General features: G+C 35.3%; 118 protein-coding genes, 10 pseudogenes, 1 riboswitch and 3 other annotated features. Of the genes and pseudogenes, 25 read left to right on the top strand and 103 right to left on the bottom strand.

Annotation, left to right across the window (positions count from 1 at the left end; all coding sequences use genetic code 11):
* The 9 genes and pseudogenes from CEF19_RS20510 to CEF19_RS20470 all read right to left on the bottom strand — a co-directional run.
* Positions 1 to 701, bottom strand: a 701-nt coding sequence (locus CEF19_RS20510; RefSeq protein ID WP_100408396.1) for a Fic family protein, incomplete at its 3' end; no start/stop codon positions are given.
* Between the two features lie 499 nt (positions 702 to 1200).
* Positions 1201 to 1359, bottom strand: a complete 159-nt coding sequence (locus CEF19_RS23335) for a hypothetical protein (RefSeq protein ID WP_157800851.1) — start codon at positions 1357 to 1359, stop codon at positions 1201 to 1203.
* A gap of 379 nt (positions 1360 to 1738) precedes the next feature.
* Positions 1739 to 1921 carry a hypothetical protein gene (locus CEF19_RS20500; protein ID WP_100407771.1) on the bottom strand — a complete coding sequence of 61 codons (183 nt, stop codon included), beginning with the start codon at positions 1919 to 1921 and terminating at the stop codon, positions 1739 to 1741.
* Positions 1922 to 2014: 93 nt separating this feature from the next.
* Positions 2015 to 2338 carry a hypothetical protein gene (locus CEF19_RS20495; RefSeq protein WP_100407770.1) on the bottom strand — a complete coding sequence of 108 codons (324 nt, stop codon included), beginning with the start codon at positions 2336 to 2338 and terminating at the stop codon, positions 2015 to 2017.
* Between the two features lie 103 nt (positions 2339 to 2441).
* Positions 2442 to 2829, bottom strand: a pseudogene (locus CEF19_RS20490) (tautomerase family protein).
* Between the two features lie 224 nt (positions 2830 to 3053).
* Positions 3054 to 3236, bottom strand: coding sequence for a hypothetical protein (locus CEF19_RS20485; protein WP_100407769.1), 183 nt, complete (start codon positions 3234 to 3236; stop codon positions 3054 to 3056).
* Between the two features lie 199 nt (positions 3237 to 3435).
* Positions 3436 to 3825 (bottom strand): tautomerase family protein, encoded by a 390-nt coding sequence (locus CEF19_RS20480; RefSeq protein WP_100407768.1) that lies wholly within the window; start codon positions 3823 to 3825, stop codon positions 3436 to 3438.
* A 585-nt stretch (positions 3826 to 4410) separates the two neighbouring features.
* Positions 4411 to 4863, bottom strand: a complete 453-nt coding sequence (locus tag CEF19_RS20475) for a GNAT family N-acetyltransferase (RefSeq protein WP_100407767.1) — start codon at positions 4861 to 4863, stop codon at positions 4411 to 4413.
* Positions 4864 to 5106: 243 nt separating this feature from the next.
* On the bottom strand, positions 5107 to 5625 hold the full coding sequence (locus tag CEF19_RS20470; protein ID WP_100407766.1) for a DJ-1/PfpI family protein: 519 nt from the start codon (positions 5623 to 5625) through the stop codon (positions 5107 to 5109).
* A 128-nt stretch (positions 5626 to 5753) separates the two neighbouring features.
* Between CEF19_RS20470 and CEF19_RS20465 the strand changes: the two genes are divergently transcribed.
* Positions 5754 to 6143, top strand: a complete 390-nt coding sequence (locus tag CEF19_RS20465; protein WP_100407765.1) for a winged helix-turn-helix transcriptional regulator — start codon at positions 5754 to 5756, stop codon at positions 6141 to 6143.
* Positions 6144 to 6400: 257 nt separating this feature from the next.
* Here CEF19_RS20465 and CEF19_RS20460 read toward each other — a convergent pair.
* Positions 6401 to 6628, bottom strand: a pseudogene (locus CEF19_RS20460) (CGNR zinc finger domain-containing protein); the annotation flags it as partial.
* Between CEF19_RS20460 and CEF19_RS20455 the strand changes: the two are divergent.
* Positions 6619 to 7026 (top strand): annotated as a pseudogene (locus tag CEF19_RS20455) (transposase); the annotation flags it as partial. The pseudogenes CEF19_RS20460 and CEF19_RS20455 overlap by 10 nt on opposite strands.
* 501 nt (positions 7027 to 7527) lie before the next feature.
* On the opposite strand, the gene CEF19_RS20450 reads toward CEF19_RS20455, so the two are convergent.
* Positions 7528 to 8322 carry a helix-turn-helix domain-containing protein gene (locus CEF19_RS20450; protein ID WP_100407764.1) on the bottom strand — a complete coding sequence of 265 codons (795 nt, stop codon included), beginning with the start codon at positions 8320 to 8322 and terminating at the stop codon, positions 7528 to 7530.
* A 347-nt stretch (positions 8323 to 8669) separates the two neighbouring features.
* On the opposite strand from CEF19_RS20450, the gene CEF19_RS20445 reads away from it, so the two are divergent.
* On the top strand, positions 8670 to 9092 hold the full coding sequence (locus CEF19_RS20445) for a VOC family protein (RefSeq protein WP_100408394.1): 423 nt from the start codon (positions 8670 to 8672) through the stop codon (positions 9090 to 9092).
* 412 nt (positions 9093 to 9504) lie between these two features.
* Here CEF19_RS20445 and CEF19_RS20440 read toward each other — a convergent pair whose 3' ends face one another.
* Both CEF19_RS20440 and CEF19_RS20430 read right to left on the bottom strand, forming a co-directional pair.
* Entirely contained in the window at positions 9505 to 9708 is a 204-nt protein-coding gene (locus CEF19_RS20440; RefSeq protein WP_198510336.1) for a hypothetical protein, read from the bottom strand.
* Between the two features lie 680 nt (positions 9709 to 10388).
* Complete coding sequence (locus CEF19_RS20430) at positions 10389 to 10871, bottom strand: hypothetical protein (protein ID WP_100407762.1); 483 nt, start codon at positions 10869 to 10871, stop codon at positions 10389 to 10391.
* A 239-nt stretch (positions 10872 to 11110) separates the two neighbouring features.
* Here CEF19_RS20430 and CEF19_RS24370 point away from each other — a divergent pair, with 239 nt between their 5' ends.
* Positions 11111 to 11278, top strand: coding sequence for a diguanylate cyclase domain-containing protein (locus CEF19_RS24370; RefSeq protein WP_157801031.1), 168 nt, complete (start codon positions 11111 to 11113; stop codon positions 11276 to 11278).
* Positions 11279 to 11534: 256 nt separating this feature from the next.
* On the top strand, positions 11535 to 12542 hold the full coding sequence (locus tag CEF19_RS20425) for a DUF3231 family protein (RefSeq protein ID WP_100407761.1): 1008 nt from the start codon (positions 11535 to 11537) through the stop codon (positions 12540 to 12542).
* A gap of 340 nt (positions 12543 to 12882) precedes the next feature.
* Here CEF19_RS20425 and CEF19_RS20420 read toward each other — a convergent pair whose 3' ends face one another.
* Positions 12883 to 13671 (bottom strand): SDR family NAD(P)-dependent oxidoreductase, encoded by a 789-nt coding sequence (locus CEF19_RS20420; RefSeq protein WP_100407760.1) that lies wholly within the window; start codon positions 13669 to 13671, stop codon positions 12883 to 12885.
* A 176-nt stretch (positions 13672 to 13847) separates the two neighbouring features.
* Between CEF19_RS20420 and CEF19_RS20415 the strand changes: the two genes are divergently transcribed.
* Positions 13848 to 14468 carry a TetR/AcrR family transcriptional regulator gene (locus tag CEF19_RS20415; RefSeq protein ID WP_227522042.1) on the top strand — a complete coding sequence of 207 codons (621 nt, stop codon included), beginning with the start codon at positions 13848 to 13850 and terminating at the stop codon, positions 14466 to 14468.
* Positions 14469 to 14762: 294 nt separating this feature from the next.
* On the opposite strand, the pseudogene CEF19_RS24365 reads toward CEF19_RS20415, so the two are convergent.
* The 21 genes and pseudogenes from CEF19_RS24365 to CEF19_RS20315 all read right to left on the bottom strand — a co-directional run.
* A pseudogene (locus tag CEF19_RS24365) lies at positions 14763 to 14882 on the bottom strand (YxiJ family protein); the annotation flags it as partial.
* Positions 14883 to 15377: 495 nt separating this feature from the next.
* A complete protein-coding gene (locus CEF19_RS20405; RefSeq protein WP_100407758.1) occupies positions 15378 to 15659 on the bottom strand; it encodes a type II toxin-antitoxin system RelE/ParE family toxin in 282 nt (93 codons plus the stop codon).
* The gene (locus CEF19_RS20400) at positions 15659 to 15928 is read right to left on the bottom strand and encodes a hypothetical protein (RefSeq protein ID WP_100407757.1); all 270 of its coding nucleotides are present in this window, start codon (positions 15926 to 15928) and stop codon (positions 15659 to 15661) included. Before CEF19_RS20400 ends, CEF19_RS20405 begins: the two co-directional genes overlap by 1 nt.
* A 107-nt stretch (positions 15929 to 16035) precedes the next feature.
* On the bottom strand, positions 16036 to 16431 hold the full coding sequence (locus CEF19_RS20395; RefSeq protein ID WP_227522041.1) for a DUF3888 domain-containing protein: 396 nt from the start codon (positions 16429 to 16431) through the stop codon (positions 16036 to 16038).
* Between the two features lie 277 nt (positions 16432 to 16708).
* On the bottom strand, positions 16709 to 17056 hold the full coding sequence (locus CEF19_RS20390; RefSeq protein WP_100407756.1) for a hypothetical protein: 348 nt from the start codon (positions 17054 to 17056) through the stop codon (positions 16709 to 16711).
* Between the two features lie 460 nt (positions 17057 to 17516).
* Entirely contained in the window at positions 17517 to 18083 is a 567-nt protein-coding gene (locus CEF19_RS20385; protein WP_100407755.1) for a DUF4256 domain-containing protein, read from the bottom strand.
* 104 nt (positions 18084 to 18187) lie between these two features.
* Entirely contained in the window at positions 18188 to 18895 is a 708-nt protein-coding gene (locus CEF19_RS20380; protein WP_100407754.1) for a DNA alkylation repair protein, read from the bottom strand.
* Positions 18896 to 19016: 121 nt separating this feature from the next.
* Positions 19017 to 19952 (bottom strand): glycerophosphodiester phosphodiesterase family protein, encoded by a 936-nt coding sequence (locus CEF19_RS20375; protein WP_100407753.1) that lies wholly within the window; start codon positions 19950 to 19952, stop codon positions 19017 to 19019.
* A 138-nt stretch (positions 19953 to 20090) separates the two neighbouring features.
* Positions 20091 to 20312 (bottom strand): helix-turn-helix domain-containing protein, encoded by a 222-nt coding sequence (locus tag CEF19_RS20370; RefSeq protein WP_100407752.1) that lies wholly within the window; start codon positions 20310 to 20312, stop codon positions 20091 to 20093.
* 10 nt (positions 20313 to 20322) lie between these two features.
* Positions 20323 to 20799 (bottom strand): DUF2975 domain-containing protein, encoded by a 477-nt coding sequence (locus tag CEF19_RS20365; RefSeq protein WP_100407751.1) that lies wholly within the window; start codon positions 20797 to 20799, stop codon positions 20323 to 20325.
* Positions 20800 to 21044: 245 nt separating this feature from the next.
* Entirely contained in the window at positions 21045 to 21431 is a 387-nt protein-coding gene (locus CEF19_RS20360) for a VOC family protein (protein WP_100407750.1), read from the bottom strand.
* A gap of 45 nt (positions 21432 to 21476) precedes the next feature.
* The gene (locus tag CEF19_RS20355; protein ID WP_100407749.1) at positions 21477 to 21935 is read right to left on the bottom strand and encodes a DUF3052 domain-containing protein; all 459 of its coding nucleotides are present in this window, start codon (positions 21933 to 21935) and stop codon (positions 21477 to 21479) included.
* A gap of 13 nt (positions 21936 to 21948) precedes the next feature.
* Positions 21949 to 22314: a hypothetical protein gene (locus CEF19_RS20350; RefSeq protein ID WP_100407748.1), complete on the bottom strand. Its 366-nt coding sequence runs from the start codon at positions 22312 to 22314 to the stop codon at positions 21949 to 21951.
* A pseudogene (locus CEF19_RS20345) lies at positions 22298 to 22633 on the bottom strand (ArsR/SmtB family transcription factor). The gene CEF19_RS20350 and the pseudogene CEF19_RS20345 overlap by 17 nt, the downstream one beginning before the upstream one ends.
* Positions 22634 to 23053: an SRPBCC family protein gene (locus CEF19_RS20340; RefSeq protein WP_100407747.1), complete on the bottom strand. Its 420-nt coding sequence runs from the start codon at positions 23051 to 23053 to the stop codon at positions 22634 to 22636.
* A gap of 345 nt (positions 23054 to 23398) precedes the next feature.
* A complete protein-coding gene (locus tag CEF19_RS20335) occupies positions 23399 to 23875 on the bottom strand; it encodes an SRPBCC family protein (protein WP_100407746.1) in 477 nt (158 codons plus the stop codon).
* Positions 23876 to 24085: 210 nt separating this feature from the next.
* Entirely contained in the window at positions 24086 to 24520 is a 435-nt protein-coding gene (locus CEF19_RS20330) for a VOC family protein (RefSeq protein WP_100407745.1), read from the bottom strand.
* 173 nt (positions 24521 to 24693) lie between these two features.
* On the bottom strand, positions 24694 to 24846 hold the full coding sequence (locus CEF19_RS23325) for a hypothetical protein (RefSeq protein WP_157801030.1): 153 nt from the start codon (positions 24844 to 24846) through the stop codon (positions 24694 to 24696).
* A 122-nt stretch (positions 24847 to 24968) separates the two neighbouring features.
* Positions 24969 to 25565 (bottom strand): zf-HC2 domain-containing protein, encoded by a 597-nt coding sequence (locus CEF19_RS20325; protein WP_157801029.1) that lies wholly within the window; start codon positions 25563 to 25565, stop codon positions 24969 to 24971.
* Positions 25562 to 25840 (bottom strand): RNA polymerase sigma factor, encoded by a 279-nt coding sequence (locus CEF19_RS20320; RefSeq protein WP_100407743.1) that lies wholly within the window; start codon positions 25838 to 25840, stop codon positions 25562 to 25564. Before CEF19_RS20320 ends, CEF19_RS20325 begins: the two co-directional genes overlap by 4 nt.
* A 58-nt stretch (positions 25841 to 25898) precedes the next feature.
* Positions 25899 to 26387, bottom strand: a complete 489-nt coding sequence (locus CEF19_RS20315) for a DinB family protein (protein ID WP_100407742.1) — start codon at positions 26385 to 26387, stop codon at positions 25899 to 25901.
* 57 nt (positions 26388 to 26444) lie between these two features.
* On the opposite strand from CEF19_RS20315, the pseudogene CEF19_RS23895 reads away from it, so the two are divergent.
* Positions 26445 to 26741 (top strand): annotated as a pseudogene (locus CEF19_RS23895) (DUF3231 family protein); the annotation flags it as partial.
* A 128-nt stretch (positions 26742 to 26869) separates the two neighbouring features.
* Positions 26870 to 27442, top strand: a complete 573-nt coding sequence (locus CEF19_RS20305) for a LysM peptidoglycan-binding domain-containing protein (protein ID WP_100407741.1) — start codon at positions 26870 to 26872, stop codon at positions 27440 to 27442.
* A gap of 321 nt (positions 27443 to 27763) precedes the next feature.
* Here the strand turns inward: CEF19_RS20305 and CEF19_RS20300 are convergent, their stop codons facing one another.
* Positions 27764 to 29587, bottom strand: a complete 1824-nt coding sequence (locus CEF19_RS20300; RefSeq protein ID WP_100407740.1) for a serine hydrolase domain-containing protein — start codon at positions 29585 to 29587, stop codon at positions 27764 to 27766.
* Between the two features lie 73 nt (positions 29588 to 29660).
* On the bottom strand, positions 29661 to 29999 hold the full coding sequence (locus CEF19_RS24360; protein WP_100407739.1) for a DUF6609 family protein: 339 nt from the start codon (positions 29997 to 29999) through the stop codon (positions 29661 to 29663).
* Positions 30000 to 30025: 26 nt separating this feature from the next.
* Between CEF19_RS24360 and CEF19_RS20290 the strand changes: the two are divergent.
* Positions 30026 to 30923: pseudogene (locus tag CEF19_RS20290) on the top strand (IS3 family transposase); the annotation flags it as partial.
* Between the two features lie 462 nt (positions 30924 to 31385).
* Here the strand turns inward: CEF19_RS20290 and CEF19_RS20280 are convergent.
* From CEF19_RS20280 to CEF19_RS20265, 5 genes are all read right to left on the bottom strand, one after another.
* The gene (locus CEF19_RS20280) at positions 31386 to 32828 is read right to left on the bottom strand and encodes a glycoside hydrolase family 1 protein (protein WP_100407737.1); all 1443 of its coding nucleotides are present in this window, start codon (positions 32826 to 32828) and stop codon (positions 31386 to 31388) included.
* Between the two features lie 37 nt (positions 32829 to 32865).
* Entirely contained in the window at positions 32866 to 34752 is a 1887-nt protein-coding gene (locus tag CEF19_RS20275; protein WP_100407736.1) for a beta-glucoside-specific PTS transporter subunit IIABC, read from the bottom strand.
* A gap of 517 nt (positions 34753 to 35269) precedes the next feature.
* Entirely contained in the window at positions 35270 to 35509 is a 240-nt protein-coding gene (locus CEF19_RS20270; RefSeq protein WP_100407735.1) for a hypothetical protein, read from the bottom strand.
* A gap of 53 nt (positions 35510 to 35562) precedes the next feature.
* Positions 35563 to 35688, bottom strand: coding sequence for a hypothetical protein (locus CEF19_RS24040; protein WP_264755141.1), 126 nt, complete (start codon positions 35686 to 35688; stop codon positions 35563 to 35565).
* Positions 35689 to 35977: 289 nt separating this feature from the next.
* Entirely contained in the window at positions 35978 to 36868 is an 891-nt protein-coding gene (locus CEF19_RS20265) for a DMT family transporter (RefSeq protein WP_100408391.1), read from the bottom strand.
* 168 nt (positions 36869 to 37036) lie between these two features.
* On the opposite strand from CEF19_RS20265, the gene CEF19_RS20260 reads away from it, so the two are divergent.
* The 4 genes from CEF19_RS20260 to CEF19_RS20245 all read left to right on the top strand — a co-directional run bounded on the left by CEF19_RS20260 (position 37037) and on the right by CEF19_RS20245 (position 40713).
* Positions 37037 to 38410 carry an aminotransferase-like domain-containing protein gene (locus tag CEF19_RS20260; protein ID WP_100407734.1) on the top strand — a complete coding sequence of 458 codons (1374 nt, stop codon included), beginning with the start codon at positions 37037 to 37039 and terminating at the stop codon, positions 38408 to 38410.
* A gap of 364 nt (positions 38411 to 38774) precedes the next feature.
* Complete coding sequence (locus CEF19_RS20255) at positions 38775 to 39101, top strand: ArsR/SmtB family transcription factor (RefSeq protein ID WP_100407733.1); 327 nt, start codon at positions 38775 to 38777, stop codon at positions 39099 to 39101.
* A 111-nt stretch (positions 39102 to 39212) separates the two neighbouring features.
* The gene (locus CEF19_RS20250; RefSeq protein ID WP_100407732.1) at positions 39213 to 39728 is read left to right on the top strand and encodes an SRPBCC domain-containing protein; all 516 of its coding nucleotides are present in this window, start codon (positions 39213 to 39215) and stop codon (positions 39726 to 39728) included.
* A 49-nt stretch (positions 39729 to 39777) separates the two neighbouring features.
* Entirely contained in the window at positions 39778 to 40713 is a 936-nt protein-coding gene (locus tag CEF19_RS20245; protein WP_319830100.1) for a VOC family protein, read from the top strand.
* Positions 40714 to 41152: 439 nt separating this feature from the next.
* On the opposite strand, the gene CEF19_RS20240 is transcribed toward CEF19_RS20245, so the two are convergent.
* The 12 genes and pseudogenes from CEF19_RS20240 to CEF19_RS20180 all read right to left on the bottom strand — a co-directional run bounded on the left by CEF19_RS20240 (position 41153) and on the right by CEF19_RS20180 (position 55080).
* Positions 41153 to 41611 (bottom strand): DUF3052 domain-containing protein, encoded by a 459-nt coding sequence (locus CEF19_RS20240; protein ID WP_100407730.1) that lies wholly within the window; start codon positions 41609 to 41611, stop codon positions 41153 to 41155.
* Positions 41612 to 41972: 361 nt separating this feature from the next.
* Positions 41973 to 42197: pseudogene (locus tag CEF19_RS20230) on the bottom strand (ArsR/SmtB family transcription factor); the annotation flags it as partial.
* A 28-nt stretch (positions 42198 to 42225) separates the two neighbouring features.
* Positions 42226 to 43260, bottom strand: a complete 1035-nt coding sequence (locus CEF19_RS20225; protein WP_227522040.1) for a serine hydrolase domain-containing protein — start codon at positions 43258 to 43260, stop codon at positions 42226 to 42228.
* 114 nt (positions 43261 to 43374) lie between these two features.
* Positions 43375 to 44121 carry a class I SAM-dependent methyltransferase gene (locus tag CEF19_RS20220; RefSeq protein ID WP_100407727.1) on the bottom strand — a complete coding sequence of 249 codons (747 nt, stop codon included), beginning with the start codon at positions 44119 to 44121 and terminating at the stop codon, positions 43375 to 43377.
* A gap of 613 nt (positions 44122 to 44734) precedes the next feature.
* Positions 44735 to 44984, bottom strand: a binding site (T-box leader).
* A gap of 182 nt (positions 44985 to 45166) precedes the next feature.
* Positions 45167 to 46099 (bottom strand): acetamidase/formamidase family protein, encoded by a 933-nt coding sequence (locus tag CEF19_RS20215; RefSeq protein WP_100407726.1) that lies wholly within the window; start codon positions 46097 to 46099, stop codon positions 45167 to 45169.
* Positions 46100 to 46145: 46 nt separating this feature from the next.
* Positions 46146 to 48203: a bifunctional diguanylate cyclase/phosphodiesterase gene (locus tag CEF19_RS20210; protein ID WP_198510334.1), complete on the bottom strand. Its 2058-nt coding sequence runs from the start codon at positions 48201 to 48203 to the stop codon at positions 46146 to 46148.
* Positions 48204 to 48846: 643 nt separating this feature from the next.
* Positions 48847 to 49140 (bottom strand): diguanylate cyclase domain-containing protein, encoded by a 294-nt coding sequence (locus CEF19_RS24355; RefSeq protein WP_100408390.1) that lies wholly within the window; start codon positions 49138 to 49140, stop codon positions 48847 to 48849.
* A gap of 40 nt (positions 49141 to 49180) precedes the next feature.
* On the bottom strand, positions 49181 to 49441 hold the full coding sequence (locus CEF19_RS24035) for a diguanylate cyclase domain-containing protein (RefSeq protein ID WP_157801028.1): 261 nt from the start codon (positions 49439 to 49441) through the stop codon (positions 49181 to 49183).
* A gap of 84 nt (positions 49442 to 49525) precedes the next feature.
* Positions 49526 to 49608: riboswitch (cyclic di-GMP riboswitch) on the bottom strand.
* Between the two features lie 574 nt (positions 49609 to 50182).
* Positions 50183 to 50533, bottom strand: coding sequence for a DUF6568 family protein (locus CEF19_RS20195; protein ID WP_100407724.1), 351 nt, complete (start codon positions 50531 to 50533; stop codon positions 50183 to 50185).
* Positions 50534 to 50722: 189 nt separating this feature from the next.
* Positions 50723 to 52981: a bifunctional glutamate--cysteine ligase GshA/glutathione synthetase GshB gene (gene gshAB, locus CEF19_RS20190; RefSeq protein ID WP_100408388.1), complete on the bottom strand. Its 2259-nt coding sequence runs from the start codon at positions 52979 to 52981 to the stop codon at positions 50723 to 50725.
* Between the two features lie 145 nt (positions 52982 to 53126).
* Positions 53127 to 53960, bottom strand: coding sequence for an S-formylglutathione hydrolase (gene fghA, locus CEF19_RS20185; protein ID WP_100407723.1), 834 nt, complete (start codon positions 53958 to 53960; stop codon positions 53127 to 53129).
* Positions 53961 to 53964: 4 nt separating this feature from the next.
* Positions 53965 to 55080 carry an S-(hydroxymethyl)glutathione dehydrogenase/class III alcohol dehydrogenase gene (locus CEF19_RS20180; RefSeq protein ID WP_100407722.1) on the bottom strand — a complete coding sequence of 372 codons (1116 nt, stop codon included), beginning with the start codon at positions 55078 to 55080 and terminating at the stop codon, positions 53965 to 53967.
* A 124-nt stretch (positions 55081 to 55204) separates the two neighbouring features.
* Between CEF19_RS20180 and CEF19_RS20175 the strand changes: the two genes are divergently transcribed.
* Positions 55205 to 55567 (top strand): winged helix-turn-helix transcriptional regulator, encoded by a 363-nt coding sequence (locus tag CEF19_RS20175; RefSeq protein ID WP_100407721.1) that lies wholly within the window; start codon positions 55205 to 55207, stop codon positions 55565 to 55567.
* Positions 55568 to 55950: 383 nt separating this feature from the next.
* On the opposite strand, the gene CEF19_RS20170 is transcribed toward CEF19_RS20175, so the two are convergent.
* From CEF19_RS20170 to CEF19_RS20130, 9 genes are all read right to left on the bottom strand, one after another.
* On the bottom strand, positions 55951 to 58242 hold the full coding sequence (locus CEF19_RS20170) for a glycoside hydrolase family 95 protein (RefSeq protein ID WP_198510333.1): 2292 nt from the start codon (positions 58240 to 58242) through the stop codon (positions 55951 to 55953).
* A gap of 158 nt (positions 58243 to 58400) precedes the next feature.
* On the bottom strand, positions 58401 to 59306 hold the full coding sequence (locus tag CEF19_RS20165) for an aldo/keto reductase (RefSeq protein WP_100407719.1): 906 nt from the start codon (positions 59304 to 59306) through the stop codon (positions 58401 to 58403).
* Positions 59307 to 59361: 55 nt separating this feature from the next.
* Positions 59362 to 60195, bottom strand: a complete 834-nt coding sequence (locus CEF19_RS20160) for an amidohydrolase family protein (RefSeq protein WP_100407718.1) — start codon at positions 60193 to 60195, stop codon at positions 59362 to 59364.
* 399 nt (positions 60196 to 60594) lie between these two features.
* Entirely contained in the window at positions 60595 to 61026 is a 432-nt protein-coding gene (locus CEF19_RS20155; RefSeq protein ID WP_100407717.1) for an RbsD/FucU family protein, read from the bottom strand.
* Between the two features lie 21 nt (positions 61027 to 61047).
* Entirely contained in the window at positions 61048 to 61938 is an 891-nt protein-coding gene (locus CEF19_RS20150) for a fumarylacetoacetate hydrolase family protein (RefSeq protein WP_100407716.1), read from the bottom strand.
* A 24-nt stretch (positions 61939 to 61962) separates the two neighbouring features.
* Positions 61963 to 62736, bottom strand: a complete 774-nt coding sequence (locus tag CEF19_RS20145) for an SDR family NAD(P)-dependent oxidoreductase (protein WP_100407715.1) — start codon at positions 62734 to 62736, stop codon at positions 61963 to 61965.
* 18 nt (positions 62737 to 62754) lie between these two features.
* Entirely contained in the window at positions 62755 to 63549 is a 795-nt protein-coding gene (locus CEF19_RS20140; protein WP_100407714.1) for an SDR family NAD(P)-dependent oxidoreductase, read from the bottom strand.
* A gap of 41 nt (positions 63550 to 63590) precedes the next feature.
* A complete protein-coding gene (locus CEF19_RS20135) occupies positions 63591 to 64751 on the bottom strand; it encodes a UxaA family hydrolase (protein ID WP_100407713.1) in 1161 nt (386 codons plus the stop codon).
* 20 nt (positions 64752 to 64771) lie between these two features.
* A complete protein-coding gene (locus tag CEF19_RS20130; RefSeq protein WP_100407712.1) occupies positions 64772 to 65080 on the bottom strand; it encodes a UxaA family hydrolase in 309 nt (102 codons plus the stop codon).
* A 263-nt stretch (positions 65081 to 65343) separates the two neighbouring features.
* On the opposite strand from CEF19_RS20130, the gene CEF19_RS20125 reads away from it, so the two are divergent.
* Complete coding sequence (locus CEF19_RS20125; protein WP_100407711.1) at positions 65344 to 66339, top strand: LacI family DNA-binding transcriptional regulator; 996 nt, start codon at positions 65344 to 65346, stop codon at positions 66337 to 66339.
* Between the two features lie 289 nt (positions 66340 to 66628).
* Here CEF19_RS20125 and CEF19_RS20120 read toward each other — a convergent pair whose 3' ends face one another.
* From CEF19_RS20120 to CEF19_RS20100, 5 genes are all read right to left on the bottom strand, one after another.
* Positions 66629 to 68560 carry a fructose-1,6-bisphosphatase gene (locus CEF19_RS20120; protein ID WP_100407710.1) on the bottom strand — a complete coding sequence of 644 codons (1932 nt, stop codon included), beginning with the start codon at positions 68558 to 68560 and terminating at the stop codon, positions 66629 to 66631.
* Positions 68561 to 68788: 228 nt separating this feature from the next.
* Positions 68789 to 69685, bottom strand: a complete 897-nt coding sequence (locus CEF19_RS20115; protein ID WP_100407709.1) for an EamA family transporter — start codon at positions 69683 to 69685, stop codon at positions 68789 to 68791.
* Between the two features lie 731 nt (positions 69686 to 70416).
* Positions 70417 to 71025 carry a cupin domain-containing protein gene (locus CEF19_RS20110; RefSeq protein WP_100407708.1) on the bottom strand — a complete coding sequence of 203 codons (609 nt, stop codon included), beginning with the start codon at positions 71023 to 71025 and terminating at the stop codon, positions 70417 to 70419.
* 391 nt (positions 71026 to 71416) lie between these two features.
* Positions 71417 to 72916: a potassium/proton antiporter gene (locus CEF19_RS20105; protein ID WP_100407707.1), complete on the bottom strand. Its 1500-nt coding sequence runs from the start codon at positions 72914 to 72916 to the stop codon at positions 71417 to 71419.
* 28 nt (positions 72917 to 72944) lie between these two features.
* Entirely contained in the window at positions 72945 to 73505 is a 561-nt protein-coding gene (locus CEF19_RS20100; protein WP_100407706.1) for a tyrosine-type recombinase/integrase, read from the bottom strand.
* Positions 73506 to 73706: 201 nt separating this feature from the next.
* On the opposite strand from CEF19_RS20100, the pseudogene CEF19_RS24440 reads away from it, so the two are divergent.
* Positions 73707 to 73844: pseudogene (locus tag CEF19_RS24440) on the top strand (IS3 family transposase); the annotation flags it as partial.
* Between the two features lie 402 nt (positions 73845 to 74246).
* Here CEF19_RS24440 and CEF19_RS20095 read toward each other — a convergent pair.
* Both CEF19_RS20095 and CEF19_RS20090 read right to left on the bottom strand, forming a co-directional pair.
* Positions 74247 to 74609, bottom strand: a complete 363-nt coding sequence (locus CEF19_RS20095) for a VOC family protein (protein ID WP_157801027.1) — start codon at positions 74607 to 74609, stop codon at positions 74247 to 74249.
* 348 nt (positions 74610 to 74957) lie between these two features.
* Positions 74958 to 75662, bottom strand: a complete 705-nt coding sequence (locus tag CEF19_RS20090) for a hypothetical protein (RefSeq protein ID WP_100407704.1) — start codon at positions 75660 to 75662, stop codon at positions 74958 to 74960.
* Between the two features lie 357 nt (positions 75663 to 76019).
* On the opposite strand from CEF19_RS20090, the gene CEF19_RS20085 reads away from it, so the two are divergent.
* Complete coding sequence (locus CEF19_RS20085; RefSeq protein WP_100407703.1) at positions 76020 to 76256, top strand: hypothetical protein; 237 nt, start codon at positions 76020 to 76022, stop codon at positions 76254 to 76256.
* Positions 76257 to 76546: 290 nt separating this feature from the next.
* Here CEF19_RS20085 and CEF19_RS20080 read toward each other — a convergent pair whose 3' ends face one another.
* The 9 genes from CEF19_RS20080 to CEF19_RS20040 form a co-directional block, all read right to left on the bottom strand.
* Positions 76547 to 77107 (bottom strand): hypothetical protein, encoded by a 561-nt coding sequence (locus CEF19_RS20080; RefSeq protein WP_100407702.1) that lies wholly within the window; start codon positions 77105 to 77107, stop codon positions 76547 to 76549.
* A gap of 186 nt (positions 77108 to 77293) precedes the next feature.
* A complete protein-coding gene (locus tag CEF19_RS20075) occupies positions 77294 to 77758 on the bottom strand; it encodes a GNAT family N-acetyltransferase (protein ID WP_100407701.1) in 465 nt (154 codons plus the stop codon).
* Positions 77759 to 78006: 248 nt separating this feature from the next.
* A complete protein-coding gene (locus tag CEF19_RS20070; protein WP_100407700.1) occupies positions 78007 to 78579 on the bottom strand; it encodes a class I SAM-dependent methyltransferase in 573 nt (190 codons plus the stop codon).
* Between the two features lie 27 nt (positions 78580 to 78606).
* The gene (locus CEF19_RS20065; protein WP_100407699.1) at positions 78607 to 79527 is read right to left on the bottom strand and encodes an NAD(P)/FAD-dependent oxidoreductase; all 921 of its coding nucleotides are present in this window, start codon (positions 79525 to 79527) and stop codon (positions 78607 to 78609) included.
* A 25-nt stretch (positions 79528 to 79552) separates the two neighbouring features.
* Positions 79553 to 79966, bottom strand: coding sequence for an RrF2 family transcriptional regulator (locus CEF19_RS20060; RefSeq protein WP_100407698.1), 414 nt, complete (start codon positions 79964 to 79966; stop codon positions 79553 to 79555).
* A gap of 952 nt (positions 79967 to 80918) precedes the next feature.
* The gene (locus CEF19_RS20055) at positions 80919 to 81644 is read right to left on the bottom strand and encodes an HAD family hydrolase (protein ID WP_157801026.1); all 726 of its coding nucleotides are present in this window, start codon (positions 81642 to 81644) and stop codon (positions 80919 to 80921) included.
* Positions 81645 to 81655: 11 nt separating this feature from the next.
* The gene (locus CEF19_RS20050) at positions 81656 to 82561 is read right to left on the bottom strand and encodes a DMT family transporter (RefSeq protein WP_100407696.1); all 906 of its coding nucleotides are present in this window, start codon (positions 82559 to 82561) and stop codon (positions 81656 to 81658) included.
* Positions 82551 to 82943 carry an NUDIX hydrolase gene (locus tag CEF19_RS20045; protein WP_100407695.1) on the bottom strand — a complete coding sequence of 131 codons (393 nt, stop codon included), beginning with the start codon at positions 82941 to 82943 and terminating at the stop codon, positions 82551 to 82553. Before CEF19_RS20045 ends, CEF19_RS20050 begins: the two co-directional genes overlap by 11 nt.
* A complete protein-coding gene (locus CEF19_RS20040) occupies positions 82940 to 83650 on the bottom strand; it encodes an adenine nucleotide alpha hydrolase family protein (RefSeq protein ID WP_227522039.1) in 711 nt (236 codons plus the stop codon). Before CEF19_RS20040 ends, CEF19_RS20045 begins: the two co-directional genes overlap by 4 nt.
* Before the next feature lie 470 nt (positions 83651 to 84120).
* Here CEF19_RS20040 and CEF19_RS24030 point away from each other — a divergent pair, with 470 nt between their 5' ends.
* Positions 84121 to 84255, top strand: coding sequence for a hypothetical protein (locus CEF19_RS24030; RefSeq protein ID WP_264755140.1), 135 nt, complete (start codon positions 84121 to 84123; stop codon positions 84253 to 84255).
* 970 nt (positions 84256 to 85225) lie between these two features.
* Here CEF19_RS24030 and CEF19_RS20030 read toward each other — a convergent pair.
* On the bottom strand, positions 85226 to 85468 hold the full coding sequence (locus tag CEF19_RS20030) for a hypothetical protein (RefSeq protein ID WP_100407694.1): 243 nt from the start codon (positions 85466 to 85468) through the stop codon (positions 85226 to 85228).
* Between the two features lie 490 nt (positions 85469 to 85958).
* The gene (locus tag CEF19_RS23320; protein WP_157801025.1) at positions 85959 to 86135 is read right to left on the bottom strand and encodes a hypothetical protein; all 177 of its coding nucleotides are present in this window, start codon (positions 86133 to 86135) and stop codon (positions 85959 to 85961) included.
* 200 nt (positions 86136 to 86335) lie between these two features.
* On the opposite strand from CEF19_RS23320, the gene CEF19_RS20020 reads away from it, so the two are divergent.
* A complete protein-coding gene (locus tag CEF19_RS20020; protein ID WP_100407692.1) occupies positions 86336 to 87175 on the top strand; it encodes a tyrosine-type recombinase/integrase in 840 nt (279 codons plus the stop codon).
* Between the two features lie 124 nt (positions 87176 to 87299).
* Here the strand turns inward: CEF19_RS20020 and CEF19_RS20015 are convergent, their stop codons facing one another.
* From CEF19_RS20015 to CEF19_RS19985, 7 genes are all read right to left on the bottom strand, one after another.
* Positions 87300 to 87755 carry a GNAT family N-acetyltransferase gene (locus CEF19_RS20015; RefSeq protein WP_100407691.1) on the bottom strand — a complete coding sequence of 152 codons (456 nt, stop codon included), beginning with the start codon at positions 87753 to 87755 and terminating at the stop codon, positions 87300 to 87302.
* A gap of 221 nt (positions 87756 to 87976) precedes the next feature.
* Positions 87977 to 88738: a methyltransferase domain-containing protein gene (locus CEF19_RS20010; RefSeq protein ID WP_100407690.1), complete on the bottom strand. Its 762-nt coding sequence runs from the start codon at positions 88736 to 88738 to the stop codon at positions 87977 to 87979.
* Between the two features lie 49 nt (positions 88739 to 88787).
* Positions 88788 to 89018: a binding site (T-box leader), on the bottom strand.
* A gap of 158 nt (positions 89019 to 89176) precedes the next feature.
* Complete coding sequence (locus CEF19_RS20005; protein ID WP_100407689.1) at positions 89177 to 89680, bottom strand: GNAT family N-acetyltransferase; 504 nt, start codon at positions 89678 to 89680, stop codon at positions 89177 to 89179.
* A gap of 201 nt (positions 89681 to 89881) precedes the next feature.
* The gene (locus CEF19_RS20000) at positions 89882 to 90421 is read right to left on the bottom strand and encodes a nucleoside/nucleotide kinase family protein (RefSeq protein WP_100407688.1); all 540 of its coding nucleotides are present in this window, start codon (positions 90419 to 90421) and stop codon (positions 89882 to 89884) included.
* Positions 90422 to 90528: 107 nt separating this feature from the next.
* Positions 90529 to 90993 carry a VanZ family protein gene (locus CEF19_RS19995; RefSeq protein ID WP_100407687.1) on the bottom strand — a complete coding sequence of 155 codons (465 nt, stop codon included), beginning with the start codon at positions 90991 to 90993 and terminating at the stop codon, positions 90529 to 90531.
* A 143-nt stretch (positions 90994 to 91136) separates the two neighbouring features.
* The gene (gene spoIID / locus CEF19_RS19990) at positions 91137 to 92297 is read right to left on the bottom strand and encodes a stage II sporulation protein D (protein WP_100404279.1); all 1161 of its coding nucleotides are present in this window, start codon (positions 92295 to 92297) and stop codon (positions 91137 to 91139) included.
* Positions 92287 to 92826, bottom strand: a complete 540-nt coding sequence (locus tag CEF19_RS19985; RefSeq protein WP_100404280.1) for an RNA polymerase sigma factor — start codon at positions 92824 to 92826, stop codon at positions 92287 to 92289. Before CEF19_RS19985 ends, spoIID begins: the two co-directional genes overlap by 11 nt.
* Positions 92827 to 93254: 428 nt before the next feature.
* Here CEF19_RS19985 and CEF19_RS19980 point away from each other — a divergent pair, with 428 nt between their 5' ends.
* On the top strand, positions 93255 to 94325 hold the full coding sequence (locus tag CEF19_RS19980) for an SDR family oxidoreductase (protein ID WP_100407686.1): 1071 nt from the start codon (positions 93255 to 93257) through the stop codon (positions 94323 to 94325).
* 34 nt (positions 94326 to 94359) lie between these two features.
* Here CEF19_RS19980 and CEF19_RS19975 read toward each other — a convergent pair whose 3' ends face one another.
* Complete coding sequence (locus tag CEF19_RS19975) at positions 94360 to 94740, bottom strand: winged helix-turn-helix transcriptional regulator (protein WP_053537382.1); 381 nt, start codon at positions 94738 to 94740, stop codon at positions 94360 to 94362.
* A gap of 652 nt (positions 94741 to 95392) precedes the next feature.
* Here CEF19_RS19975 and CEF19_RS19965 point away from each other — a divergent pair.
* Positions 95393 to 95800 carry a hypothetical protein gene (locus tag CEF19_RS19965; RefSeq protein ID WP_227521887.1) on the top strand — a complete coding sequence of 136 codons (408 nt, stop codon included), beginning with the start codon at positions 95393 to 95395 and terminating at the stop codon, positions 95798 to 95800.
* A 165-nt stretch (positions 95801 to 95965) separates the two neighbouring features.
* Here the strand turns inward: CEF19_RS19965 and CEF19_RS19960 are convergent, their stop codons facing one another.
* The 4 genes from CEF19_RS19960 to CEF19_RS19945 form a co-directional block, all read right to left on the bottom strand.
* Positions 95966 to 96493, bottom strand: a complete 528-nt coding sequence (locus CEF19_RS19960; protein ID WP_100407684.1) for a GrpB family protein — start codon at positions 96491 to 96493, stop codon at positions 95966 to 95968.
* Between the two features lie 117 nt (positions 96494 to 96610).
* The gene (locus CEF19_RS19955; RefSeq protein WP_100407683.1) at positions 96611 to 97087 is read right to left on the bottom strand and encodes a hypothetical protein; all 477 of its coding nucleotides are present in this window, start codon (positions 97085 to 97087) and stop codon (positions 96611 to 96613) included.
* A 37-nt stretch (positions 97088 to 97124) separates the two neighbouring features.
* On the bottom strand, positions 97125 to 97505 hold the full coding sequence (locus CEF19_RS19950; protein WP_100407682.1) for a hypothetical protein: 381 nt from the start codon (positions 97503 to 97505) through the stop codon (positions 97125 to 97127).
* Between the two features lie 155 nt (positions 97506 to 97660).
* Complete coding sequence (locus CEF19_RS19945; RefSeq protein ID WP_100407681.1) at positions 97661 to 98029, bottom strand: hypothetical protein; 369 nt, start codon at positions 98027 to 98029, stop codon at positions 97661 to 97663.
* Between the two features lie 587 nt (positions 98030 to 98616).
* Here CEF19_RS19945 and CEF19_RS19940 point away from each other — a divergent pair.
* A complete protein-coding gene (locus CEF19_RS19940; RefSeq protein WP_157801024.1) occupies positions 98617 to 99156 on the top strand; it encodes a DoxX family membrane protein in 540 nt (179 codons plus the stop codon).
* A 366-nt stretch (positions 99157 to 99522) separates the two neighbouring features.
* Here CEF19_RS19940 and CEF19_RS19935 read toward each other — a convergent pair whose 3' ends face one another.
* From CEF19_RS19935 to CEF19_RS19895, 8 genes are all read right to left on the bottom strand, one after another.
* A complete protein-coding gene (locus CEF19_RS19935; protein WP_100407680.1) occupies positions 99523 to 100110 on the bottom strand; it encodes a VanZ family protein in 588 nt (195 codons plus the stop codon).
* A 250-nt stretch (positions 100111 to 100360) separates the two neighbouring features.
* Entirely contained in the window at positions 100361 to 100606 is a 246-nt protein-coding gene (locus CEF19_RS19930; protein ID WP_100407679.1) for a hypothetical protein, read from the bottom strand.
* A gap of 34 nt (positions 100607 to 100640) precedes the next feature.
* The gene (locus tag CEF19_RS19925) at positions 100641 to 101225 is read right to left on the bottom strand and encodes a GNAT family N-acetyltransferase (protein ID WP_100407678.1); all 585 of its coding nucleotides are present in this window, start codon (positions 101223 to 101225) and stop codon (positions 100641 to 100643) included.
* A 98-nt stretch (positions 101226 to 101323) separates the two neighbouring features.
* Positions 101324 to 101588, bottom strand: a binding site (T-box leader).
* Positions 101589 to 101867: 279 nt separating this feature from the next.
* A complete protein-coding gene (locus tag CEF19_RS19920; RefSeq protein WP_264755139.1) occupies positions 101868 to 102260 on the bottom strand; it encodes an SRPBCC domain-containing protein in 393 nt (130 codons plus the stop codon).
* A 170-nt stretch (positions 102261 to 102430) separates the two neighbouring features.
* Positions 102431 to 102997, bottom strand: a complete 567-nt coding sequence (locus CEF19_RS19915) for a DUF4256 domain-containing protein (protein ID WP_100407676.1) — start codon at positions 102995 to 102997, stop codon at positions 102431 to 102433.
* Positions 102998 to 103341: 344 nt separating this feature from the next.
* Positions 103342 to 104169: an STAS domain-containing protein gene (locus tag CEF19_RS19910; RefSeq protein WP_100407675.1), complete on the bottom strand. Its 828-nt coding sequence runs from the start codon at positions 104167 to 104169 to the stop codon at positions 103342 to 103344.
* Between the two features lie 591 nt (positions 104170 to 104760).
* Positions 104761 to 105204 (bottom strand): NlpC/P60 family protein, encoded by a 444-nt coding sequence (locus CEF19_RS19900; RefSeq protein WP_100407674.1) that lies wholly within the window; start codon positions 105202 to 105204, stop codon positions 104761 to 104763.
* Between the two features lie 271 nt (positions 105205 to 105475).
* Positions 105476 to 106009: a VanZ family protein gene (locus CEF19_RS19895; RefSeq protein WP_100407673.1), complete on the bottom strand. Its 534-nt coding sequence runs from the start codon at positions 106007 to 106009 to the stop codon at positions 105476 to 105478.
* Positions 106010 to 106412: 403 nt separating this feature from the next.
* Here CEF19_RS19895 and CEF19_RS19890 point away from each other — a divergent pair, with 403 nt between their 5' ends.
* Together CEF19_RS19890 and CEF19_RS19885 are read left to right on the top strand one after the other, a co-directional pair.
* Complete coding sequence (locus CEF19_RS19890; RefSeq protein ID WP_100404291.1) at positions 106413 to 107648, top strand: IS110 family RNA-guided transposase; 1236 nt, start codon at positions 106413 to 106415, stop codon at positions 107646 to 107648.
* Between the two features lie 543 nt (positions 107649 to 108191).
* Positions 108192 to 108623: pseudogene (locus CEF19_RS19885) on the top strand (IS110 family transposase); the annotation flags it as partial.
* Here CEF19_RS19885 and CEF19_RS23885 read toward each other — a convergent pair.
* Positions 108623 to 108886, bottom strand: a complete 264-nt coding sequence (locus tag CEF19_RS23885) for a GrpB family protein (protein ID WP_100407672.1) — start codon at positions 108884 to 108886, stop codon at positions 108623 to 108625. The pseudogene CEF19_RS19885 and the gene CEF19_RS23885 overlap by 1 nt on opposite strands.
* A gap of 68 nt (positions 108887 to 108954) precedes the next feature.
* Here CEF19_RS23885 and CEF19_RS19875 point away from each other — a divergent pair, with 68 nt between their 5' ends.
* On the top strand, positions 108955 to 110325 hold the full coding sequence (locus tag CEF19_RS19875) for a hypothetical protein (protein ID WP_100407671.1): 1371 nt from the start codon (positions 108955 to 108957) through the stop codon (positions 110323 to 110325).
* A 359-nt stretch (positions 110326 to 110684) separates the two neighbouring features.
* On the opposite strand, the gene CEF19_RS19870 is transcribed toward CEF19_RS19875, so the two are convergent.
* Positions 110685 to 111104 carry a nucleotidyltransferase domain-containing protein gene (locus CEF19_RS19870; protein ID WP_100407669.1) on the bottom strand — a complete coding sequence of 140 codons (420 nt, stop codon included), beginning with the start codon at positions 111102 to 111104 and terminating at the stop codon, positions 110685 to 110687.
* Positions 111105 to 111394: the final 290 nt, after the last annotated feature.

Genomic DNA, 111394 nt, shown 5'->3' with positions numbered 1-111394 from the left:
CAGCCAGTGATTAATTCAATAAAAGGGCTGTAGATTTGTTTTACACTTGCCAACTCAAGCGTTTCATAATATTTTAAACGTTGTTCATGTTCAGCTTTGACAATAGCAGGGGAATAACCATTTTCCATTAGTATTAAATTCATTAAGAGTCTGGCCGTTCTGCCATTTCCATCTGAAAACGGATGAATATAAACAAATTTAAAATGAAAAAGTGCTGCCAGTTCCACAGGGTGTAAGTCACCCTTATTATCCTCATACCATGATAGTAAATTAGACATTTCCTGAGGTACCTGAAGAAAATTCGGTGGCTCATGCACACTACCAGAGATTCTAACGTTTATATTGTGATAATTACCTGCATTTTCATTATCTATATTTTTTAATACCAAATAGTGAAGATTTTTCAGCGTTCTTTCATCGAGTTTTTTATCTTTTAAGACATGCTCTTCAATATAATCAATTGCTTCCGAATGATTAATTACTTCAAAATGTTCCTTTAAACGCTTTCCACCTATTGTAAGTCCATCTTCTAAGACAACTTTAGTTTCAATCAATGATAATGTATTACCTTCGATAGCATTGGAATTATATGTCCACTCAACACGAAGAACCTCATTTAAATTTTTAACTGCAGCAGAAGGAAGAGGTCTGAGTTGGTCGAGTTCATTTTTTAGTTCGGTAACTTCCGTAAAATCATTCATAGAAACACCTCAACACTTATTTTAAACAGCAAACTGAATATAAAATAAGTGTATAATACTTTGAAGGAAAAGACTAATTTTATACAGTAAAGCTGATAAAAGTTATAAATATATATTGTACTATTTAATTCTTCGTTAAACTGTTATTTAACGCGAAATGGTTGATTGTTTCCTCTCTTAAAATATTAATTTTAATGATCCGCTTCATTTTTATTTGAACAAGTTTGAATTTCCTTATTTGGATTAAAGTTATCGGATGAAGAGAAGAAAACACATTACGCTAATCAAGAATTGTTTTGTACAGTGGGGACTTTTATATGAGTATCTTTGTACCAATTCTCCGCACTAAAATGATGTGGTCCATCACACTCCACCACAACTTTACAAAATTATCCATATACAACGAAATCTAAAGTATAATGTTTATTCTCACCCTTTACATATACCTGCTCAGCAAAGAATAGACTGTTACTCAATAAAGCTTCCCTCATTATTATCTCTAATTCGGTTGCCACATTCTGCATGTCTTTAATCCTCCAGCAAATTTAGAATGGCTTGTGTAACTGCCCGGTCCATCAATAAGCAAAAGAACAACCTCAGCTTCTTGAAGTAATGCACCCGTTACTTGAAGAAGATTTTCTGTTGTTAACCTACTCACAAATATCTTATAAACTATTACTTTTTACTTTGGTTCCAAATCTCCTAATTAAGAAAGCAATTATCGTAATAGCTCCACCTACAAACATTAATACCCAAAGAATAGACCACCAAAGTGTATCCGTTATGCTATAATGTCGAAATGTACCAATAGTAATCAAACAACCTAAACAAATTATGAAACCGAGCCATTCTATTACTTTCATTTTTATTTGCAATAAAAACCCTCCTTAAATACCTTTTAACTCTCTATTTATTAATTTCTATAATAACTCATTAGCTTATTAAATTATCCTGCATCGTTAGCGGAACAAGGCAAGCGATGCCTTGTTTCGCTAACGAAGCACCTGTTTGTTTAAGTACCTCTTTTCACACAGTATTTATTTTTTGCTTTTTAATACTCCTAAAACTTCAAAAATCCCCATTGCAATACTTACATTAAGCATTCCAAACAATGTCCCAATAAGCATCAATCCATCATATTCACCAATAAAATTCATTACAAAGAAGATAAGACAAAATGCAAAAAATATCAGTCCGAATATAAATAAAAATCTATCCAAATCAATCCCCCAGTAAAAGACAATTTTGAAATACCTGCCTAGTGTTCCGCAATTCAACACAAAGAGCTATTACCTTTTGAGCAATCGCACCCGTTACTTCAATATCTCCATTTTTGAATTAGTCCTTTTTTGTTTAATTTGATTACTATAAAACCAAAAACAAAGAACAATGGTTATAACTCCTGAAAAACCAAAAATATAAAGGATTTCCCAACCAACTGGACTGCCGAATAGGACCCATATTTGGTATGGGATAAAGGCAATTAAGAACATAAGAACAATACCTAACGGAAGCATTAGTGTATTTTGTTTTATTTCTTTTGACAATGACTTGTCTTTTTTCATTTCCAAAAATGCAATACCTCTAATTATTAGTAATAAAAAAGTAATACCTAATATTAGCAATATCCAATTCATATTTCTCAACCCCTTAATATTAAATTGTATTAACCTGCTCCTTAAAGGATTGCTCCCGTTACTTGAATAATCTAAAAAGGCAGTCGAAACGACCGCCTATTTCTCATACATTTACTTTATAATTCAGTGCTAACTCATCACCTGGTAAACCTCTTATCCCCCAATTATGCTTTGGTGTTTCAAAAATTGTAATTTCGACATCTTGAGGGGATATACTCAATTCACTATTTATATGTTCGAATAATAGCTTTAGTAATTGTTTTTTAGCTTCTACTGTTCGACCTTCGAACATACTAACCTCGATTACGGTATATGCTTCGGTTCTTCCACTTGCATAAAAAAAATCATCTTTGTCCATAGGGAAAAAACGATGAAATTTCTTATCCGAAGGAAATTCAAGTGCTTCCATCATACACGAATGAATAACATTTGATAGTGTTTCCTTAATTGGATTTACTGTCTTTTACCCCATAAATTTTAATCTGTCCCATTCTCATCTCACCTTTCTATTCTCAACTAACTAAACTCGGCTAACAATAAACACTATTCTATAAAGAGATTAGAAATTCCTTTTTCAACTATTCTGCTCCGTTAGTCGAACAACATTTTTACACTGAATCAAATATAACATTTTTTCCCTTTTATTTGATTCGAAAATAAAAAAAACAGCATTCCCGCTGTTATTGCAGAAATGCACCCGTTTGTTGAAGAAGCATTACTCTTTCTTATCTTGAAATGCTTTGATTTCATCTAATTTATTATCAATTTTGTTTAATTTCTCATTGGTATTATTAAAATTATGAGCAATTCTTGATATTCCGTAAATCACTAATACGAATAGAATAAGATTAAAAATCGCATTTAAAGCATCCATAACTTCACAAATCCCTTCTTCCATTTAATATTTTATCAAATATCGATTACTTCTTATACTCTTCTGCACCGATAGATGAATAACACCTAATACTTTATTTTATCTTAGCATTAATTTCCTTTTATTTAGGAGAGAAAAGAGAAAACGTTCCTGCTTTTATTACAGAAACGCACCCGTTACTTGAATAAGCTAAAAAGGCGGTCACTAATTGACCACCTTTTACTCATACATTAACTTTATAATTCAGTGCTAACTCATCCCCAGGTAATCCTCTTATTCCCCAGTTATGTTTTGGTGTTTCAAAAATGGTAATCTCAACATCTTGAGGGGATATACTCAATTCACTATTTATACGTTCGAATAATAGCTTTAGTATTTGTTTTTTAGCTTCAACCGTTCGACCTTCAAACATACTAACTTCTATTACGGTATATGCTTCGGTTCTCCCACTCGCAAAATAAAAATCTTCTTTGTCCATAGGGAAAAAGCGATGAAATTTTTTATCCGAAGGAAATTCAAGTGCTTCCACCATACACGAATGAATAACATTCGATAATGTTTCCTTAATTGGATTTAACCTTTCCTTAACCCCATAAATTTTAATTTGTCCCATTCTCATCTCACCTTTCTCTTCTCAACTAAACTAACTCTGCTAACAATAAACAGTATTCTATAAATAGGTTAGAATTCCTTCTTAAAGAATTCTGCCCGTTACTTTAAGTACAATCTTTCACAAACTCATTTGCACTTTAACATAAATATCCATTTTATTCGTCATATTTTTTGTTGCAATCTGGCCATAAAATGAAAAAGACGCTTCTTTATTAGAAATGCGCCTGGTGTTGAATATCCTTTTCTATTGAATATTATCCTTGTACTACGTAACAAATGGATCTGTCGTTTTTAGTCTTTCTTCTTCATTAGTATCCTCCGTTAGAGTTGGATAAAGCCGATTAGCTTTCATAACCTTGTTACAACATATTAAAAGAAAAGGAAAGTTTTTTATCCGCTAAATAGAACTCCTGAATATACATTATTTTTTTGACTATTCTAATTATGACGTTTCCGAAAGGAGAAAATATAAATGAAGATAGATGATAAATGGAATATTGTTGAAGTGAAATTAAAATGTATTCGATTGCTTAATTTTTTGGTATATGGGTTGAATATCAGGTTATTGCTTAAATTATATTTTGTATTACTTGTTAATTGATAACACATATAATTCCTCTTCATCAATATAATCTCCAGTATTTATAAAATCTAATTTTTCGTATAAATGCTTTCCTTTTATATTCTCTGAATCTGTTGATAAATAAATACTATTACAATCCTCGAATTTTTTCATTTCCTCAATTACGAGTTGCATTGCTTCCGTTCCATATCCATTCCCTTGAAATTTATAGTCAATCATAATCCGACAAAGCTCATAATAACCCTGTTTTTTAGCATAACCGTACATTGTAAACCCAATAATCTTACCTTCTTTTTCAATTGCTTTTGTTGTCCATATTTTTTCAAACTGCGCTTGTACCAACGACAGTGCATTAGATGCAATAAATTCTTCACAAATTGCAGGCACTCCTTTACACGTTGATAAGAAAATTACCTCCAACCAATTCTCTTCACTAATATCTATTAGTCTAATCATTAATGCACCATCCTATATTCTTATGGATTCTAACGTCAAGTACGCAGATTGATTACTCTTTTTGAAGTTTTCTGTCTCTTTACTTCAATAAAAAGTGCATACCTTTTCTTTAAGTAATGCTCCCGATAGTTACCACCACAGCACATTAATAGAAGATTCGTATTCTTAATGTTGAAATGCTAAAAAAAAGTTAGAAAAAACCTTCAAAAATAAGTTTCGAAGGTTTTAGTTAGATTTAACAAATTAACTTAATGCACTAACCAAGCTTTCTCCAAAATCTTTAGCTCCGTCTGGACCATTGCTTGTAATGATATCTTTATGAGCAACGACGTTTTGTACCACATATTCAACGTCATTCTCCTTCAATTCATTGATCATCACATCAACTGGGTAGCAAGTTGCTTTTCGTCCAGATAACAAGCCTGTCTTTACTACAGCAACAGAGCCTGCGCAAATTCCTGTTACAAGAACTTTTTGGTCATACGCCGCTTTCAAGAAATTCATTAATTCTTGATTACCCCATAAATAATCGATCGTACCCGATCCCCCTATTACACCAACAATATCATACTCGTTAGGTGAAACCGAAGAGAAGATAACCTCTATATTAACCTTTCCTTCATTGTCTCCTTTTACTTCCCCAACTTTTGTACTTGCAACAGTAACCTTAACCCCTGCATTTTCTAACACTTCTTTTGGGTGGAATAATTCATCTTCATTAAATCGATCTGGTGGTATAATTAGTAAAACGCTTTTATTCATTTTATAATTTCCTCCTCTGTTTTTTTAACACTAAAGTAATTGTAACGTGTACTTTAATTACTTGTGAAGAAGGCACTTTAATGTGCGAGGGTTACCAAATAGTTACTATTAAGAAGGGGCTAATGTTTATGGCTGATAAATTAAGAGATGAAATCAAAGAAAAAATATTAAATGGTGATTATCATTGTGAAAAAGAACTTACATTATCATTAATCAGTGGCAAATGGAAGGTAGTGATTTTATGGCATTTAGGTGTAGAAGGGACACATCGTTTTAGTGATTTACAAAAACTTTTCTCTAAGATATCTCATAAGGTATTAACGAATCAACTGCGTGAACTTGAAGAAGATGGAATTATACATAGAGAGGTTTATCCCGAAGTTCCACCAAAGGTTGAATACTCTATGACTGAATTAGGAATGACTCTTTTGCCAATTGTTGAAATGATGTATGAGTGGGGGAAAAAACGAATAGAAGAACTAAAGAAAGAAGAAAAGACATATCGTACCTTCAAATAGTTAGTAAATTGAACGACCTACCATCTAAAAGGTCCTTTAAGGATTAACCTTAAAGGACAAGCAGACTAGTAAGGGTTATTATTATCAGTAAAACGATAAATTTTTTATAAACAGTACATTTTTTTTAAAACGCTCAGACTTTCTTTCATTCTAATTTCAATACTTACTCACCTAAATGGGTGGAACATCTTCTCAATTATAAAGATTAGTTATATTGTATACCAAAAACCCAACTCTTGAAACAAGTCGCTTCTTTATCAATCATCCGATTTATGTTCTTGAAAACGTGCTACTTTTTTTCTATTTCCGCATATTTTCATTGAACACCATTTACGTCTTCCGCCTCCATCAATAAAGAAAAGTACACAATCGGGATTAGAGCATCGTTTGAGGGAAGATAGCTTTTCTGTCTCCATTAAAGTTAATACGTCAAATGCAATCAACGATAAAAGGGCTTCCTCTATTTCCCCAACAGGAATCGGTATCTGGTATCGGAGAAAAAATCGCTGCAACGATTATATCCGAGATTGGGGAAATTGATCGATTTGATCATCCCAAGAAGCTAGTCGCTTTCGCGGGAGTGGATCCGAGCGTTTTTGAGTCTGGTAAATTCACGGCTACAAAGAATCGAATTACCAAGCGTGGCTCCAGTAGGCTTCGGCATGCATTATATATGGCAGTACGTTGTGCCATTCGAGACTGTCGTAAAAAGAAAACGAGTGATGAGATCATCCCTCGTAATAAGAAATTACGTAAATTCTACGATAAGAAACGTGACGAAGGAAAGCCTTTCAAAGTGGCTGTCATTGCTTGTGTAAATAAGCTCTTACATTGGATTTATGCCCCGTTAAGAAGCAACACATTATGCCAAGATGTAGTTTAATCACTATGTCTATCTAAATAGTCCAAAACCTTCCAAGTGTTGAGAAATGGTAGGTTATTTAGTGTACTCACTTTTAGTATAGCATGTGTTTTTTCAATTTTTTATTGAAAAATATTGACAAACTATTAGCTGGTTTAATTTAAGTACAATCTTTCACAAACTCATTTGTACTTTAACATAAATATCCATTTTATTCGTCATATTTTTTGTTGCAATCTGGCCCTGAAATGAAAAAGACGCATTCTTTATTAAAGAAATGCGCCTGCTTGTTGAATATCCTTTTCTATTGAATATTATCGTTGTACTGCGCAGCTTATGACTTAGTTATTAATATTGTTCTTCCTCAAAATAATCGTCCTTTTATGGAATAGCATCGTGCTCAATTTTGACAAGAATATTTGGAACTAAGGAAATTACCTTGTTTTAATGGATGTAGATAGCAATCTTTTTAAAGGGGTATACTCCACTGTTTGTTATTGTACACCTACCCTTTTGGATTTTTTACCGATTGCTATGTTTTTGAATTTTTTGAAGAAAATTATTCATTAACAATGGCAAGGAGATAAGGATTGGTGGATCGTCGAGACGTGGAGTATGGAGAATTACTTCTTGATGTGGGATGGAGGAAAACGATTCTACGATGATTGGCTTTTTCGATCGCGTCCGTAAAGTTTTTTGAGGAAGTAGAAAGTCCATGGCCTGCATTTCCCAAGAGACAGAGGTAGCCATTAAGTAATAAAGGCCTGGTTTGACATCTATTATGTGAAAGTCTCCCAACGATGAAACGAGCGTTCCATGGATCGGGAGCCCTTCAGGTATTGGTTTAGCAAATAAACCAATTAGAACCAAGCCCTCAAAAGGAACGGTCGCTCTAACGGTTCCTTTTATGATTGCTTGTTTACCTATCGAAATATGGGAATCAGACCAGTCGCTAAGCTTTTGTAAAGAACGAAAATGATTCTCCGCTCTCTGCACAGAATTCCGAAAATCGGAAGGCGTCATGCCTACCCGCTCAGTAAATCGTGTCGTAAATGTTCCTAAACTTTTTTGACCAATTTCCAATCCAATATCCCTTACTCTCAAATTCGTGTGCAGTAACAAATCCTTTGCCTTTTGAAGACGTAAAGCTGAAATATAATATACCGGAGAGATACCCATTTTTTCTTTAAAAATGCGAGTAAAATGGTACGGGCTATAGGCAGCATAACGAGCCAACTCGGAAAGTGACAACGGTTCGTATATATGCTGATGAATATATCCAATCACTTCACCTATTTCTGGATAACTTTCATTCATTATTCCTTTCCCCTCCCTCCAAACATTTTTATTTCATTGACTTCTTTTTATAATTAATTCTTCCCTTATCAACCAGATTCCTCCTTCTGTTATCCTTTTATTAGACTAAGCAAATCTCATAGGTAGATAATGAAGGCAGACTACCTTAGAATCATAACATCCGAACTTCTTTTGGCTACCTACTACATTTCGGAATTTTGTACGCCAATCAGTTTGATTTGTTACTCTTAAAGCTCATAAAAAAGCATCGTTTGCTGTTTGTTGTTCAAGATAGCAATCGAAAAGAAATCAAAGAATTATTCATTTGTTACAATTGATAAGAATAATAATTAAGGAGTTGACTAATGATGACAGTAAGAATTACCCCTTATTTAAATATGGAAGGGAACGCAAGGGAAGCTATTCAGTTTTATGAACAAGCAATCGGTGCTAAAGTCCTCACAATTATTACTTACGGAGAGATGCCGGAAATGCCTAATACTTTCATCGATGATCTGAAGAATCTTGTGGCACACGCAAAGTTACGAGTGGGTGAAACGGAGCTTATGTTTTCCGATGCTCCAGGTGGTTCGACTATTGAAAAGGGTAAACAGGTGACAATTTGCATTACAACGAACGACGTGGAAAAATCAAAACGAATTTTCGAAGCCTTGCAGCAAGACGGTCAAATCAATATGCCGTTTGGAGAAACCCCTTTTAGCCCAGCTTTTGGTGATGTGACAGACAAATTCGGCGTTACCTTTCAAATTTTTACTGAAAGTCAAAACTAAAATATAAAATGGAGTGCTTGCCTTCAAGCCTGTACTCCATTTTACTGTTACTGTTAATACTCGGATTGTCCAGCCCTTATAACTAGCCCCTTCCCTTACTCCTTTAGATGATCCGATTGTGGAAATCAATCACCTATAAGTAAAACTCTTTACTCTAAATCCTTTCTTTCACACAGGAAGTTATTTGTTGTGCGATATGAGTCAAATATAAAAAGACGATCGCTCTGACGGTAATCGTCTCTTAGATAGGTGATTTTTCAACAGTATGGTTGTACTGCGATGCAATAGTCCTGGTGTTTTTCGTCGCTGAATCAAGATTAACGCCCTAATAAACTTAAAAGACGCGTTATGAAATAAACGCGCCCGATTGCTGAATAATCATATGTAATCTTTTATAGAATCAAAAGACCAGTTAAGATAAGTCTAAATTTCTAAAATAATCCAACTCACTATCAATAAAGCCATTATCAAAGTCAGCTACTCCGATGAGTTCTGATTCACTAAAGCATAAACCAAAGAGCCAAAGTTGTCTTAAAGCAACAAATATAGGTACTGCTTTTAAATCACTTTCGCTAATATTCCTTATTTTTCTATAACCATTTAAAATGATTCCCAAAGTTTTTCAACTTCATCTTTATTACCCCCACTATGAATTTCCCTAGCTAATCTGAACTCTGCAATATCATAGGCTCTCCATCCGTCCCCACAAATATAACTTATCGAGCGGCACCCGTTATTTGAATAATTGATTAGTCAATAAGTAATACCTATAAACTAAATAATACGGGATTAAATTTGAAAAGAAAGTTTTTATTATATTCCACCCATTACCTTACCATACTTTACAATTCCGGTTAATACTGCACAATATTCAAAGAGAGTAGTCAAAAGTGAAAAAACTAAAATCCAAAAAATACAGTTACCTTCTGACCTCTTTATTAAATAAATCATTAATACACTGGAATCGGGATAAGTCCAAAGTTAAAGGGCATTGTTGTAAGGTATTGATTTTTTCTAAGTTTAGGCTTCAAAATCCAATACTTATTGAAATCACCCCACAAACAAACAAGCGTTGATATTGTCCATACAAAAGGACTTATTCTTAATACAAGATTCCTATCTCTTTTAATTAACCATAATCCTAAAATCCAAGGGACCACAATACCACTTGATATATTAAACCACATAAACATCACCTATAATAAATGATTTGTAGATGTACTTATAAATATTCTTGTTAAAGAAGCTCTCCATTAGTGGAACTAGTAAAAAAGGCTGCCGAAGCAGCCACTAATGTTAAACTCTCACGCCCGTTTTTTGATACCATACCTTCTCAAACAAAGACTGTACTCCATACAATAGATAGGTTTTGTAATGTATGTATATAAAGAATTGAAAATAGTTTAACCGGTTTAAACGAACGATTTGAATTTTTTTAAGAAAAGGAATAAATAGAAACGCAAAGAGTCCATTATCAAAAGCATTAAGTAACACAAACTTTTTAAAGTTTCCATACGAAAATTTAAGTATCCACATAGAAAGAGGCATGTAGGGGCCAATATCAAAAGGAAGTTCATCCCTTAAAAATGATTTTGGCTTATCATAAAAATTCCACCAATTACGTTGGTGTCCATATATATGATTTATAATTTCAAAAATACCTATAATAACACTCGTTAAAGAATATCTTTTGATTTTACGCTTACCTATAAATAATAACAATAACCATGGAATAACTATCATAATTATATTAAATAATACGTGCCTTCTTGATGCCATAAATGTTTCCACCTTTTCTTCAATAACTCCATTTTTTATTAGAGTATCCAGAGAAGAAAAAAAATCCACATATTTAAGCACTTACAGACACATGCAACACCTTAACATAACAATTCCTTTTGAACTGCCAGTTACTTTAAGTACTTTTTTTACAAAGTTCGGCTAAAAAATGAAGACCTGCTGCATAGTATAAATTTAATGTGCAACATACATTTACAGGAAAGGTAAATAATATAGATATGAAAAAACCAATTTTAACTATTAGTATTGGCTTTTGTAGTAACACTAGCAATAAAAGCTTATCAATAAATAACATAATTCAGTTAGCAGATGAGTTTTTATATAAAGCTAAAAACATGGTAAGAGACCAAGTTGTTATTTACAATATTTACAATGATTATGTTTAAATGACATACATCACAAAATATAAACTCATTTTCATTTATTACATGAATGCTGGCTCGTTTATAGAAGTAGCTTACTTTAATTTTAAACAGATAAAGTTCCATCTACCCACTTTATGTATTTTTTATAGAAATTTAGTTAAACCTATTTTGTTCCTCTCTAATTCTACATAATTCTACACTAATACAAATAGAAAGAATAAATAGTTTAGCCATGAGCATACTTAAAATAGAAAAAAATCAAAAAAAGGAGATTTTTATGGATACAAAACATACTGTTGGTTTATCATCAACAGAAATTGCAGGATTATGGACTACCTATATCAACGATAGTTTATCTATCTGTCTCGCAAAGCATTTCTTACACCATTCGAATAACGAAGATGTTAAACCCTTAATTAAACTAACCTTAGATTTATCAAAAACACATACCGAGGAAATAAAGAGCATTTTTGAAAAAGAGAACATCCCTATTCCCAGGGGATTTTCCGATGAAGATTTGTATCTTTCAGCACCACCTTTGTTTTTTGATTTATTTCCTGTGAGTTACACATACGGAATGAGTCGTATGGGTTTGATGAACTATGGTATGCAATTATCTAACGTTGCCCGTGAAGATATACGAACTTTCTTTTCTAAGTGTTTGACCTCTACATTGGATCTTTATAATACATCAGTAAATCTTATGCTTTCAAAAGGGATATACGATCGCCCATCTATGATCCCATATCCCGATAAAGTTGAATTTGTTAAAGAAAAGGAAACTTTTTTATCCAAATGGCTCGAAAAGAAACGCCCACTAAATGTTCTTGAAATATCTGAAATGTTTTTTAATATCGAAAGGAACTATTTTGGTCTAGTCTTACTCACTGGTTTTATTCAAGTGGTGAAAGATGAACAAATCCGAAAATTTTTAACAAAAGGAAAAGAGTTAGCTCTGAGACAAATTGAGTTCCTAAACCATACCTTAATCAATGAAGATCTGCTTGGCACTATAATGATTAACGCTGAGGTGTCAACTTCTACTTCTTCTCCTTTTTCAGAAAAGCTAATCATGAACCTTGTAACTATGCTCAATACCCAAGGAATAACCTATATTGGTCATGCATTAGGTACATCAACTCGAGTAGATCTCACTACTGAATATTCAAAACTAATTCCTGAAATCTTGCAGTACGGGAAGGATGGTACAGACATTTTAATAGAACGGGGATGGATGGAAGAACCACCACACGCTCCGAATAGGAAGGAGTTGGCGGGAAATTAGGTTTTTAGACATAACAAACGAAGGTCTGCTGAAATTGAGCAGACTTTCGTTTTTCGAATGAGGGCTAAAATTCTCCATTAATTAGAATCACTATGATTGACACATCTTGTTAACTCCTTCTCATTCACAATGACTCAAAAAAGTGAAAACATATTATTGCACAGTAATGGTCAAATACGAAAGACGATTACTATGAAAGCAATCGTCTCTTTAGAAGGTTATTCAATGACTAGTATCCTTGTACTGTACTACTACGCCTTAAAGATTGACGACCTTCATATTCCACATTCCTCCCCTAGTCTTCATCAATTCACTTCTATCTAATGTTACCCGTATTCTTCTACTTACTTGTTGGGCGTAACAAACCGCTGACTGACTGTAGCATTACTTTTTTTGGAACAAAGCGATTTATTTGAGAAACCAGATAGTTCATACGCCCTACAACCACATAAGATCGACGAGTCCCAAGTGAATGAAGTGCAACATCTACGACATGCTTAGGACTAGCTTTCTTTCCGACTACTGCATCATTAGTACCTACACTATCAAAGAAGCCTGTTTCTGTTGACCCTGGACATAAAGTAAGGAATTGAACACCCCGATTGCGATTTTCCTCCCATAACGCCTGTGTAAACGAGAGTACAAAAGCCTTGGTTGCTCCATATACAGCCATATAAGGGTCTGGTTGGAATGCTGCTGTGGAAGCCACATTAATAACTGCACCGTTACGACTCTTCAGCATCTCAGGTAAGAATAAATGAGTAAGCTCTACGAGAGACATAACGTTCAGCATAATTTGATCATGATTTCTTTCTAAAGACTGGTTCTCGAATAGTCCATGTGTAGCGAAGCCAGCATTATTTATTAATATATCAACATTGCGGCCTCGATTCATAATTTCTTGGTAAAGTTCTATAGGATCACCTGCTTGGGACAGATCAGATACAATTACCTCCGTTTGTATTGCATATTTTTCCATTAGTTTCCGAGCAAGATCATTAAGCTTTGATTCCGAGCGAGCTGTTAAAATCAAGTGACTCCCTTTAGCAGCCAATTCGTGGGCAAATACTTCACCAATACCTGATGAAGCACCTGTAATCAGAGCCCATTTGTCAATAACTTGTTTCATTCCATCAACCCTTTCAGATGTTTATCAAAATACAGAAACACCGTTTCCGATAAGTACCATTGTATCCTAAATGGAAACTAATGTCTACGAATTTGACTAGCTAAGATTGAATACAGTATAGTACAGATGTGGAAACACCGTTTCTTTTTAATCCGAATGATATGAGGGTGACACACATGAACTTCAAAACCTATCCAGAAACAAAGCTACAGCATACTGAAAATCTAAAACAGACTATTGTGGAGGCTGCAGCAATGCTCTTACAGGAACGTGGGCCCGAGGCAGTCACTATTCGCAGAGTCGCAGAGAAAATGGAATGTTCGACAAAAATTATATATAATTTATTCAACAAAAAGGATGGTTTAATTAAACTTCTATATCTAGAAGGCTGTAAACTATTATCCAAATCCTTCAAATCAGTAATAAGAGAGGAAAATATGGAAGCCTATCTTCGTGCTCTATGTGAAGCCTATTGGGATTTTAGCTATAACGATGCGAGCTATTATCAATTGATGTTCGGTGGAGCTTTTAGTGAGTTTAAACCAGAGGAAGAAAGTATATATGCTACAACTACAGCATTACAGCAATTCACTCAGGCGATTACAGAGGCGATTGAAGCAGGTTTAATTGTGGAGAAAGACCCCCAAGAAGTTGTCTGCGTTATATGGGCATCTTTACACGGGGTGATTCACCTATATCTTGGAGGGCACATCAAAAGCTTAGAAACAGCAAAAGCCTTATACGATAAATCGGTAACACAATTAATTCGAACCTACATGCAGAGTTCTACTTGGTAATCATATATGCAAAAACAGCCAATCCTTATGGATCGGCTGTTTTTGTGTTAAGCCTAGGGGGATAGTGTATTTACTTAAACAATATACGCACCCTTTAGCTTCACAAAGTCGTTAAAAAGTGAAGACTCTCGCTGCACAGTATGTGTCTACTACGTAACAAAAGACTTACTCCACAATCTGTCCCATTAAATGAAAAATTAGCACCATCCTTATTCAAGAATAGCGCCTGATTGTTGAAGATCGTATTTTATTCTTATTGAAGATAAGCACACGTTAATGCAATAAGCTAAGTTCTTAATCAACTACTTGTAATAATAACTTTCTTGTTTCCTCAAACATTTTATATTCATCATTAAAGTCCTTATACTTACTAACTGAATCTTCAAAAAACTTATATTGCTTGAATAACTCAAAGAATGATTTCTGCTAAAACATAAACATCTAGTAACTCCCAATGCATTTTCTTTTGGTTCTTTTTAACTTCAATTTTTAATTTTGATTCAGATGATACAATCACACGTTCAATTTTGTGATGTTCAATTAGTTCTGGAGGAGAAATAGTATCAGCACAGTAGAATTAAATAACCCATCCCAACAGTACGAACCTCGTGCCACTTCCAGTTTCTTTTCATCAATAGTTATAATTGGTGAAGGTGGATTAGAATTAAATAACCCAGCAACAACATATATCCCAAAGCCTAACCCAAATAATATTATTAACGTAATTTAAGACTTTTTTATACAATTCCCCCTTATTGTATCTTAACGCCCTCCTTTCACTAAATGCACCCTATCGTTTAAGTGCATACTTTCACAAAACACACCTTTTAAACAATAAAAATTGTATAAAAGAAAAGACCATATCTAACTTTAACAGTTAGTCATATGGTCTTTATATAAAATGTTTATTTAATTTTCACCTAGGAAAAGGACAGCCAAAATAACAACATCATTGTCAATCAATTTATAATAAACTCTAAACTTTTTAATAACTACCCTTGTAATCCCTTTGTATTTGCCGATTTCTTCTGTATACGTTTTTCTAATTATGCTATTCTTTAATAGATCTTCTGTTTCGATGATAAACTGAGAGATAAAGTCGAGAGTCTCTTCAGGGGTAAACCTTTCGCTTCTAAACTGAGTTAGTTTTTCCTTAACAGCAGGGGACCAAATAACATTTCGGTTATACATTAGATAAAGTCCTTTTTGGACAGAGAATTTAATAATTCTGAGGTAGACATACCATGTCCATTTTCATACTGCTCCTGACTTTCTTTTAACATACGTTTAAGTTCAGGATTTTCTTCAGCTTCAACCTGTATGGATTTTTCATCATCTTCTTCTTGTAAAACAAGTGTAAATTTTCCTTTACCAGGAATAGAAAACTGGATTACAGAGTTTTCACTATTCATATTCGAAATATATTTCATAAGCTCTTCTGAAGATTGAATTTTCCCCATACTAATAATCACCACCATTGATTTCCTTGTTCTTATGATATCATATCAAATCGTTCATGTAACGAATCAAAATTACATATTGTGGAAATGCACCCTTTAGTTGAAGTTCAAGAATATGTTTTTAGATGCTTATAGCTTATTAACTTTCCCCTTGTATCTACAACGATTTCATCTATTCCATAACTCATATGAGCATCATAGTAAGGGTGGGCTTTTAGAGTTATCTCATAACCTCCACCAACTCCATAAAGTTGCTTTATTTTGAGTATTTCTATGTCATACGAATCCCAAGTAAGACCTTCTGGTGCATCCATATCATCTTTATAAATTTCAGCAATTGCTTTATCTACTGGTTTTCCAAGAGTATTTATAAGTGCATATTTAAGCGTTTCACATAGTTCCGTATCAGCTTCATTTATTGTTTTTGCATTTACTGTTGTATTAGATATTACTAATATCATTCCAACCATAAGCATAACTGCGAATTTTTTTATAGTTTTCACCTCATTTTAGTTTCCCAAGAACTAAAATGATTTATTCAATTATTCTGCTTGATTACTTCAATAAACAAAAGGGAGCTACTTGTATAGCACCCTCTGTTGAATTCCAGCTACCCTTTAGCTTAATAACATTTCATTCAATATCTAAGGAGAAAGAATAACTTGCGGTCCCCTGTTCCCAATGAGCAAGAACCTCGAAAATTTTAATGCCCTCATGATTTGTAAGGTCTAACTCATTGTATGACCCTATAACATTTTTTTCAGTATCCCAATCTCTTATCTAGAATTGAGTTGGAAACATTTCAAATTCTAAAGTAACAATCGTGTTTGAATTTACTTTTACTGGTTCTTGTTTCTCAACAATACTTGTAGGAGCATCTGCATCAGCAGCGATTGAAGCACCAATTCCATTATCATCAATATAACTCCAAGTATAAGTTCCTAGTATCGCTTCGATTTTATATTCACCGACTGAAATTACTAAATTAGATGGTCTAAGTATTTGGGAAGTATTTTCATCTAGTTTATTGCTATCAGTATAGTTAGCCTCTTGATTATTATTTGAACATCCTACTACCGTAATAAATGTTAGTAGGATTAATAAATAAGAAGTAAGCCTCTTCTTCATTTTGTTCCCCCTTTTTTATGATAGACGACACTTTAACAAAAAAAAATTCAATTTTCCGATGCTTCTTCAAGTAACCTGCTCTTTAGTCTAATAATCTTTAATCAATAATTTAATTTTAACATTAATTTCCTTTCTACAGTCCATACAACAGAAAAAGCATTCCTCATTTTATTGAGAAATGCTCCCTATAGTTTAAATATATCTTTTCACAAACAATTAAAATCCTTGCTACAATTAAATAGTTGAGTTTTATTGAAATGTAGTAGCATTATTATCTAAATCTTTTGCGTTCAATAGATACAACCTTATCTTATTTTCAACTTCAATAGGATACTCATATCCTAACAGTTCGCCAATTGGTTATATACCGTATCAACCTATACAGATTGATAGAATGCACCTTTTATCATTAAAGCCTTCCCCAGGTGATCGTTCTCAAATTTAGCTGTCTGTGCAAAGTTTAAACCCTTAGTAAGCCACGGAAACCCCTGGCAGCATAGTAGGATTCTGCTCCATTATGATAAACAAAGACGGTGTCGTATCGGCGATCACAAAAGATGGCCCCGCCAAGTTTTCTAATATTAGCAGGTGTTTTCACCCAGCTCGATGTTTTCGTATCGAAATTTCCAAGTTTCTGCAGCTCACGGTATTGTTCTTCCGTTAAAAGTTCGATACCAAGGGCAGTTGCCATCTCAAGAGCGTTATTTTCTGGTTTGTGTTTTTTCCTTGACTCTAGCGCTTCCCGGTCGTAACAAACACTTCTGCGACCTTTAGGACTTTCCGCTGAACAATCATAAAAAATGAATTCATCTGTCTCTTTATCATGGACAACCACATCCGGTTCACCTCCAGTTACTTCCATTTCATTGAGCGGCCACAGTTTTTCAGGAGTAGCTTCGAGCTTAGCTTGTACTTCAGTCCATTCAATACCTCCATGTCGGTTCATGTTTTTCTCAAAACGGGCTTTCAAAGTTCTGAGTAATTCTTCACGTTGTTCTAGTGACAACTCCGTATTTCTCTTTGTCATATTCGTATCCTCCTAGTTTTTTATCATCAAACTGCCATTAGTTCAATACCTTCAACAAAAAGAATGTCAATCCTTCTTGGGTCACTCCGATGCGAAGCTCATTTTTAACATCTTACATATTTGCGTTTGAAACCAAGCCTCCCTCTATCAATTTCTTTTTGAATACTTTCGTAAGCGTTTAGGAAGCTGCTTTTTTTCTTTTCCCGTTTAACTTCTATTGTACCTACTTCCTTTGCTGACTCGACTGCCTTTTCATGTAGTGGCAAATATGATAACCCCACGGTATATAGAAAATTATTCATAGCAGATTTCGTTCGTTCTGGCGAATCATGAATCGTATTAATCACAATATCAAGCATATTGGAAATCTTGTTCTCGGAAAATTCATTATCTAGGCGATTCCCTAGAAGCCAGCAGTAGCAACTCCAGCCAGCTGACATTCTCAACTCTTCTCCGCTTGCGATCCATTTATCAGCAATATCTTGTGCAAAATCTGACTCTGATAACGTTACGGCCACCACATAATCGGACAGCATATAAAAATATGCCGTATCCATCCACCGGTCAAAATCCGATACAGTCATTGCTTTTGGATCTGCAATAATCCCTGCAAAGTACATTGCATCGTAGTTCCCTGTGGCATAAAGTACTTCAGCTAAGGGCTGATTTATTTTTATTTTCTTTGCGATTGGCTTCATAACACCTGTTGCCACGCCAAAAAGCGGCTCGTGTGCACCATTAGATATGTACATTTTTTTCGTTCGTTCCTTGCCCAAGGCTTCAAGCTCCCGCATAACTGTTTCGAAATCCATTGTTTTGTCCTTCCTTCCTTAACCAGTTTACATAATGTTTCAAGCATTCCGTATTTCTTAAATTTATCCTTAAACTTATTTAAGCATTTGCCCAATCGATGAACAAATACGATAATTACTCTCATATACCCCCAGTATAATGTTTTGGAAGGCGTTCTAAGTCTTGCCTTTTATCAAACCCTTCTGACCATCCACCATCGCCCGCAACGAGGATTACTCTTGTATTATCATCCTCCATTCTGTTTAGAAATTTGTTTGGAAAACCCCATAAATATGGAGCAATTTTTTCTGGAATATGCAATTGTGTGTTCTCGCACGCTGACGGTACATATCCTGTCGAACCAACTGCTATGTATGGTAGTAGACAACTTTTCATCGTATCCTTTGACATGACACGAAGTTCAGGTAGCTTGTCTTTCAAAGAAGCAATCGGCTTGTCCCCACCATAAACGGTAAGTTTTTTTAACCTACTATCTGGAAACTTGGTGAGGTAATCAGACAAATACTCCCCTTCATTCGGGTCATTACTTTTGATATGAATTAAAAAAGATTGTTCAGGAAAATGCGACAACACTTCCTCAAGTGTAGGCATAAGCCCTACCCCTTTGCCACGGAAAGGATAAGTTTCCCCATTATTAGCCGTATAGCCATAACCAATATCTAATTGTTTTAGTTCTTGCATCGTGTGTTCCCTCGTTATTCCTTCACCATCAGTTCTACACTCTAATCTCCAATCATGAAAAACAGCAAATTCTCCGTCTTTTGTGAGTTGAACATCAAACTCTACAATATCTGCCCCAGCCTCAAAAGCAGCTTCCATTGAAAGAATTGTGTTTTCTAAAAATGGATGATCAGGTTCGTAAATTCTCTCCGCTGTACATGTATCACCGGTAATTCCTTCCATATAGAAAGTCTGCGCCAATCCACGATGAGCCAGCAATAAGGGTTCTCTATTACTATCTTTTGTGAATAATGATGTGTTATTTAGATACATAAAACCTGCTAAAATAAATAAAAGTATAAAGATCTTTTTGATGTTTCTCTTTAACTTCTTCATACATTGCCTCCAAATGCTACCTTCAACTACTTGTTCAATAGTTTTAAGCATAGAAAGCTAACTTTTTTTATTTACCCTCTTATTTATTGCACTAAATTACCTTACTAGCACCGGTTAGTTGAAGGAAATTTTTTACTATTATTCTTGAGTGTTTTCATCATTTTTGTACTCTAAAATATCTCCAGGTTGACATTCTAATGCTTTACAAATTGCTTCTAAAGTTGAAAGTCTAATGGCTTTTGCCTTACCGTTTTTCAGAATAGAAAGATTAGCCATCGTTATTCCAACTCTATCTGAAAGTTCTGTCACGCTCATTTTCCTCTTCGCCAACATCACATCAATATTAATTATAATTGCCATTTCATTCACCTCAGACTGTTAAATCATTTTCTGATTTTATATTAATAGCTTTTTGTAAAAGTCTTTGGAGAACAGCGGCAAAGACTGCAATCACCATTGAACCAAAGACAGGGCCCCCTCCAACTATGACGAGACCTGGGGCATCATCTAGCTCTGCTAAGAGAAAAACAAATGGCCAGATGACCACATACACACCACCGATTATCATTGCACATAATTTGATCAACTTTAAAGATTTAACAGACAATTCGGAGAAAGCTTGGTTCTTGTCAATATAGCTCAAAAGTTTAAAGGCTTGGTACAATGCAACGAAAAACGGTATCACTGTTACATACATACCAATAACAATCGGATAAAGTATATGGGCAAACTCTGGATTTGCTGGATTTTTAACTAGCCAAATCAATCCAAATATACCCAAGGCAAGAACTGGAGTTCCAATAAAAAAAACAGCTAACTTTAAAAACAATGTTGAACCTCGTTTCATAAAAAAAGGCACCTCACTTAATATTTAATAAATTAATTTTAATAAATTTTTTATCGTTTATCAATAATTTATTAACGAATTTTATAAAATTATTATTGTTTGTTGAATATCCATTTAATCAAAAAAAGTATTTCCCATTACAAGAAATACTCTAAACATTAAGTTAGTTGTTTAATTTTTGATATTAAAGAACTTCACCAAACTTAAAACATACAATAAAATCATTAGGTACTAAGTCATACTATTTAGTCATTCTGCATTATCTGAATCAGGTTGCCACATGTATCGTTAAAGACAGCTATTGTGACTTCGCCCATTTCTGTCGGCTCCATATTGAACTTCACACCTTTTTCCATTAACCGTTTATACTCTTTGCGAATATCTGCAACGCCAAACATTGTTGCTGGGATGCCTTCAGCAAATATCTTCTTTTGGTACTCTTTGGCGGCTGGATGAGCATTTGGTTCAAGCAGAAGCTCGGTACCGTCTTGTTCATCGGGAGACACAAGGGTTATCCACCTATATTCCCCTGTGGGAACGTCATGTTTTTTTACAAATCCCAGCTTTTCTGAATAAAATTTTAGTGCCTTATCTTGATCTTCTACGAATATACTGGTCACAATGATTTTCAGGATGTTTTACCTCCATTGATATTTGCATCGGTGCTTCAAAATTATTTACTTTTCTATTCGCTGTTTTCCTTTTTCAGTTACCGCACTTTTTCTTATCATCTTCTTAATTTTATCAACTGGTTTGAAACGCAATGCGGACCAATCTTCATCAATAGCTACTTGACGGACTGGCTCAAAGCCCTCATCAGCTAGTAAAGTAGCTACTGTCTCACGACTACAATTGGATCCTTTATACGTCTTCGATGACTTCTTAGGATAACAAAGCCATAATAAGCCGTCTTCTTCCACCACCTCTGAGCCCTTCTTCGCATATGTTTGGATTTCTTCATTAGAAGTCCCGAATACTTGTACGAATGGATACGAATCTAACCCAAGCTCTTTATGTACTTCTGCTTCGAAGGCGTTTATAACTTCTCCGTATTCCTTAGGGGCATTTATTATCAATATGGGTTTACTCTGATCCTTTAACTGCAGCTTCTTAATTATAGCAATTTGCTCTGACAATACTTTTCCCTCCCTATTCTAACCATCCACTAGATTTATATTGATTAAACCCTTTTTCCGTTAACACTTGTAATTCTTCAAATAATCCCATATCGATTTTCTTGAAGTTAAAGCATGACTTTCCTTGCATCCGCTTTTTCAGAGGCTCTGAACTACCTTCAAGTAATTCTGGATAAGCATAAACAGGCATGAGATAGAAGCTTACATAGTTTTTCTTAATATGGACAGATCCAAAATACCCGTCACTGGACTCAGTGATGGGGTTATTTGGAGTGTTTAGGTCATATTCATCCTCCATATCCTTCTTCACAATTAAGCTATCCTCATATTTTTGGAGAATCTTTTTTAGTTGTATAAAAACACTATGAAATTCTGCCATTATCATCACCCTTTTCAACGACATGTTTAAGAATTGACAACTTGTTATTCCGAAATTGTTCGTAATAAGAAAACCATTGTTTTACTTCTGTTAACGGTCCTGGTTGTAACTGATAAATTATTTTCTCTACCTACTTTTTTTCCAATGCTAAATTTGCTTCTGAAAGTATATGAAGATGCTTTGCTATGGCTATACGACTAATGGGAAAATGAGATGTTATTTCTGTGATAGCTAATTCGTTGTTCGCTAGCAACCGAAGAACTTTTCTTCTAGTTGGATCAGCAATAGCTTGTAGTACATTATGCTTTGCTGCTGTCACTTAGCCTTCAACAACCTTACGAAGTCGTTCATTAATAATCTCCACCCAACCATTATCCATTCTTTCACGAATAACAAAACTTTTCTCATTCGCTTTTGGAAGGATTGTATCTTGAGATTTCCAGCCCCCATGAATAAGTGTAAACTCTGTTTTTTCACCCAAGTCTTTTAGGAGAAAAGACACCACCCATCCATCTGTATCCCATGAAAATGAAAGCTTGTACGGTTCACCCACTTCTAATACTTTGCATGGGGATGGACCAAATGGAGATTGTAGATTAAATTCATGTCCAACTTTAGGTTCAAAATCATTTGGCATAAACCATGATGCAATACCCTCAGAAGTTGATACCGTATCCCAAACTTTTTGAATAGGTGCTTCAAATATGACTGTTTGCTTAATATCTTGTAATGTTTCCATAGTAATTTCTCCTTTTTTTACGGAAAATAAATAAATTCATTTCGTTTTATTTCCGATACTATAACACCTTTTGGTTTTATGTTAATATTGAACTTCGGTATTAATCTGATTCTAGATTATTTCTTTCAATTCTTCAATGTTAACACCATAGATATAGTTTTTGTTGCAACTGGTTGTTGAGATGCCTGATCACGCACAACAATAACGATTGTGGAGTTATAGCTTTGAATAAGCTATACAATCTGCTTTCGTGAATTCCAAAATATAAATATACGACCACCTATGATTGATCGTATGACGGATTGTGCATTCGGCTAACATCTATGTAAGTTAATTAAAAAATGCTTAATCTTCACAAATACTTTTTTTATAGTATTTGCGTAATTCAAGTGCATTATCTTCCCATTCTATTGTACGACTATGGATTAATTGACCAAGGACATCCAAGCATCTATGCCATCCTGCAGCTATATATTTCGCCATTGCTCGATCATCAAACGTATGACTAAATGTCAAGGTGCACCCTTGAGCCGCTTCATGTATTCTTATCTCTAACAAATCATCAACTTCCCGAAAACAAAAGGAATATGGAGGATTTAATTCGGTAATAACCGCCTCATAAATTGACCCTTCACCATCGTTAAACTTTATCTGTCCACCAACAGTAAGGTCCATATCTCCAGTTGCAAATGGATACCACTGAGTGAAGTAATCAGGATCCGTTATAAAACGAAATACGTTTTCAGGAATAAATGGATATTTCCTTTCAAAAACCAAAACGTGTCTTCCTTCTTTTTCATGGAGACTGCCATAGTTACCCATGAATGTTACCTCCCTTTTTTCGAATGTATTACGGTTTCCTATACTTACTAATGGCTGAGTATTCATATATTTATTTATATACCTTATTTACTGATGTACTTATAAAAGTTCAATAAACGAGACCTTCCCATCTTCTAAGAAATCTGCCTTTTACTATAAGAAAAAAATAACTGCCAATCTTATTAGGATTTTCAACTCTCGCACCGATTGTTATTTCTCTCTTTTTTCCTCCCAAAGCTGTATACGTTCTTCATGACTAACTTCTTTATGTACTTGATGCAACATCCATATATAACCAAACAGGTCCATAAATATGGCGTTCGATACTCCATAGTCAGGCATATCCGTCACTGGTTGAATCTCTGCACAACCTAAACCCATCGCCTTTGTATAGGTCTCCTTAATGTCTGGGACAGTAACATTCACCCAACTCGTTTTAGGGTGGTCTGGAGTTGGTGCGATCAAATGAAATTCTGGGTTTTCATCTAACATATGAAAGCGAACGTCGTATAGGGTAAAAACTACCTCATTTTCACCACGAGGAAAGTTTGAAACCTCCACACGCTCGATATCAAATATATTTTCGTATAATTCCAATGCTTTTAAGCTATCTTTCACAACCATATCAATTTCCACGCCAACCATAATGAACACACTCCTTTACACGAATAAATATTCTTTACCTCACCATTCCTCAGCTTAGCAATTAAAGTATACTAAATACAATATTTATAATACGGTAAATATGGTTTTCTTATTGTACTATTCTGACCGTCACTTTAAGTACATTCTCTCACAAAGTCACCTTTTAAAGAGCTTTATGGCGCAGCAGATGCAGTACGTGTTAAATCTTCTGATAACTTTTGAAACTGTTTTTTGAAATCTTCTTGTATCTTATCTGTTTCCTTGTATGGAAACGGATTATTCAATTCGTTTTTAAAATCCGCTAGTATTCTTAGAATGTTATCCAAATTATCTCCTATATTAGTATATCTTTTGCTTATTCTAACACGATTTTATTACTCAACCCGCTGCTTGTTATCACAAGTGGCAACTGCCCTTGTTAAGAAATCGCACTCCTTTAATTAAAGAGTTATTCCTTAGTTTCTATTTCTGGGACACTCCAAATGAAATATTTTCTAGTATATTGTCTTGTCTCAACAACAATTTCTTCTGCTTCATTTTCAAAAATCAGTCCAGAACCCATTTGTTCTTTAAAATCCCATCCTTGTTCCCTCATATACTTTAGTACAACCGAATATCTATTATCACCTGATTTGAATTCAGAAACGTATCGGTCAGGACCAGTTGAAAACACTACATATTCGGCATCAGTGAATTCAAGTTCTATAATTGATGAGATAACTGGAATTGGGTTGCCTTCTTGAAATATAACATTACCAAATGCACCTATGAAGAAACCTAATAGTGAAAAGGTGATAACTAAAGTAGTGATGACCGTAAATATTTTGTTTTTTATCCTCTTTACTAATTTCTTTTCACTGTTATTAGAAGGTTTCTCCGTATTTTGGATAGTAATCGGTATCTCTTGTTTCATTTCGTTATATACTTGACAGCAACTCTGGCATTCACTTAAATGACTATTAACCAATTTATTGCTTTCATCGCTTGTTAATCCCTCAATATAGGAAGGTAATAAATCTTGAATCACTTCACATTTTATGTTCAATTGAATTTCCCCTTTTTTAAAATCTCTCTTAACTTTTGTTTCCCTCTATGGAAAGTAACTCTCGCCCAGTTCTCGCTTTCTTCAAAGATATTACCTATTTCTTTAAAACTTAATTCATTAAAACTACGAAGAACAACTACTTGTTTGTATGGTTCTTTTAATTGTTGAATGGCTATATGCAATACATTATCTCGCTCTTCCTTCTCCCAAATGTTTTCGGGGTTTGAAAAGTCAGCAAAACTTACATTATTTTCATCAATCTCACTATTATTCATTGCGCTCTTTTTCAGATGATTGAAAAATGTTGACAAACTATTAGCTGGTTTAGCTTAATTAAGAATTTATCGGTCGAAACTTCCTTCCAATGAAATTAGCTGATACGGGATTAAGCTCCAATTCTCTAGCCCAAACAGAGAGTTGTCCAATGTGGTGAATCTCATGAGCGATAATATGATGTAATATCTCTTCAACAGTATATTTATCTTCGTCCCAAGGGACACTTATCACTTTTTCATTTAGTTCATCTAAGTTTTTATTTAGAAATTCAGCTACTTCATTTCGAAATCTATCTGAAATAGATTTAACCATTTCAACAGTATTGTAATCAGTAAATTCAAATGCAACATCTTCTTTGCTTTGAATACCACGAACCCAACTGTACTCAACATCAATGATGTGAAAAAGTGTATATAATATACTTCCTACTCCTCCAGTTCGGTCTTTTAACAACTCGTCATTTGGTAGTTGTTTACACCAGTCAAACCACTCGTCTCTTACTTGCCAGTTATATTCAAAAAAATTTCTCAATGTAAACACTCCCATTATTTAATTGTTTATATAAAATTTGTAGTGTTAATATTTAACACTAAACTCAAAGTAGATGCTATAAGTACATTTGCAAAACAGAAGAAACAGATAGCTACGTTTATTGAAAACGAGGGATTTCCTGTACCCATTGGGTTTACTGATGCAGATCTTAATAAAGGAACAAAAAGATTGTTTTCGGACATATTTTGTTTACACTATTTACACGTTATGACGTTACATGGTTTATTGGGACACATGACATCACTTAGTGCCTCTGTACGAAAGGATTTAAGATATTTTTATGATTCATGCGATAATGATGGAAAAAGAATGTATCACCAAACGACAGAATTACTGTTAGAAAAGGGACAGGTTACCAAAAAGGATAGTGTTTTTACTGTTTTGATGATAATTAATTCATAATTCAAAAAAGCATACCCATTTTAAACCTTACTACATACTGTAAAATAAGGTTTTTACGATTGGGAGGCAGATTTATGTATAGACAACAAGCAAGAATACCAGGGAACTGTCCACCGGGGTTTTTGGGTCGGTATACCGTAATTCCAGGAGACACGTTCTATACCATTGCGCAGATATTCAGAGTAAGAATAGAAGCACTTGCAGTTAACAATCCCCATATTCCAAATCCTAATGTATTATTCCCCGGGGACATCCTCTGCGTTCCGGGTTTAATCCCTTACCCCTGCTGTACGTCTTTACGGCCCCGAGGGAGAGTACCATTCGGTACAGGTGGCGTAGCTTATGTGAATTTTGGTCCAAGAGGAGGTCAGGCTGTGAGCATTATGGTAACCTTACCGCAGCCTAAAGTTTTCGGTAATTTTGACAAGTATACAGGTGAAATCATCATTCCCGGGACTGGTAGCTTTGGAAACCAGTTATTTGCTACTCCGGAAGACCCACCTACTTGGTCATCCCGAATAGAACTTCCTACCGCTGCATCCGTTACGCCAAACTCGCGTGTAGTAGTACGCCCTTTTAATTCGTTGGCTGGCACTTCAGGTGCTCCTGTCTTAGAAGGTATAATCCTTGCTGGAAATTGTCAATAACATTAATACAAGCAAAAAGAGCTGTCCTTCGTCATGGGTGACTAAAGAGGCAGCTCCTTGCATTAGTTTTCAGAATGCACCAGGTCTCAGGAGCACTTCCCTATCGCTAATACGATCATTTTCATAAGATATAAATTCCTCAGAACTTTGCCCAAGCAAGAACGGCTGAGGGGACATAAAACCTCTAAATTCCCTTCTGTAGCACGTTTCACGGTTGGGCGAAGAAAAAAGAAAGTAGGACAGCATTTACTGTCCTTCTCGTTCTGCTACATCGCGCCCGTTTGTACTATAACTACTTTCCACAACATTCACATGAAACATTTAATAATAAAATTCCCAATACAAAATATTTACACATAATATAAATGCACAAATAATTGTCATAATCCAAACTAGTTTTTTATATTTTGTTAACCTAGTACTCTTTATTTTAACAATGAAAAATACACTATTGACGAGAACAATAACTATATAAATTACATTTAACGTTAAGAATGGTTTGAGAAATGAATAACTTACCATTGATAAGGTCTTATAAACTATCCAAAGAACGTTCGTAAACATAAGTAGATTTAAAGTATGTTGAGAAAAAAGGAATATATGTAGTCTTTTCTTATTCCATATCCTTTTTAAAATAGTGACTAAAACATAGATTAAAGAAAACGTTACAGCTAGTATTCCTAGAATAATTCCTCCCCACTCTAGGAGGTGTTTATAATAAGGAACGTAAAGTAAGTCTGAATATGTATTAGATAACATTTTTTTAATTTGGGGATGTTTTGAATAAACGTCCACACTGTACATACTGAAAACATCTTCTGCTTTATAGATGCTTGGTTCTAACTGTGAATAATACAAGTCGTTTATTATTAAATTGTGTGACCCGCTCTGTTTCGTATTGCTTCTTAAAAATAATCCATACACCCTACTAAATCCGTGTCGAGGTACCCGAGCCGGCTCATAAATACCAGTCCATTGGGATGAATTTTCCAAAATTACGTCATTTTCTAGATGTGCATATTCACCAAAAATGATTTCAGGTATGCCCGATGTAAACGTATTTTCGTCCTTAACGTTCGTCAAAACTAAAACACCGATACGTTCTTTTCTATCTACATAAAAAGAAGAGCTAAACGCCTTAGAGTTTCCACCTTGACCAAAAACATGTTGACTTTTCGAAGGTAAATAAAATAAACCGTTTGCGACCCTTGGGATATTGGTTTCCGGATAATATAATGTTGGTTCAAACATGATATCAATCGTTCTTCTATCTTTAAATAAAGGGGTTCCATCTTCAGCTAATAACGCTTGTAATAACTTTTGTAGATCTGTCGCTGTTCCCATAGCACTACCTACCGGATAAATGGGAATCGAGTAAAAGTTAGGTTCAATTAATTGCAGTGCATTTGAATAGCCCTGCACCTCTCCCCTCTGTTCTTTCACCCATTTGTTATCATCTAGTTCAGGATCTATTGCTGTTTTCGTCATTTGAAGTGGTTCAAAAATATTCTTCCATACGTATTCTTGATAGTCTAGACCACTAACTTCTTCAACAATGTAGGCAGCGAGGCCACTTCCATAATTTGAATAAGCAACAACATCACCAGGAGGAAAAACTTGTTTAATATCTGCAGCTTCGAGTACTTCTCTTAATGAGTTCTTTTTGGTTGGACTATGAATCATTAAGTCTGTATAACTATCATCAAATCCCGCTGTATGATGCATTAAGTGATGCATCGTGATTGGGTCCTCGAATTTTGATTTGGAACGGAAATCATTTGGCAAATACGTTTCGATATCTGTTTCTAAATCAAGCTTTCCTGTCTCTACTAATTGTAAAACACTGATCCAAATTAGAATTTTAGAAACAGATCCCCATTCAAAGACAGTATTTTCATTAACTAGAACTTGTTCTTCTATATTTGAATAACCTTTCATCTTATAAATTAGTTCATCCTGGTCTATCACAATCGTTGCTAATCCAGCAATATTTCCCTCATGTTCTATCATATAATTCTCTAATCTATTTTCTAAAACTGAATGTTCATTTGTAGAAAACGTTAATTGAGGATTATATCCAAATAAAATCCAGAGGAGTAGAAAGCCAATGAACGTCCTAAAAACCTTATTATTTTGATTACTCACCGTGTTTTAGCCCCCCTTTCATCAATTGAAGTAGATGTGAAATGTATATTTTTTTCTTCAACATAAGCACCCATTAGTTGAATTTCCCCAATGGTTTATCACTCAAATTAGAATTATCCAACCGACGTTTTGTACATAACATTCTGAACCCAATTATAATTTTTATAATACCATCAATCCCTGCGAACAGTAGAAATGGAACACTGACTAATAGTAATCCTACTATGGAGTTTAATGCTGTTAATCCCCCTAACAAAAGCATAAGTTTCCCTTGGGAAAAATAAAAACCAAAGAAATGTATCCCAATTATGAAAAATATACTTAGCCATACTATTCTTAGATCATCAAAGCCTATAATCAACCCACAAAGCGTGCAGAGAAAGATAGTTACAGCAACCGAAATGTTATCCATTCTATCTTCAAATTTAGAATTCTTATAAGCAATTAGAAATGGAGAACGACATTTTAAAGCAAGCCGCGCTGATACTAGGACGAAAGTAAATGGGATTAAGAATAATCAACACAAATACTCGATATCAGCAATGTGCAAGGTCCTACAACTCCCCAGGAGCACCTATTATTATTAGCAAAAGAGCGTCAGGCCGAAGATGATATCACTTCCGATATAATAGAGATTTTCCATTCGAACTATCAAAACTATGGGACTCGTAAAATTAAAAAGGAATTAAAGAAGCGTGGAAAAATCGTCTCTAGACGTCGGATCGGACGAGTTATGAAAGAGCAGGGCTTGGTTTCCACTTATACGCTTGCACAATTCAAGCCACACTCCAGCGGAACAAATGAATCAGAACAGAAAAATGAACTTGACCGTCAATTCATACAAAATGAAGCATTATCAGTCGTTGTGAGTGATTTAACCTATGTGAGAGTCAATAAAAAATGGCAGTACATATGTGTATTTGTTGATCTTTATAATCGTGAAATCATTGGATATAGCGCCGGTCGTCATAAAAGTGCTTTATTAGTTTATCGTGCTTTAGCGTCCATAAAAACGGATTTACATAAAATCAAACTTTTTCATACAGATCGCGGAAGTGAATTTAAAAACAAGCTTATTGATGATGCATTAGCGACATTTAACATCCAGCGATCGTTAAGTATGAAAGGATGTCCTTATGATAATGCAGTAGCAGAAGCCACGTTTAAAATCATCAAGACTGAGTTCATAAGGGGTCGTCATTTTGACAGTCTTGATGAACTAGAAAACGAATGACACAAGTATATCCATTGGTTTAATTACAAACGGATCCATGGAACATTAGGCTATCTGAGCCCAATTGAGTTCAAACTTGGACACCTTAAAAAAGTTGTCTAGTTTAGAGTTGACAATCCAGTAGATAATTTATTTTTTGTAGTTTCTACTTCGATATTTGGAAACAACTCCATTTAAACTTTCACTAAATCTGATAATATTTGCTCTTCTAATCGACTCTCCTTAGTTTTTATCGGTAAACCAAGGATTACCTAATTATACACCAAAAATACTTAAATTTTATATATAAGGAGATTGAATAGTTTCGTAATTTCCTGGAGTTTTTAGCCTGTAATTAAAAAAGACGATCACTTCAAGTGCAATCGTCTCTTAAGCCAGTATATTTGTACTATGCAGCAAGTGGATTTGTGGTTTCTCGTCTTCCTATAAGTTACATAGCGATTTAAGGTTATTCATTGGAATGGCCAAGTAAGTTAAATGATAAAAGGGTATTATACCAATGTGAAGAGAAGGAGTATATACAACTCCTTCTCTCCTCCAAGTTATAAAGAATCTTAAATGGCTCTATAGTGTTTCACCATTTGTGGAAATAACATCTTTATACCAATAGAACGATTTTTTCCTTCTACGTTCTAAAGTACCGCTGCCATCATCATGTTTATCGACATAGATATAACCATAGCGCTTAGACATTTCACCAGTGGATGCACTTACAAGGTCAATACAGCCCCAACTAGTAAATCCAATTAAATCGACCCCATCGTCAATAGCTTCTGCCATCGCCTTAATATGTTCCCGTAAGTAATTAATTCGGTAATCATCATTAATGGAACCATCTTCTTCGATTTTATCTATAGCACCTAGCCCGTTTTCGACAATAAATAGCGGAACTTTATAACGGTTATATAACTGATTTAGGGAGATTCTTAACCCAATTGGATCGATTTCCCATCCCCACTCACTTGCCTTCAAGAATGGGTTCTTTACACCACCAATTAAATTTCCTGCTCCTATTTCTTCTTCCGTTTTGTGTTTCTTCTCTGTACGAGACATATAGTAGCTGAACCCAATATAGTCCACTGGATATTGTTTAATTAACTCTAGGTCACCATCATGAATGTCTAATTTAATTCCATTTTCCCTAAAGTAACGTTTAGAGAATGCAGGATATTCCCCTCGAACTTGTACATCCCCGCAAAGGTAATTAAATACTTGCTCTTCCCGGAGTGCGTGCATCACGTTCTCAGGATTAGCATCGATGGAATAGACTGGTGCAAAGATAAGCATACAACCGATTTTGGAATCTGGAATAATTTCATGTCCAGCCTTTACAGCTAATGCACTTGCAACGAATTGATGATGGAGTCCTTGGAAACTTTCTTGCAAGCGAACATCTTCATTTTTCGGGGAGAAACCTAGTCCCAAAATGGGTAAGTGAGTTGCCCCATTAATTTCATTAAACGTCATCCAATACTTTACTTTATCTTTGTAACGTTTAAATAACGTAGTAGCATAACGTTCGAACAATTCGATGAGTTTTCTGTTTCTCCAACCACCATATTCTTTAATTAAATGTAATGGTGTTTCATAATGAGATATAGTTACGACTGGTTCAATGCCATATTTGTGTAATTCATCAAACACTTTATCGTAAAACTCTAGCCCTTTTTCATTTGGAGTCATCTCATCGCCGTTAGGATAAATACGAGACCAAGCAATAGACAAGCGAAATGATTTAAATCCCATTTCTGCAAAAAGAGCGATATCTTCCTTATAACGATGGTAAAAATCAATTGCTTCGTGGTTAGGATAGTAGTATTTGCTCTCATCTATTTCAAAGTCAAACCCTGGGTTACTTATGATCTCTAAACGTACTTTTCCACCAGGAAGTACATCCGCCAAATTCAGGCCTTTTTTATCTTCGTTATAGGCTCCTTCTAATTGGTTAGCAGCTGTTGCCCCTCCCCAAAGAAATCCTTCTGGGAATCGCTTTGTTTCTTTTTCCATTTACTGTTGCCCCCTAATTTTTTAAAAATATATGTCTTTATTTAAGTTGAAGAAGAATGTCACCTTTATGAATGTTGTTGTCACAAGCAGGACTAATTGATTCATATCGGTCTGTGTTGGAAATGATGACAGGTGTAATTAAATCATAACCTTCTGATTTAATTCCATTTACATCAAACGTAATCAGCTTGTCACCAGGCTGAACGCTATCACCTAAATTAATATGTGAATCAAAGTATTTCCCATTTAGGTTTACAGTTTCTAATCCAACATGAACTAAAATTTCTGCTCCATTTTTACTTGTAATACCAATTGCATGGTTGGTCGGAAATAAGGCTGTGACAGTTCCTTCTACAGGAGAGACAACCACTCCATCATTAGGAATTATCGCTATACCGTTACCCATCATTCTTTTCGAGAAGGTTGGATCATTTACTTCCGATAAATCCTTTATTTCACCATTTAATGGACTCATTATATCTTCAGCCTTTACTGTTGCATCGCCGTTAGGCTCCCCTTCATTTACTCGCTCTACTATATTTACTTTATCCTGTGCTAATGGCTCCGTAGTTGCTTTCGTTACATCCTTGAAACCTAGCAGCAATCCAACTATTAATGCAACAACAAAAGATATTACCATACCAATGATACCTTGAAGGAAGGTTGGTCCTATTAGAGAAGCAACACCAGGTAATCCAACATTACCGCCTAAAATATAGTATTTTACATTAAAGATGCCCATCCATAATCCACCTGCAGCACCACCAATGAGTGCAGCGATGAATGGCTTCTTAAGCCTCATATTTACCCCGTACATAGCCGGTTCTGTAATACCCATAAGCGCGGTTAAACTAGTCGTTGTTGCTAATGCTCTAAATTGTTTGTCTTTTGATTTTAATCCAACAGCCAGTGCTGCTCCAGCCTGTCCCATATTAGCAGCAAACATCGTAGTGATTAAGTAATCATAACCATTTGTGGCAATGTTATTAAATACGATTGGTAAAAAGGCGTAGTGCATACCCGTCATAATAATTAACGACCATGTTCCCCCTAGTAATGCGGATGCAAGGAAGCCAGCTACATTGAATAACGTTTCCACTCCCACTGACAACCATTCACCTATGATAAATCCTAAAGGTCCTACTGTTATTAAAATGATAGGCACCATAATCAACAAAGTTAACGTCGGTACTACAATGAGTTTGATAGAGCTATGTGTAATCCGGTCAACTAGCCTTTCAACATAAGAGGCAATCCATATTCCAAGTAATATGGGAATTACAGTGGACGAATATGTAACTGCAGTCACTGGAAGCCCTAAAAAATGTACTTGCTCGGCTGCTCCTAGTAAGGATGTAATACTAGGATGTAAAATAGCAGCAGCAATTGCAGCCCCGATAAACGGATTGCTTCCGAACTTCTTTGCCGCACTAAAAGCTAACAGGATTGGTAAGAAAAAGAAAGCACCGTCACCAATTGCATTTAGGATAATATACGTTTGACTCTCAGGTGAAAGCCAGCCAAATGTCGTGACAATTGCGAGTATCCCCTTGATCATTCCGGCACCAGCAATGGCTGGTAGAATAGGGGTGAATGTACCAGAAATAACATCAAAAATGGTACTAATTATACCTTCTTTTTCCTTAGGTGCACCATTATTTTTAGTTCCTCCTGCCCCGAGGTTGCTATTCTCCATAATTGCGTTGTACACTTTAGGCACTTCATTACCTATAATGACTTGAAACTGGCTACCACTTATATTAGTACCCATAACACCTGGGACATTTTCAAGTTCAGTTCTATTCACTTTGGTGTTATCATTCAAGTTAAAACGTAATCGAGTCATACAATGAATGGCCTGTTGGACATTTTCTTGGCCACCGACATTACGAAGAATCTCCCTGGCTGTTTCGTTATAGTCCACTATATACCCTCCTTTTAGCGATTTACATCATAATTAAAATTGATGTTTTTACTATCCTCTAAAAATGATTTATATATACTCAACTCATCAACGAATATTTTTTGGGAGAGGCAGTTGAAGTAATTACTATATCTATAATAGTCGCCTCAAACAAATAAGCAGTTCAATTCCATATAATTGAACTGCTCTTAACGAACTACCACATTTTTTGGTTGGATAATTTAAAGGTCGAGAAAGAAGTAAACAATTTAATAAATTCTAACTCCTACTTACACTAGTTAGTACTAGATGGCTGTAATCATAGTGGGCTTTAGCAATATTTTTACCTATTAATACGGTATACCATTGAACGAGCTACACAAATCTTAAGATTTAGCTTAAGTACATTCATTCACAAAGTCATTTAAAAATGAACAACTTTACTGCGCAGTATCCGTCTACTATGTATTAAGAAATGATACTTACTGCCCGTTAGCACAAAAAGGAGCTGTCTCAACCCGTTAGTGAAGATTGTTAATTAGTTTCCTGACACAGCTTCAAACGCCACTTCATTGCCATTTTTAAAACTTCGCATTGTTTCATACTGCTTATCTTTGTGTATTTTATATACTACCTGAAGCTTTAAAGTTGCACCTGAATAATTTTCAGTTTCTTCTTCAATATAATGAATGTTTAATATTTTACCGTGTGAATCCACACTAAAATCGGTAAAATGAATAGCATTTTCACCCTGTATCATGTTTTTTCCATTTAACATCACATATATTACCCTGTCCACTTCGAAATAAAGATGTACACCATTTGTGTCCTCTACACTTTCAAAAAAGTACGAACATCATTATTCATATTAGCAATTTCAATTTCGGTGAAAGTCAATTCCGAACTACATCCAGCTGATAATAGAACAAATATGAAAAATGACATTACTTTTTTCATTATAAAACGACTCCCTCCATAGTCTCAGTTACTTCAATAAGAAAAGAGACAATCCCTGCTTGTTTAAGGAATGCACCCGATAGTTTAAGTGAATTAATTCACAATAACCAGCTTTTATATACTTAAGTCCAACTTTTTCACTTATATTTTCATACCTTTAATATATGATTGTTAATTTGTTTCCCCTCTTAGTCAAATTCTACAAACCCTCTATGAATATAATACTGATGAGCCTCCTCCCTTCCCCTACTTAATTAATTAGCAAGTCAACAGGGAGCTAGTTTTTCTTTCATACAAATGCTTTTTTTGATACGGGAGCATTTTTGCCTGAAATAACAGAAAAGACAACGATCACAGCTATGATAAGAGTGAAAAATGTGATAGATTCATTGAGGAAAACTGTTGCAAATAGTATCATCAAAAATGGTTGTAAGTATTGAATCTGACTAACTCTTGCTATTCCGCCCATAGCCATTCCGCTATACCAAGCAACATATGCCAGAAATTGACTAACAACTGCGAGATAAAAGAAACTGACCCAAGCATGTATGGGAGCATGGAGCATTTCAGTTGTAAGGTTTAGCCCAACTGGAATAATAAAAAATGGGGCACCGATCATAATCGCCCAAGCAATGACTTGCCAACTTCCTAATTCTTTCGCTAAATTCCCACCCTCAACATAACTAAGTCCAAGTATTATCACTGCTGCTAGTAAAGCTAAATCGGCAAATTGTAATTGACCGAACCCGAGGTGAAGGGCATACACAATAACAGCTAACGAGCCAATTATACTTGAAATCCAGAATTTGAGAGATGGGACTTCACCAGCTCTAAACATTGCAATTCCAGCTGTGGCTAATGGGAGCAGCGCTAGTTCCATAGCTCCATGAGAAACAGGCAAGGTTTCCATTGCCCAAGAAGTAAGGAGGGGAAATCCTAAAACAGCGCCAAAAGCAATAACAAGTAGACTTTTGAATTGGCGAGGAGAAGGGAGTTTTTCTTTTCGAACCAACAATACAACTGCAACTAAAATAGCGACAACAACTGTCCTTCCTAACCCGACAACCGTGGTCCCAAAAAACTCTACTGCCATACTTGTAGCAGGGAGCGTTAAGCTAAAACATATAACGCCTACTAATCCCAATAATAACCCATATTTCTCTCTGATTTTTCTCTGCATCATATCCTACCTACCCTTCTTACTTCGTATCATATCTGTACCATTTTTACTTTTTTTCTTAAAAACAGTTCTGATATAATTAACATATTAATAGGTACACATAATACAAATAAACCATTTTTTCACTCGACTGTACCTGTACAGTTTAGTTTGAAGGAGAATACATATATGAGCTCAAAATACGTTAAGATAATGGAGGAAATTAAGCATAGGCTAGCAGATGGGTCACTTAATGCAGGGAGTAAACTACCTTCTATTCGTCAGCTATCTGAGCATTTTTCATGTAGTAAAAATACGGTCATTAAAGCATATGAAGAACTAGAAAAAGAGCATTTCATTTATTCCGTTCCTAAAAGCGGCTACTTTGTAGTAAATGATTTTAAACATGAGACGGACGAAATTGATGTGATTGATTTCTTGTCTGCTGGCCCAGATAAAAACGTTATGCCTTATGTTGATTTTCAACACTGTATGAATCAAGCAATTGAACATTATAAAGAAGAGCTTTTCACATACTCTGATCAACAAGGTCTTTACTCATTACGGGTACAGTTAGTAAAATATCTTCAGAATCTACAAGTGTTCACTCAACCTGAAAGATTAGTCGTTGTTTCTGGATCTCAGCAAGCCCTTAATTTACTCGTTTCTATGCCGTTTCCAAATGGAAAGAACAATATCCTTATTGAACAGCCTACTTATTTCGGCTTCATTGAGTCTATCAACCTACAACAAGCTAATACTTTTGGAATTGAGTTATCGATGGAAGGCATAGATTTTGATCGTCTGGAATACATTTTTCGAAACAATGATATAAAATTTTTCTATATTATTCCGAGATTTCATAATCCACTTGGACACTGTTACTCGAATATTGAAAAGAAAAAGATCGTTGAGTTAGCTGAAAAATACGATGTATATATAGTGGAAGATGATTTTTTAGGAGACCTTGACCCAAATGCAAAATCAGATCCTTTATTTTCTTATGATCCTTCCGGGAGAGTGATCTATATTAAAAGCTTTTCAAAAGTTTTTCTCCCAGGGTTACGAATTGCCACAGTTGTTCTTCCTACATTAATGATTAATAATTTTTTGCGATATAAATTCAGCTCGGATTTTAACAGTTCAGCACTTTCTCAAGGTGCTCTTGAAATTTATTTAAAAAGTGGAATGTTTAATAACCATCTGAAAAAGATAAAAGAGTTCTACCGTACTAAAATGCAAATACTCCAAGAAGCATGTGAAGTATTGCTACCAGCTAATACTGATTTTTCAAAACCTACTTCAGGGTTCTATCTATCCATCAGTTTGCCGGAGAATGTAACCGCGAAACAGGTAGTTCATATGCTAAACGAGCAGCATATCTATATTGATGATGCCTCTAGAATGTTTTTACCAGAATATAAAAAGGAAAATCTCCTGCGTTTAAGCATATCTCAAGTCGATGAGAGTCAAATTAAACTCGGGGTAGAGCGATTGGCCCATTGTATTGCTTTAATTAACAGTAGAAGTACAAATATTACTCGAAATAATTTTTACTCTTAAAACCCTCTCAAAACAATGATGTTTGAGAGGGTTCTTCAAATAACTTACCGCCTCCGAATTATTGAAAACCGCTCAGTTTTTACTATCTCGAACTAACTCGTTACTATAAATTCATTATTTCCTTCCAAAAAGTCACCTATTACAAATGGAGATAATTATTGCAGTATTTAGTCTACTAAGACCGAGATTTCATAACGATAAAGAAAATTACAATATTCCTTGACTGGAATATTCCCAATGTGGAATAATGTAATAAACAACAAGGTATGACATAGTAATTGTGGAATTTCGGAGGTGGTGTCCTTAATGTAGTCACATGCACTTATATTCTTAAGAAAAATACACAGTTGGGAGAGAATTCAACATGAACGTGCAAATCTTCAGTGCCCTATCTGAACCCAATCGACTTGATATCGTCGAACTTCTTCTAAACGAACCGCTTCCAGTAGGAGAAATTGCGAAGCAGCTAAAGTTAAACCAACCCCAAACCTCGAAACATCTTCGTGTATTAAGCGATGCCCGTCTGGTCGAAGTTCAGCAAGTAGCTAATCGTCGTATTTATAGACTGAGACCAGAACCGTTTCAAGAGTTAGATACTTGGCTTGAATCCTACCGTCGAGTTTGGGAAGCTCGGATGGATCGGTTGGACGATTATCTCAAAGTATTGCAGGGAAAAAAACCACTTAATTGATGTATAGATAAGCAGAGTAAATAAATATTGTAGTCATAAATGACCTTTCCCTTTTTGGATGAGCATTCAATTTTGCCTAAAAAAATCATTTACTTGAATGGAGGAGTTAAGATGTTAATCAACGAAATAAGTTCAAGAGTAGAGAACGATCGCGTATTAATACTGGAACGCATATTCGATGCACCACGCGATATGGTATTCAAAATGTTTAAAGATCATGAGCACCTTAAGCATTGGTGGGGACCTAATGGTTGGGAACTTCCAGTTTGCCACATTGATTTCCGACCAGGCGGTATATGGCACTATTGCATGAAGTGCATGGACAGAAATCAAGGTGAATTTTACGGAATGGAATCTTGGGGCAAAGTTATATATAAGGATATTATCGAGTCAGAGACAATCGTTTACACCGATTATTTCTCGGATGCCGAAGGCAATATCAACAAGGATATGCCATCAACCGAGGTCACATTGGAATTCATTGAACTAGATGGGAAAACGAAGCTAGTTAACCGTGCTGAATATGTGTCTGCAGAAGCTCTCAAATCCGTTATGGACATGGGCATGCTACAAGGTATCACCGAAACTTGGAACCGTCTGGAAGAGCATCTGAACGAGATCAAATAAAGATATTACTTAAGACAGCCGCATATTCAAAAAACAGAAGCTATAATTCATAATTAAAAAGGAGGAAATCTCAATTATAACTCAAAAAATTGTCCCCCATCTGTGGTTTAATTATGAAGCAAAAGAAGCTACTCAATTTTACACAACCATTTTTCCTGATTCAAAAGTCACCAATATCACAACAGTTCGCAACACGCCATCTGGAGATAGCGATGTCGTTTCTTTTAATATATCAGGATATTCATTCATGGCCATAAATGGAGGTCCAAATTTTCAGTTCAATCCTTCGATTTCTTTTTTTGTCAATTTTGATCCTTCAATAGATAAGAACGCAAGGGAAAAATTAGATCAATTGTGGGAAAAGCTGTCCCAAGACGGGACACCACTTATGCCACTTCAAGAATATCCGTTCAGTAAACGCTACGGATGGATACAGGATAAGTATGGCCTGACATGGCAGCTGATCCTCACAAACTCAGAAGGTAAGAAACGACCATTTATCATACCTTCAATGATGTATGTTCAAGAAGTATGCGGTAAAGCAGAAGCAGCCAGTGACTTTTATCTTTCTGTTTTCAATGATTCACGACGAGGGGAAATCGCTCGTTATCCAGCTGGCATGGAACCAGAAAAGGAAGGGACATTGATATTTACAGATTTTATGATTGAGAATCAATGGTTTGCCGCAATGGACAGCGCTCAGCCACATGCCTTCAATTTTAATGAAGCCATTTCACTTTTAGTTCGGTGTGAGAATCAAGAAGAAATAGATTACTATTGGGAAAAACTTTCCTCAGATCCAAAAACTGAACAATGTGGTTGGTTGAAAGATAAGTACGGTGTCTCGTGGCAAATCTGGCCAGAGGTTATGGGAGAAATGATGGCAGACGGGACGAACGAACAACTGGATCGATTAACAAAAGCATTTCTTCAAATGAAAAAATTTGACATAGAAAAATTAAAAGAAGCACATCAAGGTAAGTAACAGTTGTGTTGCTCCGAATTAAAAAATGATTGATTTTCAAGCTGGTAAATGCCAGCTTTTTTTATTGTCTAGGAAACTATAGATTTTGGTTCTGTGGATAACAGTCTAGCTCCAGCGCCTAGCCGCTCGAGGTCACTTCGGTCCGTCAAACGTGTCCAAAAAGTGAGACACTTTTTTACGGCCCCGAACATTTTCAAATAAGCACGCTATAGTTTAAGGACAAATCTCTTCCACACTTTAATAAAATCCAATTTAGATATGAATATTTTAGAGACTAATTTCATAAATCTGACTTTGTTTACCGCTGCCACTTAATAACTCCAAAATGAACTGCACTTTAGTTGAAGTGTTGCTCGAAATACTCGTACCCTTTTGTTGAATAACCTGAATTAAAAAACGGCAAGTATAGGAGTGCCTCGAATATACTTGCCATAACTATTTACTTTTCAATTCGCTTTTTTCCTTTTTCTGTTACCGCCCTTTTTCTTGTCATATTCTTAATTTTATCAACTGGTCTGAAACGCAATGCGGACCAATCTTCATCAATAGCTACTTGACGAACTGGTTCAAAGCCCTCATCAGCTAGTAAAGTAGCGACTGTCTCACGACTACAATTGGATACTTTATACACCTTCGATGATTTTTTAGGATAACAAAGCCATAATAAGCCGTCTTCTTCCACAACCTCTGAACCCTTCTTCGCATATGTTTGGATTTCTTCATTAGAAGAACCGAATACCTGTACGAATGGATACGAATCTAATCCAATCTCTTTATGTACTTCCGCTTCAAAGACTTTTATAACTTCTCCGTATTCCTTCGGAGCATTTATAATCAATATTGGTTTACTCTGATCTTTTAACTGTAGTTTCTTAATTGTAGCAGCTTGATCTGGCACTCCTTATTCCTCCCTATTTTAACCATCCACTAGCTTTATATTTATAAAACCCTTTTTCCGTTCTCTCCTGTAATTCTTCAAATAACGCTTTATCGATTTTCTTTAAAATGAAACATGACTTTCTTTGCATTCGCTTTTTTAGAGTCTGTGAGATACCTTCAAGTAATTCTGAATTAACATAAACAGGCATAAGATAAAAACTCACATAGCTTTTCTTAAGATGAATACACCCAAAATACCCTTCACAGGATTTAGTAACAGGATTATTTGGGAGTGTTTGATAGTATTCATCCTCCATATCCGTCTTTACAGTTAAGCTATCCTCATATTCTTGTAGAATCTTTTTTAGCTGTAAAAAATACTAAGGAATTCTGCCATTATCATCGTCATTTTCAACTACATGTTTAAGAATTGACAACTTGTTATTCCAAAATTGTTCGTAGTAAGAAAGCCATTGTTTTACTTCTGTTAACGGTTCTGGTTGTAACTGATAAATTTTTTCTCTGCCTACTTTTTTTCCACTCACTAAATTTGCTTCTGAAAGTATATGAAGATGTTTTGCAATGGCTGTACGACTGATTGTAAAACACTGCGACACTTTCCAAACTTTGGTGTTATTGCGTTGGACTTGTCTTTATAGAACATTTATAAACAGTGTCTCCAAAAGAGCGAATGTCGTTAAGATAATCGTATCCTTCAGGTGAACCATAATAGTTAAACATTCTTACCGCTACTACGTTTTCCTCTGGAATGACGAGCAGAGCTACATTTGTGTAGCCGAGTAATTGATAGGAGCCTTTTGGAAGGGTATCGCCTATTTGGTTAAAGGTATGGTTCGTGTCTTTTACAAACCATAAAAATCCGTTCTTATGAATAGGAAGTCTCGGGTTAGGAGTCTGAATGGATGTTGCCATTTGAATGATTTCTCTAGGAATAAGCTGTTTTCCTCCCCATTTCCCTTCTGTTAAATGAAGGTAGCCCCATAAAGCAAGCTCTTGTGCAGACACATACATATTCATTCCAGAACCATCTACTACATCCGTCTCAGTCCAGAACAAGTTATCTGCATCTCGAATAGTGTTTGCAATTTTTGAGTGAGGCTGACTCATCTTAATCCATTCTGTTGATTGTAAGCCGACTGGATCAATGACCTGCTCTTTTACAATATCAGCAACGGACTGTCCCGTTGTTTTTTTGATAATCGTTGTTAACAACTCAATACTGGGACCTCTATATGCCCATAATTCACCGGGTTTATATTCACTAATTAATTTACCATCAGCTATTTTTAATCCATGTGTGTGGGTTATTAAGTGACGAATGGTTACACCTTCATATGCGGATAAATGAGAGTCTTCAACAAACCATCGAATCGGATCATCAATGGAAAAGTAGCCATGGTATATAGCGTAAGCAGCAGCAAAACCGATATAAGCCTTTCTTACGGAGGCAATGTGGAATTGAGTGTCTGCTTTCACATCTCGAGCATGTGAAGCATTCGACTGTTTACCAAAATAAGACTCTGTTACGATTTTGTCGTTATGGATAATAAATAGAGCGTCACCGCTGGAACCCATCTTTTCAGCACTTTCCTTTACATGAGTATGTACATCTTCAAACAAGTTTGTGTAATCATTTTTTAATAGCAATTTATCCACTCTCCTATAAAAATTTAAAAAATGCCCCCAATATGATTGGAGGCACTGTGCAACATTACTGTTTTTAACCATTAAGGGCACCAACACAAGTTGTAAGTAACATGATTACTTTTTTGCTATTATTAGAAACCTTTTGGAATTTGTTCGAATTCCTTTTTCAGTTCGATTGTTTTCAATAAAATCATTCAATATTTCAAAGTCGTGATTTTCTTCACCAAAATTAGGGATGGTAGGCGTATGTTTAAGTAAGAATATGAGATCTTCAGGTCTTTGATAATAGTCATTAGCATCATATTCTAAGTATTCAACTTCAGAAAAACCTGTTTCTTTTAGCTCTCGGACATACCGTGTTAATAATGCCTCATTTTCTTCAACCAATTGCCCTTGATTAAATGCTTTTTTTATATTTATCTTATCTCTTTCACCGACTTGTTGAGTTAAAAAGTACCCGCCCTTTTTTAATACTTTTGCAATTTCTATTGAACTAAATGGTGCGTGACGGCACGTAACTACATCAAAAAATCGAGCAGGGAATTTTAATTCGTCAGAAGACATTTGAGAAAATCGAACATTTGATATACTAGATTTCATTAAATTATTTTGAGCTGTTTCAATCATTCCAGTGGATATATCTATACCCACTAAGAAAAGGAGCGAGGAAGCAATAGTTAATACATTTTCTCCTCCACCTGTCCCAATATCTAGAAGAATGTCTGAAGGCTTCGATTTTTTCTTTATTTCTTCATTGAAATCCCACAATGCTCCTTCTAATGAAACTTTTAATTTACTAAAATCCCAACCGTTTGTTTTCCCAACTTTGTCATAAAAGCTTTTATAATCTAATTCATTCATATTTTTTTCCACCTTTCAAATGTAAAAAACCTTAGACGCAGTTCAGTGTCTTGAGATTGTCGTTGCATAATGACTAACAACACTGTTCCAAGTTTTTGTTTTCAAAAAAGGGCAGACCCCTCCCTTTATGGCTGGTACGCGTTTTTTCCAACCCGAAAACTAATTACTTCGAACAATACGATTAGACATTCCGTTCACCTCATTTGAAAGATTAAAATTATTATAACTCATAATACATAAATTGGTAATATAAAACTGTTCTTCTTCAACTTTCCTGAAACATTAGTGAAAAAACGCTCCTTCTGGTGTTGCAGGAACACACCCGTTTGTTTAAATACAATGCTTCACAATGTCTCTTATTGATTATACATAAATACCGATTTTACTCTTAATTTCCATTAAAAATGGTGAAGTGAGAGACCTTGCTTTTTCTGCTCCATCTCTAAGGATTGCGTCTATTTTATCTGGAGAGGCCATTAGTTCATTATATTTTTCACGTGGTTCTTCGATAAATCTATTCCTGTTGATTTTATTCCAGTTAATATAGTTTTACTCATAAATAAACCTCCCTCATTAATATAATTAAATACAAAAAGGGCTACCCATCCCAAAATAAAAGGACGAGTAACCCGTGGTGCCACCTTAATTCGTTCACATAAGCAAACGCACTTATCCGTACAGAAACATGATAGTTGTTTCAATACTTAGTCTCTTTTAACGGTAAGACAATTCGCTAAACCTACTAAATAATTCAGTTTAGTTGCTCAAAAGCCCATTCAACTAACGTCCCGCACTGATTTCCACCAACCATCAGCTCTCTGAAGCGTTCTTGATAGTTTACTCTTCTTCATCATCGCACTGTTTATATTAGTTTCATTCTAAAATATGGATAAAATTAGGTCAAGATCCTATATGGAAACGTACGTTGTTTCTTAACTTAATTTACACCATTACTATAAGTACAATCCTTCACATACTCTTAATAGGAGAAATGTCATACCCCTGCCCTTCATTAGTAAGAAGAAGTAAGGAATTAAAATTGTATTTAATTAATAAAAGCATCGTGAGGTAGAATTGCGTGAACACCTTTAGTTCCATTAACGATTTGAGTAATCCTCATATTTACTGTCAAACTAGCTAGAGTATAAGCTTCTTTACGACTGAAACCGTAAAGTTCTTCCATGAGGTCTAGCATTCCGTCAAGTGCAATCAAACAAGCCTCATCAAGGTCATCGTAAAATCCAAAAGTAATCCAACCTGCTGGGGTATTAGCACGGGGCATAGATAAATTCAAGTCATCTTTAAGCGTAAAAGTTAAATCTACAACATCCATTGGGCATTCAATCGCTTGCGTGCTAACTTCACCATCACCTTGTAAGGCGTGTCCGTCCCCAACTGAGAACAATCCCCCAGAAATAGGAATTGGGAGATATAAAATACTTTCTTCAACTAGTTCTTTACAATCAATATTTCCACCGCAAAATCGTGGAGGGATAGTTGAATGAATTCCAGGTTCATTTGGAGGCATCCCCATAGTCCCCATAAAGGGTGATAAAGAAACTTGATGATTGAACTGACTTATTCCAATCATATTTTTTGTATCTAACTCCCAATTTAAGTGATACCCATCTTGTTCTTCTAACCCTAATCGCCTTTTGAATTGATTTGAACCACCTGCAAAACTCCATCCCCAAGAAGCTGGACGAATTTCATTGATTTTAATCATTAGAACCATACCTGGCTTAGCACCGTTAATGGCTATTGGACCACAAAGGGCGTGACCACTATTTTGTTTTAACCCTTTTGTTTCAAAAACTCTGCGATTATCTGTTGTTTTAAAAGGTTCGATTCCCCATAATGCATCAAGTGTAGAATAACGAACAGAATCCCCAGAATTTATTGTTACTATTGGTTTAAAGCTTTTGGAAAAAGAGCCGTGAAGTGTCTGTTTTTGAGGTTCTATATAGTAGGTAGCCATAGAATAACTCCTTTTAGAAATTATTTAAGTTTGTATTAACTAAAAATTATAATACAAATTCCACTTGTTTTTTCTTAAAGTCTTCGTACCAATCAAGAAGTTCTTCCGCATGCATTGGACGTGCGAAGTAATATCCTTGGACAATTAGGGCTTCGGAAATTGTTCTTAGAAAGTCTACCTGCTCTTTTGTTTCAACACCCTCAATGACGGTGTTTAAGTTTAATGAGGAACTAAGTGTAATAATAGCATTGATAATAGCAGAATCATTTTCTGAGTCGGGTACACCATCAACAAATGATTTATCAATCTTCAACGTTGTTATTGGTAATCGCTTTAAATAAGACAGGGAAGAAACACCTGTTCCAAAATCGTCTAGAGCAACTGTAAAACCGTAATCCCGTAGAATATTGACAGCACTAATAGCATTATCAATATTTTTTACAACACTCGTCTCCGTAATCTCCAATTCTAGATATCTACCATCAATAGTATACCTTTTAATACATTCTTTTAACACCATGATTAGCCTTTGTGATGTAACATAGGGACCTGGAATATTAACTGCCACCTGCCAAGCAGAGTAATTCATTGATTTCCATTCTGCGATTTGGTGACAGACTTTATCAATAATCCAATCTGTCACGTCAAAAATTTTACCGTGCTCTTCTAAAATTGGTATAAATACACCTGGGGATATGGCACCGTGGATAGGATGTTTCCAGCGCAATAGTGCTTCTACACCAACTATCTCATTCGTGCTTGTACAAACCTTTGGCTGATATACAAGATATAATTCATTTCTCTCCATGGCTTGGTCTATATCTGAAATTAAGATGCGATCAAACGTATAGGTATGAATGGTTGGATCATACTCAATGACTTCTTGGTCATATTTAATTGTGGGGTGATTTAAAACTGCCATTGCGTTGTTATACAACTGATTCACATTCTCTTCTTTAAGTGCAACTGAGTATGCACATACTATTTTAATTGAGGCTAATTGTTCGTGTATAACGAATGGTTTTGACATAACGGATAGAACTTGAACCATTGCTAGTTTTAAGCGATCGATATTATCACTATCATTCATAAGTAATGCAAAACGATGTCCTTCAATGCGGTACAACTCAACTGATATTGGCTTATATTGAAGTGAAATCTTTCCAAAAGTTCGGATGATCTCATCACCAAATCCATAACCATGTGTGCTATTCCATGTTTCTAGATCATGTATGTGTAATATGGCTAGACTTTTGACGGTAGCAGAATTCTTATATAATTTATCAAACTGCCTTCTGTTCGGTAACTTTGTTAACGCATCAAAATAATTAAATCGATAGTCAATGTAACGATCTAACAAGCTTGATAAAACTGTTAAACAAAGGAAGATGAATATACCTACTGAAACTCCCAAAATCAATAGGGACATGTCCATTTCAACCATGTTATGTATTAGTTGATTAGAATGATTAGGCACATAAAAAATAATTGCTTCCATACCAGTATAATGCATACTAGCAACGGCTAATCCCATTACGACTGCCGTTATACCTTTAATTAGAAAATTCCTCATAAATTGTTGCTTTGTTGAGAATATATATATTGCGACCAGTGACACAATGATAGCAATACAAACAGAAGCTGTAAAAACCCATGGTCTGTACACATAATCTGCTTCCATTTTCATTGCAGCCATGCCTACATAGTGCATTGCTGATATCCCTAGACCCATTATCATTCCCGAGAATATATATGACCATATTGATCGTTTCGGTCTGCTAGCAATATAAAAAGCTAAAAATGAGGCGATAATAGCTGGTACAACAGATAAACTTGTAATCTTTATATCATAATTCATCGAAACTGGAAGCATAAAGGCGGCCATCCCTATAAAGTGCATAGACCAAATACCTAGACCCATAGCGATCGAAGCAAGAGTTAACCAAAAGTTATGATGAAAAAAGCTGTTTTGTTGTATTCTCTCATTCATTGACAGTGCAGTATATGATGCGAGACAAGCTATTACAATTGATAAAAAAACGATGGGTGAAGAATATGCACCTTCCAGAAAAACAATGTCTTTGGAATTAGGTAATGAAAACATGCTCGAAAACCTCATTTTATTGTTCATTTTTTGGAACTATCTTTTATAACTATATTTTGGAGACATAATACTTTCTTCCAAACAAGTTGCGCATTTTTTTATCCTCCATAGTTGTAAAGAAGCTTATTTATAAGCAAAATCAGTCGTCATATGTAAAATAGAAATTTTATCATTTAATATCTATTTTATATGTTTTTAAAATACAATAAAGAAAATCTCCCTAAAGATACGGAATTTTCTTTATTGTATTTTTTCAGCTTTAGAAGGAATACTTTCAATTTTTGCTCATTTATTTTCAACTCAAGACTTTTGCACTATAAAAGAGTCCTTCACTCTATAGTTTAATCCACTCTTTCACAAAGTCACCATATAAAAATGAAGACCTTTGCTGTGCAGTATATGTCAAATATGAAAAGACGATCACTTTGACCGTAATCGTCTTAGGTGGTAATTTACTTTTAAGCCATACTTAGTTCACGATTAGAATTATGCTACTATAGGTGCTAATGGTCGTACTTTCTGAGAACAATATGGTTCATGATTTTTAGCTATTGCCACCAATTTTCTTGCTAGTTTTCTTACGAGTTAGTTGAAGAACAAACCCTTATCAATAAGCTTGGTTAATATATCTTTAGTTAACATTCTAGACAGTTTTATATACTTGAAAGTTGTTTTTCCCTCTTTTTTTAGCTGTGTACATTGCCGTATCTGCTTGTTTCAATAAATCTTTAGCATTTACTACACCATTTGTATAAATGGAGATTCCAATACTTGTGGTAACTTTTATTTCGTTATCATTAATAATAAAAGGAGAATCTAATGAATCTAATATTCTTTTGGCTACCTTAAATGCATCCTCTTTTTCTTTGCCAACCTCTGGTAAGAGTATCGTGAATTCATCCCCAGCTAACCTTGATAATGTATCATTTCCACGAATACAAGTTTCTAATCATTTAGTAACCTCTTTTAAAACTAAATCACCTGTATCTTTGACCTAGTGTATCATTTATTCTCTTAAATCCATCTAAATCAAGAAACATTACAGCTAATCTCTTTTTCTTTACCTGTATATCTCTTAAGGCTTCATTCACCTTATTTTCAAACAATTGCCTATTAGCTAATCCTGTTAATGCGTCATGGTAAGCCATGTGATGTATAAACTTCTGTGCTTTTTTCTGATCTGTAATATCTCGAAAGAACTGTTGAATAAATTGCTCACCATTAATTGTTACAGGCATACCCATAACTTCAGCATCAATTGTTTGGTTATCTAATCGACACCATTTTACCTCAATGAATCCAATTGTTTTTCTATCCTTATGAATAGTTACCCAGCTGTCATAGTAAACACCTTAGACCTGCAGTTTTGCGCCCCCTTCTTTCGTTAGGTTTGCCTTTAACGTTTAAGAAATTATCACCAATAAATAGTTCAAACCAACTAGGTTATAGTACCCTACCCCTCGTAAACATTCAATAGTTATTTTAAGGAATTATCACTTTCTGATTAATTTATTAGTTCAAATAAACTTCCAGTTACTTTAAGTACAATCTTTCCCAAACTCATTTGCACTTTAACATAAATATCCATTTTAATCTTCATATTTTTTGTTGCAATCTGGCCCTAAAATGAAAAAGACGCATTCTTAAATGCGCCTGATTGTTGAATATCCTTTTCTATTGAATATTATCGTTGTATTGCGCAAGTTTTTTCGTCGTGCTTATTCAACATTTGCGCCCTTGTCTTGAATAAATAAGAAATTTAAATATGATAGAAAAGAATCATTGTTATAAAGAAGAAAATTTAGTTAATTTTAAAATTGAAGTAATTCAAATTTCACTGTTAGATTGATGATATGTAATATCTATAGCTTATAATAAAGGAAAAGGGAGGGATGAAATATGGTAAACTTTTTATTTATTTTATCTCGCTCTTAACAGCAAAGCGCCAAGTGCCAGACAATTGTCGCTTTGCAATTGAATTATTTATTCATAAAAGCATTGATTTCTTTTTCTGGCATGGATGAATCGCATTTCACGTTTACGGTGTCACCATTAGTAAAGATGAAGCCAGGAACCGTTGGGATGTCGTATTCATTACGGAAGGCCGTAATACCTTCCATATCGAATTTTTCCACACTATTGACATAATAGATATGAGTATCCGTTTCTTCAGCAACTTTTTTTAGTTTTTTAATGAATATTTGACAATAAGGACATACTGCCTTGCCAATATAGATAACAGCTTCGCCTTCCCCTTTTACCAATTCCTGTGCTTTTGCGGAATCAATTTTATCAAAACTAGCTACATTTTCTTCATAAGTAGTCATCATCGCTCAATCTCCTCACTTTAATGTCATTATTATAAAACACTAGTATTTAACCAATCTTATTTTAACCCCGTCCTTACTAAGAAAACGCTAAGAAAACGGGGTTATGCATAGTTGAGAGTTGAACAGGAACTACCTTTATTGTCACTCAACAGCTTAACGTTGGAAATCCGCGTATTGCTAGTGGTACTCCTAATTTGACTGACTTTGCAATAGTTCAGGGAATAAATAATGGATGATATGCATAGTTAAACGTCGAGACTCTCCTTTATATGGATAGATATGCATATACATGGATGGATTAAAGTTGGCTTCAATAATTCCGTAAGCATTTTTATTAGAAGAAGGAACTTCTGTATTTTCAATAATCAAATCAATACCACAAATTTTGGCTCCAAGTGCAGATACTGCATCGACTGCCATTTTTTTATAATCATCAGGAATTTGATCTGTCACATCAATCGAGTCCCCACCTGTACTAATATTAGAGTTTTCACGCAAATAGACGATTTCTCCATTTTTTGGAATCGAATCCATTTGATATCCTTGACCTTTAAGCATCAGGTTCTCTAATTCACCTAATTGTATTCTTTCTAAAGGTGTCCTATGGTCTCTTCCTCTTATCGGATCACGATTCTTTTGCATGACTAACTCTTCAATTGTATGTTTACCGTCACCTTCCACATTCGCAGGAGTTCGTAATAAAACAGCATAAACTCGATCATTTAACACAAAAAATCGATACTCTGTTCCATTAATAAATTCTTCTATTAACACAGATGAATCCTCTTTAAATGCTAGTGTGATGGCTTGTTGATAATCTTTGTAATTTGCACCTTCTTTGAAGATCGATATTCCTAATCCATAGTTGGTTGTTTTCGGCTTCACAACAAAAGGTTTGGTGCAAAAGAGATCATAGGAACGTAAAGCCTGTTCTATTGTCTGAAATTCCTCACCCTTAGGCACACGGAATCCATGTTGTTGAAGAATTTTCTTTGTTACTGTTTTATTTTCCATAATTAAAGGGGATATATAACTATCTTTACTTGTCATATTCCCATTTTTCACATATTCCACATGATCTTTTATTTGAAGCTTTAAAAATTGAGCCTGTCGATCCAAAACTTCTACCTTGATTCCTTGCTGTAAGCAATCAAACATTAAAATCTGAGTGGACAACTCCATGTCTGTAAATCCTGTTAATTGATATGGCTTTTTCCATGATTGTTTATAATTTTCTTTAGCAATCGTTGTAGCCACTTGACCTTGACTGCTTTTTTCACTTTCTTTATAAAGTCTTCCAGCTAAAGTCTTGCTTGGATCCATTAGCATTTCTCTCAGATGAACAAATAACGTATCTGAGATAGTCAAATTTAAAATGGCTGCTACATGTTCCATCTCATCAATCATAGTTTTAGCTTCTGTTTCAAATTGTGTGTGCTCTAATGGATGCTCAAGAGCCACTATATCATTGTAAAAGTCACCCTTTTTTACCCATTCATCACAATTTTCTCCTTCATCTTTCCATAGTAAATAAAGTAAGAAAAGATGGAGAAATTCTGCTTGTTCATAGCTAATTCCATACGTTTCAAAAGGATTTAAATCTATATTGCGCAATTCAATATAACGAACACCGTGATCTTCTAAATCTGAAACATGATGTCCGCCTCTTAAACGGACAGGTGAATAAAATTCTTTTTCTTCTGATAGAAGCCCTCTTTTAACCATCAACGAAAGATTTGATAGATAATTCTGTATACTACTATATGACACTTGAACCTCATCGGAATTTGTATACCCATACTTACTGCTTCTAATGCTTCTTACTGCCTCATTCAAAGAATCTTCTTTGAAAAAATTCTTTTCACTACTCGGAGAAGCTCCATAAAAATAAGTGAATATCCACCGATAGTGTAAATAGTTTCTTGTGACTTTTAGATACGTCTCTGTTTTAAAATGTTGATAATCTTTAATCTCCGATTGCGTGTTAAATAACGCTTGGATTAGCTCATCGCCGAATTCAAAGTTGAAATGAACACCACAAAACATTTGTTTACGACGGCCATAAGACTGGGATAAAGTTTGGCGATATCGAACATTTTCAACACTTTTCAATTTCGCAATCACAATATCTTCTTCTTTTTCTGGTAAATTTGGCGGCATACTTAAAGGCCAAAGCATTTCCTTATCACCCATAGAACGATAAGCAACATCATGGATCGCTGCTAAGTAATTAAACAGTTCCTCTAATGTCTCAGTAACAGGTGTGATTATTTCCATCTGTAATTCTGAAAAATCGCGCTGAATATACGGATGATCATCTCGCAGCGAAATACTTTTAGGATGATCTGTGTTAGCTAAATTTCCGGATAAGTCAACTCGTTTACTTTCTTTTTCAATCCCATAACGGGCTTTTAATAAGTATGGTTTAACACGGTCATTGACTAACATTTTTTTGAAATCCGTTTTAACGATAACCCCCAATTAGTTCACCCTTTCTTATTTTCAGATAATAAACCTTAAAATAATTCAACATACAGTAATCGAAAATATCCACATTCAATTACAATGTGGATATTTTCATTTTAATTCCATATTATTTTAAGTACTCTAGATGGAAAGCGAAATGATCTTCTAAGAAAGTAACAATAAAGAAATAGCTATGATCATAACCTTCAGCTTTCTTGTAATGTACTACTTGATTATTTTCCCAAGCATTCTTTAAAAAACAAGTTTCGTCTAATTGTTTTGGATAAAACTCATCTTGCGTTCCTTGCGTAATGAGAATAGGCGGCATGCCAGCTTCTTTAACCAATTCTGAAGCATCCCATACTTTCCAGGAAGTTTGATCTTCACCTAAATAAGAGGAGAAAGCTTTTATTCCCCATGGAACTTGACTAGGGCTTAAAATAGGAGAAAAAGCAGAAATCGCTTTGAATCTCGCAGCATTTTTCATACCAATCACTAAAGCGCCATGACCTCCCATGGAGTGACCCATTATACTTTCTGATCCTGAAAAATGAGGTACCAAAGATGACGCAATAGCTGGTAATTCATCTACTAGATACGTATACATGTTATAATGCTTTGCCCACGGGTCTTGTGTAGCATTTAAATAAAAACCTGCACCTTGCCCAAGATCCCATGCTTCATCATCAGCAACATGTTCTCCACGTGGTGAAGTATCTGGAATTATGACTGCCACTTGATATTTTTCAGCCAATCTCTGAAATCCGCTTTTTTGACTAAAATTATCATCTGTACAAGTTAAACCAGATAACCACCAAATAAGAGGGATTTTTTTCTCTTCTTTATTTGATGGCAAGTAGATACTAAATGTCATATCACATTGTAAGACTTCTGAATAATGGCGGTACTTACATTGTTCTCCGCCAAAAGAGCGATGTTTTTCAATAAGTTTAAGACTCATTTTCTCACTCTCCATATGTTAACATCGTACGAATTGACTCACCTTTATGAAGCAAATCAAATGCCTCATTGATGTCTGTAAAGTTTAAGTGGTGTGTAATAAACGAATCGATATCGATTTCACCATTCATATAATCTTCAACCATTCCTGGAAGCTCCGTTCTTCCTTTCACGCCGCCAAAGGCAGAACCACGCCATACTCGACCCGTTACTAATTGGAATGGGCGAGTATGAATCTCTTTACCTGCTCCTGCTACACCGATAATAACACTTTCACCCCAACCTTTATGACAACATTCAAGAGCAGACCTCATTACTTCAACATTTCCAATACACTCGAAGCTATAATCGACTCCTCCATCCGTCATTTCAACAATGACTTCTTGAATTGGTTTATCAAATTTAGAAGGATTTACAAAATCAGTTGCGCCCATTTTTTTAGCTAATTCAAACTTATTCTCATTTAAGTCTATAGCAATAATTCGGCTTGCTTTTGCTTGAACCAATCCTTGAATAGCGGCTAATCCAATCGCTCCTAAACCAAATACGGCTGTCACAGCTCCTTCTTCCACTTTTGCTGTGTTGTGTACAGCGCCAATCCCTGTAGTCACACCGCATCCAAATAGACCAACTTTATCAAGTGGCGCTTCTTGGTCAATTTTTGCTAAAGAGATTTCAGGAACGACTGTGTATTCACTAAATGTACTTGTTCCCATGTAATGATAAATCGGCTCTCCATTATAAGAGAAACGAGTTGTACCATCAGGCATTAAACCTTTACCTTGAGTTTCTCGTACAGCACTACATAAGTTCGTCTTACCAGAACGACAGAATTTACATTCTCCACATTCAGCCGTGTATAGTGGAATCACATGGTCTCCCGGTTTTAGTGAAGTCACTTCATCCCCTACAGCAACGACAACACCAGCACCTTCATGACCTAATACAGCAGGGAATACGCCTTCCGGATCATCACCTGATAATGTAAAAGCATCGGTATGACAGACTGATGTATAGAGTATCTTCACTAATACCTCTTTTGCTTTTGGTTCTTCTACATCAATTTCTACAATTTGAAGTGGTTCTCCTGGTTTAAATGCAACAGCAGCTCTACTTTTCAAATGAATCCCCTCTTTCTTTTATTTTCTAATTTACATTTTCATAATCACATACTATAATTCATTAAACAATACTGACGTTTTTGTCACTATAAACAAAATAACAACAGAGAAGGGGGAACAATATATGGAGATATTTTACAAAGAAAAAACTTTTTTCACTAGCAAAGATTTAGCCTTATCGGTGATAGGTGGACGTTGGAAAATAGCAATTATATGGTATCTGCTCCAACAGTCTCCATTAAGGTTAAGTGAAATACAAAAATACCTTCCCGATGTCAATCAACGTATGTTAATTAGACAATTAAGGGAATTAGAAGATGATAAAATCATTACTAGAGTTGTATACCCCGTTGTACCTCCTAAAGTGGAATATCAACTAAGTGAAGTTGGTTTACTTCTAGAACCGGTTGTAACTTCCATTTGTGATTGGGGAGATAATTTCAGAGCATTTTTGGAAGAAAATGCTGAAAAAACATCCGTTGAATAACAAGCTGCACAAACGGTTCTGAAAATGAAAGCCAAGAAACGCTGGTATGAAGGCGTTTCTTGGCTTTTTGAATCTTCCTAAAACAGGTTGGAATCTGTCATTATAGGAATTATTTTGCACTATAAGTAAATATAAAAAGCCCAATTTCACAGCAATAAAGTTGAGAAATTGAACTTTTATCGTTACTCCTGTAATGCGCACGTTAATTTAAGATAAAACAATGTTCGTATTTCTTCCCATCAATTTTTTTGTATAAAGAACTCCAAAACACCGTAAAGGAATTCTCATTTCATAATACCGAAGACATTCTCCATTACGGAATTGTTGTAACAGTTGCCTTTACGAGACATACGTTCTGTATTCTCCCTGACTTTCAAATATCTTTATTTTATTTTCGTAATTTGATAGGACTTTCCTTTTTCTGTCCCAAATTCACAAACAAAGTCACCTAAAGATTTAACACGAAGAGGAGTCCCTTCACACGTAACCGCTACTTCTCCTTGGACCCTCAACGTACATGGATTTCCTTGGTTAGAGAAGATATCGGCTCGTGTTAATTCATTTTCTTCCCAGTCGATATCAACTTCAAATCCACCTCTGGCCCGTAACCCTTTTACCTTTCCAGTAGCCCATGCGTGGGGTAAAGCCGGAAGAACGTGTAGCTCATTCATATGACTTTGCAAAAGCATTTCGGCAATTCCTGCTGTCCCCCCAAAGTTACCGTCAATTTGGAATGGAGGATGGTTATCAAATAAATTCGATAATGTCGAGGATGTTAGCAACCCAAGAATATTTTCGTACGCTAAATCACCTTCCTCTAATCTCGCCCACATATTAATAATCCACGCACGACTCCAACCTGTGTGGCCCCCTCCATGCTGTAATCTACGTTCCAAAGTCACTTTTGCTGCGGCCGCTAATTCAGGTGTATGCTTAGGGGAAATTTGGTTACTCGGATGCAAGGCAAACAAATGAGAAATATGGCGATGGCCAGGTTCTGCTTCTTCATAATCCTCCCACCATTCTTGAATCTGTCCATACTTGCCAATTTTAGGGGTTGGAAGCTTCTCCTTTAATTTAAGAAGCTCCTGACTAAATACCTGATCTTTTTGTAGAATTTCACTCGCTTCAATGCAAGAGTTGAAAAGCGCATAAATAATTTGGCTATCCATTGACGGACCTTCACAAAGGGTCCCTTTCTCACCATTTGGTAAAACATATGTATTTTCAGGTGAAACCGATGGAGAGGTCACTAACAACCCGTCTTTATTCTCTATCAAGAAATCAACAAAAAACAACGCGGCCTCTTTCAATGTTTCATAGGCTCTTTCTAAAAATGTAATGTCCTCTGTGTATTGATATCGTTCCCAAAAATGTAAGCATAACCATGCCGCACCTAACGGCCAAATAGTCGCTGGCATGTAAATATCCTGTGGTGCTGTATCTGCCCATATATCTGTATTGTGATGTGCTGTAAACCCTCTACATCCATACATCGTTTGTGCCGTTCTCTTTCCTGGCTCGACCATACGTTCAATATGTTCAAATAACGGCTCATGACATTCAGATAAATTCGTCACCTCAGCAGGCCAGTAATTCATTTGTGCATTAATGTTGATCGTGTATTTACTGTCCCAAGGAGGAACCATGTTGTCATTCCAAATTCCTTGTAAATTGGCAGGTAATGAACCGGGACGACTAGATGAAATGAGCAAATACCGACCGAACTGAAAGTATGTGCTTACTAAGCTTACATCTTCTTTTCCTTGTTTCAAAAGCTCCAAACGTTCATCCGTTGGTAGAGAATCCTTCACCTTTGACTCAAACAAATCAAAGGATACTCGTTTAAACAACGTTTGATAGTCCTCTATATGTGCTTCATACAAAGAGATATAGGTTTTATCTGCTGCCTTTTCTATCGTTTCTACGCATTGTTCTTTCGGTTCCTCAAAGCGGAAAGACGTTGCGGCTGAAAGAAGAATTGTTACCGCGTCCGCATGTTCCACCACCAACCTATTTCCAATTGTCTTAACAGTTCCATTTTCAGGAATTACCTTGACAACACTACAAAACGTAATTCCATCCCTGCCCCCTGTTTCTCCTTTCATCATTAACATATCATCAGACAAAGCTTCCATCTCATCATAGTTTCTCATTTTTGCTCGGTCTAAAATTAGATGAAAGGAAAGAGCTTTTTCCTTTGAAGCCTTGAGCCTCATAACAAGCACTTGATCCGGATAACTTGTAAATACTTCTCGCTGATAAGATACATCATTAAGGGAATACGTAACATTGACCACACCTTTATCCAAATTAAGCTCGCGTTGGTAGGAGGCTAGCTCGCCTTCCTGTTCATGAAAGGTTAAAAATAAATCTCCCAAAGGTTCGTAGTGTCGTTGTGATCCTGGAACACCTGGAAAGGCGAGCTCAGCTAGTGCTTGCGCATCCTTTAATCGCCCTTCAGAAAGTAAGCGACGAACCTCAGGTAAATATTTCAAGGCATCAGGATTGTTGCGATTACGAGGGCCACCATACCAAACTGAATCTTCGTTCAATTGAATACGTTCTTTCTCAATCGCACCAAAAACCATCCCTCCCAATCGACCATTGCCGAGCGGTAACGCTTCATTCCAATCTTCTGCAGGTTTTTTATAGAACAGTTTATGTTGACTCATAACGATTACCTCCATCCTTTGTTTTACATTAAGATAACTCAACGATTGCCATTATGACCTTCGATTCAGGCAAAATTCATGTTTCAACGTTCTCGCTCATTTGATACGCAAATTCGTTCGGTAGAAGACAAACAATACTCTTTACTTTGACTCCTCCATTACCAAGTTTTGTTATGAATCGGTTTCAAAATCTTTAATACATGTTGTAACAATTCTTCATTGATTGGTTGTGTCACCCACTCAATATTCCGCTTGATATTTTCGATACTTGCTGTACTAACCAATGTTGTAGGAATACGTTCATTCATCACGGAATATTGAATCGCTAATTTTGAAAGGTTTTCTCCGTTTCTTTCACAAAATTCGAGTGCTTGTTTACAAGCGTTCTTAATTTCTTCATCGGCTGGATGCCAATCAGGAACCCCTCTTGTGCTTAAGAGACCCATTGATAGTGGAGAAGCGTTAATTAAACCAACATCCTTTTTTTCTAATGTTGGGATGAGCGATGTCAGTGACGTGTCGTTTAATGAATAATGACAATAAGACAGAATCACATCCAAATCGGTTTGACTCAAAACTTTTTCAAAAATAGACAGTGGTAAGCCTGAAACACCAAAGTAACGGATTTTCCCCTGCTTCTTTAACTCATGAAGCACAGAAATCCCTTCGCTCATCACCTCATCAAAACGACCAAACTCGATATCATGGAGGAGAAGTATATCAAGATAATCCGTGTGCAAACGTTCGAGGCTTCCCTCAACACTTTGCAAAATACTTTTTTTCGAAAAATCAAAATCTTGCTCCCCATAGCGACCTGCTTTGGATGATAAAATGTATTTATCTCTCGGAATTTCTTGTAATGCCTTCCCTAAAACGGTCTCTGCTTCCGTTAGCCCGTAGTACGGAGAAACATCAATGAAATTTATTCCACTATTAATCGCTTCATGGACCGTTTTCTTTCCCTCTTCTTCATTGATATCCCTGAATACTGAACCTAAAGAAGATGCGCCATAACTAAGAATCGAAACGTCAAGACCTGTTTTTCCAAGTTTTCGATAGTTCATTTTTTCACTTGTCCCCTCTAGTTTCTAAGTTCATTAATATTTAAACGCTTACAAATTATAAAAGCTTATAAAATCTCTTTGCATTGTCACCAAATAAGAGTTCTTTTTCATGCTCTGTCATTGACCTTGGTAATGCATATGTTAGAACCTCAACCACATCATCATAGCTTCCTGCAAGGTTACAAACAGGCCAATCACTTCCAAACATGACACGCTTTGAACCAAATTCATTTAGAATGAACTGAATATAAGGAACAAATGCTTGCTTTTCCCAGTTCTGATGATCAGCTTCTGTTATCATACCTGAAAGTTTACAATAAATATTTTTATAAGAAGCCAAATGGTGAATATGCTTTTTCCATGTCTCCATTTCACCAGAGGCAATTGAAGGTTTGCCTATATGGTCGATGACCCCTCGTAATGTTGGAATTCTTTTTAGTAATTCAAGTAATACAGGCAGTTGATGATGAACCACCAATAGGTCGACAGGTACATCTTTTTCTGCAAAATAGGTAAGTGCTTCTAAATATGATTTTGTTAAAATCACAGACGGGTCCTCCATATCTTGAATCATCACTCGGAACCCAACGAACTTTGGATGCTTACGAAACATGTTAAAATGAGTTTTATAGTTTGAGTCTTCAAGATTCAACCAGCCGACAACACCAGCGACGGTTTCACACTCTTCACTAAGCTTAAGGATGAATGCTGTTTCTGCTAATGTTGGTGCCGCTTGTACAAGGATTGTTTGATTCATGTGATGCTTGTTTAAATGAGGTTCAAGGTCTTGCGGAAGAAAATCTCTATATAGAGTGCGAACATCAGGAGTAAGCCAACCATAATCCCCTCGGGAAATTTTCCAATAGTGTTGATGAGCATCAATTCTCATTCGTAACCTCCTTCATTCTTTTGAATTAAAGACCCCACCAATGAGAACACATTTATTTTTGGTGTGATTGGCGAAGTAAATTTAGTTTAGCACCACGGGGGAGCTTTTTTTATACCTCGCTAGAAGCTTTTTGAAACCCTAGGCCTCGCCGAGGGCACTGAAAAAGGGTGCTTTTCCTATTTCAGTGCCCTCTTAGTAATGCGCGGAGCCGTTGCCTGGTTTTGAAAAGCCTTGCTATGAGTGATTTTCTCATAGCAAGGCGCGCAACGAGTGAAGCCATTACTACTTCCTCGAAATGCTTTCAAAGGGTTTTTCAGTGGCCTCGCCGAGCCTAGGGTTTTGATTTCTACAAAAAATCCAATGAAGCAAAATTTAGCTCCAGTGGGTCTTATACTATCCTCAGATTTTAATGACACCTTTTTTTATAATGATATTCGCATAAAGGGCCTGTTCACTGGAAGCGACAATTGCATAGCTTTTCTTAGCCCGGTCATAAAAATGAAAACGTTCGACCATTTCAAATCCTTGAAAGCGAGGCTCATGCTTAAGAATGATTTCGTTGTACTGATTCCAAATCTTTGGTTCAACTGGATCACCGGGAACAACTTCCATTAGTGAAACTGGCTTTTCAACATACGTATCGATAGGGAAAAAGGTAAGAATGGCATCTAGTAACTCAATGATCTCATGACCATCGGCACGAACAAGTCGATTCGTACATGATGCTGCTGGAAAGTTTCCATCGGCAATCACTAATTCATCCCCATGTCCCATCTCAAGCATAATTTTCATAAGATCAGGAGACAAAATAGACGGTATCCCTTTTAACATGTCGCCGCACCTCCTATCCTATTATTTATCAGCAACAAATCGATTCGTTAGGGCACCTAACTTATCAATTTCAACCGTCACCTCATCACCAGGTTGAAGATATACTTGGTCCGCTTCAGGATATCCTAAAACAACACCTTCTGGGGTACCAGTCAGAATGAGGTCTCCAGGAGTTAATGTCATATGCTGAGAAATGTAGCTAACGATTTCATCGACATAAAAAATCATGTCAGACGTATTTGAATTTTGACGAACTTCACCATTTACATAGGTTTTTAGATTTAAATCATTAGGATTCCCAACTTCATCAGCTGTCACTAAATAAGGACCTACAGGACTGAAATCATCGCAGGTTTTACCTAAAAGCCATTGTGGCGTTTTCATTTGCAAATCACGAGCAGACAAATCATTAACCGTGCAATAGCCAAATACATGATTTAGTGCTTCTTCCTTACTAACATATTTAGCCTTTTTCCCAATCACTACCCCTAACTCTACTTCGTAATCTAATTTTTCGGTCACTTTTGGAACGGCTATCTCACAGTTATGACCTGTAAGTGTATTATTGAATTTATTGAATAAAATTGGCACTTCCGGATATGGCGCATTCGTTTCGTCTGCATGTCTTCGATAGTTCAAACCAACACAAATAATTTTATTTGGATGTGTTACGCATGGTTCCCACTTGATTTCTTCTACGTTTAATCGTGCTGAAAAGTCACTTGAAAGAGCATTTATGTATGCTTCAATGGCCGAAACCGCCTCTTCTCCTCCAGCAATGACGTCCATTACATTTGTAGGAACATCTGGATTTGGATGTTTCTCTAACGCTGCTTGAATATCAAGGATTCCTTCCTCCGTTTTCACACCTAACGCTTGATTTCCTTCTTTTAAAAATGTTACTAGTTTCATTGTTTTATCCTCCTTTAAAATAACTTACGCATCTTTACCAAACACAACCCCACCGTCAATATAAAGCGGTGACCCCATCATGAATGTTGATTCATCCGAAGCGAGGAAGAGAGCCGCATATGCAACATCTTCTGGTTTTCCTAATTGCCCACTTAATTGACGAGTCTTAATCTTTTCAATAGCTTCTTCAGGATTATTGTACGACGTTTTTAAATAGTTCTCTACAAAAGGGGTAAAAATTGTCCCTGGTAATAGCGCATTTACTCGTATATTAAAAGCGGCATAATCCACTTGCATCGATTTTGTTAAAGCTAAAATCGCTCCCTTTGTGGTGGAATAGGATGCCCGATTGGCAAGTCCCATTTCCGCAATACACGAGGACATGTTAATAATTGAACCGTTTTTTTGTTCCATCATATGAGGAATCACATATTTACTCGGTAGCATGACCCCATTTATGTTAACATTCATCGTTTTGTTCCAAGAATCGAGCTCGATTTCATGAAGCCTTCCGACACCACTGATCCCAGCATTATTAAATAATACATCAATTCGGGAATACAATTGAATGGCTTCAGAAACCATCGCTTTGACAGACTCTGAATCCGTTACATCTGCTTGAATAAAATGAGCTTTCCCATTTTGAGAACGAATTTCCTCTACTGCTTGGTTTCCACTTTTCTCATCTAAATCATTAACAATCACAGTTCCCCCTTCTTTTGCGAATAGAAGAGCTGTGCTTTTGCCAATACCGGAGCCTGCCCCCGTTATGAGTATCACTTTATTCTTTAACCTCATCTTTATCATTCCTCCTTGTTAATGTTCAAGATGATCCTCGGGTTGGGCTGCCTTCACGGTTAATCCCCCATCAACCATGAGTAAGTGTCCATTAATTTGCATTGCTTCATCCGATGCTAAAAAAGCAACCGCATCACCAATTTGTTTAGCTGTCCCTAAACGTTTCATCGGATTCGCCTCTTCTTCCTTTCGTCTAATGTCCGGATCTGCTAGAAAATCCGTACACATGTCGGTATCAATTGTGCTAGGACCTACTGCATTTACATTAATGTTATAAGGTCCTAATTCAATCGCCATTCCTTTTGTAAGCATATGACCTGCCGCTTTAGAAGATTGATAATGTGGAATCACCGGACTTGTAACCATTAAACTAGCGGTAGACAACACATTGATAATTTTACCGTAGCGTTTAGGAATCATTTTTTTAGCGGCAAGCTGTGAAGCAAGAAAGATAGATTTCACATTGGTATTATACGTTCTGTCCCAAGTTTCTTCGGTCACCTGCATAAATGGTTCAAACGGAGCAATCCCAGCATTATTTACTAAAATTTCAACCTCGCCCAATTCTTTCTCTACTTTTTCCATCATCCGTTCTACTTCTATTTTGCTTCCAACATCGGCCTTGACCACTAGTGCCTTTCTCCCTAATTTCTCAACTTCTTGTTTTAGCTCCTCCGCCTGGTTCTGTGACCTGTCAGAGTGATAGTTGATAGCAACATTGGCACCTTCTTCTGCTAACCTCAACACAATGGCTTTCCCTATTCCACGACTTCCACCAGTAACTAAAGCCGTTTTCTCTACTAAGCGTTTCATACGTTCACTCCTTTTCAACAATAGATTGAGGAACTTACCTTCTACAAGCTGATTCCAATCCGACTAATACTAAACTCTTGATGACCGAGAATCTCTGCCTTTGTTTCCTCCCCGGAAGCGACATTGACAATCTCTTTAAAAATCCGTTCACCCGCTTGTTCAAGTGTTTCTTCCCCTTGTAATACGGGGCTCGTATCAATATCGATATTGTCAGCCATTTTTTTGGCTGCAAGTTCGTTTCCAGAAATTTTTATAACCGGGACGATTGGATTTCCAGTCGGTGTTCCGCGCCCTGTCGTGAAGCAAACAACTTGAACACCTGCAGCCGCCATGCCCGAAACACATTCGATATCATTTCCTGGAGAGTCCATAAAATAAAATCCCTTTCCGGGAACGGGATCTGCATATTCAAAAACACCCTGCAACGGCGCTGTTCCTGCTTTACTAATGCACCCTAACGATTTTTCTTCAATACTAGAAAGTCCACCTTCAATGTTACCAGGGCTCGGGTTTCCGCCACGCATATCGACACCCATACGTTTAATTTCTTTTTCAAAACGTTCGATGGCAGAGTACAGCTTTTGACTCACCTGTTTATTGACAGCTTTTTTAGCTAAGATGTGTTCAGCCCCAATAATCTCGGTTGTCTCACCCATAATAATGCTTCCGCCATTTTTAATAATGAGGTCTGACGTTTTTCCAAGAGCAGGATTGCTGCAAAGTCCAGACGTCGTGTCCGATCCCCCACATTTCACTCCAACAGCAATCTCAGATAAAGGAATATCTTCAACTGGTAAACTAGAAATCTGTTGATAGAGTTCATCTGCAACTTCTATCCCTTTTTTTATTGTATTTACAGAGCCGCCCTCATCTTGGATATCAATCCAAACGACTGGTTTCCCTGTTTCGGCAATTTCGTCACGAATCTGTTCAGCATTCATGACTTCACAGCCTAAACTTACAACTAGCACAGCCCCAACATTCGGATTCTTCCCCATACCAACAAGTACTTTATGTGTTTGTTCCTTATCATTTCCAACCTGACTACAGCCATGTTGATGAGGAATCGCCACCGACCCCGGTGTTTGCTGCTGAATACGGTTGACAACCTGGTTGGCACAAACGACAGTTGGTAACAATAATAGATGGTTTCGAATTCCTACTTTTCCGTCTGGACGACGGTACCCTTTAATCATTGTCATCTCTTTCACTCCCTTACCCGTTATTTGTCCCCTCGTCCACGTACACCGAGGAGATTGTGAACATGAACATGCTCACCTATTTGAATCGTAGTTGCTGCTACCCCAATTGACTCACCATATTTATAAATTGTTTCAGATTCTTCAATTGACCGAAGAGCAAGCTTATGGCCAAACCCTACATCTTGCTTCACAACCAATGTTCGTTTCTCACCATTCATATCGAAGCTAATTTGCTCATTTTCTTTAACATCCCTTAACAACGTTACAACATTGTCCTGTTCATTCATGACAATGCATGTAATTCCAGCACTAAATGTTTTTTCTGCCATTCCATTCCCCCCTTTCCTTTGACTAGTCATCACTACATCGAAATCGCTTTCATTATTGAATAAATAAATCTTATAAATAATTCCTTTCTTACCTCACGTACTGATCGATTCAAATTAATCATCTATGTTATTTTTATGATACCGGTAACACAAAAATAACAAAACTTCTTTTTGCTGTCAACATAAACTATAATAGAGTTGTAATCTTTATGCTCTTCCACTATTATTAATGCTATTGTATGTCAAGAAAGGGACGTTTTTTTATGGCAACCATTTACGATGTAGCCAAATTGGCTGAAGTTTCACCTATGACCGTATCTAGGGTCATTAATCAAAAAGGCCCTATTAGTAAATCCACGAAATTAAAAGTGGAACAAGCAATTGAAACGTTAAACTATATCCCGAATAAAACGGCTCGCAGCCTCATTTCTAAAACAACCAAAATTCTTTCACTACTGATCACTGATATTAGCAACCCTTTCTTTACAAAGGTAGCCCGTGGTGCCGAAGATAAGGCCCTTCAGCTCGGCTATCAAGTGATTTTTAGTAACAGTGATGAAGATATTAATAAAGAGTCAAAATACATTCAAATGCTTTTAGAATCAAGAGTCGATGGTGTTTTAATAGCACCTTCAGGAGATCATTCGAAAAAAAATGTACAAAAACTCATTAAAAATCGGATACCTTTTGTTATTCTTGACCGAGAAATTAACGGCTTAGAATCAGATATAGTGCTTGGGAACAGTCATGAAGGAACGCGAGGGTTAATGAAGCATCTAATCGAAAACGGTCACAAAAAAATCGCACTGATTAATGGCCCGTCGCATATATCCACTGCTCGAGAGCGAAAACAAGCCTATATAGAGTCCTTACAATTTTATAATCTTCCAGTTGTTGAAGCACTCATTTTTGAAACCGATTATAAACAGCGAAGCGAAACAACGATTATTGATATCTTACTGGATCTTCCTGCCTCTTTGAAGCCTACTGCCATTTTTGCAGCAAATAACTTTATTGCCGTAACAATGATGAAAAAGCTGAAGGAGCGAGGATTGAACATACCAAAAGATATGGCATTTGTTTGCTTTGATGATGTTGGGCCAATGAGTGACTTTTTTACAGTTGCAGCACAGCCAGCCTATGATTTTGGTTATTTAGGTGTTCAAATGCTAGTGGATAAAATTGAAGGAAACTCGAGCCAAAATAATAGAAAAATTGTGCTACCCCCAGAGATAGTAATAAGGGAGTCATCTCTCTAGGGTAAGCAAAAACGTATCACTCAAAAAAAGAAACGCTAAGCTGTTGGGGAATATCTCCAACGGCCTCTAGCATCAACCCGGCGATAATGTATAGTTAAGTGGCATTTCAATAATTTGGTCTAACTTTCCCCTTCAGAATCATAAGCACCTAAATCGTTCTCTCAACGATTACTGGATTTTGGTAAAACCATAAAGTTCAACTCGTACTCCAACATATGGCCTTTTTCTCTCACACCAAAAAACCCTCGTAGAAAATGCCTTTACGAGGGTTTTTTTTTGAAGATTATTTCTACTTCATATACCGATACTCCATCAAACTCTTCAACATCGAGATCTCCTGTCGTAATTCCTCTCCGACATTCGTTTCGGATACCTTTTTTCTCTCAAGTTCTTTATCGACCAATCGTCTGACTGATAAAACATCTGTTCCGTTTTGGAGCACCTCTTCTTTGGAGTTAAAGTGCTTGTGGGCAACTAGCTGCATCCCGAAAGAATTGTATAATAGCGTATATCCCGCAATTCCAGTTGTCGATTGATAGGCCTTGGAGAATCCGCCATCAATGACGAGCATTTTTCCATTTGCTTTGATTGGATTTTCTCCGTCGATTTCTTTGACAGGGGTATGTCCATTAATGATATGGCCTTGTTCAGGATCAAGATCAAACTCTCTTAACATCTTCTGGCAGATTTCTTCCTGTTCCCGCAAGTAATAGTATGGGTTCTTTTTTTCTTTATGGGTTGTTTTGTCCTGAATGAAATAACGTTCAAAGGTGGTCATGGCTCGCTTCCCAAATAGAGACGATTTTTCCCCAGTCCATAAATACCAGACCATATCTGTAGCCAAATCATCTGTTTCTTCTGGATGGGCAAATGCGTGTCGTAAATCCTGTTCAAACCGATCTAGTAAGTCACGACCGGCGTAGGCCTTCCCTTCAATCACCATCTTCTCCATATTGCCTTGTTCATCCAATGGGATACAGCCATGGATCAAAAGATTCCCGTTATATCTCAGATAGAGACTTCCCTTTTTCATTAAAAAATTCATATGTCTGGCCAACTTTTCAGAATGCTGGACAGACAATAAGAGCTTATTCAAGACCTGCTCTTCTTCCTCTAATAATTGCTCGGGTTGTTCTGGATTAACCGTTGCAAAGCAGGTATTCTCCAGTGAATATGTGTTTCCATACAGCATGATTTCGTTTTTCTCATAATCCACCTTCTCAAGTAAAAGCCGATCTTCCATATTAAAGCATGGGCGTCTCTTGATAATTGGGATTTCGAGTTTAAATTGAATCATGGCAATTGCTTGATGGATTTTCGTGATTTGCAGCTGTTCCTGTTCCGTTAGGTGTTTATCTGATTGTTTCTTTGGTCGAAATGCTGGATTATCGCCATAGTATTTCTCAGCCAAATTAAGTAGCGGTCTAAGATTGATACCATACGCATCCTCAATAATATCCAAATTGTCATAACGCGCACAGATCCGAAGAATATTCGCAAGACAAACCTTGGACCCCGTAAAGGCACCGAGCCATAGCACATCATGATTCCCCCACTGTATATCAAGGGAATGATAATCTATTAACGTATCCATAATCTGTTCAGGTTCAGGTCCCCGATCATAAATATCACCCACGACATGAAGATGATCTACCACCAACCGCTGAACCGTATAAGCCAAACCGGCAATAAGCTTGTCAGCCTGATCAAGAGAAATAATTTGCTGAACAATTTTCATATAATAATCTTTCTTATTGCTATATTCCTCGGTTTTGTAGAGGAGCTCTTCGATAATATAGACAAACTGATCAGGCAAGGCCTTACGTAGCTTCGACCGTGTATATTTGGAAGAGGCATACGGCAGCAGCTTAATCAAATGGTTGATGATTTTGGTATACCATTCATGTAACTCTTTTGTACTGTCAACATTATTCTTGATTATCTGTATCTTATCTTCAGGATAATACAATAACGTCGCAAATTCATTGATTTCGTCCTCCGACAATTCATCAGCAAAGATGTCTCGTATTTTCTGTTTTACATTACCAGAGCCATTTCGTAACACATGTTGAAAGGCTTGATACTCTCCGTGTAAATCACTAACAAAATGCTCCGTTCCTTTTGGTAGATTGAGAATGGCTTCAAGGTTAATAATCTCTGTTACTACTTTTTCTTCACTATCATATCGTTGCGACAATAAATCTAGAAATTTAGTATTCAAAGTATGGATCCCCTTTTTAGATTCTTTGTGTGGAGGTTATCTTATGTACTCATTAGAAAACTGAAAATAATCTTAATTTTGATATTTGTTTATTATACAGGAAATTGAGAGAATTCTAAAGGGTGAAAAACGGTGCCGTTGTTACATTAATGACCGGGCCAATACGAATATCTAGTTTTAATTTTGGCCATACCCATTTAACCACCTCTTTACAATTTCCAATGTCTCTCATTTCTGATCCATCCTACGTTCCTTTTTGCTACCGGGATTTTTGGACGACCATATTAATATTCCGATTCCTAGCATTAAGAGGAACATGCCTAACCAAGAAGTGGTGTTTAAGTATTCTCCTACTATGAAAACTCCTAATAATGCTGCTGTTAATGGTTCTGCTAACGCAAGTGTAACTGCAGTTGATGAAGAGACATGGATAAGACCTTGGGCAAAAAGTAAATATGCAATCCCAGTCGCCATCACCCCAAGTTGTAGACTTACACCCACCCCTCGAAAACTGGTTACCCAAGACATATCAAAAACAAATAAAAATGGCGATAGAAAGATTGCACTAAGGGTGAACACAACGGCAACTACCGATAAAGATGAATATTTTTCAACTAAATCTCTACTTACAAGCGTATAACCGGCAAACGATAAACCCGCCCCCAAAGCCATTAATATTCCAACAGGGTCTACATATACTGATTCTTTATTCGTAAATAGCATTAGACAACCTAAAATTGATAGAAAAGTAGAATACCACCAAATGATATGCGGACGTTTTTTTAAATAAATCCATTCAATGAAACCAGATAAAATAGGGGCACTGCCAATTGCTACTACTGTCCCAATGGCCACCCCTGTTATGGTAACTGCAGAGAAAAATAATGGTTGATACAATGCCATACTTAAAGAAGCCAGCAGAGTTGTTTTAATTGGCCAATTTTTAAAGTTCAACTTTCCTATAATTAAAACAATTAATAATAAAAATAGACCTCCGACTGCTAAGCGAGTAGCACCGATAGCAATCGGATGGGCTGCTTCCGGAGCAAGTGCCTGAGTTGTTCCAGTGGTCCCCCAAAGTATTGCTGCAAGTAATATTAAAAAAGGAGAAAATTTCCCCTTCATTTTGCTCACCTCGTTAGATTTTCTTCGTCAAAATCCCATAAAAAAACAACACAAAATAAATGCTGCTATTAACGTCACTATAACAAGAAATAAATTCTCAATAAAGAAAGTACGAATCCAATGAGTAGACCAAAGTTAATATGAATTAATATTGACTTTTTATATCTATTTTTGCCATTTAAATTCTTTGTTTGATAATCAAATAAGATGGATACTGGAAATCAATTAAAAGTATTAATGGAGTAGCAAGAAAAGTTTTCTTAGAGACCTCAATTTCCCCCATTTAGTTATGAAACAGGAAAGATCGTGCCTTGTTCACCCTAATGCTTCGTTAGGGCAATCATTGACTGTTTTTATTGAAGTATCTCTATATAAAAAGACTATCTTTATAAAAAACGGGTATTAACTTCTCATATGTAATCTAATAAAGGCGTGTGTATCATGAAGCCATAAAAGGGTTTCGTCACTATGACAAAACCCTTTACAAGTTTTGAAATATTTCTTTCTCTTAACTATTATATTTTTACTTGCTGAAGAAGTATAAACTCTCCTGCACGCTCCCATTTTTCTTTATCTACTGTTTCGTATGCTTTTTCAGGAGAATACCTTTTCCTACAAGAACTCCTATTAAAATAAATTCTTGAAGAATGTGTAGCATGTATTCCTCTTTTAACACCCTCTAACCCTTCATTCACCAAAATCCGGTGGACTTTACCCGTGCATCTAGAGTGTTACCAAATATATCTCGAATTTCCATTATCATGTACTCCTTCCATAGCCATTGCATCTGCTTTGGTAACATGAACAGTACCAAATGGATGGTTAGGAGGAGCATATATTGAGTAAAGTTTTAACGGAGTATTACCTGTATTAGTTAGATTGTGCCATGTTCCAGCGGGTATAATGATTGCCGAATCATCATAGATATTTCTTTCAAAGTTTAAATTAGCTTTATTCTCGCCCATACGCACCATTCCCTGACCTTGTTCTACTCGTAAGAACTGATCAACATCAGGGTGCATTTCCAAACCAATATCCTCGCCCACTTGGAGACTCATTAAAGTAACTTGCAAATGTGGTCCCGTCCACAAAGCTGTTCGAAACGTATTGTTTTGCTTAGTTGCTTCATTGATATCAATGACAAATGGTTTGGATCCATAATCTGTTAACGACATATTCCCACCACCGTTGGAAGAGCGAAAAGAATTAAATCTGTGTGTAAACTCTGTCTGATTAGGAAAAGTACCGTTTACAGACTGTCTTCCATCGTTATACATTGGTGCATTAACATAATTAGGATTTTGATTTTGATATGGATACATATATGGACCATAGTACATCTTTTTCATTCCCTTCAAATGTTTATAAAAACATCCTATGCACTATTTTAGGGAATGCCCCAAAAAACTTTACTTACAGAAAAGCATTTCCATCGTTCCGATAATGCCATACATTAGTACTAGTCTTACATATATTAATTCTCAGTTCAGAAGATTACGGGGAAAGAATTTTATTTTTTATATAATAAAAGGAAGAACTAAGAAAAGTAATGCTGCTATCGTTACCAACTTCTGAGGTTGTTTTAAGTGTGAGTGAAAAAGAAATAGGCAAACGAAAGGGCACAAAAGTTAAGAGAAGCAGCTCTTCGCAACCCGTTTCAATTCGATCTGATACCTTCCCACTCTTTCGTTTAAGCATTTGTTAGTTAAATAACTAACGTGACTATCTTTTCTACTCTTCAAATCCCGAAGGACTAAAAACTTCCTTACGTTCATTCAAAAAGTTTTTCAATTCCTTTTTTCTTTTTTTTGATACAAGAATATAAAGAATATCATCAGTTTTTATTATTGTATCTCCATGTGGGGTTAGTAAATCAGCTCTGCGGATAATCGCACTAATTAGAACATCTTTAGGAAAATTTAAATCTTTTAACGTTTGACCAGTAATAGTAGACTGTTCATTCACTTCATATTCAATTATTTCTGCATTTGCTTTCCCAATGGAAACAAGTTCTAAAGTATGAGGGGCTTCAACTTTCTTTGGACCATGCAATCCTAATTTTTTAGCAACAATGGAAATCGTTGAACCTTGAATCAAAGCTGAAGTTAATACGACGAAAAATACTACATTGAAAAACAACTGACTATTTTCTAATCCCATTGTCATTGGGAATGTTGCAAGTACAATAGGGACTGCACCTTTTAATCCCGCCCAAGAAAGAAAGACTTTTTCCTTTAATCCAAATCCCATTTTTATAGTCGAGAGGAAAACAGCGACGGGGCGGGCAATAAAAATTAAAATAATCGAAAGCAAAAGACCTTTAACGATAATATCAAACGATAGAAATTGTGAAGGAAATACCAATAAACCTAGAATGATGAACATTAAAATTTGCATCATCCATGCGAATCCTTCATTAAACCTAAATATAGAGTGCCGATAAGTTAAGTCTCCATTACCAATTACAAGCGCAGCAATATAAACAGCCAATAAACCGCTAGCTCCGATTAAATCTGAAAGGCTATAGGTGAGCAATGCAAAAGCGAGAGCGAAAATCGGATAAAGACCACTTGAATCTAAATTAATTTTATTGATAGCATAACTCGCAAAACGCCCAAATAGAAAACCTAATAAAAGTCCCATACCCATTTGCCAAATAAAGGAACCCACTAGTAAGAAATAAAATGGACTCTCGATAGTCATCAGTTCAATTAATGATAAGGTTAGAAACACTGCCATTGGGTCATTAGTTCCCGACTCTGCTTCAAGGGTTGAACTAAGTCTATCACGAATATTTTGACCTTTTAAGACAGCAAATATGGCTGCTGCATCAGTCGAGCCAACAATAGCTCCAAATAACATTCCTTCCAACCAAGAAACATCAAATATTAGCTTTGCAGCAACTGCAACAACCATCGTTGTTAATAGCACCCCTAATGTTGCAAGCGATAGCGAAGGGGTTGCAACAGCTCTTACTGATGACCACTTTGTTTGTAAACCCCCTTCAAAAAGAATAACAACTAAGGCAAGAATACCAATTAATTGAGCCAAATAAGGGTTATTAAAGTGGATTAAGCCTAAACCGTCACTTCCCATAATCATCCCGACTAGTAAGAATAAAACTAGAGCAGGAACTCCCAAACGAGTCGAAAATTTTGTTGTCAGGACACCTATGATTAGTAATAATGCGGTAAGTAAAATAAAATAATCAACGTTAATTTGTTCTAACATTTATGTCTCCCTCTCCATGAATGGTCAATTATAAGTTAACATCAATTTTAACCTCGAAATTATCTCTTTCTATCCCGATATACCGTAATGTCTCAGCACGAGTGTGGTGATTAAAAACAGATTGTAACAATGAAATCGCTATCCCTTTTTGGTATGCATGGTATCCGAATGTTTTTCTTAAAGTATGCGTCCCTATTTTTTCGGAAATACCAACTTCTCTAGCAACATTATTTATAATTCGATAGGCTTGCTGTCGAGTTATTGGCTCGTTGTTTTTCTTTGATTTGAAAAGATAGTCTGTTGTTAGTAATTCAGCTTTCGTTACGTAGTCAATTAAGGCGTATTTTACTTTATTATTTATATAATATGGCTTGATTTCACCACTGTTTTGTTCTCCCAAATAATAGTACTCTTTTACATTTTGACCATCATAAACATCACTTACTTTAATTCTGAGTAAATGGCTTATAAGAATTCCTGTATTAATTCCAAATACGAACAACACATAGTCTCTATGTGACCTTTTTTTAAGGATGGCTTTTATTTTATCTATGGTCTCAACCTTCTTTATAGGTTCTACATATTCCATAATACACCTCAATATAGTTACTTAACTATAATAATAACATATAGTATGTAACCTTTATTAAAAACATATCTTAAAAGTAAAAAAATTCAAAGAATAACCTATCGATTTATCCGAGTTATGGGCGAGGGAATGACAAATGATTTAGTAATTACAGCATTAAAACATTAACCATAAACCAGGCCTTTCCGTCTTTTTGTCAGCGGAAGTCCATATGCTATCAAAGATTATCAACAAGTGTTAAGACAGTACGGCATCTCTACAAGCATGATTCGAAAGGGTAACTGTTATGATAATGAATGCATTGAGTCGTTTCATGATGTGATTTACCGCTCGAATATAAAAAGCATGCACACTTTAAAGAAAAAATGCATCTTAAAAATACCGGTACATTCAAGGGTTACGTCCCTTAACATTGTAGTGAGCAGCAAGCGGAGCCAGTAGGTGCAAAAAGAAACTCATAATTCAATGTGTCCATTTTCTTGACGTAGTATCATAAGGTCTTAGAAATATAAAAAACCCTTCTTAAATAGAAAGGCTTTTGTTAGTTGTCAATTTTTTTTGTTACGAAACGTTGCCTAGGACCAATTTTCACCGATAAAAATCTTTTGAGAGTAATCGTATCCAATGCTCATTTTCCTTTAGGACAGTGAATGTGATATTTCTTGCTGCACAAAGGCGTTTATTCGGATTAATTATCAAAAAACTTTGCTCCTTATTAAATCAAATCGTTATATATCATTTTTATAATTCTATGACACTTATCATATTTCCATTTATGTCGGTCAAATCAAAACGTTTAGGTTCTCCACCCCTTAAATCTGATACAATTACATTTTTTTCTATTAGTTTTTTTCTGACTTTTTCTACGTCTTTAACAACATAATTAAAAGGCGTGTATTTATCAATAGGTTGAAAATCCGAAATTTGGACAAGGTGAAATCCACAATTTGGTGCAATCGAGAGACCACACATTCTCTCATTTTCCCATCTTAATTTAAAGCCAAATATCTCCTGATACCAAGACAACGATTTTTTAAGATTTTTTACAGGAAGGAATACTGCATCAATCCTTTCTACTAATTTTTCTTGCAGCTGTTCATTCATAAACCCCATCTCCTTCGAGAATACTTTTTTACTCTTCATTACTTCTAATTAATTTTACGTGTTCCTTTTTTTGGATATATATTTTTTAAAGAAAGTCTTCTGCCAATAACCTTCCCTTTAGTGGAATCCCTTCTACAAGAATACGTTAACTCTTCTTGGAGCAACACACCCGATAAATATCTCTAAGATTTGATAGTACTGTGGTTGGTCCTTTTACTTTTATACATTGAAATGCTTGGGATTTCGTTCTATTATTTCACTTCTGTAAGGTCGCCACTATCGTCTTAGGTTTTCGCCCCAAAAAAAGAACCTCAATGTTATTTATCGAGGTTTCAAAGATTATTAGATTTATTTAGCATTTCTATTATGTTGTCTTTTTCTTTTAAACACATATAAAGAAATCAGCAACATACTTGATACAACAACTAAAGGTAACAGTAATGATTTTTTCTGTGAATCTTTATATCGTTCTTGAATAAGCTGTCTAAATTCTTCTAAGTTATATTCAGAATTTATGGACTGTTTAGCAGAATCATTAACAGGTTGAACTTTTCCATTGTTAAACCAATACCATGCATCTATAGGCATCTCATAAATTAACTTTAATGAACCGTTTTGGATAGAATCTAGTTCAAAAGCTAAATCCTTTCCGTATCCGAATACAGATAATTCAAATTCCCCGTCTTCCCTCTCGTATACTCCAATTACATTCACAGGTTGGTCATCTTGATAAATTACTGAAATCCATTCATTTGTTTTTATAACACCGTCATTTAAATTATTTAATTTGTCATTTTTCGCTATGAATTCTTGAGATAACGTATACGTTTCATGTAGCTCTCCAAACCTGATATCTTTTGAATCGCTCATAAACCCATAATGTTCTGCCTCTTCATCATCAACCATATCAATGACAATTTCATAAAATTTGTTCTCTGCATATTCTTTTGCCCCTGCTGGAATAGATGAATTCTTACCAGCTAAAACATTAATTTGAGGTATAGAAAACATTAAAAACATTGTTAAAAGAGATAAAAACATTATTTTCTGCATTCTACACTCCTTCAAGATACGCACTCTTTGGACTTAGTTCCCGTCAACTAAACCGTTCACCCGCTACGTGAGCTTTACTAGAAACACAACATGAGAATATTACAGGTATATACGTGCAAACCAACAAGTTCTCTAATGAATTTAAATTCTACTATTTTGCTAAACTGCCTCGTTCGTTCAGTAATTTCACAAAAAGAGCGTTAACCTTTTTACTCTTATCATTATGTTTACCTAAAGATCTTTTTTAGTTTATTCACCTAAAATCAGGCTCGTTTTCTGGGTATAAGTCCACTTAATTTCATTATTTAAACATATAGTGTTGATGTATAGTGAACTTATTAGAGAGGAGAGATTTTATTGAATTACCATAACCAACCCCAAATGAATTCTAACGAACTACAACAATTTTATTACCTTGATTCTTTAAATGGACAACAGCGTTTTGGGCAACTCGAGGGACAGTTCTATGGACAGCCGCCTTATTATCCCCCTTATCCCCCTCGACCACCACGCTGTCGTTGGGTTCGTGAATGTAGATGGGTACGCCGTTGTAGAGATGACTACTACCCCTATGATAATAATTACGACTACTAATCTGAAAGAGACCTTTACTTAAAGGGTTGGAGATTTTCTCTCTAACTCTTTAGTACTTTTAAATATTTATTGTAGCAAGACCTGACTGTTGTGAGCCACTAACTACTTCTCCAACTGTGGTTTTTCCAACACCGCCAAACGGAAACGGCATTGTAGGAGGAACGCCTTAAGTGCTTAGAACCCCATTAAAAGGGGTTCTAAATGAATTTTCTTGTTCCACAAACCCGACTCTTTAGTACAAGAAGCCATTACCCTTATTGAGCAATCGCACCGGTTCGTTTAATAAAGAATTAATGATTTTTTTCTTGTAACCATTCTTTGTATTCAGGTAAAGTGTATTCATCAGTTTTTACCACGGTCCATTGATTATCTTTCTGTTTTAAGAAGACTTTCATTAAATATTCGCCACCAGATTCATCGAAATCATTTGTCAAATAAACAATGTTTCCGTGAAGCAGGACTATTACTTCATTATCATTTATTACGTTCACTTTAATTCGTTCATAACTTTCAATATTGTAATTGGCATCCACCAAGTCAAATCCTTGATTTAAGGATTCAACCTCATTTTTCTCTACATTAACTCCTGTTTCACGGTCAATATTCTCTTTTAATTCGGGGTATGTTTCCCAGAGAATATTTATATCATTATTTATCACTGCTTGAGTTCTATGATACATATACTCTCTTACAGGCTTTGTATATTTCACCCAATCTGATGGTTCAGGTTCAACAAAACCTTCTATACCCTTTTTTGAATTAAGATCATTCGATAATGCTACATTTTGCTGACACCCTAATAATGACAATAATAAAACAACGATTAAACTTCCAAAATGAATTTTCTTCATATTATTTATCCCCCTTAAATTATAAGACGAACTTTAATTCGCATCTGTTTCAAAATGAATATTAAGAATCACTTCTTATTGCACTAAACTACCCTTTGCTTCAATAAGAAAAGAGCAATTTCTTCTTGAAAGATTGCTCACCGTTACTTTAAGTGCAATTGTTCACAATAGGCATTTTTTATAAAATCAAATACACTTCATTTTAAATACATCAATTTTTTCGTATTTATCATCAGAAACAGTTTCAACATAAGTCCAACCTCTATTTCTATAATAGTCAGACGTATCTTCCGTTCTTAAATAGAGTTCCTTAAATCCTAATTCTTTAACTACACCTATTGTTTTTGCTACTAACTTTTGTCCTATACCTTTACTGCGATACTCAGGTTTCGTGTATAGAGATGCAAGCCAAGGTTTATACATACTCCTTATCTTTAAATCGTTTTCAACTATCGAAACAGTACCTAAACATTTCCCGTTCTCTCGTGCAACGAGTGTTATTGGAAATGTATTGTCCCTCGTATTTGAAAAATGTTTAACAACCTCTTCAAACTTCATCCCACTACCCGTTTTTACTACAAATTCTTTATAAATCATAACAGAAACTTCTGTTATTTTGTCGGGATGGTTTATTAAAAAATCGATATTCATTTTAATCCCTCTTTTTGTTGTTATGTATCCTTTATTATATTGAATTGACCTTATTCAAGAATCCTGCCTTTTTACTTCAACAAAAAGAAGCGAATACCCTTGTTCAGCATTCGCAACCCGTTCCTTTAATAAAATCAATTTATTAACTAAAACTTTATACTTATATCAAAGCTAGATGCTATAGTGAAGAATCAATTAAATACTTTAGAGACACTTAATGTCTTTAATCAAACGAAAAATTAATCCGGTTAATCCTTCTTCTGTGCAACGAGCATGTATAGAGATTCCGCCGGGAAAAATTTCTCTGTTACCTGCAATCCTGCTTCTTTCATTTCCCGCTCCATTCCTTCCAAGGTAATTCTCGGTGCTTTCTCGGAACTTCCTTTTGGTTCAAGTTCCAGACAGATTAGATAGCCTTCTTTTTTCAGTACATTTTTCATTTCCTGTAACAGCGGTACCAGCGGCTGAATTTCATGCAGTACCAGAGAAGCAATGATCATATCGATAGAGCCATCAGATAAAGGAAGTGCCTCCATACTTCCCTGCACCGGGACAATATTCGTGAGCTGTTCCTCCAAGGCTTTCTCCTTTATTATTTCCAGCATGGCAGCGTCGATATCCAGGGCGTATACGCTGCCCTTGATCCTTTTCGCTGCAGGGATGGAAAAATAACCTGTTCCAGCACCAAAGTCCAATATGCTGTCCGTTTCTTTTAAAGGAATCATGTTCAGCAGTTGTTCCGGGGAGAATTGTTTTCTTCGTTCGGGACTTTCCAAGTACGATACTTTTCCTTTGCTGTGCTTGCAGTAAGAGTGGTGCATATAGATCCTCCTTTTTTAAACAGCTGTTTAGACGTGCTGTTTTTCTTGGTTAAATCTTTCTTCTATCAGTTCTGCGTTCACAGCCATCGCAGCCATACAGCCTTCCCCCGCAGCAATAATTAATTGGGAGGGACCAGCAATTCGCGTATCTCCGCAAGCAAACACCCCTTCCGTATTCGTGCGTTGCCAGCTGTCAGTTGCAATCCCGCCCTGCTCATTTAATGTATATTCGAGTGAAGATTCAAAAGAAGCTGCCTGTTTCCATTCCGCCGCTATAAACCCTCCTTCACGGAGCACTGCTGTTTCATCTTCAAACTGGATTTTTTCCAGCATCCCCTCTTCGCCAATGAAAGCAGCGATCTTTTTTTCATTAATACGGATGCCTTTATTTTTGAGCAATTTTTGTTCTTCTAGACAAAGTACTTTACTGCCGTTGGTAAGAATAATTAAATCGTTCGTCCAGTTAGAAACCATTTTCGCCATATGAAACGCCTTTTGATCACCTGCGATCACTGCCAGCGGCCGATCTCTTAATTCCCAGCCATCACAGAAAGGACAGCTGAACAGGCTCTTGCCATAGAACTCTTTCACCCGCGGGATATCCGGAAGGACTTCTTTAAAGCCGGTTGCGAGAATGATCTTTTTCGCGCTGTATACTTCCCCATTTTCTGTCTCCACCTGAAACAAGGTGTTTTCTTTATTTATTCGATGCACCCGTTGCTTTTCGATCCTCACGTCCGAGTACCTGCTTAATTCTTCCTGGGCAATCCTTTTGAATTCCTGCGGATGTATACCGTCCCTGGTGATAAACCCGTGGGACTCGGAAGTCACCGCATTTCTCGGTTTGTTGTCATCGAACAGAATCGTTTTGCGTCTTGATCTTCCAAGTACTAAAGCAGCATTCAGTCCAGCCGGTCCTCCGCCAATCACAGCACAGTCTAATATCATCTTGTTCACTTCCTTAAAAATAAATTTAACTTTTTTCTTCTTTTTGTTTGGATTCTACCTCTTTAGCAATATCGATCAAAAGCTTTGCTTCCAGTTCACTTTTCATATTTTCCTCTACCTGTCTCATGACGTTCTCAATCAAGCAGCCTTCATGATGAATGGAGCAGTCGAATAAGCTAGTATCTCCTTCAATCGCATTGATAACATCCAAAAAAGATATTTCATGTTTTGTTCTGGAGATTTTATAGCCTCCCTTCGCGCCAGGGGTCGACTCAATCAAACCGGCTTTCGTAAGTTTGGTTAATATCTTAGAAAGGTACGTTGGGGAAAGTTGCTGCGATTCGGCTAGTTCCTGTACTCCCACTGAGCTCCCCCCAGGCTGCAGCATTAAATGGACCATCGTATGCAGGGCGTAGTTTGTCGCGTTTGAATACCTCATACAGAACCTCCTTATATTTTTAAAAAAGACATTAAAGACTCTTAATATCTATAATACAAATAAATTTATCACTAGAGATGAAGAAAGTCAACTTAAGGGGGTTTTAAACTTAGAGTAAACTCCCTATAGTTAAATATAACTCGTTCCCTCCTATATACGAGTATTAGTAAATAGCAGCATTTGATCCTCTTTGCCTATAGAAAAAATGATACTTATTATCAAGGTCATATAGATGTAACACCAAATATATTTCCTGCTTTTCTTTTATCCAAAACTATTACCTCCTTCTGACTTATTCCGCTCTATCCTGTAATATTAACCTGCTCTGTTAGCACAAGAAGGAGCTACCTCAACGAAATCATATAAATCTTTGTGAAAGTACCCTGCCCGTTAATTGAAGAACAAATGAACATAATATATTTTTATCACAAAATTCGGTCATTTTCTTTTATTTTCCAAAAAAGTGAGGAACACCACAATAAATTGGCGTTCCTCTTGGTGTGTTAAAGCACGCCTTTACTTTAAGTACACCGTTTCACAAAGTTAGCATAAAACTAGTATATCGTTTAAATGCACAGTATCCTTGTACTGCGCAGTAATTGCTAATCTTTCGTATCAAGGGTTTTAGGTTGCATAATCATAATTAATAAAATTTTCAGAAAAATTACCTTTTCAACTGTAAAACCCACCTTGACGAGTCTTTGTTTTAACTAAACTTCCAAAGCATTTACAATCCTTTTTCTCAAACTTTAATATGACTTCAAAATTTATTATAATTAAACCCAATATAAGTAAAGTTGCAAACAAGTTTACAATTAGACTATAGTTTATTAGAATTAACGAAATACCAATAGCTACTTCAACAAAAGAAAATAGATAGGTTAGGATAAGAAAAAGCTATTAAAAAGTTTAATTCCCTCTTTAACAGCTAAAATAAATAAATATATTATTCTTACTTAATTACTACTTTAGACTGCCAATCACCGATTAAATTGTATATATTTTTATACGTTAATACAGGCTCATTATCTTTACGTTCTTTTGAGTATAAATTAATCCATATTGGGTTAATTCCAACGGCTTTGCTTCCTAATATATCATTATCCCACGAGTCTCCAATATACACTGTATTAACTGGTTTTATCTTGAAATAATCTAAGGCAGTTAAAAAGGCTTTGGAGTGCGGTTTTGAATAACCGATACCGTCAGAAATAAAAATATGTTCATTAGGAATTAACCTATCTAAACCTAAGTTTCTTATCTTCAGCTGCTGTTCATGGATTTTTCCGTTAGTAATAATCCCAACTTTATAGGAATCTTTAATTTCTCTTAAAAATTGGTTTACTTTTTCATCAGGCTCAATTAAATCGAAAACCTCGCTTATAAATTCTTGGAAATATAGATCTGCTTCCTCAGATGTAACATTTCTTTTGAAGAATTTTAAAGTATCAATAAGCCTTAACCGCCTTACATCATCTAATTCTACTTCACCTTTATGATGCAGATCCCAATAACGATTATCGTTTTTTTTATATTGAATAATAAACTCATCGAAACTAAGTCCTTTTGTCAAAATCGAATTATTAAATGTATTAAAGGTGCCAACGTTCCACTTATCGTTAAAATCATAAAGTGTATTATCTAGATCAAATAGGATTAATTCAATATTCTCTAACACTTCTTCCCCTCCTATAATGCTTTTTTAAGTTTTGGTTTTTCAGGGATTTTCTCTTCTAGCTTCAACCAGATAACGGCACCGATCATAATAAATAACCCTATATATTTTATTAGTGTAGGATATGGCCCCCAAATTACCCAAGTCACGACCATGGCAACTGGTAATTCAACTGTTGTCAAAGCTGCCATGATAACAGTACGAGTGTTCTTAGCTGCGAAGGAAAGTAGTTCAAATGTAATAATCTGCCCCAATGCAGCTGTAACAGTACCAAATAAAAGAGCATTAAGACTAAAAATATTAATAGATGAAATGTTGAATAAGATAATCACAATCGCAATAACAGTAGCTATCAGGAATATAAAAGGTTTAGTATTCTTGTGATTACTTACATATCTTAAACTAAATAAATATCCTGCAAATGACAGTCCAGCTAGGATTCCTGAAATAGCCCCTAATAATGTTATCTCTTGAAACGAAGCGCTCACAAGGAGCATTGAGCCTAACCACAAAATTGCCATTGATACTAGTTGGATTTTATTAATCTTGTGCCCATATGTTAAGAAACCAATAAGAATAAAGAGCCAAGGATATTGAAAGAGTCCTATTGATGCTAAACTAGGATCCATTTCTTGAATGGCTATATAATAAAATAAACTTGTAGCAACTACAGTCAATCCTGCAACCCAATTATAAATGTTGCCTATTATCGAATTTTTTTCAAGATTACTATTATTACTAGTGCTAATTTTAGCTCTAATCGTAAAGTAAACTAGAGGAATAACCATTTGAAATACTAATAAATCAAACGTGTGTATTCCTGCATTGTTAGCGAATTTTACTATTATTGAATTGACTCCGAAAGTTAAACCTGCTATTAATGCTGCCCACACACCATAAGTATACTTTTTATTGTACATAATATTTTTTTCTTAAAGCCGGGAGTGTAAAATCGGTAATACCAGAACCTATAAATTTCGATTTTTCCGAATCTAGCGGTAGCCATTTTATTTCAGCAATCTCGTTATCCGGCATCGGATCTCCTTTGTATAAAACTTCGTATACACTTAATTCTAGTTTTTCTTTCCCACCCATAACTATTGTTTGATATTTCCCTAGATGCTTACATGAAATTAATTCCACAGATATCTCTTCCTTTAATTCCCTTCTTAAAGCACCAAGTTCAGATTCTCCCGCTTCTATCTTTCCACCTGGTAACATAAAAAATTCTGGTGATTCTTTTTTGCTTACAGCTAACAACCTACCGTTATTGATAATTGCAGCACCTACTTTTTTTATCATACGAGCTGACCTTGCCCTTTTGAAACATATGTATAATTCGGAGCGTTTTCTTTAGTCTTTGTCACAAAATCAATATGCTTATGGCAGATAGGCAATTTATCTTTAATATACTCTTCAACCATTTGATTTGTAGGTTCACTAAATGCGTCTCCAAAAATAGACACTCCTTCTAATGATTTAGTCGATAAACCCAATTTCATTAAAGCGTATTTCACATCTTTTTTGCTTCCATAATTATAGATGGGACAATTATAACTAATACCATATTCGTTTTCAAAATTGGCGAATAATTCAATTGCTACTTCTTTTTGTTCTGCTAAATCTTCTTGGTATCCTACACAACCATCAACCATGTTTGTGATATTGTTTTCTAAACAATAAACTGTTGCTGCTGCATGAATAGCCAATTTATCTCCAAGCAAGACTAGATTTACACCCCATCTTTTAAAATCTTCCTCAATATTTAATATAGCAATTTCTCTTAATAACCCATATGTTGGAAGTATTGTACGGCTATGAATTTGATTAGGAAATCTCTCTTTCAACTCTTTAACTCTAATCTCAGATAACTCACTTTTAATACCTATACCACTATTACATGTTAACAAATGTACCTCATTTCCTTTTAGTGCCTCTAAGCTTGCTACTAAAGTCGAATCTTTACCACCTGTAAATAAAACGGCTACTTTATCATTTTTCTCAATCAACTACAACATCTCCTTTTTTTCAGAATATGTATAATTTTCTCATATAAGTTTTATTTTTACAATAACTAAATATAATGTTTGTTTTACCAAAAGAGGATAATAACTTCCTTTTTCACAATCATTACTTTGATAAAACAAAAATAACTGCTAATTAATCTGTTTATTGCAAAACCACTTATTTGAACAGAGAAGGATGCAAACTTCCTTATCATCTCAGGCAGCAAAAGCCAGGGGCAAGCATTTAGGAAGACCAAGAGCGGTTATTACTCCGGAGTGAGATTGCACAAAAAGAGGCACTAAAATGGAATAAAGATGCAATGTTATATAACGGAAGTAGTGTTGATAGAGATGAAACACAAACAGGAATGGATGGCAGAAGAAAACATTGGAACATTGAATTTGGTATCCCAGGTAAAACAGATTAGTATGTAGTAACTATCCGAGATGGAGTGGTGTGGGAAGGAACTCAATTGTCTAATGAATTAGATAGTATGCCTGAAAGCTACTTTGTCTCTGGTCTTGAGGAAATTAAGTATGATACACCCGAATTACTTAAAAAGGGACAGGAAATCACAGAGATATATCCAGGTGTGACCGACAAGTAAAATGTCACAGTTTCTGCTCATATAAATGACACACTTAACTGGAAATTTAATTAAATCCCCTATATGAACCATATCTATAATAGTATTATTTACGGATTAATCAAAATAGTGAAAAAGACCCTATCTAACAAGTGATGTATAAAAACTTGCATAATTTAGGGTTTTTAAACTATTTCTTTGTTTAAGTAGTCGAGTAGAAGAGAGTCTCTCTACCTTTCAGTAGATTGTACTCTCCCCCCTCCCAGAACCGTGCTTGCGCTATTAACGCACACGGCTCTTCCTAGTTACCATTCACAAAAAATAACTTGCAATTCCTGCTATCCTTACTAGTTTTGTATCCATTTAATCCATCCTACCTCTGTGTGTAGTAAATGTGTCCCTAGCAAAGTGTGGTAACTAGGTAGCACCCTCCATCAGCATTACCCAACTTTATTGGTACTACGCTGCTATCCGACTCCCTACATGGCATTTGGTTTCCTTGCTTATTATCGCTTGTACACCATACTCTTCTAAATAAAGAAAAGACCAGTAGGGTCTCCCGAGTTGCCGTATCATATCAATGTGTAACGTGCCAAGGTCTCTGACTCCAGAGAGGTTTTATCCATCTTGCCCTTAACGAAGGATAAAATGTAGCTTTCTGTCGCAGGTAAGGCATCAGCCCTCTCGATTTACTAACATTATGGAGCTCAATCCCTTCAACCATTTGGCTTTCGGCCCGCTACCTAACTGTCTACTCTTAAAGATTAAAGTTACCTTTAGTCCTCCAAGACTCGCTACGAGTGAATGGCTAGTTCTTGCTCGACGGGAATCCCACCCGCTATATGATACGACCTAGGCTCGGCCACACACCTGCTCCGATAGTGAAACAAGGAAAGCAATGTTTCACTGTTCAAGCATCGCCCCCGTTTGTTGAAGAAGAATATATCCTATTCACCTGCTATATAACCGATGCTTTTATTGTTAAATTCTTTCAGTCTCTTTTTAATAGAAAACTTATAGTACCTGTAAAAAAGCCTATAATAAATAAAGTTAATCCAACTACACTAAAAATGCTATTTAGGTTTAAGAAAACAAAGCCAAAACCACTGATAACAAGTAAAATTGAAAAACTCATAATCTCCGTTACTGACTTATCTTGTAATTTTGGTCTTATAAAATAACTCAAAAACACACCTGCAATTAGGGATATTACTAACAACCCTGAATAATCCACTAATAACTCCTCCTTATAATCAAAGATTTTATCACTCACTAAAATCCATTTTAATTGATTATCATATCGTATTCTCAGCATATCAAAGAACGAATTCTAAAAACTTTCTTCTTCAATCCTTCAATAAGAAAGAGGCAACCCATGCTTCTTAAAGGATTGCACCCTTTAGCACGATAAAGTTATAAATCTTTACTGCTTTTTAATTTCCTTAAAGAAATGATAATAAGAGCAAATAAGATAAAAAATGCACCAAAATAACTAATTAAAACCATAGCCTTATCGTGTTCCATTGTTATAATATCAGTTATCAAACGTAATGAAATTATTGGAATTAAACAAATAATAATAATAGCGTAAAAAAGGAATTTAAACATTGATTTCACCTCTAAATCTATTGTAACAAAATCGATTTTTATTTCATTGGTTATATATTTCTTCTTGCAGTATCCTGCCCCGTTCGCTAAATAAACCTATTATCCCATTTCATTCATTATTTTTCTTTAGTTTTTACTAATCTAATAAACCAATAAAGTAAAATCCAAGGAAGAATAAATTTTGTAGACCATTCAACCAGATATGGAATTACATATGAAATATTGATATAAGCCAAATCAAATATTACCCAAAGTCCTAATAAGACAGCTATTCCAATAATTATTTTCTTCAACAATTTCCCCTCCATAAACATATCTCTAATTCAATTTTGCGGTAAAATAGTACAGCCTTGTTAAACTAACCTGTCTCGATAGTTGAACAATCATTTTATTATTTTAACATTAATTACCTTTTTTGTTTGGTTATTTTGTATTCTTTAGAATAAATGCGTCAATAATTCCTGTATAAAGACTTGGTACAGGAGGGTTCACAATGCTCTTATCACAAGCATACAAAAACTATGAATCTGATAAACGAATCGAAGGTTTCTCTTCTCAGACCTTAAAAGCATACAAATTGCAATCAGGCCTTCTCATTCGTTTTTTTAATGATGTACCCATCCAATCATTATCTACTAATCAACTAAAAGAGTACTTAGCTGAATCAAGCGAACACTTAAAACCTTCCAGCCTATCTCACCGTATTCGTTTTATGCGATCCTTGTTTCGATGGTCACATGAAGAGGGACATATTCCATCAAACCTAGCCTATAAGATTAAGGAGCCAAAGGTCGGGAAACGAATCCCAAAGTTCCTCACAGAAAGAGAGATTGAACATCTTAGGGAAGCTTGTAAAATGCCAATGGAGAAAGCGCTGTTTGAGTTTATGTTTTCAACTGGTTGCCGTATAGGTGAAATTGTCTCTCTGGATAAGAATTGTATTAACTGGTCGAATCGTTCTGCAATTGTCAGAGGGAAAGGAGATAAAGAACGCGAGGTTTACTTTAACATTCGTTGTGACATCTGGTTAAAACGGTATATCCATAACCGTAAAGATACTGACCCTGCTATTTTTGTCACAGATCGATCCCCTCATCGAATGAGCATTGCCCAGATGAGATACATCATCAAACGTATTTCAAGCCGTGCAGGCATTAATAAGACAATTCACCCTCATCAACTGAGACACAGTTATGCCACTCACCTATTAAACAATGGAGCGCCTATCGATGTCATTCAGAGTTTACTTGGTCACGAAAAAACGGAAACTACACGCATTTATGCACAGTTAAGTGGCCGCTTGAGACAAGAGCTTTATAGAAAATATTTTTAGAAGGACGAAAGAGCAGCACTTGGTTAAAGTGTTGCTCTTTTGAATACTCGCTTCTTTTACTGCTTTGTAAGCAGGACAAGGTTTGTGTTTATTCAGGTATCGCACCCTTTAGCTTAATAACATATTAATTTTCCAACTCCACATAATGAGTTGTATTTTGATAAAGGTTTTCCTTTGAAAATCCAAAAGAAGTATAAAAATTATCAGCCTGTTTGGTATCTGTATGAAGCACCAAAATTTTATAATACTTTTTTGCTTCGTCAATTATCCTTTTTAACAACAACCTTCCAATACCTTTTCTCCTGTACTCTTTACTAACATAAAACCTTCTTAGCCTACCGATATATTGTTTATTTGAATAAGGGTCTTTATTTAGTCCACCAATTGCAACCATTTCACCTTTTTCATTAAAAACACCAAATATAGCCTCGCCCCAATTGTTAAAAGTATTAGTACCATTTTTATAATCATTCACTAATCTTTCTACAAACCGAAAACCCTCTTCTTTGCTTTGTTTTACTAAAATATTCAAATTAAAATTAAACAGATTATTTATTTGCCTTACTTCGTATTCTCTCATAAACCCTCCAGAAAAAAGTTTTTCAAATCACTAATTCTTGTTAAACTATAATTTATCTTTAGTGCATTAAACAAGGAGCTGCCTCTCAACAACTCCCGTTATTACGTTCAAGCTACCCATTAGCCATCCATGAAGTGTTGCTTCACCACAGAAAATGAGAGAACATATTTCGTTCTCTCATGGTAGTTCAACAAAACCGTTTTATATTTGTTTATATAGTGTTACTTATAACACACACATATATTACGATTAATGGAAAAGTAAAATTCATCATTTAATGACATTTCTTTTAATTCTGAAATCCAACTTTCCAATTCCTCATTATTGATTATTTTTTTTGTAAGCAGCCAATCCTTAATCATTTTCGCCAATTTAAAAGAATAATAAGGTTCTTCAAATTTATCATTTATCATCGTGTAAACTAATGGAGAAACTTTATTAAACCCCACTTGTTTACACATTACAAGTAGTCTTCTACCAATAATCCCATCTGGTCCAGAGTCTCCAAAGCTTTGTATTATAAGTCGGGTTTTTTCTATATTTGTTGTTGTATAAACTGTTTGGTCCCAATCTGTGTGCTGTATAAGTGCTATTCCATTTGGCTTAAGCACACGTTTTATTTCTTTAATGGCTGTTTTAGGATCCTTTATCCATTCTAAAGTTTCAGCACAAATTATCTTATCAAATGTATTATCATTAAAAGGTAAAGCAGAACCATCGCCCTGGATAAATTCAATTTTTTCATTCTTCCCTTTAGATTCCCAGGTTTCTTTTGCTACTGCTATTCTATTTTCATCATAATCTAATCCTACAACTTTATTTACAAATGGGAATAAACTAATTAAAAAATGTTCTGTATCACCAGTATTACAACCAACATCCAACACGGAATCACCAGGCTTTATATCTAGCTGTTCAAGATAAAACTTCCAAGATGCTATGACATCAGGCATCGGCGGATTCAAAAAATGTTCTTGTGCCATAATCACTTCTCCTCCTTTGATTTTAATTAAAATAAAAAAACTCGCCTCTAAAAGAGACGAGTTTTATAAACCCGTGGTACCACTCAATTTGACCATTAATGGTCCACTTTTTTTAACGAGAAATGTTTTTCCCGACGTATCTCTACTTATAATTCAAGAACTTATAATTCAAGAACGTTTCTCCGAAGTGCGGTTCATTATTAAAGGCACATCAGGCTTCCACCAATTCCTGACTCGCTACAGATTCTTTAATAATTACTCTCTTCTTCATAGAATATAAATTATAATATTTTGTTAAATTATACCTAATCATAATAATGTTGTAAATACTTTTTCAATATTCAAAATACTACAAAATCCAATATTAAAAATTCTAGGATAAAGCTTTTTCTTGTTAAACTATAACTGCCCGGTCCATCAATAAGCAAAAGAACAACCTCAGCTTCTTGAAGTAATGCACCCGATAGTTGAAGAACTAAGCTCTTTCTTCATTGAAACAACTTTTATATTTATACCATTTGGTTTATGTACAACTTCTTCATCATAAATATCGTAACCTATGGAACTATATAGCTGTATATTCTTAGGTACTGTCATACGAACTTTACATAGTATTGTAGTTATATCCACTTTATTTGCATATTCCTCTAGAGATTTTAATATCTCTTTTGCAATTCCTTTACCTTGTTTTCGAGGAATAACTGACAAACGATAAAAATATAAACCCTCTTCTTTTAATTGAAATCGCACCATACCAACTGGTTTATTTTCTTCAAAAGCAATCAATGCTTTTTCCCCTTTTTTAAAAGCGTCTAAAACTGACTGAACAGTTTCTTCTAAAGCACTCGATGGGGGTATTTCGTTTTTATATTCCATAAATGCCTTAATCATTAAATCGTGAATTACTGGTGCATCAGAAGATTTAGCAGAATCTATTACCATGTTAATCCCTCCATTTGTAAATAATTATACATTTTAACTTATTTTTATACAAAACAGAAGAAGTAAAATTTCTTAAACAATCTTGCTCCTTTAGTCTAACATTAATTCCCTTTTTATTGACATAGAAACGTCCCTTATTTAAGGAACGCTCCCTTTATCTTAATAACAAACCCATTTACTATTTTTGTTTTTTCCTAAAAGTTATTCATTGTTTACTAAATTCCTAATGATAATACTTACAATTTCAGATATAGGTAACATCCCATCTACAATGAGGTCAGAATTAGGTTTTATCGTGTTTAACATACCAAGATAACCCCTTCTTCCTCTAACAATGTAATTATCTAAATCCTGTAATACCTCGGCAGGACGGTTTGTGAAATCTCTAATTATCCTGCGTGCCATTGCAACATCCAATGGAGTATCAACGAACACGGCAAAATTAATAAATTCGCTTGTCTTACTATGTAAATAGGCAAATGGAAAATCTAAAATTATGTAATCTAGAGGTTCATTAAGTAACTTTTTTATATCTTTAATAAGTGGTGATAAGTCCCATTCATCGGGATTACCACCATTATCAATCCATTCAATAATGTCATCTGGACCGTTAAAATCATAGTCGTCAAAAAATAGTGTTTTACTGTTTTGCAACTTTCCTCTTAGGTCTGTCGTTATTGTTGTTTTTCCCCCACCCGAAACCGCAGCAATTGCAATTACAATCGGAAACTTTCTTTTCATAAACTCCTCCAATTTATAAAATGTCTTCTTTCGCTATCCTGCTCGATAGTGAAAAAACGACTGATCTTATTGGACAATCGCACCCGTTTGTTGAACAAGAATATATATTATTTAAGTAAGTTCTGAACAAATTTCATTTTCCAAATTCCATAACCTATTAAAGCACCAATCATATTAAGGATAAAATCATCAATGTCAAAACTTCCTCTTCTTGAAACAATTTGTACGATTTCGAATAAGAATAATACTGCAATCATTGAAATGATAAATATGCCTACTTTACTAATTTTTTTAATGAAAAATGGTAGATAAATACCCATTGGTAAAAACATAAATAAATTACCACAAAGGTTTTTTATAGGTATATCCGCATTCATGCTACCATCAAACATTGCCTGAACATATGTACCAATAGTTTTAAAAGGAACAAAATTTGAAAAAGATTTTATATATTCTAACAACGAAAGGTCTGTATATATTCCACCTCTATGTCCCAAAAACATAAGAACTACTAAAGCAAAAATATAAAATATAAAACTAATACTGAAAACTGCCTTTATTATCTTTTTCACTTCTCTCCCCCACTTATCTTTTCTTAAACATTACTGCTTCTTTAGTTTAACATTAATTTCCTTTTTATTAAAATAGAAAAAGCATCCCTTGTTGAAGGAATGCATCCTTTAGTCAAATAAGAAAAATGATTTTTTGTTATTTATTATTCAATTAAAGATAATATCTGCGGTAAAAACGTGTTAAGCTTTTCTATTTCAATCCCATTATAAAAATGATTCACGATTTCCTTATAATCTTTGCCTTCAAGTGCCATACCGTTAGCACCGTCCTGACTCATTCCAACTCCATGCCCAAAACCTTTAGTTTCAATCGTTATTTGTTCGCCTTGTCGTTGCCACTTAAAATCAGTAGACTCTAAATCTAATTTTCCTCTAATTTCTCTACCACTAAACTCTTTTCCGTCAATAACAACTATAGCTACACGTCCACCTTCTGTTCGCTCACTAATTTCACCGATTGAACTATCATCTGGTAAAACAATGCCTAGAGCTTTTTCAAATTCATTTATACTGATAACTTTACTTGAACTAAACCGCGGCGATGTTTGGTCCCAAGGGCTGTCAACACTTTTCAAATAAGGAACTTCATTTCCCCAATAGTCCTCTGCATTCTCTGTATAACCGTTGCTAGTTGAGAAAAAAGCAGCTTGAATTGGTTCATTATTAAACGTCAAAATTTGACCTTGTGTTGATAGAACTGCTTCTTCTACTTTTTCCAAATACATTTCATAATCTGTACCCCAAACTGTTTTTAGTTCTTCTTGATTTCGATAAGTTTGGTGAATAGTTGTATCAGTAACCATTGCACCTTCTGGTAGTGAGATATCTCCTGAATGCAAGATGTGTCTTATTATATAGGTTCGTGCTAACAACGCTTGAGATTTTAAGGCTTCCATCTCAAAGGTTGGATCCATTCCCGCTGCAACTACACCCATGACATATTTCTCTAATGGTACTTCTTCTACTTGCTCAGATTCTTCACGGAAAATTGAAATATTAATGTCTTTCTCCTTCAATGTTTCTTCAGTTTCATCTCCAACATTAAAAACTTCTTCTGGTACATTATTTGTTCCGCTTAAGATTTGACTAATATCATTACTAAAAACGTTAAATCCAATAATAATAAATACAATGAAACTAGCTATACTAGCAAAATACAAAGAAAAACCTTTAATTTTTTTCTTATAATGTAATCTATGAGCTTTTTGTAATAAATTACGTTTAGTTTCAATAACAAACTCTTCTCGTGGGTTTATATCGGGTGAATTTTTTATCTTTTTAAATAAATCCTTTTCACTTTGCATTTTCAAATACCTCCTCCATATTAAACTCTAGTTTAGTGTGAAGTTTTTTTAACGCACGGTGGTAATTCACCTTAACTTTAGACTCGCTACAATTTAATATTTTTGCAGTTTCTTTGATAGACATTTCATTAATGCCTCTAAGGATAATAACCTCTCTATAACTTGGCTTTAGTGTTAAGATAGCTCTTTTAACAATTTCTCTTTCTTCTTCGATTTCTAATGCTTCAGCAGGTTTTATCTCAGTTGAAATTAGACTATTAAAGAAGCTATCTTTAAACAAAGAATAAAACTTGTTTCTACGATAATAGTCAACAGCAACATTCCTTGAAATAGACAATATCCATGATTTAAGACGGTCTTGATTATTAAAGTTTGACAGGGACTTTAGCACTCTAATAAAAACCTCCTGAGTTAAATCTTCTGCATCATTACGACTTCCCGTAAAACAAATCAAAAAATGGTAAACATCTTTGTAATGTTTATCATATACTTGTTCAATCCTTTCATTGATACTATCCGCATCTATCAAGTAATCCCCTCCTTATCTTGTTGACTCATATAATAATCGTATAAGTAACACAAAAAGTTACAGTAATTACTAAAAAAATAAAAAAAAGCGGGATATATTATATCTCCAGCTTGATTATCTAACATTAACTTCTTCCACTAACCTGCTCGTTACTTCAAGAAGAAAGCGATTACCCTTTATTGAACAATCTCCCCCGTTAGCACAAGAACGAATAAGAGAAGAGATAGGATTATATAACAATTTAGTAAACTAGCATTATTTCTAAATGATGGCTTTTTTGATGTTATTAATACCAAATACTTGTCTTAAGAGCACTGCTGGATTACAAAAAAGTGCTTATGGTACTTCAAAGTGCGTACTTCTCAAGTGTGGTTCCTTGATGCAAAATAACAGTGAACAAACCACAGAACAGAAGGAGCTGAAACACTATGAATAATGAATCTCAAACAACACGCAAAGTCGCCTTGGTCGTAGGCGCAAATGGTGTAATCGGACGCAACCTTATTGATCACCTCATTACTCTCCCTGATTGGGACGTGATCGGCGTATCGCGTCGAGGCGGAGAGTCTGTCGGCCGTGTCCGGTATGTGACTGCGGATCTACTCAATAAAGACGACACCCGCGAGAAGCTAAACAGTTTAACTGAGGTAACACACATCTTCTATGCCGCCTATCAGGACCGTCCAACTTGGGCCGAACTTGTTCCGCCCAACCTCGCCATGCTAGTGAATACCGTAGAGGCGATAGAACCAATCGCGTTGGGCTTAAAACATGTCAGTTTGATGCAGGGATACAAGGTATACGGCGCACATCTCGGACCGTTCAAGACCCCTGCTCGTGAGACAGACGCTAACCATATGCCACCCGAGTTCAATATTGATCAGCAAGGTTTCTTAGAACAAAGGCAAAAAGGTAAGGCATGGACTTGGTCGGCGCTCCGCCCTTCTGTAGTCTGCGGTTTCTCGCTTGGAAATCCGATGAACCTCGCCATGGTTATTGCGATTTACGCCTCAATTTCGAAGGAGCTTGGCCTTCCGCTGCGGTTTCCGGGCAAACCGGGTGCTTATGACAGCCTGTTGGAGTTGACAGATGCGGGGCTTCTCGCGAAGGCAACAGTATGGGCGGCGACTGAAGAGCGTTGTGCTAATCAGGCATTTAACATCACGAACGGCGATCTGTTCCGCTGGAATGAATTATGGCCGAAAATCGCTCACTACTTCGGCTTGGAGACAGCGCCTCCGCTGCAGATGTCACTGGACGTTGTCATGGTTGACAAGGAGCAGCTTTGGAACAAAATGGTCGAGAATCATGGGCTTGCTCGGCACTCCTATAAAGATGTATCCTCCTGGCGATTCGGTGATTTCGTGTTCTCGTGGGATTACGATTTCTTCGCCGACGGAACTAAGGCCCGTCGCTTAGGTTTTCACGAATACGTCGATACCGAAGCGATGTTTATGAACATCTTCGACGACTTCCGCAAACGTAAAGTAATCCCATAAACGAAAAGCCGGCCTTGTCTATTAGGTCGGCTTCTTATATGTTATGTACGTCTTCAAGCTGTGGATTGGCAAGAACGGTAGCCCTTCCCCCGTACTTTCTCTCTATATGCGAATCCCCCCACCTACACATCAGATGCAGGATCTCCTTTAGACTCCAGCCGTAATCTGTTAACTCATATTCGACTTTTGGTGGAACCTGATTGTAAGAAATGCGCAAGATGACGCCTTCCTCTTCAAGCTCCCGAAGTTGCTGCGTTAACATTTTTTGAGTAATTGCGGGTATCAAGCTTTTCAATTCATTGTTACGTTTCTTTCCAAATGTTAGATGAAAGAGAATTACAGGTTTCCACTTTCCTCCAATTACCTCCAAAGTTGCCTCTACCGCAGTGTTGTAAATCTTATTAGGATCCTTCATTACACAACTCGCCTCCCTTTTCCGAATATTTCGACACCGGTCACTGGTAAACATCATATGAATTGGAGCCATTAAATATCCGTTTTTGAACATTATAACTGCAAGCAAAATATTGCGCTATCCTGCCCCCGTTAGCGAAATAAGCCAAAGGATCTGCCGTGACGATAACTCCCTTATTCCATTCAAGCACCCTTTAGCTTAATAAAGATTAGCTTTCTTCCCATCTTAAAAATGCCCAAAATTGCAATTTCTCCATTTCTAACGGAAACCTATAATTTATATACTCTTCTTTACAGTATATATTACGGGTGAATATTCCTTTCCAAACTATATTTTTCCAATCCTGTTCTTGATGATATTCTTTTGTAAATACTTTTGCTTCAAAAAATAGAAATAAGTCAAAGAGTACAAAAAATATAGGACCGAAACAATGCCACACCTTTAATCATGACCGTCCTATACACACATACAATCGCTCTTTTACTAACAGAATAAATTAAATTTTCCTATTGGAGGGATTGATTTTGATTCTGTCAAAAGCGTGGGAATGTTATGAAGCCGACAGGAGAAATCTAAATTTGCCTTACATATACGGTAACATAACCCAAGCTGGGAGAATATCATACTGGTGTAAAGAAAGGAGAGCTGTTAAGTGAACAACAACATCCAAATGAATCCTCATCAATTTCAGGGTGATTACCATCCTGACCAAATTAAAGGTCTATGTAAAAAGTATATGAACTACCATGTTATAGGACAACTGAGTGATGGATCACAGTTTGATGGTATTATCGATAGCATGGATGAAGAAGGTGTTACTATGTTAGTTCCCGAAGATGTTGATGCAGGACAAATGAATAGGCAATTTGGCTATGGAGATGATGATTACTACGATAATGATTACGATTACGATGATTACGGACGACCTCGCAGGAGAAGATTTCGTCGATTCCGCCGACGTCGTTTCCCATTTCGTTTTTTTAGAAGAATATTCCGTTACCCATATTACTACCCTCCTTACCCTTATTATCCCTGGTATGGATACGGTGGTGGATACTAGTTATAGCCCCTTTAAATAGTGATTTAAGGCAGCATAAATGCTGCCTTTTAAACTGAAGTAGCGCCAACAATGATGTAATCTTAAAAAGAATACTATAACTTCAATATTAAACTCCCTCTTTAACACAAAAGCGACTGCTCTTATTGAACAATCGCTCCCGTCACTTTAATAAAAATTTCTTTTTACAGCCCATTTTTTTGCCCTTTTGACCAATTCATTAACGAATTTTTGTTTTTCAGCTTGATACTTATAATGATTTTCAGGGAACTTTTTTGCCAATTCAATTTTTATATCTCCATAACTTTTAGCTTCTTCTGGGTGCTTAATTAAATATTCTTTAAAATTCAAATGTGTTTTTATATTTTCATTACCACTCTGAAATATATGTAAGTGATGGGTTCTATTTTCTTTTCCCTTCGGAAAGTACCTTCTTCCTGAAATCCCATTCTCACCTTTAGGTTCATACCCTAATTTTCGTAATTCCTCATTGTATAAATCAACTTTTCTAATATTCTTAACAACAACTAAAATATCAATTATTGGTTTTGCATAGCCTATTGCTGATACAGAGGTACTTCCAATATGGAAAATATTGACTATTTCATCTTTCAATATTTCTTTTAATAATTCCTCTTCGTGGCTATATAACTTTATCCACTCTTCATTCCAAGGAAGTATTTTGGTTTTTCTCATAAGAACTATCCTCCCTTTACTTTTTTCATCTTTTAGACTTCATTTTAAATAAGTTCTTCTTCAACAATTCGCTTCTTTAGCAAAAGAGCGATTGCTCTTTTTCCGCAATCGCACCCTTTAGTTGAACAATCTACGAGAAGAGTTTCCCCTTTCCTTAAAGATAGTTTTTACTTGCAAACCAAGCCATAACATCAAAGCAGGAACAATTGCGAAAATAAATGGATAATCAAAATTAGCAGGAATACCTGTTATATTTAAGAATGGTTGAATAGTTACAAAATATAAGAAGTTAATAGAATTTAGCATTGAACCTTCAAAACCAGAGGCAGGTAGTAAAGTACCTAAATATAGTAGCAAACTAAATACTGGGATTAAAACAACAGTTTGGGTGTTATACCTAATTGAACCTTTATTTCCCAAAAATAAACCTAAAATGAAATAAAGAACAATCGATAATATAAAAACAGCTAGCGATAAATTTTCATTCTCAACTCTGCTCCAGACCGCCAAGTTTAAAATCCCAGCAATGCCTATCACAATGAAATGAAAAAAAAGTGATTGGAGATTAGTTTTCAACAAATTAAATATTCTCATTTAATCCCCTCCTTGTTAGAGTAAAGCACCCTTTAGCTTAATAAGGACTTGAAATCTCATACTTCTTTGCTAATATCCAACCATTTAAGCCAAACGAAGCTGAAATTACATAATAGGAATACTGATGCTTTACCAGCTTGTCCTCTAATTCTTGGATATCTGTGTAATCAATTGGCCAACAGTAGTCTTTTTGTTTTTCTATTAAATCTCTATTCTCAACAAAAAAATGGCGAAGCTCTGTTTTTTCTATATCAAAAATAATGCTACCACTTAAATGAGTTTCAAACATATGTGCGAGTACCCCAGAAAAAAACAGTGTTATTTTCTGACCTGACTCCGACAGTGTGTGAATGTTGATTACTTCATTTTTGAGGTTAACTTCATATGAGATAATTTCATTATCATGAATAATTGACATAGTTTCACTTCCTATACAACCATTTTTAGGTTTAACTAATCTGCTCTTTAACACGATAGGAGCTGCCACAACTCCTTTGTTAAACTCTTGCCCCCGTTACTTTAATTAGAAAAAGGTGATACTCTTTTGTAAAGTATCGCCCTTATAATCAAATATCAGTTATTTAATGTTATTTCTTCAGTATGTCCATCCCATTCAATAGTCGTGATAATTTCACTGTTCTTTTTAACAATCATATCATTGGGATTACCATCTAAATCAAATACAAAATTTCCATCCGAATTTAACTCTGCACCATTTGAGTTAAAACCAAAATTACCAGCATGTACACCTGCATCAAATAATCCAACTGATTGCATATCAGACCCTATATAGCTCAATACGAAACCTTCAACTTTACCATCTGATGCTGTATTGAGTTCGGCTTTCCAATTGTTACTCTCTCCAAAGAAGCTCTGAGGCTCTGAGTTACAGGCAGTTATAATTGATAAACTAAGTAACAAAGCCATAAATATTTTGTACATAAGAATTCCCCCTTCTATATAAGGGATGTCCAACAAAGGGGAATTATGATAATAAAAATATACTTATTGATTTAACCTGACTTGTTAGCACAAATAGTGACTGCTTTTATTGAGCAATCCTGCTTCGTTAGTTTAATACCATTTTATTACAAATCTATTACAATAAATTCAGATTGTATATCTCATAATCAGTAGCGTAACTTTTGAGTTGCGATACCGTCGAGGTAAAAAATAAGTCGGTCTATAACCGACTTACGTGTTTATTAAAGCCACCCTTTACATGAAGAGTGAAAATAAGAACCTATCCATTATTGTTTTAATCTGTCATCCACCTCATGGACTAGCTCTGTTCAAACTTCCAATTGCAGAATTTAATTGAAAACCCTCTTTGTCAATAGTTCCATATATAAATAACTATTTACAACAAAAGTTTACCATGGTAAACTTTTATGTAATGGGTAAACATTTCGACCGTTCATGCATATGGTTTATTAGGTAGAATAACTAAATAACTTCAGTAAATTTCCACAAAAATATTTCCTTAAGGAAATAATATTCACTTAAGGAAAACAAGGAGGAACATTAAAATGAAAGTATTAAAAAATTTAAGATTGTTTCCATATCTTGTAGTTTTAATGCGTGTTCTTTTCGGGCTAGGTTGGCTGTTAGCAGGAGTGACCAAAATAACCGATAAGTTATGGTTTAAAGAACCAGGTTTATATTTAAATGATTATCTAATAAATTCATTACAAGCCTCAAATGTCCCAACCTTTTATAAAATTTTCATAGAAAATATAGCTTTAGAACATTTGATGGTTTTGAACTATTTTATCCCCATAGTCCAGATTTTACTAGGTATATTCCTCATAGCAGGTTTATTGACTATACCTTCTATCCTTGCTTGTATTATTATGCACATTAACTTTGTCCTTTCTGGAAATATGAACCTTATGAGTCTTATACTTTATACAAGTGCATTTTCACTAATTATTTTCAGGTCAGAGATATATCAGTTAAGTCTCGATAATTATTTTAATTTACCTACTTTATTAAAACCTCAACGAAACAACAAAGAAAAAAACGTCTTTATGTCTTATAAAAAAGAAAAAATATCTATTAACTCATAAACTCAATTTAATAAATCATTGAACCAATCCAATAGATTAACCCTAAAATATTAATTAATACAAAAACGTATAATAAAAATTTAGTTACTTTCAACATTATCTCCTCCATACCAGTTTAGCTAACAGTAACATTAAAAATATAAAATAATTAATGCCGTCATTATTATCAGTGACGGTTTTATATTATTCTAAATTTATTTTTACATTATGCTTGGATTACCCCATTACTTTATTTTATGCATCTTAACACTACCAAATCTTTACATTGCTAAAAAATGATTTTTCTTATTCCACTATTCTGCTCCGTTACTTTAAGTGTATAACTTCACAAGTTTAAACTTTTCGCCAGAGATTATTAATTTTTTACTATGACTTTCCGATAAAATTTTTTAATATCCTACAACTACCATAACCCACTAATCCACCTATTGTATTCAACAATATATCGTCTATATTGGGTATTCCAACCCCAAAAAGGAACTGTAACAATTCAATAACTATTGAAGTTAGCATTACTATTAATCCAACTTGATAAACATTTCTAAGCTTTCTAAGCCATAATGGAAGAAGGAAGCCTAATGGTAATAAGAGCAATAAGTTACCAAGAATAATTGTTCCTACACCATATATGTTTAGAATATGTGTTAACGAATTAAATGGTATCAGTTGAGGTGTAGAAAAATAGAATATATCTCTACTTTCTAATAAGTTTTGGTAAACAGACAATGGTATATCTGCAACTCTTGTTACTAGTAACACTCCCATTGCATAAACACATGTAACCATTAATAGAAATAAGTACCAGCTTAAAAACATTAGTGAGAATTCTTTTTTTATATATTTTAATATAAGTATTATTGCTATTATCAGAAAAATTGGTCCAAAAATAGGTAATACAAAAGGGGGGGTAAACTGAAACATATCTTGAAAAGCACGTCCAAAGTATGACGACATCACTATTCACTCCTTTACTACAACTCTTAAAATGAAAAGCTTCATATAAATTCTTCGTTTCCTGCTTTCGTTACTTCAACAAAAGCAGGAACTGCGATTACATATAACAGTAAAAACATAATAAATCTCCTCACATATTGCAATCATCACTAATTACTTCTTCTTGAAGAAAACTGCCCCGTTACTTTAAGTACAATCTTACTTCGGTAAATACTACCTAATATTAATATAGTAAACGACAATATGATCACTATTTGCATAATGAAGAATCCCATACTGTTTTTATAATTATTTCATTGCTTTCCTTTGAGATAACGCTTACTCCCTTGATTAGTTCAATTTCCTCTTCATTCTGACGAGTTTTCAAAAAACCTGGTGTAACCTCAAGTTCTCCTTTAACTTTAACAATATCATCCGTTTCCGGAACCCCCTTATCAATTGAATGATTGCTTCGGTGATCCCAACCTTTTTTATAAGGATCTGAAGTTACGCTCACAATGTACTCTTAGTATTAATGGTTGTATTGGATATCATCGACTTAAAAAACTCAAGAAGTTCCTCTTTACAGCCTCCCAATCCCTGTCCAAAATACTATATAGATTAGAATCTCGAATATACCCATCATGATTAATCAATTCTTGTCGTAAGGTTCCTTCAAACTTCGCTCCAATTCTTTGAATGGCTTGATTGGATCTTTCATTTCTTGAATCAGTACGGAGCTGGATTCGAACCAGTTCCAATCTTTCAAAACCATACCTCAATAATAGATATTTACACTCTGTGTTGACCCTAGTTCTCCAAACCTTGGGATCCAACCACGTGCCACCTATTTCTAGTTTTCTGTGTTGCGGAGAGATCTCTAAGTAACTGGTACTTCCAACAATCTTATTCGTGTTCTTATCAAGGATGACGAATGGATACCATAGTCCCTGCTTTTTTAATTCCAACAGATCATGAATCGTGTTAAGCATATCCTCAGGTTTATTTATGTTCCCCTGACTGTACCTCCAAATTTCACTGTGATTGGAAGCCTTAAATAGTTCCTCCGAATGTTCATATGTCATTGGTACTAGCCTTACCTTTTTCCCATCAAGTACGATATCATCTGTAAACATTTTAAATCCTCCTTTTGCTTAGTTTCACCATTTCATCGTAAATGCCCTTTAGATAACCGGAACAAAGCAAAAAACCTCGGCCCAAGACAAAATTATTGTCTAAGGACGAGGTTATACCCGTGTTACCACCTTAATTTACTAATCACTCACATGATTAGCCTCAATAAGTACGAAACAATTAAGTTCTTATACCCTGACATTTATAACGAGTGCCAACTCTCGTCACAACCTTACTCTAAATATAGAGTAAAGTTATGCTGCTCAGAGACCATGTTCAATCAAATATTCAATGCTTCTTTTCAGCTACCGGAAGCTCTCTGTGAAAAAATAAAATTGATTTACTCTTCTCCTCATCACCTTTAGTTCTTTACTTATTTACCTTATTATTACATCTAATTTCAATTAAAACAATATGTAATCTCAATTTTTGGTTCTGTTGATATTTTGCTCATAAACAGCAATTAAAAAAATCGCTCTGTCTTTCACAATTCTGCCTCGTTAGCACAAGAAGGATCTACTGTAACGATAACTCCCTATTCCATTCAAGCACCCTTTCGTTGAAGAAGAAATGCACAAAATAATCACAATTTTTTATCTAAAACAAATAAAAAAGGTTCTTGTTTTCAAAATGAAGTATTTTAACTAATGTATTAATGGAGCACTCAAATTTTTAACGGCATATTCCAAATAACCCTTTAAAGAAGATAACATATACACACAACCTTCTTTTTGACCCATCATTTTGTTTACTATTTCAGGGTCATCTTCTCTCAAACCTGATTCTGTTACTTCAATAATTGTCCTTATATTATCCAACTCTTGTAGTGTAATTGTAACAACTGTTTCTTCACCATGTTCCGCTCCCCATGAAAACACGATTTTCTTACTTTCCTCAGCTTCTAATACATTTATAACCCCTTCTGCTTCGTATTCATCATATCTCAATGTAACCGACTTGCCTTGTTCCCATCTTTCAGAACTTGATGAAAACCAAAAATTCCCGATTTTTACAGGGTCTACTATGGCTTCAAACACCTCATTAGTTGGCTTCAGTATTTTAAATTTCGTAGTTACTTGAGTGTCTAAGAGCACCTATCAAAGTTGGAGTCAGAGACAGATGCCCTTGCCATAGAAGTTGAAGAATGAAAATAAAGCCTTTCCCCAGGTGACCGTTCTCAATTCAAATTTAGCTTTCTGTGCAAAATTTAGACCCTTAGCGATCCACGGAAACCCCTGGCAGCATAATAGGATTCTGCTCCGTTGTGGTACACAAAAACAGTGTCGTAACGACGATCACAAAAGATAGCACCCCCATGATTTCTAATATTAGCAGGTGTTTTCACCCAGCTTGATGTTTTCGTATCGAAGTTTCCAAGTTTTTGCAATTCCCGGTATTGTTCTTCCGTTAAAAGCTCAATGCCCATGTCAGCAGCCATATCAATAACGTTATTTTCTGGTTTATGTTTCTTCCTTGACTTCAGCGCTTCAAGGTCGTAACAAACACTTCTGCGCCCTTTAGGACTTTCCGCTGAACAGTCATAAAAAATGTATTCATCCGTCTTTTTATCATGACCAACAACATCCGGTTCACCGCCAGTTCTTTCCATTTCATTGAGCGACCACAGTTTTTCAGTATTAGCTTCCAGCTTTGCTTGGACTTTAGTCCATTCAAGACCTTTATGGCGGTTCATGTTTATCTCAAAACGGGCTTTCAATGCTTTAAGTAATTCTTCACGTTGTTCTAGTGACAACTCCTTATTTCTCTTTGTCATATTAGTTCCCCCTTATTGTTTATGGCTGAGCTCTATACCAACTAAAGCCCTTTTTACGTTTTGTTATACTTGCAACACCTAACGCTTTATTCAATTCAGAAAATACTATCGTTTCATCCTTATATTCTTCAACAGCTAATAAAATTGCATTTGAACTCTCTCAATCCATATTTAAAATACCGAATTAACCTGCCCGTTTGCTTACTTACAGCTTTCACAATACAGCTACGGTTTAACATTACTTCTAAAAAAAATCGCAACCATTTTACCTTATGATTGCGACCGTTTGTTTAACTTTTAAGTTTTTTTGATTTAAACATACCCCAAACTTAATGTTCAGCTGTTTAGTGGTGTAATAGGTGTTCATCTAGTGCCTGTTGCAAAGTTCCTAATTTCTTAGTTTCTGGACTGAAGTTGATTCCCGATTCCGTTATATCTCTTGCGACTTCCATTCGTAATCCTGTTATTACAGTTGAGCATCCCATCATTGAGATACCATTAATAATTTTTATAAGTTCATAGGTAACAACTTGTTCCATGCTAGCAATTCCTGAAAGATCCATTATTAACGTTTGAATTCGTAATTCTGATACCTCTGTTAATACTTTTTCCTTTAGAATACTAATACGATTACTATCAATCGATCCAATTAATGGCAATATACTAATAGTATTATTTATTGGGATAATTGGAACTGACAGATTTTCAACTAATTTTTTTTGTGCATCAATCAAAGAATCCTTGTATGTAGAGTAATTAATAAAAAATGTATTTAAAAACATGTCTACTCTAGTATTTATCTCTGCTTCTAGATGAAAAAAATCGCAAATTCTATATTGATTAGACAGATCATAATACTTATGTATAAAAACCCATAAAGTTCTACGAATAGCTTGTATCCATTCCAGCTTAAAGGTTAGTTCTATAGCGTGTGATGCCCAGGCTATCCCTTCCTTTTTCGCAAATAGTTGTAGATCATTATCTTCATTATTAATGATATAAACAATTAACTTATGGGCATTATTAACTAAATCTATATTACCGATTTTTAGAATTTCATCGATCTTATGGTTAACGTTTACTGCTTCATCCAACAAAGTAGATTCAAAGTTTCTCTTATTAGTCTCGAAAAATTCTCTTAGTTTAAATGAAGGTTCGAAATAAATATCCACTTTTAATTCCCCCTACTTTTTTTAATCGTTAAAAAAACTACCACTATGCAGTATCAATGTTGTATTCCTTTCTCCTAGCTAGATAATAAATAAAATTATACATTATTTTTGAATAAAAACCTAATACATTCCCACCCATAAAATTGGGCAAGTGAAAAAGCAGCACAGCTCAAAGCTGCAGCTAACCACATTTTGAGATGTTTATTCCTATTTTTCTCCAATATAAAAAGCATCTATCAAAGTTAGAGTCAGAGATAGATGCCCTTGCGCAAGCTGTTTATGATAAAAAGTGTGAGGAAGGAAAACCTTTTAGCTGTAATTGCCTGTGTGAATAAGCTCTTACATGGATTTACGCTCTTTTAAAAAGTAAGACAACTTTCCAAGATGTAGTCTAATCACTTTCAAAGAATAACTTAATAGGAATTTGTCAGTAACGTTTCAAGACGATTCTTAACATTAGACCAATCATCGTCAATGATGCTGTATACAATATAATCTAGTTCATTACAAGAAGACGCTGCCTCAACGACAACTCCAGTTATTCCACTCAAGCTTTAGTTTAAGTACATTTTTTCACATTCTTTTATAACATTAATAAATTTTCCTTTGAAACCCAACCATAATACGTTCAAGTGGAACCCATCCAATAAAATTTGGTTTTTCCCAACCTGGAGCAGCAGTTAACTTTTCTACATCAAGGTAATTATTAATCCTTACTTTATCCCAAGCATGAATAACCTCTCCATTACCAATAGATAAGCCTACATGCCCCCAATTTTTTCGTTCACCATTAATTACTCCTATGCAATCATAAAAAACAAAGGTTCCTTTTGGAGGTATACCTGTTTGCTTATTAGCCTCGTATAAATCTGCGGATTCTTTTGCAAAATCTCCACCAAAGATTTCAATGTCATTACTTCTTTCTAATGCATCCTCTACAAAAGCCAAACAAATAAAACAATATTCTTTAGAATTCAGATGACCTTTAGCCCAGTCAATTGCATTGTTAATATACTCATCATAATTTTTATCCATTTTATTGTCTCCTCCAACTCATCTCTTTAAGGTGATTTATTCAACAAAAAGAGCCTTACTTCCTACCAAGAAATAAAACAATTCTGAGCATTGCTACTTTAACTAAACTGCTCCTTTACTTCAATAAACAAACGGGTGCAACCCTTGTTGAAGGAATGCTATCCGTTAGTGAAGTACAACATTTCACAATCTTATCTAAAAAGTCAAAAAGGCGAACAGTATCAGAAAAATTGATCCCGCTACTTTAAGTGCATTTTTCTAATGCGATTACTTATTTAATATTATTGTTAATTTTAATAAAAACAGATATTAGTTTATAGATTGCATAACCAACTATTGCTCCCATTGTGTTTAAAATAATGTCATCTATATTAAACATTCTATGTAAACCAATTGTGAAACCCAGAATTAATTGCATAAACTCAATTGAAAATGTTACCCAAAAGGCTACAAGAACTGTTAATTTTATATTTTTATAACGTGCAAATAGTAATGGTAAGTATAAACCTAATGGCAATAATAATATGAAATTTTCTATATATGCCCTTCCGATATACCCGCTATTAACCCAGTCAATTATAAAATAAAACGGAATTAACTGAACTGAAACTGGTATCTTCAAAAAGTCCAGTGGAATTGGAAAGAGAGTTAATTTTATTACATTAATTAGGTAATACAGAAAGCTATAAAAAACAAATTTCCCCAGTAATGTACGCCCTATTTTTCTATTACGAATAAGGTCATAGATTACATAAATAATAAGAAAAACGGTTGCCCAATTATGAATAAATTCTTGGTCTAACAAATACTACATCTCCTATTAAAATCGAAATTAATAGAGAAAATCCAAAGGATAAGTCTATCGTACAAATTAAAGGAAAAATTACTATTTTTAAACTTTTTTCATTCTGCCCCCCTTTACAAAAATACTTTTATCTACAACTCTTCTGCCTCTTCGTATTATAAGGTCAGCCAGATAAGAAAATATTTCTGGTTGACCTTTTTTAATATGGTCTTATTATAACGGTAGCCGGGGTAAAACGTAACTGCCCGTGGGACTTGATCCCGTCAGCTAAACAGTTTGCCCCCTACTTGTAGAAACATGATTGAGGCTGGTTGGGACGTAGATCTCGTATAACAAGCGAAGCTGTGATACTGCAAGAAGGATTAGGGGTACCGGTTAATATATCTTTTGGAGGGGATATCGAATGAATCCAGTCATTGGTCTGGATGTATCAAAAGGAGAAAGTCAGATTCAGGCTTTCTTAGACAAGGGAAAACCATACCGTAAGAGCTTTAAAGTATCTCATACTCTTGAAGGACTAGATTATCTTGTCCGATTTATTGAAGAAGTGAAAGCTGAGACTGGGAAGAAACCTCCGGTTATTCTAGAAGCAACAGGACATTATCAAAGTCCTATCGTTCACTATCTTGAGGAGCGTGGATACCTATTAATTATTATTAATCCATTAATTTCTTATAAGGCCAAAAGTTCTAGCTTACGAAAGGTAAAGACTGACGCAGTTGATGCCTATCTATTGTGCGAACTTTTCTATAAAGAGGAACTAGAACCCTATAAAAAACGAGGCGTCCAACTATTAAACTTACGTAATCTTACAAGACAACATGAGAACATTACTGGTACTGTCATTCAAACAAAGTTACAGTTTCAAGCCATTCTCGATCAGGTTTTCCCTGAGTATAGAGGTGTGTTTGGAGATTTATACTCTATTGTATCTCTATTAACTCTAAGGACCTTTCCTTCGTCTGAGGATATATTAAATGCGGATGATGAAACCCTAACAAGCACCATTCATGAGTTCTGTAAGAGTCGTTCAAGGGTTTGGGCAAGTGAGAAAACAGAACAGCTCAGAGCTGCAGCTATGCGTAATCCATTTGAGAAAACTGTTTATCAGAGTCATATTTTGAGTCTGGGGATGTTTATTAATATTCTTCTCCAATACAAAGAGCACCTATCAACGTTAGAGTCAGAGATAGATGCCCTTGCGAAAGAAGTTGAAGAATATACCATTATCAAATCAATTCCTGGAATCGGAGAAAAGATCGCGGCAACGATTATATCCGAGATTGGGGAAATCGATCGATTTGATCATCCTAAGAAGCTAGTCGCATTCGCTGGAGTAGATCCAAGCGTTTTTGAATCTGGTAAATTCACAGCTACTAAGAATCGGATTACAAAACGTGGTTCCAGTAGGCTTCGGCACGCATTATATATGGGTGTAAGGTGTGCAATTCGAGACTGTCGCAAGAAGAAAACGAGTGATGAAATTATCCCTCGTAATAAGAAATTACGTGAGTTCTACGACAAGAAACGTGATGAAGGAAAGCCTTTCAAAGTGGCTGTCATTGCTTGTGTAAATAAGCTCTTACATTGGATTTTTGCCCTGTTAAAAAGCAACACATTATTCCAAGATGTAGTATAATCACTACGTCTAGCTAAATAGTCCAAAACCTTCCAAGTGCTGAGAAATGGTAGGTTATTTAGTGTACTCATTTTTAGTATATCATTTGCATTTAAACTTTTTTATTGAAAAATATTGACAAACTATTAGCTGGTTTAGCTTAACAACTTCATATTCATTTTAACATTAATTTCCTTTTGCTGTTTTCAAGAAAAAGCATTCCCGCTTTATTGCAGAAGTGCAACAGTTTGTTGATTTATTTAACCTTTAAAAAGCACCTTAAAATTAAGCAATTCATCTAGTTTATTTATAATATAGCTCGGCTTATCTTTACCTTTAAATTCCTTCGTATTATAAGGTTAGCCAGAATGCTAAATATTTCTGGTTGACCTTTTTTTATATGGTCTTATTATAGCAGTAGCCAGGGTAGAACGTAAGCACCCGTGGGACTTAGATCCCGTCAAGTAAACCGTTCACCCCCTACTGGTAGAAACATGTTTGAGGCTGGTTGGGACTGACATAAGATCTCGTATAACAAGCGAAGCTATGATACTACTAGGAGGTTTACGAAAAGTAAAAACGGATGCCATTGATTCCTATCGTCTTTGCGAGCTTTACTACAAAGAGGATTTAGAGCCATACAAGAAACGGGGGATTCAACTCTTGAACCTTCGTAATCTTACAAGACAACTTGAGAATATTACAGGAATGTACGTCCAAACAAAACTACAATTTCAAGCAGTGCTAGAACAAATATTTCCTGAATACAGAGGCGTTTTTGGTGACTTATGTTCTCTTGTGTCTTTACGTATTCTACAAGAGTACCCAGCATCAGAAGATATTTTAGCAGATAGTGAGGATACGTTGGCTAATAGAATAAAGGAATTATGTAAAAGTCGTTCGAAAAGATGGGCAGAAGAAAAGTCTCAAAAACTAAAGGCAGCAGCTGCGCGAAATCCATTTCAAAAGACACTATATCAGAGTCATTTACTGAGTCATTGATGATATTCTTTTGAAACATCAGGATTACTTCTTAAATAATTTCTGAACAAAATTTGATTGTTCCAGTGTTCTCCTTCAACCTGATAAAAATGCAGCAAAATGCCTTTATTCTCACTACTTGTGATGTACCAAATAGAATCGCCTTCTACTGCAATTTCAGCTATTTTATTGTCCGATTCTTTTAGTTTAGCAATTGCTTCTTTTGCCGATATACCATCTATCGGAAGAGAAGGGTAATATAATTTGTTTAAAAACATTACACTGTTTTTTTCCACCTATGCTATAATTTGAATGTTTAATTATTACATCAGCGAAGGAGGCAAAAATGAAACATTCATTATTCCGCTATCTTTATATTTTTTATTCGTTCGTATTCTTACTCCATACCATTAATGTCTTTATGGAAAACGAGATTATAAATTACATAGTGGGCATATTTGCTATTCTCATGTTATTTGTGTCATTCCCATTGGCATCACGTCTTTTTAAGATTCTTGGAGGTTCGTTTTTATTCATAGGAGGATATTTATTCTTTACAACCGGTCAGTCTTTTCACATTATTCCTAGTATATTAACCTCGAATTTATCATTATTAACACTTTTAGCCATGCTTCCTTGGATGAACAGTATTGTGCGAAGTGGAAGATTTGATCGGAATTTGAATCTACTTATGAAAGTGAATGTCGCAGATCTCGGTAAGCTGTATCCGCGTAGTTCGCTAACTACACATATACTTGCAGCTTTTTTAAATTTATCCGCTGCCACCATTTCACAAGATGTACTGAAGAACACGTTGTCTTCTTTTAGTAAAGAGATTCGAAATTCATTTATCACAACTGCATCCCTCAGAGGCTACTCATTAGCCCTGCTGTGGAGTCCGTTGGAGATTATGGTCGCAGTATCGCTATTTGCCACAGGGGTTGATTATGTAACCATCTTGCCATGGCTCGTTTTTATCGCGGTTGTTGCCTATCTATTAGATTCCGTTTTTGGACGCTTGTATTATAAAAAGTACACATTCGAAGATGTGGGAGTTGACCAACAGCCAAAAATCAATAAAAAGGAAATAACGAAAAAAATGATTCAGTTCGTCTTTGCACTTATCTTATTCCTGACACTTGTTGTATTGATTGGAAATCTGATTCATTTAAACTTTATTTTAACCGTTACCATTATTATTTTCCCATTTGCTTTCATTTGGTCGTTACTAATGAAAAGACGGAGAAGTTTTTGGACAATTGGATGGAATAATTGGAAAACAAAAACAAATACCATGCAGAATTTTATCGTATTGTTTATCGGGCTTTCCTTATTTTCTACTAGTTTAGGAGATACATCCTTTTTAGCGGTGATTCAAAAGCCACTATCTTTTGTATCGGATTATCCAATGCTCGTCTTATTTTTGATTCAAGCTATCTTTGTTTTACTTAGTATGTTCGGAGTTCACCCAATTGCGACAGTAGGAATATTAACAGGAATCATTACACCTTTGTTGGAAGTTATGAATCCTGTGAGTATCACACTTGTTCTCATAACTGGCTCTGTAGCAACATTCACAGTCGGTACGTACGGATTGCTCGTCACATTAACAGCCATGGGTACGGAGCAAAGCCCATACCGTATTACTATACAAAATATGCCTTTCGCAATCGGCTTGTGGATCGTCGGAACACTTGTTGCCTACCTTTTATTATAATAGAAGAGAAGGACAGGTTTCCTGCCCTTCCAATAATAGCAATAAAGATACCAAAATTATTCCAACTTTTTCAAAATACCCCCTTTTTTAATTAGACATTCATTTTAAAATAAAGTTTCAAATTCTTTGTTTAACTAACCAGCTTTTACTTCAACAAGCAAAGCTATAACCTTTTCTTGTACTATTCTGCGTCAATAGTTGAAGAATATCAGAAACAGGAGCAATCACATATGGCTGCTCCTGTTGTTCAAGTAATGCTCCCGATAGTTTAAGTACAATATTTCACAATCTTTCTTGTAGAAAAAGAAAAAAGGTGAACTTCATTTTGAAGCATAGCACTCTATAGTTGAAAAATTGGGCTACAATTTATTTAGAAACATTCTTACACTGTAGAATATATCTTCTTTTTCAGTTACGACCTTAAAGCCATTTTTAACCACATTCTTCGTTCCTTCATCAAGTGGCTCTTTAACCCACTGGTCTGTTACAACCCCGTATTCTACCTCTAAGCCATTACCATAGAAGATTCTTAGAGAGGTCAAAATCCCCCATTCTTCAAGTGTACTACTCTCAATATTATCGAAATTAAATTCGTTTTTAATAATATCTAAAGTAAGGTCTTTATTTGAAGAAATAATAGTTAAATCAACATCTGAATTTGAGTGAAAGTCACCTCTTGCAAATGAACCCACAACTGCCACACCTTTTATATGTGTTTGTTGCTCGGACCATTCCTTAAAATTTTCCAGAAGTAAATCTGCCTTCTTTTTAATTTCCAAAAGTTATCGCTCCTTGAAATCGTTTTAGAAATTTTTACAATTCTTCAACTATCCTGCCTCTTTAGTTTAACATTAATTTCCTTTTCATTGACATGGAAAAAGCATCCCTTGTTTAAGGAATGCACCGTTTGTTTAAGTACATATCTTCACAATCTGAGATCAAAACATATCCTCCTTTATATTCATGTCTACCTTCTTGTTTAACTCTTGTTCTGTCAGTTAGTCAGCCAATTACATAGTTTTTTGGACTATATAAAAATAATTCTTTTTCTATAAAATTTAAAATACAC

It is taken from the genome of Bacillus solitudinis (assembly GCF_002797395.1).
In the GTDB taxonomy this organism is placed as follows: Bacteria; Bacillota; Bacilli; order Bacillales; family Bacillaceae_D; genus Halalkalibacter_A; species Halalkalibacter_A solitudinis.
Note: the sequence above shows the minus strand (reverse complement) of the source record. Positions and strands in the feature narration are given on the sequence as shown.

Bases quoted from the DNA above. Each gene is read 5' to 3' on its own strand.
- CEF19_RS20280 (WP_100407737.1), bottom strand. From the start codon at position 32,828: ATGGAAAAAGAAACAAAGCGATTCCCAGAAGGATTTCTTTGGGGAGGG.
- CEF19_RS20265 (WP_100408391.1), bottom strand. From the start codon at position 36,868: ATGCAGAGAAAAATCAGAGAGAAATATGGGTTATTATTGGGATTAGTA.
- CEF19_RS20170 (WP_198510333.1), bottom strand. From the start codon at position 58,242: ATGAGTCAACATAAACTGTTCTATAAAAAACCTGCAGAAGATTGGAAT.
- CEF19_RS19950 (WP_100407682.1), bottom strand. From the start codon at position 97,505: ATGTCAATTATTCATGATAATGAAATTATCTCATATGAAGTTAACCTC.
- CEF19_RS20335 (WP_100407746.1), bottom strand. From the start codon at position 23,875: ATGGGTAACTATGGCAGTCTCCATGAAAAAGAAGGAAGACACGTTTTG.
- CEF19_RS19875 (WP_100407671.1), top strand. From the start codon at position 108,955: ATGAAACATTCATTATTCCGCTATCTTTATATTTTTTATTCGTTCGTA.
- CEF19_RS20400 (WP_100407757.1), bottom strand. From the start codon at position 15,928: ATGGGGAAAATTCAATCTTCAGAAGAGCTTATGAAATATATTTCGAAT.
- CEF19_RS20450 (WP_100407764.1), bottom strand. From the start codon at position 8,322: ATGAATGAAAGTTATCCAGAAATAGGTGAAGTGATTGGATATATTCAT.
- CEF19_RS20370 (WP_100407752.1), bottom strand. From the start codon at position 20,312: ATGGCAATTATAATTAATATTGATGTGATGTTGGCGAAGAGGAAAATG.
- CEF19_RS19925 (WP_100407678.1), bottom strand. From the start codon at position 101,225: ATGTTTACAGATGATATCGTACTTGATGGGAAAAAGGTAAGGCTAGTA.
- CEF19_RS20485 (WP_100407769.1), bottom strand. From the start codon at position 3,236: ATGGAAGAAGGGATTTGTGAAGTTATGGATGCTTTAAATGCGATTTTT.
- CEF19_RS20140 (WP_100407714.1), bottom strand. From the start codon at position 63,549: ATGAAACGCTTAGTAGAGAAAACGGCTTTAGTTACTGGTGGAAGTCGT.
- CEF19_RS20250 (WP_100407732.1), top strand. From the start codon at position 39,213: ATGTTAATCAACGAAATAAGTTCAAGAGTAGAGAACGATCGCGTATTA.
- spoIID (WP_100404279.1), bottom strand. From the start codon at position 92,297: ATGCAAAGTGAAAAGGATTTATTTAAAAAGATAAAAAATTCACCCGAT.
- CEF19_RS20075 (WP_100407701.1), bottom strand. From the start codon at position 77,758: ATGAATATCGATTTTTTAATAAACCATCCCGACAAAATAACAGAAGTT.
- CEF19_RS20330 (WP_100407745.1), bottom strand. From the start codon at position 24,520: ATGGTTGGCGTGGAAATTGATATGGTTGTGAAAGATAGCTTAAAAGCA.
- CEF19_RS24040 (WP_264755141.1), bottom strand. From the start codon at position 35,688: ATGAAAAAAGTAATGTCATTTTTCATATTTGTTCTATTATCAGCTGGA.
- CEF19_RS20340 (WP_100407747.1), bottom strand. From the start codon at position 23,053: ATGGAAACATTACAAGATATTAAGCAAACAGTCATATTTGAAGCACCT.
- CEF19_RS20220 (WP_100407727.1), bottom strand. From the start codon at position 44,121: ATGAATGAATTAGATTATAAAAGCTTTTATGACAAAGTTGGGAAAACA.
- CEF19_RS20210 (WP_198510334.1), bottom strand. From the start codon at position 48,203: ATGTTTTCATTACCTAATTCCAAAGACATTGTTTTTCTGGAAGGTGCA.
- CEF19_RS20115 (WP_100407709.1), bottom strand. From the start codon at position 69,685: ATGAAGGGGAAATTTTCTCCTTTTTTAATATTACTTGCAGCAATACTT.
- CEF19_RS19900 (WP_100407674.1), bottom strand. From the start codon at position 105,204: ATGGATAAAAATTATGATGAGTATATTAACAATGCAATTGACTGGGCT.
- CEF19_RS20130 (WP_100407712.1), bottom strand. From the start codon at position 65,080: ATGGCAGAAAAAACATTTAGTGCTGGAATTACATGCATTGTCATGAAT.
- gshAB (WP_100408388.1), bottom strand. From the start codon at position 52,981: ATGTTAGTCAATGACCGTGTTAAACCATACTTATTAAAAGCCCGTTAT.
- CEF19_RS20350 (WP_100407748.1), bottom strand. From the start codon at position 22,314: ATGGCAGAATTTCATAGTGTTTTTATACAACTAAAAAAGATTCTCCAA.
- CEF19_RS20135 (WP_100407713.1), bottom strand. From the start codon at position 64,751: ATGACAATGATTAAAGGGTACCGTCGTCCAGACGGAAAAGTAGGAATT.
- CEF19_RS20150 (WP_100407716.1), bottom strand. From the start codon at position 61,938: ATGAAACTAGTAACATTTTTAAAAGAAGGAAATCAAGCGTTAGGTGTG.
- CEF19_RS20105 (WP_100407707.1), bottom strand. From the start codon at position 72,916: ATGTTAGAACAAATTAACGTTGATTATTTTATTTTACTTACCGCATTA.
- CEF19_RS20110 (WP_100407708.1), bottom strand. From the start codon at position 71,025: ATGTACTATGGTCCATATATGTATCCATATCAAAATCAAAATCCTAAT.
- CEF19_RS20320 (WP_100407743.1), bottom strand. From the start codon at position 25,840: ATGAATAATAGTGAGATTGATGAAAATAATGTAAGTTTTGCTGACTTT.
- CEF19_RS20070 (WP_100407700.1), bottom strand. From the start codon at position 78,579: ATGCACCACTCTTACTGCAAGCACAGCAAAGGAAAAGTATCGTACTTG.
- CEF19_RS20010 (WP_100407690.1), bottom strand. From the start codon at position 88,738: ATGGCACAAGAACATTTTTTGAATCCGCCGATGCCTGATGTCATAGCA.
- CEF19_RS20155 (WP_100407717.1), bottom strand. From the start codon at position 61,026: ATGTTAAAAGGGATACCGTCTATTTTGTCTCCTGATCTTATGAAAATT.
- CEF19_RS20145 (WP_100407715.1), bottom strand. From the start codon at position 62,736: ATGAGGTTAAAGAATAAAGTGATACTCATAACGGGGGCAGGCTCCGGT.
- CEF19_RS20065 (WP_100407699.1), bottom strand. From the start codon at position 79,527: ATGATATTAGACTGTGCTGTGATTGGCGGAGGACCGGCTGGACTGAAT.
- CEF19_RS20165 (WP_100407719.1), bottom strand. From the start codon at position 59,306: ATGAACTATCGAAAACTTGGAAAAACAGGTCTTGACGTTTCGATTCTT.
- CEF19_RS24370 (WP_157801031.1), top strand. From the start codon at position 11,111: ATGAAAAAACCAATTTTAACTATTAGTATTGGCTTTTGTAGTAACACT.
- CEF19_RS20050 (WP_100407696.1), bottom strand. From the start codon at position 82,561: ATGTACAATAAAAAGTATACTTATGGTGTGTGGGCAGCATTAATAGCA.
- CEF19_RS19980 (WP_100407686.1), top strand. From the start codon at position 93,255: ATGAATAATGAATCTCAAACAACACGCAAAGTCGCCTTGGTCGTAGGC.
- CEF19_RS20495 (WP_100407770.1), bottom strand. From the start codon at position 2,338: ATGAATTGGATATTGCTAATATTAGGTATTACTTTTTTATTACTAATA.
- CEF19_RS20095 (WP_157801027.1), bottom strand. From the start codon at position 74,609: ATGAATGAACAGCTGCAAGAAAAATTAGTAGAAAGGATTGATGCAGTA.
- CEF19_RS20000 (WP_100407688.1), bottom strand. From the start codon at position 90,421: ATGAAAAGAAAGTTTCCGATTGTAATTGCAATTGCTGCGGTTTCGGGT.
- CEF19_RS20425 (WP_100407761.1), top strand. From the start codon at position 11,535: ATGGATACAAAACATACTGTTGGTTTATCATCAACAGAAATTGCAGGA.
- CEF19_RS20270 (WP_100407735.1), bottom strand. From the start codon at position 35,509: ATGTTAAATGGAAAAAACATGATACAGGGTGAAAATGCTATTCATTTT.
- fghA (WP_100407723.1), bottom strand. From the start codon at position 53,960: ATGAGTCTTAAACTTATTGAAAAACATCGCTCTTTTGGCGGAGAACAA.
- CEF19_RS19890 (WP_100404291.1), top strand. From the start codon at position 106,413: ATGAATCCAGTCATTGGTCTGGATGTATCAAAAGGAGAAAGTCAGATT.
- CEF19_RS24035 (WP_157801028.1), bottom strand. From the start codon at position 49,441: ATGCCTGTAACAATTAATGGTGAGCAATTTATTCAACAGTTCTTTCGA.
- CEF19_RS20260 (WP_100407734.1), top strand. From the start codon at position 37,037: ATGAGCTCAAAATACGTTAAGATAATGGAGGAAATTAAGCATAGGCTA.
- CEF19_RS20195 (WP_100407724.1), bottom strand. From the start codon at position 50,533: ATGATGACTACTTATGAAGAAAATGTAGCTAGTTTTGATAAAATTGAT.
- CEF19_RS19915 (WP_100407676.1), bottom strand. From the start codon at position 102,997: ATGACAAAGAGAAATAAGGAGTTGTCACTAGAACAACGTGAAGAATTA.
- CEF19_RS20175 (WP_100407721.1), top strand. From the start codon at position 55,205: ATGGAGATATTTTACAAAGAAAAAACTTTTTTCACTAGCAAAGATTTA.
- CEF19_RS20390 (WP_100407756.1), bottom strand. From the start codon at position 17,056: ATGAAGAAGAGGCTTACTTCTTATTTATTAATCCTACTAACATTTATT.
- CEF19_RS19960 (WP_100407684.1), bottom strand. From the start codon at position 96,493: ATGAGAAAAACCAAAATACTTCCTTGGAATGAAGAGTGGATAAAGTTA.
- CEF19_RS20475 (WP_100407767.1), bottom strand. From the start codon at position 4,863: ATGATTAGACTAATAGATATTAGTGAAGAGAATTGGTTGGAGGTAATT.
- CEF19_RS20405 (WP_100407758.1), bottom strand. From the start codon at position 15,659: ATGTATAACCGAAATGTTATTTGGTCCCCTGCTGTTAAGGAAAAACTA.
- CEF19_RS20445 (WP_100408394.1), top strand. From the start codon at position 8,670: ATGACAGTAAGAATTACCCCTTATTTAAATATGGAAGGGAACGCAAGG.
- CEF19_RS19935 (WP_100407680.1), bottom strand. From the start codon at position 100,110: ATGTCGTCATACTTTGGACGTGCTTTTCAAGATATGTTTCAGTTTACC.
- CEF19_RS20305 (WP_100407741.1), top strand. From the start codon at position 26,870: ATGTATAGACAACAAGCAAGAATACCAGGGAACTGTCCACCGGGGTTT.
- CEF19_RS20015 (WP_100407691.1), bottom strand. From the start codon at position 87,755: ATGAGAGAATACGAAGTAAGGCAAATAAATAATCTGTTTAATTTTAAT.
- CEF19_RS20020 (WP_100407692.1), top strand. From the start codon at position 86,336: ATGCTCTTATCACAAGCATACAAAAACTATGAATCTGATAAACGAATC.
- CEF19_RS20060 (WP_100407698.1), bottom strand. From the start codon at position 79,966: ATGAGGTATTCAAACGCGACAAACTACGCCCTGCATACGATGGTCCAT.
- CEF19_RS20430 (WP_100407762.1), bottom strand. From the start codon at position 10,871: ATGGCATCAAGAAGGCACGTATTATTTAATATAATTATGATAGTTATT.
- CEF19_RS19940 (WP_157801024.1), top strand. From the start codon at position 98,617: ATGAAAGTATTAAAAAATTTAAGATTGTTTCCATATCTTGTAGTTTTA.
- CEF19_RS20255 (WP_100407733.1), top strand. From the start codon at position 38,775: ATGAACGTGCAAATCTTCAGTGCCCTATCTGAACCCAATCGACTTGAT.
- CEF19_RS20480 (WP_100407768.1), bottom strand. From the start codon at position 3,825: ATGGGACAAATTAAAATTTATGGGGTTAAGGAAAGGTTAAATCCAATT.
- CEF19_RS20080 (WP_100407702.1), bottom strand. From the start codon at position 77,107: ATGAAGAAAATTCATTTTGGAAGTTTAATCGTTGTTTTATTATTGTCA.
- CEF19_RS20380 (WP_100407754.1), bottom strand. From the start codon at position 18,895: ATGGATTTCGAAACAGTTATGCGGGAGCTTGAAGCCTTGGGCAAGGAA.
- CEF19_RS24360 (WP_100407739.1), bottom strand. From the start codon at position 29,999: ATGGATAACATTTCGGTTGCTGTAACTATCTTTCTCTGCACGCTTTGT.
- CEF19_RS20215 (WP_100407726.1), bottom strand. From the start codon at position 46,099: ATGGCTACCTACTATATAGAACCTCAAAAACAGACACTTCACGGCTCT.
- CEF19_RS20090 (WP_100407704.1), bottom strand. From the start codon at position 75,662: ATGCAGAAAATAATGTTTTTATCTCTTTTAACAATGTTTTTAATGTTT.
- CEF19_RS20160 (WP_100407718.1), bottom strand. From the start codon at position 60,195: ATGAGAATTGATGCTCATCAACACTATTGGAAAATTTCCCGAGGGGAT.
- CEF19_RS20125 (WP_100407711.1), top strand. From the start codon at position 65,344: ATGGCAACCATTTACGATGTAGCCAAATTGGCTGAAGTTTCACCTATG.
- CEF19_RS20365 (WP_100407751.1), bottom strand. From the start codon at position 20,799: ATGAAACGAGGTTCAACATTGTTTTTAAAGTTAGCTGTTTTTTTTATT.
- CEF19_RS20100 (WP_100407706.1), bottom strand. From the start codon at position 73,505: ATGGAATATGTAGAACCTATAAAGAAGGTTGAGACCATAGATAAAATA.
- CEF19_RS20465 (WP_100407765.1), top strand. From the start codon at position 5,754: ATGGCTGATAAATTAAGAGATGAAATCAAAGAAAAAATATTAAATGGT.
- CEF19_RS20415 (WP_227522042.1), top strand. From the start codon at position 13,848: ATGAACTTCAAAACCTATCCAGAAACAAAGCTACAGCATACTGAAAAT.
- CEF19_RS19955 (WP_100407683.1), bottom strand. From the start codon at position 97,087: ATGAGAATATTTAATTTGTTGAAAACTAATCTCCAATCACTTTTTTTT.
- CEF19_RS20420 (WP_100407760.1), bottom strand. From the start codon at position 13,671: ATGAAACAAGTTATTGACAAATGGGCTCTGATTACAGGTGCTTCATCA.
- CEF19_RS20045 (WP_100407695.1), bottom strand. From the start codon at position 82,943: ATGATAAAAAAAGTAGGTGCTGCAATTATCAATAACGGTAGGTTGTTA.
- CEF19_RS20470 (WP_100407766.1), bottom strand. From the start codon at position 5,625: ATGAATAAAAGCGTTTTACTAATTATACCACCAGATCGATTTAATGAA.
- CEF19_RS19975 (WP_053537382.1), bottom strand. From the start codon at position 94,740: ATGAAGGATCCTAATAAGATTTACAACACTGCGGTAGAGGCAACTTTG.
- CEF19_RS19945 (WP_100407681.1), bottom strand. From the start codon at position 98,029: ATGTACAAAATATTTATGGCTTTGTTACTTAGTTTATCAATTATAACT.
- CEF19_RS20315 (WP_100407742.1), bottom strand. From the start codon at position 26,387: ATGGGAGTGTTTACATTGAGAAATTTTTTTGAATATAACTGGCAAGTA.
- CEF19_RS20385 (WP_100407755.1), bottom strand. From the start codon at position 18,083: ATGACAAAGAGAAATACGGAGTTGTCACTAGAACAACGTGAAGAATTA.
- CEF19_RS20005 (WP_100407689.1), bottom strand. From the start codon at position 89,680: ATGGTAATAGATTCTGCTAAATCTTCTGATGCACCAGTAATTCACGAT.
- CEF19_RS23885 (WP_100407672.1), bottom strand. From the start codon at position 108,886: ATGTTTTTAAACAAATTATATTACCCTTCTCTTCCGATAGATGGTATA.
- CEF19_RS20375 (WP_100407753.1), bottom strand. From the start codon at position 19,952: ATGAAGAAGTTAAAGAGAAACATCAAAAAGATCTTTATACTTTTATTT.